Source organism: Aeromicrobium sp. YIM 150415, assembly GCF_016918125.1.
Taxonomy (GTDB): Bacteria; Actinomycetota; Actinomycetes; order Propionibacteriales; family Nocardioidaceae; genus Aeromicrobium; species Aeromicrobium piscarium.
In genome coordinates this window covers 1-115,064 of record NZ_JAERWM010000025.1, presented here as the reverse complement: position 1 = coordinate 115,064, position 115,064 = coordinate 1, and the positions used below count along the sequence as shown (strand labels likewise).

The 115,064-nt window shown below is 69.0% G+C and carries 110 protein-coding genes and 7 riboswitches (1 of these 117 running past the window's edge); of the genes, 99 read left to right on the top strand and 11 right to left on the bottom strand.

Going from position 1 to position 115,064, the window contains the following annotated elements; all coding sequences use genetic code 11:
- A riboswitch (cobalamin riboswitch) is annotated at positions 1-67 on the bottom strand; it reaches 113 nt to the left of the window's first position.
- Positions 68-290: 223 nt separating this feature from the next.
- A riboswitch (cobalamin riboswitch) is annotated at positions 291-494 on the top strand.
- Positions 495-609: 115 nt separating this feature from the next.
- From JL108_RS16160 to JL108_RS16130, 7 genes are all read left to right on the top strand, one after another.
- Complete coding sequence (locus JL108_RS16160; protein WP_205199187.1) at positions 610-3,180, top strand: ribonucleoside-diphosphate reductase subunit alpha; 2,571 nt, start codon at positions 610-612, stop codon at positions 3,178-3,180.
- Positions 3,181-3,277: 97 nt separating this feature from the next.
- A complete protein-coding gene (locus tag JL108_RS16155; RefSeq protein ID WP_205199186.1) occupies positions 3,278-4,261 on the top strand; it encodes a ribonucleotide-diphosphate reductase subunit beta in 984 nt (327 codons plus the stop codon).
- Positions 4,262-4,272: 11 nt separating this feature from the next.
- A complete protein-coding gene (locus JL108_RS16150) occupies positions 4,273-4,746 on the top strand; it encodes a hypothetical protein (protein WP_205199185.1) in 474 nt (157 codons plus the stop codon).
- Positions 4,713-4,861: riboswitch (cobalamin riboswitch) on the top strand. It overlaps the preceding gene by 34 nt.
- Before the next feature lie 74 nt (positions 4,862-4,935).
- On the top strand, positions 4,936-5,883 hold the full coding sequence (locus tag JL108_RS16145; protein WP_205199184.1) for a hypothetical protein: 948 nt from the start codon (positions 4,936-4,938) through the stop codon (positions 5,881-5,883).
- On the top strand, positions 5,880-7,052 hold the full coding sequence (locus tag JL108_RS16140) for an energy-coupling factor transporter transmembrane component T (protein WP_307837296.1): 1,173 nt from the start codon (positions 5,880-5,882) through the stop codon (positions 7,050-7,052). The genes JL108_RS16145 and JL108_RS16140 overlap by 4 nt, the downstream gene beginning before the upstream one ends.
- On the top strand, positions 7,049-8,650 hold the full coding sequence (locus tag JL108_RS16135; protein WP_205199183.1) for an ABC transporter ATP-binding protein: 1,602 nt from the start codon (positions 7,049-7,051) through the stop codon (positions 8,648-8,650). The genes JL108_RS16140 and JL108_RS16135 overlap by 4 nt, the downstream gene beginning before the upstream one ends.
- Positions 8,647-9,504 carry an ECF transporter S component gene (locus JL108_RS16130; RefSeq protein ID WP_205199182.1) on the top strand — a complete coding sequence of 286 codons (858 nt, stop codon included), beginning with the start codon at positions 8,647-8,649 and terminating at the stop codon, positions 9,502-9,504. Before JL108_RS16135 ends, JL108_RS16130 begins: the two co-directional genes overlap by 4 nt.
- Here JL108_RS16130 and JL108_RS16125 read toward each other — a convergent pair.
- Positions 9,501-11,969: a hypothetical protein gene (locus JL108_RS16125; protein WP_205199181.1), complete on the bottom strand. Its 2,469-nt coding sequence runs from the start codon at positions 11,967-11,969 to the stop codon at positions 9,501-9,503. The two genes, JL108_RS16130 and JL108_RS16125, sit on opposite strands and share 4 nt — an antisense overlap.
- 96 nt (positions 11,970-12,065) lie before the next feature.
- A riboswitch (cobalamin riboswitch) is annotated at positions 12,066-12,135 on the bottom strand.
- A gap of 101 nt (positions 12,136-12,236) precedes the next feature.
- Positions 12,237-12,375, top strand: a riboswitch (cobalamin riboswitch).
- Between the two features lie 97 nt (positions 12,376-12,472).
- Between JL108_RS16125 and JL108_RS16120 the strand changes: the two genes are divergently transcribed.
- From JL108_RS16120 to JL108_RS16110, 3 genes are all read left to right on the top strand, one after another.
- A complete protein-coding gene (locus tag JL108_RS16120) occupies positions 12,473-13,552 on the top strand; it encodes a hypothetical protein (protein ID WP_205199180.1) in 1,080 nt (359 codons plus the stop codon).
- Positions 13,553-13,612: 60 nt separating this feature from the next.
- Positions 13,613-13,786, top strand: a riboswitch (cobalamin riboswitch).
- A 56-nt stretch (positions 13,787-13,842) separates the two neighbouring features.
- The gene (locus tag JL108_RS16115; protein ID WP_205199179.1) at positions 13,843-16,068 is read left to right on the top strand and encodes a fibronectin type III domain-containing protein; all 2,226 of its coding nucleotides are present in this window, start codon (positions 13,843-13,845) and stop codon (positions 16,066-16,068) included.
- A gap of 60 nt (positions 16,069-16,128) precedes the next feature.
- Positions 16,129-17,343, top strand: a complete 1,215-nt coding sequence (locus JL108_RS16110) for an HNH endonuclease signature motif containing protein (protein WP_205199178.1) — start codon at positions 16,129-16,131, stop codon at positions 17,341-17,343.
- Between the two features lie 11 nt (positions 17,344-17,354).
- Here the strand turns inward: JL108_RS16110 and JL108_RS16105 are convergent, their stop codons facing one another.
- Together JL108_RS16105 and JL108_RS16100 are read right to left on the bottom strand one after the other, a co-directional pair.
- A complete protein-coding gene (locus JL108_RS16105) occupies positions 17,355-18,170 on the bottom strand; it encodes a siderophore-interacting protein (RefSeq protein ID WP_205199177.1) in 816 nt (271 codons plus the stop codon).
- A gap of 3 nt (positions 18,171-18,173) precedes the next feature.
- Positions 18,174-19,160: an iron-siderophore ABC transporter substrate-binding protein gene (locus tag JL108_RS16100; protein WP_205199176.1), complete on the bottom strand. Its 987-nt coding sequence runs from the start codon at positions 19,158-19,160 to the stop codon at positions 18,174-18,176.
- 93 nt (positions 19,161-19,253) lie between these two features.
- Here JL108_RS16100 and JL108_RS16095 point away from each other — a divergent pair, with 93 nt between their 5' ends.
- The 6 genes from JL108_RS16095 to JL108_RS16070 are packed head-to-tail and all read left to right on the top strand — an operon-like array spanning position 19,254 to position 24,815.
- On the top strand, positions 19,254-20,285 hold the full coding sequence (locus tag JL108_RS16095; RefSeq protein ID WP_205199175.1) for an iron ABC transporter permease: 1,032 nt from the start codon (positions 19,254-19,256) through the stop codon (positions 20,283-20,285).
- A 2-nt stretch (positions 20,286-20,287) separates the two neighbouring features.
- Entirely contained in the window at positions 20,288-21,268 is a 981-nt protein-coding gene (locus JL108_RS16090) for an iron chelate uptake ABC transporter family permease subunit (protein WP_205199221.1), read from the top strand.
- Positions 21,269-22,063, top strand: a complete 795-nt coding sequence (locus tag JL108_RS16085) for an ABC transporter ATP-binding protein (protein ID WP_205199174.1) — start codon at positions 21,269-21,271, stop codon at positions 22,061-22,063.
- Positions 22,064-22,114: 51 nt separating this feature from the next.
- Positions 22,115-22,705: a CDP-alcohol phosphatidyltransferase family protein gene (locus JL108_RS16080; protein ID WP_205199173.1), complete on the top strand. Its 591-nt coding sequence runs from the start codon at positions 22,115-22,117 to the stop codon at positions 22,703-22,705.
- Complete coding sequence (locus JL108_RS16075) at positions 22,702-23,646, top strand: phosphatidate cytidylyltransferase (RefSeq protein ID WP_205199172.1); 945 nt, start codon at positions 22,702-22,704, stop codon at positions 23,644-23,646. Before JL108_RS16080 ends, JL108_RS16075 begins: the two co-directional genes overlap by 4 nt.
- Entirely contained in the window at positions 23,643-24,815 is a 1,173-nt protein-coding gene (locus JL108_RS16070; RefSeq protein ID WP_205199171.1) for a lysophospholipid acyltransferase family protein, read from the top strand. Before JL108_RS16075 ends, JL108_RS16070 begins: the two co-directional genes overlap by 4 nt.
- Here the strand turns inward: JL108_RS16070 and JL108_RS16065 are convergent.
- The 3 genes from JL108_RS16065 to JL108_RS16055 are packed head-to-tail and all read right to left on the bottom strand — an operon-like array spanning position 24,796 to position 27,545.
- Positions 24,796-26,277: an MFS transporter gene (locus JL108_RS16065; protein WP_205199170.1), complete on the bottom strand. Its 1,482-nt coding sequence runs from the start codon at positions 26,275-26,277 to the stop codon at positions 24,796-24,798. The two genes, JL108_RS16070 and JL108_RS16065, sit on opposite strands and share 20 nt — an antisense overlap.
- Positions 26,270-26,839 (bottom strand): HhH-GPD-type base excision DNA repair protein, encoded by a 570-nt coding sequence (locus tag JL108_RS16060; protein WP_205199169.1) that lies wholly within the window; start codon positions 26,837-26,839, stop codon positions 26,270-26,272. The genes JL108_RS16065 and JL108_RS16060 overlap by 8 nt, the downstream gene beginning before the upstream one ends.
- A gap of 4 nt (positions 26,840-26,843) precedes the next feature.
- The gene (locus tag JL108_RS16055; protein WP_307837295.1) at positions 26,844-27,545 is read right to left on the bottom strand and encodes a YoaK family protein; all 702 of its coding nucleotides are present in this window, start codon (positions 27,543-27,545) and stop codon (positions 26,844-26,846) included.
- Positions 27,546-27,625: 80 nt separating this feature from the next.
- Here JL108_RS16055 and thrS point away from each other — a divergent pair, with 80 nt between their 5' ends.
- The 16 genes from thrS (at position 27,626) to JL108_RS15975 (ending at position 43,293) form a co-directional block, all read left to right on the top strand.
- On the top strand, positions 27,626-29,623 hold the full coding sequence (thrS, locus tag JL108_RS16050; protein ID WP_205199168.1) for a threonine--tRNA ligase: 1,998 nt from the start codon (positions 27,626-27,628) through the stop codon (positions 29,621-29,623).
- On the top strand, positions 29,623-30,150 hold the full coding sequence (locus JL108_RS16045; protein ID WP_205199167.1) for an HIT domain-containing protein: 528 nt from the start codon (positions 29,623-29,625) through the stop codon (positions 30,148-30,150). The genes thrS and JL108_RS16045 overlap by 1 nt, the downstream gene beginning before the upstream one ends.
- Positions 30,151-30,157: 7 nt before the next feature.
- Complete coding sequence (gene pgsA / locus JL108_RS16040; RefSeq protein WP_205199166.1) at positions 30,158-30,760, top strand: phosphatidylinositol phosphate synthase; 603 nt, start codon at positions 30,158-30,160, stop codon at positions 30,758-30,760.
- A gap of 187 nt (positions 30,761-30,947) precedes the next feature.
- Positions 30,948-31,844, top strand: a complete 897-nt coding sequence (gene pdxS / locus JL108_RS16035) for a pyridoxal 5'-phosphate synthase lyase subunit PdxS (RefSeq protein WP_205199165.1) — start codon at positions 30,948-30,950, stop codon at positions 31,842-31,844.
- Entirely contained in the window at positions 31,838-32,452 is a 615-nt protein-coding gene (gene pdxT, locus JL108_RS16030; protein WP_205199219.1) for a pyridoxal 5'-phosphate synthase glutaminase subunit PdxT, read from the top strand. Before pdxS ends, pdxT begins: the two co-directional genes overlap by 7 nt.
- An 11-nt stretch (positions 32,453-32,463) precedes the next feature.
- Positions 32,464-33,222 carry a YebC/PmpR family DNA-binding transcriptional regulator gene (locus JL108_RS16025; protein WP_143914058.1) on the top strand — a complete coding sequence of 253 codons (759 nt, stop codon included), beginning with the start codon at positions 32,464-32,466 and terminating at the stop codon, positions 33,220-33,222.
- Between the two features lie 16 nt (positions 33,223-33,238).
- The gene (locus JL108_RS16020; RefSeq protein ID WP_205199164.1) at positions 33,239-33,607 is read left to right on the top strand and encodes a hypothetical protein; all 369 of its coding nucleotides are present in this window, start codon (positions 33,239-33,241) and stop codon (positions 33,605-33,607) included.
- Between the two features lie 231 nt (positions 33,608-33,838).
- On the top strand, positions 33,839-34,357 hold the full coding sequence (gene ruvC, locus JL108_RS16015; RefSeq protein WP_205199218.1) for a crossover junction endodeoxyribonuclease RuvC: 519 nt from the start codon (positions 33,839-33,841) through the stop codon (positions 34,355-34,357).
- Positions 34,354-34,950, top strand: a complete 597-nt coding sequence (gene ruvA / locus JL108_RS16010; RefSeq protein ID WP_205199163.1) for a Holliday junction branch migration protein RuvA — start codon at positions 34,354-34,356, stop codon at positions 34,948-34,950. The genes ruvC and ruvA overlap by 4 nt, the downstream gene beginning before the upstream one ends.
- Complete coding sequence (gene ruvB, locus JL108_RS16005) at positions 34,950-35,990, top strand: Holliday junction branch migration DNA helicase RuvB (protein ID WP_143914054.1); 1,041 nt, start codon at positions 34,950-34,952, stop codon at positions 35,988-35,990. Before ruvA ends, ruvB begins: the two co-directional genes overlap by 1 nt.
- Before the next feature lie 67 nt (positions 35,991-36,057).
- Positions 36,058-36,399 (top strand): preprotein translocase subunit YajC, encoded by a 342-nt coding sequence (gene yajC / locus JL108_RS16000; RefSeq protein WP_307837294.1) that lies wholly within the window; start codon positions 36,058-36,060, stop codon positions 36,397-36,399.
- Complete coding sequence (locus tag JL108_RS15995) at positions 36,399-36,866, top strand: hypothetical protein (protein WP_205199161.1); 468 nt, start codon at positions 36,399-36,401, stop codon at positions 36,864-36,866. Before yajC ends, JL108_RS15995 begins: the two co-directional genes overlap by 1 nt.
- A complete protein-coding gene (locus JL108_RS15990; RefSeq protein ID WP_143914051.1) occupies positions 36,853-37,395 on the top strand; it encodes an adenine phosphoribosyltransferase in 543 nt (180 codons plus the stop codon). The genes JL108_RS15995 and JL108_RS15990 overlap by 14 nt, the downstream gene beginning before the upstream one ends.
- A gap of 260 nt (positions 37,396-37,655) precedes the next feature.
- Positions 37,656-39,995, top strand: coding sequence for a bifunctional (p)ppGpp synthetase/guanosine-3',5'-bis(diphosphate) 3'-pyrophosphohydrolase (locus tag JL108_RS15985; RefSeq protein WP_205199217.1), 2,340 nt, complete (start codon positions 37,656-37,658; stop codon positions 39,993-39,995).
- A gap of 170 nt (positions 39,996-40,165) precedes the next feature.
- A complete protein-coding gene (locus JL108_RS15980; protein ID WP_205199160.1) occupies positions 40,166-42,427 on the top strand; it encodes an alpha-glucosidase in 2,262 nt (753 codons plus the stop codon).
- Positions 42,428-42,636: 209 nt separating this feature from the next.
- On the top strand, positions 42,637-43,293 hold the full coding sequence (locus JL108_RS15975) for a hypothetical protein (RefSeq protein ID WP_205199159.1): 657 nt from the start codon (positions 42,637-42,639) through the stop codon (positions 43,291-43,293).
- A 91-nt stretch (positions 43,294-43,384) separates the two neighbouring features.
- Here the strand turns inward: JL108_RS15975 and JL108_RS15970 are convergent, their stop codons facing one another.
- Positions 43,385-44,638, bottom strand: a complete 1,254-nt coding sequence (locus JL108_RS15970; RefSeq protein ID WP_205199158.1) for a DUF349 domain-containing protein — start codon at positions 44,636-44,638, stop codon at positions 43,385-43,387.
- A gap of 75 nt (positions 44,639-44,713) precedes the next feature.
- On the opposite strand from JL108_RS15970, the gene JL108_RS15965 reads away from it, so the two are divergent.
- From JL108_RS15965 to JL108_RS15725, 49 genes are all read left to right on the top strand, one after another.
- Positions 44,714-45,409, top strand: a complete 696-nt coding sequence (locus tag JL108_RS15965) for an MBL fold metallo-hydrolase (RefSeq protein WP_205199157.1) — start codon at positions 44,714-44,716, stop codon at positions 45,407-45,409.
- Between the two features lie 76 nt (positions 45,410-45,485).
- Positions 45,486-46,826, top strand: a complete 1,341-nt coding sequence (hisS, locus tag JL108_RS15960) for a histidine--tRNA ligase (protein ID WP_205199156.1) — start codon at positions 45,486-45,488, stop codon at positions 46,824-46,826.
- Positions 46,823-48,577, top strand: a complete 1,755-nt coding sequence (gene aspS, locus JL108_RS15955) for an aspartate--tRNA ligase (protein WP_205199155.1) — start codon at positions 46,823-46,825, stop codon at positions 48,575-48,577. The genes hisS and aspS overlap by 4 nt, the downstream gene beginning before the upstream one ends.
- A 173-nt stretch (positions 48,578-48,750) precedes the next feature.
- A complete protein-coding gene (locus JL108_RS15950) occupies positions 48,751-50,115 on the top strand; it encodes a replication-associated recombination protein A (protein WP_205199154.1) in 1,365 nt (454 codons plus the stop codon).
- A 143-nt stretch (positions 50,116-50,258) separates the two neighbouring features.
- On the top strand, positions 50,259-50,843 hold the full coding sequence (locus JL108_RS15945) for a hypothetical protein (RefSeq protein ID WP_205199153.1): 585 nt from the start codon (positions 50,259-50,261) through the stop codon (positions 50,841-50,843).
- A complete protein-coding gene (locus JL108_RS15940) occupies positions 50,840-51,115 on the top strand; it encodes a DUF6167 family protein (protein ID WP_205199152.1) in 276 nt (91 codons plus the stop codon). The genes JL108_RS15945 and JL108_RS15940 overlap by 4 nt, the downstream gene beginning before the upstream one ends.
- On the top strand, positions 51,115-53,766 hold the full coding sequence (alaS, locus tag JL108_RS15935) for an alanine--tRNA ligase (RefSeq protein WP_205199151.1): 2,652 nt from the start codon (positions 51,115-51,117) through the stop codon (positions 53,764-53,766). Before JL108_RS15940 ends, alaS begins: the two co-directional genes overlap by 1 nt.
- A complete protein-coding gene (ruvX, locus tag JL108_RS15930) occupies positions 53,763-54,221 on the top strand; it encodes a Holliday junction resolvase RuvX (RefSeq protein WP_205199150.1) in 459 nt (152 codons plus the stop codon). The genes alaS and ruvX overlap by 4 nt, the downstream gene beginning before the upstream one ends.
- Before the next feature lie 156 nt (positions 54,222-54,377).
- The gene (mltG, locus tag JL108_RS15925; protein ID WP_205199149.1) at positions 54,378-55,514 is read left to right on the top strand and encodes an endolytic transglycosylase MltG; all 1,137 of its coding nucleotides are present in this window, start codon (positions 54,378-54,380) and stop codon (positions 55,512-55,514) included.
- Complete coding sequence (locus JL108_RS15920) at positions 55,508-56,323, top strand: shikimate dehydrogenase (protein ID WP_307837293.1); 816 nt, start codon at positions 55,508-55,510, stop codon at positions 56,321-56,323. Before mltG ends, JL108_RS15920 begins: the two co-directional genes overlap by 7 nt.
- A gap of 76 nt (positions 56,324-56,399) precedes the next feature.
- Positions 56,400-57,065 carry an A24 family peptidase gene (locus JL108_RS15915; RefSeq protein ID WP_205199148.1) on the top strand — a complete coding sequence of 222 codons (666 nt, stop codon included), beginning with the start codon at positions 56,400-56,402 and terminating at the stop codon, positions 57,063-57,065.
- A 45-nt stretch (positions 57,066-57,110) separates the two neighbouring features.
- Positions 57,111-58,289: a chorismate synthase gene (aroC, locus tag JL108_RS15910; protein ID WP_205199147.1), complete on the top strand. Its 1,179-nt coding sequence runs from the start codon at positions 57,111-57,113 to the stop codon at positions 58,287-58,289.
- Positions 58,289-58,795, top strand: coding sequence for a shikimate kinase (locus JL108_RS15905; protein ID WP_205199146.1), 507 nt, complete (start codon positions 58,289-58,291; stop codon positions 58,793-58,795). The genes aroC and JL108_RS15905 overlap by 1 nt, the downstream gene beginning before the upstream one ends.
- Entirely contained in the window at positions 58,792-59,871 is a 1,080-nt protein-coding gene (gene aroB, locus JL108_RS15900) for a 3-dehydroquinate synthase (protein WP_205199145.1), read from the top strand. Before JL108_RS15905 ends, aroB begins: the two co-directional genes overlap by 4 nt.
- A 19-nt stretch (positions 59,872-59,890) precedes the next feature.
- A complete protein-coding gene (locus tag JL108_RS15895; RefSeq protein WP_205199144.1) occupies positions 59,891-60,937 on the top strand; it encodes a Xaa-Pro peptidase family protein in 1,047 nt (348 codons plus the stop codon).
- Positions 60,934-61,500, top strand: coding sequence for an elongation factor P (gene efp, locus JL108_RS15890; RefSeq protein WP_143914031.1), 567 nt, complete (start codon positions 60,934-60,936; stop codon positions 61,498-61,500). The genes JL108_RS15895 and efp overlap by 4 nt, the downstream gene beginning before the upstream one ends.
- Positions 61,500-61,910, top strand: a complete 411-nt coding sequence (nusB, locus tag JL108_RS15885) for a transcription antitermination factor NusB (protein ID WP_205199143.1) — start codon at positions 61,500-61,502, stop codon at positions 61,908-61,910. Before efp ends, nusB begins: the two co-directional genes overlap by 1 nt.
- Positions 61,911-62,262: 352 nt before the next feature.
- Complete coding sequence (locus tag JL108_RS15880; protein WP_205199142.1) at positions 62,263-62,925, top strand: ABC transporter permease; 663 nt, start codon at positions 62,263-62,265, stop codon at positions 62,923-62,925.
- The gene (locus JL108_RS15875) at positions 62,918-64,078 is read left to right on the top strand and encodes a betaine/proline/choline family ABC transporter ATP-binding protein (RefSeq protein WP_205199141.1); all 1,161 of its coding nucleotides are present in this window, start codon (positions 62,918-62,920) and stop codon (positions 64,076-64,078) included. Before JL108_RS15880 ends, JL108_RS15875 begins: the two co-directional genes overlap by 8 nt.
- Positions 64,075-64,851: an ABC transporter permease gene (locus tag JL108_RS15870; RefSeq protein ID WP_205199140.1), complete on the top strand. Its 777-nt coding sequence runs from the start codon at positions 64,075-64,077 to the stop codon at positions 64,849-64,851. The genes JL108_RS15875 and JL108_RS15870 overlap by 4 nt, the downstream gene beginning before the upstream one ends.
- A 1-nt stretch (position 64,852) precedes the next feature.
- Entirely contained in the window at positions 64,853-65,824 is a 972-nt protein-coding gene (locus JL108_RS15865; RefSeq protein WP_205199139.1) for a glycine betaine ABC transporter substrate-binding protein, read from the top strand.
- A 420-nt stretch (positions 65,825-66,244) separates the two neighbouring features.
- Positions 66,245-67,294: an IS110 family transposase gene (locus tag JL108_RS15860; protein ID WP_205199138.1), complete on the top strand. Its 1,050-nt coding sequence runs from the start codon at positions 66,245-66,247 to the stop codon at positions 67,292-67,294.
- A gap of 142 nt (positions 67,295-67,436) precedes the next feature.
- The gene (pyrR, locus tag JL108_RS15855) at positions 67,437-68,012 is read left to right on the top strand and encodes a bifunctional pyr operon transcriptional regulator/uracil phosphoribosyltransferase PyrR (protein ID WP_143914025.1); all 576 of its coding nucleotides are present in this window, start codon (positions 67,437-67,439) and stop codon (positions 68,010-68,012) included.
- A gap of 5 nt (positions 68,013-68,017) precedes the next feature.
- Positions 68,018-68,953 (top strand): aspartate carbamoyltransferase catalytic subunit, encoded by a 936-nt coding sequence (locus tag JL108_RS15850; RefSeq protein WP_307837298.1) that lies wholly within the window; start codon positions 68,018-68,020, stop codon positions 68,951-68,953.
- On the top strand, positions 68,950-70,269 hold the full coding sequence (locus JL108_RS15845; RefSeq protein ID WP_240191332.1) for a dihydroorotase: 1,320 nt from the start codon (positions 68,950-68,952) through the stop codon (positions 70,267-70,269). Before JL108_RS15850 ends, JL108_RS15845 begins: the two co-directional genes overlap by 4 nt.
- Positions 70,266-71,402, top strand: coding sequence for a glutamine-hydrolyzing carbamoyl-phosphate synthase small subunit (carA, locus tag JL108_RS15840; RefSeq protein WP_143914023.1), 1,137 nt, complete (start codon positions 70,266-70,268; stop codon positions 71,400-71,402). Before JL108_RS15845 ends, carA begins: the two co-directional genes overlap by 4 nt.
- Before the next feature lies 1 nt (position 71,403).
- On the top strand, positions 71,404-74,805 hold the full coding sequence (gene carB / locus JL108_RS15835) for a carbamoyl-phosphate synthase large subunit (protein ID WP_205199136.1): 3,402 nt from the start codon (positions 71,404-71,406) through the stop codon (positions 74,803-74,805).
- On the top strand, positions 74,802-75,623 hold the full coding sequence (gene pyrF / locus JL108_RS15830; RefSeq protein ID WP_205199135.1) for an orotidine-5'-phosphate decarboxylase: 822 nt from the start codon (positions 74,802-74,804) through the stop codon (positions 75,621-75,623). Before carB ends, pyrF begins: the two co-directional genes overlap by 4 nt.
- 68 nt (positions 75,624-75,691) lie before the next feature.
- Positions 75,692-76,012 (top strand): nucleotidyltransferase family protein, encoded by a 321-nt coding sequence (locus tag JL108_RS15825; protein WP_205199134.1) that lies wholly within the window; start codon positions 75,692-75,694, stop codon positions 76,010-76,012.
- A complete protein-coding gene (locus tag JL108_RS15820) occupies positions 76,009-76,371 on the top strand; it encodes a HepT-like ribonuclease domain-containing protein (protein ID WP_205199133.1) in 363 nt (120 codons plus the stop codon). Before JL108_RS15825 ends, JL108_RS15820 begins: the two co-directional genes overlap by 4 nt.
- 42 nt (positions 76,372-76,413) lie before the next feature.
- Positions 76,414-76,863, top strand: a complete 450-nt coding sequence (locus JL108_RS15815) for a hypothetical protein (protein WP_143914018.1) — start codon at positions 76,414-76,416, stop codon at positions 76,861-76,863.
- A 2-nt stretch (positions 76,864-76,865) separates the two neighbouring features.
- The gene (mihF, locus tag JL108_RS15810; protein WP_205199132.1) at positions 76,866-77,189 is read left to right on the top strand and encodes an integration host factor, actinobacterial type; all 324 of its coding nucleotides are present in this window, start codon (positions 76,866-76,868) and stop codon (positions 77,187-77,189) included.
- Complete coding sequence (gmk, locus tag JL108_RS15805) at positions 77,186-77,764, top strand: guanylate kinase (protein ID WP_143914016.1); 579 nt, start codon at positions 77,186-77,188, stop codon at positions 77,762-77,764. Before mihF ends, gmk begins: the two co-directional genes overlap by 4 nt.
- Positions 77,765-77,843: 79 nt before the next feature.
- Positions 77,844-78,158 (top strand): DNA-directed RNA polymerase subunit omega, encoded by a 315-nt coding sequence (rpoZ, locus tag JL108_RS15800; protein WP_143914015.1) that lies wholly within the window; start codon positions 77,844-77,846, stop codon positions 78,156-78,158.
- Between the two features lie 259 nt (positions 78,159-78,417).
- Positions 78,418-79,626 carry a bifunctional phosphopantothenoylcysteine decarboxylase/phosphopantothenate--cysteine ligase CoaBC gene (coaBC, locus tag JL108_RS15795; protein WP_205199131.1) on the top strand — a complete coding sequence of 403 codons (1,209 nt, stop codon included), beginning with the start codon at positions 78,418-78,420 and terminating at the stop codon, positions 79,624-79,626.
- A 65-nt stretch (positions 79,627-79,691) separates the two neighbouring features.
- Positions 79,692-80,879 carry a methionine adenosyltransferase gene (gene metK / locus JL108_RS15790; protein WP_143914013.1) on the top strand — a complete coding sequence of 396 codons (1,188 nt, stop codon included), beginning with the start codon at positions 79,692-79,694 and terminating at the stop codon, positions 80,877-80,879.
- Positions 80,880-80,958: 79 nt separating this feature from the next.
- Positions 80,959-81,537 carry a hypothetical protein gene (locus tag JL108_RS15785; protein ID WP_205199130.1) on the top strand — a complete coding sequence of 193 codons (579 nt, stop codon included), beginning with the start codon at positions 80,959-80,961 and terminating at the stop codon, positions 81,535-81,537.
- Positions 81,538-81,571: 34 nt separating this feature from the next.
- Positions 81,572-83,506: a primosomal protein N' gene (locus tag JL108_RS15780; protein WP_205199129.1), complete on the top strand. Its 1,935-nt coding sequence runs from the start codon at positions 81,572-81,574 to the stop codon at positions 83,504-83,506.
- A 536-nt stretch (positions 83,507-84,042) separates the two neighbouring features.
- Positions 84,043-84,966: a methionyl-tRNA formyltransferase gene (gene fmt / locus JL108_RS15775; RefSeq protein ID WP_205199128.1), complete on the top strand. Its 924-nt coding sequence runs from the start codon at positions 84,043-84,045 to the stop codon at positions 84,964-84,966.
- 70 nt (positions 84,967-85,036) lie between these two features.
- Entirely contained in the window at positions 85,037-86,323 is a 1,287-nt protein-coding gene (locus JL108_RS15770) for an RsmB/NOP family class I SAM-dependent RNA methyltransferase (protein WP_205199127.1), read from the top strand.
- Positions 86,324-86,532: 209 nt separating this feature from the next.
- The gene (gene rpe, locus JL108_RS15765; protein ID WP_205199126.1) at positions 86,533-87,198 is read left to right on the top strand and encodes a ribulose-phosphate 3-epimerase; all 666 of its coding nucleotides are present in this window, start codon (positions 86,533-86,535) and stop codon (positions 87,196-87,198) included.
- A gap of 175 nt (positions 87,199-87,373) precedes the next feature.
- Positions 87,374-87,500, top strand: a riboswitch (FMN riboswitch).
- A 98-nt stretch (positions 87,501-87,598) separates the two neighbouring features.
- Complete coding sequence (ribD, locus tag JL108_RS15760; RefSeq protein ID WP_240191351.1) at positions 87,599-88,627, top strand: bifunctional diaminohydroxyphosphoribosylaminopyrimidine deaminase/5-amino-6-(5-phosphoribosylamino)uracil reductase RibD; 1,029 nt, start codon at positions 87,599-87,601, stop codon at positions 88,625-88,627.
- Positions 88,627-89,238, top strand: a complete 612-nt coding sequence (locus JL108_RS15755) for a riboflavin synthase (RefSeq protein ID WP_205199124.1) — start codon at positions 88,627-88,629, stop codon at positions 89,236-89,238. Before ribD ends, JL108_RS15755 begins: the two co-directional genes overlap by 1 nt.
- The gene (locus tag JL108_RS15750) at positions 89,231-90,493 is read left to right on the top strand and encodes a bifunctional 3,4-dihydroxy-2-butanone-4-phosphate synthase/GTP cyclohydrolase II (protein ID WP_205199123.1); all 1,263 of its coding nucleotides are present in this window, start codon (positions 89,231-89,233) and stop codon (positions 90,491-90,493) included. Before JL108_RS15755 ends, JL108_RS15750 begins: the two co-directional genes overlap by 8 nt.
- The gene (gene ribH / locus JL108_RS15745) at positions 90,490-90,963 is read left to right on the top strand and encodes a 6,7-dimethyl-8-ribityllumazine synthase (protein ID WP_143914007.1); all 474 of its coding nucleotides are present in this window, start codon (positions 90,490-90,492) and stop codon (positions 90,961-90,963) included. Before JL108_RS15750 ends, ribH begins: the two co-directional genes overlap by 4 nt.
- A gap of 36 nt (positions 90,964-90,999) precedes the next feature.
- Positions 91,000-91,263, top strand: a complete 264-nt coding sequence (locus JL108_RS15740; RefSeq protein ID WP_143914006.1) for a phosphoribosyl-ATP diphosphatase — start codon at positions 91,000-91,002, stop codon at positions 91,261-91,263.
- A gap of 81 nt (positions 91,264-91,344) precedes the next feature.
- A complete protein-coding gene (gene hisG, locus JL108_RS15735; RefSeq protein ID WP_143914005.1) occupies positions 91,345-92,190 on the top strand; it encodes an ATP phosphoribosyltransferase in 846 nt (281 codons plus the stop codon).
- Positions 92,191-92,198: 8 nt separating this feature from the next.
- A complete protein-coding gene (locus JL108_RS15730; protein WP_205199122.1) occupies positions 92,199-92,603 on the top strand; it encodes a PH domain-containing protein in 405 nt (134 codons plus the stop codon).
- On the top strand, positions 92,600-93,091 hold the full coding sequence (locus JL108_RS15725) for an SseB family protein (protein WP_143914003.1): 492 nt from the start codon (positions 92,600-92,602) through the stop codon (positions 93,089-93,091). The genes JL108_RS15730 and JL108_RS15725 overlap by 4 nt, the downstream gene beginning before the upstream one ends.
- Here the strand turns inward: JL108_RS15725 and JL108_RS15720 are convergent, their stop codons facing one another.
- Positions 93,092-93,601, bottom strand: coding sequence for a hypothetical protein (locus tag JL108_RS15720; RefSeq protein WP_205199121.1), 510 nt, complete (start codon positions 93,599-93,601; stop codon positions 93,092-93,094).
- Between the two features lie 150 nt (positions 93,602-93,751).
- Between JL108_RS15720 and infC the strand changes: the two genes are divergently transcribed.
- The 7 genes from infC to pheT all read left to right on the top strand — a co-directional run bounded on the left by infC (position 93,752) and on the right by pheT (position 100,942).
- On the top strand, positions 93,752-94,543 hold the full coding sequence (infC, locus tag JL108_RS15715; protein WP_307837291.1) for a translation initiation factor IF-3: 792 nt from the start codon (positions 93,752-93,754) through the stop codon (positions 94,541-94,543).
- Position 94,544: 1 nt separating this feature from the next.
- The gene (rpmI, locus tag JL108_RS15710) at positions 94,545-94,739 is read left to right on the top strand and encodes a 50S ribosomal protein L35 (RefSeq protein ID WP_087623863.1); all 195 of its coding nucleotides are present in this window, start codon (positions 94,545-94,547) and stop codon (positions 94,737-94,739) included.
- A gap of 157 nt (positions 94,740-94,896) precedes the next feature.
- Positions 94,897-95,289, top strand: a complete 393-nt coding sequence (rplT, locus tag JL108_RS15705; protein ID WP_087623864.1) for a 50S ribosomal protein L20 — start codon at positions 94,897-94,899, stop codon at positions 95,287-95,289.
- A 46-nt stretch (positions 95,290-95,335) separates the two neighbouring features.
- Entirely contained in the window at positions 95,336-96,106 is a 771-nt protein-coding gene (locus JL108_RS15700) for an RNA methyltransferase (protein ID WP_307837290.1), read from the top strand.
- Positions 96,107-96,163: 57 nt separating this feature from the next.
- Positions 96,164-97,186 carry a PAS domain-containing sensor histidine kinase gene (locus tag JL108_RS20545; protein WP_307837289.1) on the top strand — a complete coding sequence of 341 codons (1,023 nt, stop codon included), beginning with the start codon at positions 96,164-96,166 and terminating at the stop codon, positions 97,184-97,186.
- A 130-nt stretch (positions 97,187-97,316) separates the two neighbouring features.
- Positions 97,317-98,420, top strand: coding sequence for a phenylalanine--tRNA ligase subunit alpha (gene pheS / locus JL108_RS15690; protein WP_143913999.1), 1,104 nt, complete (start codon positions 97,317-97,319; stop codon positions 98,418-98,420).
- 23 nt (positions 98,421-98,443) lie between these two features.
- The gene (gene pheT, locus JL108_RS15685; protein WP_205199119.1) at positions 98,444-100,942 is read left to right on the top strand and encodes a phenylalanine--tRNA ligase subunit beta; all 2,499 of its coding nucleotides are present in this window, start codon (positions 98,444-98,446) and stop codon (positions 100,940-100,942) included.
- A gap of 150 nt (positions 100,943-101,092) precedes the next feature.
- Here pheT and JL108_RS15680 read toward each other — a convergent pair whose 3' ends face one another.
- Positions 101,093-101,527, bottom strand: a complete 435-nt coding sequence (locus tag JL108_RS15680; RefSeq protein WP_205199118.1) for a LemA family protein — start codon at positions 101,525-101,527, stop codon at positions 101,093-101,095.
- A 70-nt stretch (positions 101,528-101,597) separates the two neighbouring features.
- On the opposite strand from JL108_RS15680, the gene argG reads away from it, so the two are divergent.
- The 9 genes from argG to JL108_RS15635 all read left to right on the top strand — a co-directional run bounded on the left by argG (position 101,598) and on the right by JL108_RS15635 (position 111,171).
- Positions 101,598-103,028 (top strand): argininosuccinate synthase, encoded by a 1,431-nt coding sequence (gene argG / locus JL108_RS15675; RefSeq protein ID WP_205199117.1) that lies wholly within the window; start codon positions 101,598-101,600, stop codon positions 103,026-103,028.
- Positions 103,028-104,074, top strand: a complete 1,047-nt coding sequence (argC, locus tag JL108_RS15670; protein ID WP_205199116.1) for an N-acetyl-gamma-glutamyl-phosphate reductase — start codon at positions 103,028-103,030, stop codon at positions 104,072-104,074. The genes argG and argC overlap by 1 nt, the downstream gene beginning before the upstream one ends.
- Positions 104,071-105,222, top strand: a complete 1,152-nt coding sequence (gene argJ / locus JL108_RS15665) for a bifunctional glutamate N-acetyltransferase/amino-acid acetyltransferase ArgJ (protein ID WP_205199115.1) — start codon at positions 104,071-104,073, stop codon at positions 105,220-105,222. The genes argC and argJ overlap by 4 nt, the downstream gene beginning before the upstream one ends.
- Positions 105,223-105,298: 76 nt before the next feature.
- The gene (gene argB, locus JL108_RS15660; RefSeq protein ID WP_240191329.1) at positions 105,299-106,291 is read left to right on the top strand and encodes an acetylglutamate kinase; all 993 of its coding nucleotides are present in this window, start codon (positions 105,299-105,301) and stop codon (positions 106,289-106,291) included.
- Entirely contained in the window at positions 106,288-107,499 is a 1,212-nt protein-coding gene (locus tag JL108_RS15655; RefSeq protein ID WP_205199114.1) for an acetylornithine transaminase, read from the top strand. The genes argB and JL108_RS15655 overlap by 4 nt, the downstream gene beginning before the upstream one ends.
- A 70-nt stretch (positions 107,500-107,569) precedes the next feature.
- Positions 107,570-108,517, top strand: a complete 948-nt coding sequence (gene argF, locus JL108_RS15650; protein WP_205199113.1) for an ornithine carbamoyltransferase — start codon at positions 107,570-107,572, stop codon at positions 108,515-108,517.
- Between the two features lie 2 nt (positions 108,518-108,519).
- Positions 108,520-109,023 carry an arginine repressor gene (locus tag JL108_RS15645; RefSeq protein WP_143913991.1) on the top strand — a complete coding sequence of 168 codons (504 nt, stop codon included), beginning with the start codon at positions 108,520-108,522 and terminating at the stop codon, positions 109,021-109,023.
- Positions 109,024-109,048: 25 nt separating this feature from the next.
- Positions 109,049-110,458 carry an argininosuccinate lyase gene (argH, locus tag JL108_RS15640; RefSeq protein WP_205199112.1) on the top strand — a complete coding sequence of 470 codons (1,410 nt, stop codon included), beginning with the start codon at positions 109,049-109,051 and terminating at the stop codon, positions 110,456-110,458.
- Positions 110,459-110,601: 143 nt separating this feature from the next.
- Positions 110,602-111,171 carry a DNA-3-methyladenine glycosylase gene (locus JL108_RS15635; protein WP_143913989.1) on the top strand — a complete coding sequence of 190 codons (570 nt, stop codon included), beginning with the start codon at positions 110,602-110,604 and terminating at the stop codon, positions 111,169-111,171.
- A 73-nt stretch (positions 111,172-111,244) separates the two neighbouring features.
- Here JL108_RS15635 and JL108_RS15630 read toward each other — a convergent pair whose 3' ends face one another.
- Positions 111,245-111,886, bottom strand: a complete 642-nt coding sequence (locus tag JL108_RS15630) for a DsbA family protein (RefSeq protein ID WP_143913988.1) — start codon at positions 111,884-111,886, stop codon at positions 111,245-111,247.
- A 62-nt stretch (positions 111,887-111,948) separates the two neighbouring features.
- Between JL108_RS15630 and JL108_RS15625 the strand changes: the two genes are divergently transcribed.
- Positions 111,949-112,329, top strand: a complete 381-nt coding sequence (locus JL108_RS15625) for a universal stress protein (protein ID WP_143913987.1) — start codon at positions 111,949-111,951, stop codon at positions 112,327-112,329.
- 1 nt (position 112,330) lies between these two features.
- Here the strand turns inward: JL108_RS15625 and JL108_RS15620 are convergent, their stop codons facing one another.
- Positions 112,331-113,287: a zinc-dependent alcohol dehydrogenase family protein gene (locus tag JL108_RS15620; protein WP_240191327.1), complete on the bottom strand. Its 957-nt coding sequence runs from the start codon at positions 113,285-113,287 to the stop codon at positions 112,331-112,333.
- Positions 113,288-113,392: 105 nt separating this feature from the next.
- On the opposite strand from JL108_RS15620, the gene tyrS reads away from it, so the two are divergent.
- Positions 113,393-114,649 carry a tyrosine--tRNA ligase gene (gene tyrS / locus JL108_RS15615; RefSeq protein WP_307837288.1) on the top strand — a complete coding sequence of 419 codons (1,257 nt, stop codon included), beginning with the start codon at positions 113,393-113,395 and terminating at the stop codon, positions 114,647-114,649.
- Positions 114,650-115,064: the final 415 nt, after the last annotated feature.

Here is a 115,064-nt window from a genome sequence, read left to right as displayed (position 1 = left end):
TCAGTCCCGGATTCACACCGGGTTCCCTGACCCCCACGGGGGTACGACTGGCGTAGCGCAGGCTAGCAGCTCGGCCGGCTCTCGCCACCCGTCGGGCGGTGGGATACGCACCTCTCGTCTCTCGGGGCGGTGACTCACGCACGTCTCACCATCCACGACGGGTGCGTAGCGCACCGCCACGAAGCCCCAGAGGTGCGCCACTCACCGCCCCGTTGAACGGAGGAGGCGTGTTTGGCCTGCCCTGCCAAGACCACAACATCTTGGGGGTTACATGCGTGTGATTTGTGTATATAGTGGCGAACGCAGCTGGTTCGGCTCCTCCTCGGAGGGGTCGTCGTAAGAGGGAATCCGGTGAGAAACCGGGACTGCCCCGCAGCGGTGAGTGGGAACGACCGGTGTCATCAGCACTGGGCCAGACGGCCTGGGAAGCGACACCCAGTAGGAACGACCAGTGCCCACGAGTCCGAAGACCTGCCAGTGCCTCGGCATCCCGATGATGCCGGGGGTCCGCGATCGCGAGGGACGATTCAGGGCTCGAAACGGCACGGCCGTCGTCCCTACCCTCCGTGAGCGGATCGCCGCGAGCACTCGTTCACGAGGGGTGAACCGATGTCCACTGCACTGACCGTCATCAAGCGCGACGGCACCCGTGTCCCGTACGACGGCTACCAGATCGCTCTGTCGATCGAGGAGGCCGCCACCGGACTGCCCGATCCCGTCACGCGCGCCACGCAGCTGCGCTCGGAGCTGGAGATCACCCTCTTCGACGGCATCACGAGCGAACAGCTCGACGAGGCCGTCATCGGCGTGGCCCTGCAGAACGTCAAGGACGACCCCGCCTTCGACACGATCGCCGCGCGACTGCTCATCAAGAGCCTCTACAAGAAGATCTTCGGCGAGGGCGTGACACGCAACGAGGTGTACGCGCTGTGCGGCCCGGCCTTCGTCCGTTCCATCACCCGGGGCGTCGAGCTCGGGCTCCTCGACACCCGCCTCGTCGAGCTCTTCGACCTCGACCTGCTCGGCTCTGCGCTGGACCCCGATCGCGACGATCTACTGCGCTACATCGGCGCGCAGACGATGCGCAACCGGTACATGATCACCGAGCCCGACGGCACCCCGCTGGAGACGCCCCAGTTCTTCTGGATGCGCGTCGCGATGGGGCTCTCACTCAACGAGGCCGAGCCCACGCAGGCCGCCTTGGCGTTCTACGACTCGATGTCGCGCCTGGAGTACCTCGCCGCCGGGTCCACCCTGGTCAACGCCGGCACCGCGTACGCGCAGCTGTCGAACTGCTTCGTCATGCAGACCGAGGACGATATCGAGCACATCGCCAAGACCGTGCGCGATGTCATGTGGCTCACCAAGGGCACCGGCGGCATCGGGCTGTCGATGACCAAGCTGCGCTCGGAGGGATCGCCGATCCGTTCCAACAACACCCGCAGCACCGGGCCGATCCCGTTCATGCACACGATCGACTCGACGCTGCGTGCCGTCAGCCGCGGTGGCAAGAAGTTCGGTGCCCTCTGCTTCTACCTGGAGAACTGGCACCTCGACTTCGCGCAGTTCCTCGACCTGCGGCAGAACTCCGGGGACCCGTATCGGCGCACCCGCACCGCCAACACGGCGGTGTGGATCAGCGACGAGTTCATGAAGCGCGTCGCGAATGACGAGCCCTGGTACCTCTTCGACCCGCTCGAGGTGCCCGACCTCGTCGAGCTCACCGGCCGCGAGTTCAGCCGCCGATACGCCGACTACGCCGCCAAGGCCGAGGCGGGGGAGCTGCGCCATAAGAAGCTGAACGCCCGCGAGCAGTGGCGCGCGATCCTCATCAGCCTGCAGACCACCTCGCATCCCTGGATCACGTGGAAGGACACGATCAACACCCGTGCCCTCAACGACAACACCGGGACGATCCACCTGTCGAACCTGTGCACCGAGATCACGTTGCCGCAGGATCGCGACAACGTAGCGGTGTGCAATCTCGCCTCGATCAACCTCGCGCGACATGTGGTCGGGCGCCGCGGCGATGCCGTCGTCGAGTGGGACCGGCTGGCCGCGTCAGTGCGCCGGGCCGTGCGGCAGCTCGACAATCTCATCGACATCACGATCAGCTCGGTCCCCGAATCGGAGCACTCGAATGAACGCAACCGCGCTCTCGGCCTGGGCGTCATGGGCTTCACCGATGTGGTCGAGCGCTTCGGCTGGTCCTATGCGAGCGAGCAGTCCTATGACCTGATCGACCGGCTCCTGGAGTTCGTGAGCTGGCACGCCATCGACGCCTCGGCGGAGCTCGCCGCCGAGCGGGGGGCCTACCCGAACTTCGCCGGTTCGGGCTGGAGCAAGGGTCTCGTGCCGGTGGACACCCTGGATCGTCTCGAGGCCGACCGTGGGGTGCCGCTCGATGTCGACCGCAGCACCCGGCTGGACTGGGACGCGTTGCGCCGCAAGGTGGCCGGCGGGATGCGCAACTCGACGCTCATGGCGATCGCTCCGACCGCCTCGATCGGTCTGGTCGCCGGCACGACTCCCGGCCTGGATCCGCAGTTCAGCCAGATCTTCAGCCGCGCCACGAGCGCGGGCAAGTTCCTGGAGGTCAACCGCAATCTCGTGGAGGACCTGCGTGAGCGCGGGCTGTGGGACGAGCTGCGCGACGATCTGCTCCGTCACCAGGGCGATCTCTCGCAGGTCGAGGGGGCTCCGGCCGAACTGGTCGAGATCTATCAGACGAGCTTCCAGCTCACGCCGTATGCCTTCGTCGAGGTGGCGGCGCGCGCGCAGAAGTGGATCGATCAGGCGATCAGCCGCAATATCTACCTGGCGAGTCGCGAGGTGGACGGCATGGTCGATCTGTACAGCGCGGCGTGGCGCAAGGGCGTCAAGACGACCTACTACCTGCACATGATGCCGCGACACACCGCGGAACAGAGCACCGTCAAGGTCAACAAGTCCGAGGCCGTCACCCCGGCATCGGGCGGCGCCCAGCGCCGAGGCTTCGGTGCCGCCACGGCACCCGCGGCGCCGGCCAAACGCGGTTTCGGCTCGGTCGCTCCGACGTCGGCGCCGGTCGTGGAGGCCGAGCCCGTGGTGCCCGAGGAGGCGCAGGAGCTCGAGGTCGTCGACGGCGCCGCGTGCCCGATCGACCCCCAAGAGCGCCTCCAGTGCGACTCCTGCCAGTGATCATCCGGCCCGCCCCCGCGTTGAGTGTGACGTTTGGACGGTGGAACGGGCCTTCTTGGCGTCCAAACGTCACACTCAACGCGAAAGTGAGGGCACGATGACGCGAGGGATCCTGGGAACGGGGATCGAGGAAGGGCTGCTGCTGAAGCCCGTCACCTATCCGTGGGCGATGGAGCTGTACGACCAGGCAGTGGCGAACACGTGGTTCCCCAATGAGGTGCAGCTGGGGGAGGACCTCGGCGACTTCGAGCGGATGAGCGATGACGAGCGGCACGCGCTGACCCATCTGATGAGCTACTTCAACCCGAACGAGCTGCTGGTCAACAAGGCGCTGGCGTTCGGCGTCTATCCCTATGTCAACGCCGCCGAGTGCCACCTCTACCTCGCCAAGCAGATGTGGGAGGAGGCCAACCACTGCATGAGCTTCGAGTACGTGCTCGAGACCTTCCCGATCGACCGGGAAGCCGCGTACGAGTCCCACGTGACCGTGCCGTCGATGGCGGCCAAGGAGGCCTTCGAGGTCCGCTTCATCAAGCGGATGACCGAGCAGACCCTCGACATCACCACCACCGAGGGCAAGCAGGACTTCGTACGCAATCTGGTGGCGTACAACGTCATCTTGGAGGGCATCTGGTTCTACTCGGGATTCATGGTGGCGCTCAGCTTCCGGCAGCGGAACCTGCTGCGCAACTTCGGGTCCCTCATCGACTGGATCGTGCGCGACGAGAGCCTGCATCTGAAGTTCGGCATCAACCTGATCCTCACCGTGCTCGACGAGAACCCCGATGTGGCGACCCCGGAGTTCGCCGCCGAGATCCAGCAGATGGTCCTCGATGCCGTGGAGATGGAGGAGGCCTACAACCGGGATCTGCTGCCGAACGGCATCCTCGGGTTGAATGCGGACTACATCAATCAGTACGTGCGCTACTTGGCCGACCGACGGCTCGAGGAGCTGGGCTTCGAGGCGCACTACGGCGTCGGCAATCCGGCGAAGTGGATGGCGACGGCGAACGACACCCTGCAGCTCGTCAACTTCTTCGAGTCGATCAACACCTCCTATGAGGTCAACGCGAAGGCCTGACGATGAGCTGCGTGTCCTTCCTGACACCCGGGCAGCGAGCCGCTCTGCGGCGTGCTGGGGGAGACGGACCCCTCTCACGGTTCGTCTCCCCACCGACCACCGAGGCGAAGCTCCGGCGGATCCGGCTGATGGCCCTCGACCCGGACCACCGCATCCGTGAGAGCGCGGCACTCGCGGTCCACGCGCCCGCCGATGTCCTGCGGGCGCTGACCGCCGATGGCGCGCCGAGCGTGCGCTGCTGTGTGGCTCGCAATCCGGCCACCCCGGTGTCCTCGCTCGAACTGCTGGCTGACGACGAGGTGGCCCAGGTGCGTGGGTGGGTGGCGGCACATCCACGGACCACGGCGGAGCTGTCCGATCGCCTGGCCACGGACCCCGACCCGCAGGTGCGTCGGGTCGTGGAGTGGGCGCGCGGCTGGGAGCCCGGGGTGCGGAACGATCCGGCCGATTCCGCCTTGGACGAGGCCGGTGTCGGTCTACACTGATCCCGAACGATGAACCCTCTGTGACGGGGAATCCGGTCCGAATCCGGAACTGTCGCGCAACCGTGGGCCGCTCTGAGCGGCGAGTCGGGATACCGCACCGAGGCCAGCAGGACCAACGATCTGCCGCGTCAGCAGGTGCGTGAAGGGGACTGAACCCTCTCGCCCGATGTGGTGGGAGGAGATATCTCGATGAAGCCCCTAGCCCGAGTCGTCGCGGCCGGACTGCTGATCGCCGCGACCCTCGTCTGGATCGACGGCGCCACCTCACCCCCCGCGGTCGCGATCGATCACAGTCGTGGCCATCCCGGCTTCTGCGAAGGGGACCGAGGAGTGACAGTCGTGGTCGACTTCCAAGAGCTCGGTGGGCAGACGATCGTACGCTGCCATCCGCAGGGCACCGCGGGCTCAGGCCTGGACGCGCTGCGCGGAGCCGGTATCCAGGTGGCCGGTACGCAGCGGTGGGGTGAGGGCTTCGTCTGCCGGCTGGAGAATCGCCCTCGCGCCGATGAGTCCTTGGGCGTCGAGGGGCAGCCTGGCTACCGCGAGGCCTGCGTCAACACGCCGCCTTCGGCCGCGTACTGGTCCTACTGGCATGCGGGCAACAACTGCGCGTGGTCGTACAGCAACTGGGGTGTGAAGAATCGTGATTTCGTCCAGGGCGGATTCGAGGGGTGGTCCTTCTCGCTGAACGGCGGAGCCGATGACGCTCCTCGTCCGCGTGTCGCCGCGGTGCGACCCGGAACGGAGGGCGGATCGTGCACGGTCTCCGCCGACCCGGCGCCGTCGAGCACTAACCCGATGGAACGCCAGCGGGGTTCGACGGGCGCAGCCCAGCCAGGTGCCGATGATGTCGATACCGACTCGCCCCGTTTCCGCCGCTCCGCCGGGCAGGAGGGCTCTACTCCGGCGTCCGGCGGCTCGCTTCCGGCGCCTATGCCCCGCGATGCCCCGGATGATCCCGCGGACAACGTGTCGTTCACCGGCGGGGAGGATGCCGATGACGTGCGACAGGCGGCCGCGGAGGATGCCGGAGCCAGTCGCTATGCCCCGTGGGCGGCCGCGAGCGCCCTGCTGCTGCTCGTGGGTTCCATGTGGTGGATCGAGCGCCGGCGAAGACGCGCTCGGCAGGGCGAGTGACCACCGTGGGCGGGCGTCTCGGCTCGACCTACTTCCTCCCGAGGGACCTGCATCCGGCCGCCTGGTGGATCTGGGCGCTCGGGCTGGCGGTCGCGGCCAGTAGGACGACCAACCCGTGGATCCTTGCGACGATCATCGCGGTCGCCTGCCATGTGGTCGTCAGCCGGCGGAGTGCGGCACCCTGGGCGCTCGCATTTCGTCTGTACCTCGTCCTCGCGGGCATCATCATCGCCTTGCGGGTGCTGTTCCGGTTGATCTTCGGAGGGGGCGAGGGTTCGACGATCGTCCTGAGCCTCCCCGAGATCCCGCTTCCGCAGTGGGCGGCTGGCATTCGACTGCTCGGCGATGTGTCCGCCGAGTCCCTCCTCGGCGGCTTCTACGATGGTCTGCGGCTCGCCACCATGATCATCTGCCTCGGTGCCGCCAACGCGCTGGCCAATCCGAAACGGTTGCTCAAGATGCTCCCGCCGGCCTTGTACGAGATCGGGACCGCGGTGATCGTGGCGATGTCGGTGTTCCCGCAGCTTGCCGAGAGCGTCCTGCGTGTGCGACGGGCGCGAGCTCTACGTGGTCACACCGGCAAGGGGATCGCCCGGCTGCGGTCGGTGGTGATCCCGGTGTTGGAGGATGCGCTCGAACGATCTCTCACCCTCGCCGCCTCGATGGACTCGCGTGGATACGGGCGTGCGGGAGTGGCGGATACCCGTCGTAGAGCCCTGACCGGAACGCTGATGATCGTCGGCCTGGTCGGGGTGTGCGTCGGCGTCTACGGATCGATGGACAGCACCGCGCCGGTCTGGTTCGGAGTGCCGATGCTGCTTGCGGGAACGGCGCTCGCCTTGGTCGGCTTCCAGCTGACCGGAAAACACGTGCGACGCACCCGATATCGCCCCGATCGCTGGCAGGTGGCGGAGGTCGTCGTCGCTTCCTCGGGCGTGGCGGCAGCGGTATCACTGGTCCTCACCGGACAGTTCGCGCCGACGACCCTGGCGCCGTCCCTCATTGACCTGTCATGGCCGATCCTGGCCTGGCCGACTCTTCTGGGCGTGCTGATCGCGGTGGCACCGTCCTTCCTGACGCCGCGGCCGCCCGAGCCCTTCGAGGATGCCTGGACCTATGGCATCGGCTATCGCGAGCGCATCGTCGACGAGGAGGCGGGTCTGACGTGATCGAGATCGATGGCGTGACGTTCTGGTATCGAAGCGCCGACACGCCGACCCTGCGCGATGTCTCGTTGCAGGTCGACGAAGGCGAGATGGTCCTGTTGGCCGGGCGGACGGGATCGGGCAAGTCGACGCTGCTGGGGACGCTCAATGGGCTCGTCCCGCATTTCACCGGGGGACATCTGGAAGGGGACGTGCGGGTCGCCGGCCGCTCCACCCGCGACCACACTCCGCGAGAGCTGGCCGATCTCATCGGCGTGGTGGGTCAGGACCCGCTCGCCGGATTCGTGACGGACACGGTCGAGGAGGAGCTCGCCTATGGCATGGAGCAACTGGCCGTACCCGCTCAGGTCATGCGCCGTCGAGTGGAGGAGACCCTCGACCTGCTCGGTATCGCCGAGCTGCGCCACCGCCCCTTGCGACAGCTGTCAGGGGGTCAGCAACAACGGGTCGCGATCGGATCGGTGCTGACCATGCATCCGCGGGTGCTCGTGCTCGACGAGCCGACCTCAGCTCTCGACCCCGGCGCGGCCGAGGACGTGCTCGCCACCCTCGCACGGTTGGTGGACGATCTGGGGACCACAGTCGTCTTGGCAGAGCACCGCATGGAACGTGTGGTGCCGTTCGCCGACCGGATGGCCTTCGTTCACGGTGACGGCACGGTGGAGGTCGACGACGTGACCGTACTGATGGATCGAGTGCCGATCGCACCGCCGGTGGTGCAGTTGGGCCGGCTCGCGGGCTGGTCGCCGCTGCCGCTGACCGTGCGGCAGGCTCGACGTAGACGTCACGAGTTGTTGGAGAGGATCGGGGAGGGTCAGCCGACCGATCGTCGTCCGGTCGAGTCGGCGCGGACCCTGCTGGCCGCCCGCGACGTACTCGTGCGGTATGGCTCGACCGTCGCGGTCCGGGGTGTCGACCTCGAGCTTCGTCAAGGAACCGTGACCGCCTTGATGGGTCGCAACGGGTCCGGCAAATCGTCCCTGCTCTGGGCGGTGCAGGGGACCGGGATCCGTCAGGGCGGGACGGTCGAGGTCGGGGGCACCGACCCGCGGGAGGTGTCCCGCGCGGCAGCCCGCGCGCTCGTCGGCCTCGTGCCCCAGACCGCGAGCGATCTGCTCTATCTCGAGTCCGTCGACGGTGAGTGTGCCAGCGCCGACCGCGAGGCGGAGGCTGATCCGGGGACGTGTCGAGCCTTGCTGGACCGGCTCGCGCCGGGCATCGACGGGGCCCATCATCCGCGTGATCTCTCCGAGGGCCAGAAGCTGGCGCTCGTGCTGGCCGTGCAACTGTCGGCCGCGCCCGAGGTCATGCTCCTCGACGAACCGACCCGGGGTTTGGACTATGCGGCGAAACAGGCCTTCGCCCAGATGGTGGAGCAGCTGGCTGCCGCGGGCCGGGCCGTGGTGATCGCCACGCATGATGTCGAGTTCGTTGCCGAGGTGGCGGATGCTGTCGTGGTGATGGCGGAGGGAGAGATCGTGGCGCAGGGGGTCACACGCGAGGTGCTCGCCGGCTCGCCGGCCTTCGCGCCGCAGGTGGCGAAGGTTCTGGGTGAGCCGTGGCTGACGGTCGCCGAGGTGGGAAGCGCGATCGATCGATGAGCGCTCTGCCGCAGGATTCACGGCGCGATGCCGTGCGGGTCGGGCCCCGGTCGATCGTCGTGATGGCGCTCGCCTCGCTGGCGGGCATCATGATGTTCACCTGGCCTCTGTTCACGAATGTCGCTCCGGCGGGTGCCCAGCACGGTCCCGAGGCACCGTTCTACTTCCTGGCGATCCTCCCGATCATCGTCATCGTCGTCCTGGCCGAGCTTTCGGAGGGCGGCATGGATGCCAAGGCGCTCGCGATGCTCGGCGTGCTGTCGGCCATCAACGCCGCGCTCCGGCCCCTCGGGGCGGGGACCGCGGGAATCGAGACCGTGTTCTTCATGCTCGTCCTGGCCGGACGCGTCTTCGGCCCGGGTTTCGGCTTCGTGCTGGGGTGTACGAGCATCTTCGCTTCTGCTCTGCTGACCGCCGGTATCGGTCCGTGGCTGCCTTTCCAGATGATGGCGAGCGCCTGGATCGGGATGGGCGCGGGTCTCTTGCCCCGTCGCATCACCGGGAAGCGCGAGATCGCCATGCTCGTCGGTTACGGGATCGTCGTCGCCTACGGCTTCGGTTTCCTGATGAATCTCTGGTTCTGGCCCTTCATCACCGGGGCGGAGGTGCAGTACTACGACGGGCACCTCTCCTATGTCCCGGGCGCACCGCTCCTGGAGAACCTGCATCGCTTCGTGATCTTCACCCTGCTCACGTCGACCCTCGGGTGGGATACCGGGCGCGCCATCACCAATACGGTGGCGGTGCTGGTGCTGGGACCGGCGATCCTGACGACGCTACGCCGCGCGGCCCGTAGCGCCTCCTTCGGTGACCGCGGCACCTTCGGTGGTGACGGCCGTTTCCGTGGCGGCTAGGTGGCCGCCGAATCCTCATCGCGTTGGCGCCGCAGCCCATGGCCTGCGTACCCGGCCACGGCGGCCGTCAGCAGCATCATGGCTGCCGCGGCCCAGGGGTTGACGCCCCACGGCGCCGGGGGAGCAGCGGCGGTCACTGGGGCCTCGGGCACCGTGACAGGGGCGGGGCGCAGCGGTGATTCCGGGGACTGCAGCCAGGTGCGGCCGGCCAGCGCTGGAGCGGTCTCGAGGGACATGAAGAAGTCGCTCGCCTCATCATCGACCGCCAGGGCGACACCCCCGTCTTCGCGTTGTACACCGCTGAGGGCCACTGAGGCGAGCGAGACATCCGCGCCGAGGGCGAGTCGCGTCGTGGCCACGTCGGCGGTCGTGCGCGGATCCAGTTCCTCCTCGCCTCGCCGGATCACGCCGTCCGGTGCCGACTGATCGATCGACGTGCGCAGCGCCGACACCGTGGAGCTGCGATCGGTGGAGAGCGCCGCCCGAGCCGATACGACGGAGCCCGAGGCCGAGGTCATCACGAGGTCCTCGAGTCCTACGCCGTTGACGGCCTGTGCCGCGACGTCGCTGATCTCGAGCTCGCCCTTGCGGCAGTCGCCGTCGAGGCGGGTGCCGAACAGTCCATCGGCGCACTGTGCCGTCGCCAACCGCTCGGTCATCGGCTCGGCGGTTTCGTCGCCCGACGCTGCGAGCGCGAGAGCGGTCCAGGCGTGTGGGACGGTGGCCCCGTCGGGACTGACGAATTCACCGATATCGCGGACCGACCCGTCATCGACCAGGTCGCCCAGTTGTTCCTGCCAGGATTCGAGCGCGCGGTCGTGTTCGTCGTCCGCCCCGTGGATCTCGCGCTGCAGCAGCTCGAGGAGGATGACCTTGGACAGCGGCTCCGCGTAGGTGGCCTCGTCTTCCTCATACGGCCTGCCGTGGACATAGGCCTCGACAGAGGCCGGATCCAGTACGAAGGCGGCGGCGCGATCCCTCGCCTCGCCTTGCTCGCCGATGGCATGCAGCGCCAAGACGACCTGGACCGTCGCGTCGTAGTCGACATAGGTCTGATCGCCGTCGGTGACCTCGATGTGATCTCCGTCCACGAGATTAGCGGCGAGATAGGCAGCGATCCGACCCGCGGGGGAGCCGCTGCCGTCCTCGATCTCGGTCGGGTCGGCGGGCGCGACTGCGCGACGTGTGTCGGGTGGCGTATCCCGGTGAGGGGCGGGCTGGCCGGCGGCGTCGCTCGGTGTGTGGGGCGTGCGGTCTCCGCCTGTGCCGGGCGCCGCGGGCACGGGAGCGGTGGGGTCCGGGGTGGGTGTCGATGGCGTCGGGCGCGGCCAGGGCTCGGGTGCGGTGGGCAGCCGTCCGTCGATCAGATCGCTGAAGCTCACCTGCGCGAGGCCGAGGACGGCCTGGGAGGTGGCTCGCACCCAGCGGTCGGTGCCACCTGCCAGTTCTCTGCCCCGCCGTGAGTCCTGATACTCGCGGGGCACGTAGGCGATAGCCCCGATGTGGACCGCGAAGGGGCCATCGGCGTCTCGCTCGGCCGTGACCTGTGCCGTCGTGATGTAGGTGGCGCCGCCGTCGACGGCCCCGCGCGATCCGCGGGCGTGGCTCAGCGCCTGCACGGCCAGGCCGGTGCTGTTGGTATTGGTCTCGGTAGTACCCGTGCCGCCTCCCCATCCACCTGCCGTGTGCTGATGCTCGCGCAGCCAGTCGCGCGTGCCCTCGATGGCATCGTCGAGGCCGGTCGCGCCGTGATCGCGGGCGGTCAGGAGGGCGGACAGCGCCATCGCCGCCCCATCGGCTCCGCCGGAGGCGCAGTTGCCCTTCGTCATGGCCCAAGCGCCGTCATCACACTGGAAGGTGTCGAGGAAGGCCGGGATGGTGGCCGTGGGCAACTCGTCTGCCGCTGCGAGCGCCATGATCCCCAGCGAGTGGTCGAAGACATTGCCCAGCGGATGGGTGGTCTGGTCGCCGTTGACGATCGTGCCGCGCAAGAGCCCCGCCTGGTCGCCATCGCCCGCGATGCTGTCGCGGAGGGCGGTGACATGGTCGACGCCGGCGAAGCTCCTCGGGTCCCGGCCGGCGACCTGGATCGCGAGCGTCGACTTGGCGAGGGCGCCGACGATGGTCTCGGAGTAGCCGGCGGCCTCGATCCTCCAGTAGCCGACGACACCGGAGTCGCCCGCCCGGCTCAGGGCCTCGACGATCGGCTCGGCCAGATCGGGCCGGCCGGCGGCGTGCATGGCGAACAGCGCGTCGATCATCAGACCCTGATCGGGCCGGGGCGCATCCGGATTCGGGAAGGTGCCATCGGTCGAGAGCTGCCCGGACAGCCAGATGGCCGCCTCCTGTGCGGATGCGGCGTGCTGGCTCGAGGAAGCGGTAGCGACGGTGGTGGTCGTCAACCCGCCCAGGGCGAGAACGGCGACACACAGTCCACTCAGTACGAGGCGAACGCGTCGGGACATCGATGCTCCTTTCGCGACACGGAGCACCGAGCCGACACAGCTCGTGCGCACCCCTGCGAGATCGCGACAGTGGTGGATGGAAACAGCATCCCGGTTGGTGACCCGACTCTCCGAGACATCCTCGGACTACGGTTGCGCGACAGTGCCGGACTTCGACCGGCTTCCCCAGCGCGGGGTGCATGTGTAGTTGTGGGTCATAGCGTAAGGGATCGCTCGCTGCTGCGGACCAGAACCCGCAGGTCGAGGCTCGGATCTATAGATGACGTTGACGTCAAGTGGACCCGAGGATACGTTTCGGGCACCGAGAGGTACGTGACAGGGGAAGCCGGTGCGAATCCGGCGCTGACCCGCAACCGTGTGTGCTTCGGCACGAGTCGGAATGCCTGCCACGGACTGTTGATTCACTCACCCGTCGCGGACTGCGGGCAGAATCCGACTGGTCCTCGATCGCAGGTCGTGGCCGGCGGGCTCGCCGTCGTGACACGACAGAACGAGGTATTTCTGTGTTCGCTCGACCTTCCTGGCTGACCCGGGCAGTACCTGCCGCGGCGGCCGTCGTCCTGGTGGCGGGAGCAGCGCCCGCCACCGCGTCACCGGCTGATGCCGGCGCCGATGCGGCGGACTGGCTGTCCACGCAGCTCTCGACCGATGCCGGCGGCAGCTTCCTCGAGACCTCCTACTGGGACGAATGGAGCACACCGCCGGCCGTCGCGTCCTATGCCGACACCGGCTTGACGATCGACGGCAACTGGGCGCTCCTGGCTGCCGGTCTGAGCGCCGAGGCCGATGACACGGCCGACTGGATCCGTGCCAACGCCAGCGCCTATTGGAACAACGGCTCCTGCGCGAACTCGACCGGCAGCGTCTATGCCGGGTCGATCGCCAAGCTGGCCGTCTTCGAGCAGGCCAATGGGGGCAGCGCCGCGGGCTACATCAGCGAGTTGGAGTGCCTCCAGGACTCCAGTGGCCGGATCCCCAACCAAGTCGACTCCAGCGATCCCTGGGATAGCGACTTCTCCAACACCTTCACCCAGTCGTTGGCCGTCGTCGCACTGAGCGAGTCGTCCTCTGTGAGTGCCGCGGATGCCGCGGACTATCTCGTCACGCAGCAGTGCAGCAGCGGCGCGTTCCGGGCAACGCTCGGCCATACGAGCACGACCTGCACGTCCGGTGTCCAGGACGTGGACTCGACGGCGATGGCGGTGCAGGCGCTCGCGGCTGCGGGCGAGTTCACGGCCGCGGTGAATGCCGTGACCTGGTTGGAGACTCAGCAGGACACGGCGGGTGGTTATTGGGAGAGCACGGCATGCAGCACCGATAGTCCGCCGGTACCGCTTCCGAACACGAACAGCACGGCCTTGGCCACCCAGGCGCAACTCGCTGCGGGCACTGACGCGAGTGACGGGCAGGCGTGGCTGGAGGGCCGGGCAGGCGTCGACGGCCGGATTCCGGGTTGCACGGCCACGAATGGGGGCCAGCCGGTGCAGAACAGTAATGATGTCCGGGCCACCACGCAGGCCGTCCCGGCGCTGCTGGACGTCACGTTGCTCGATCTCGCCTCCGGGGCGCTGGCTACTCCGTGAGGTGAGGGTCCGTCCGGTGGCGCGGTGGATAATTCCGCCACCGGACGGGTCGTCCGGCTGTTAGGCTGCGCTCGTCACGGTGTGTGGGAACCCGGTGAGACTCCGGGGCTGACGCGCAGCGGTATGGGTGACGACCAGGCCATCAGCCACTGGTCGATCGAGAGATCGACTGGGAAGGCGGCCTGGGAGGATGATCCCGAGCCCGAAGATCCAGCTGTGGCCTCGACCAGTTCGTCTCGCGTTCAGACGGCGGGCCGCGCGACTTGGCCTGCTGTGGAAAGGCCGTTGTCGTGATCTTGCGACGTGTGTTGTCCCTCATTTCCGGTGCCGCGCTGGCGCTCGGGCTGGTGTCCGTGGTGCCGCCCTCGGCGGCGGCTGAGACCGAGCCGGTGCCCAACCCCTACCCGGAACTGATCTCGGTGTGGGAGCCCTGCGCACCCGGTACCGAGGGTCCCGATACCGGTGTCACGGTGATCGTGGACTTCCAGACCCTGGCCGATCAGCAGGTGGAGGTGCGCTGCGCGCCCGGCGGTCCGCACAGCGGGTGGGCGGCATTGCTGGAGGCCGGCTTCGAGGTGACGCGCGTCGTGCCTTTCCCGGGTGCGCTCTGCACCATCGACGGTTACCCCAGGGACCGTTCTGGCGACCCGGCGATCTGTCACAGCATGCCGCCGATCGAGGCGTACTGGTCCTACTGGCACGCCAGCCCCGGCGTCCGGTGGGGCTACAGCGGAACCGGAGCCGGAGGTCACAGTGCCGCGGTCGGCAGCGTCGAGGGATGGTCGTTCTCGGCGACCGTCTCTGGCGACACCTCCCAGGAAGCCATCGCTCCCCGAGTGCCGCCGATGGACGCCCGGGGGCCGGGGCTGGTCATGCCCGAGGTGCACGAGACCTCCACCGAACAAGTCGACCTCGCCCGCCACTGGATCGAAGGCCAGCTCGAGACTGAAACGAACGTCGGGCGGCTAGCCGACTATGTCAACGCGCTCGTGGCCAGCGGAGTCGATGTCACCGATGAGCGCTTCGAACGTGTTCGCCGAGAGCTCAGCGACTTCTCGCGCATCGGCCGTTCGGTATTCGCCAGCGGCCGGCTCACCCAGCCGAACGGTGTCGCACTGGGTCGATTCGGCCCGGCGATCCGTGCCCTACAAGGCGGTGAAGCGGTCCTCAGTAATGGCGTCGATCTCGCCGAAGTGGCCCAGCGCTCGGAGATGACCGATCCGGTGACGGGTGGCGTCTGGACCGGGAGTAGTTCATTCGGCCGGCCCTCCTATAGCTCCCAGCCCGGAGCGATCGCCGGTTTCGCGGCCTTCCTTCTCTCCACTGGAGGCGAGATTCCGCAGAGTGTGACTGAAGGTCTGCTGGGCCAGCAGCGTGAGGACGGCAGCTTCCAGACGACGGTGGTCTCGCTGCAAGCCGAGATGCTCGACTCATTGCGGGAGTTGCGCGATGGTGGAGTTGCCGGGCTCGATGAAGCTATCGCGAAGGTCACCGGCTTCCTGCTGCGTGCGCAACGTGAAGATGGGTCTCTGCCGTGGGCCGTCGGTGAGGACCAGATGCCCGCCGCCGAGGTCTTCGCGGCCAACGCGACCTTCGCCGAGGCGATGGCCCAGGCCGGTCACGCGGACGCCGCCGCCCGCGCCGCGCGGCATCTTTCGCCCTTGCAGGTCACGGCTGAGTTGGCCGAGGGGACACCGGGCACCCAGCACATCGGCGCTTTCGCCGATTCGCTCGATGAACTGCGGGGCATCATCGTCACGGGGGGACAGCGTGGTGTCCCGGTCGCCACGCCGCTGGCCCTGCGAGCGCTGGCGGCAGCGCCCTGGGACGATGTCATACCGGCATCTGTGGGGAGTGCGCAGGTCAGCACCGTCCGGCCCACGGTCGCCGAACTATCGGCGCAGGTCTCGGCCGGATCCCATGAGCAGCGGGCGATCGTCCTCTACGGCACGGATGATGACCTCTCCCTCGTCGTCGACGGTGGCGAGTTCGAGGCGGGCGAGTCCGATGCGCTGAACGTCGCGCTGTCCGGTCTGGAACCGAACACGACCTATCGGGCGAAGGTTCGGGTGGCGTCGCCCAAGGGGCGGGTGGTCGACAGCGAGACCATCTCCTTCACCACCACGGAAGCCGGTTCGCCGGACGACGATGGCGGCAGTCCCGGCGATACGGGAGGCCCGGCTGCACCGCCACCGCCGGGTGGGTCGGACGATACCGGTGACAACGCCATCAACTCGCCGGCCAGACACCCCAGCGCGGGCCAGGCTGCTCCGGGGCCGAGATTGCCCGCAGCAGGGCAGCGCAATGCCGAGGGCGAATACACGGCTGAGGCGGTATGGGCCTCGGATCTGCCGGCATCGCAGCTGGTCACCAGCGAGGTGTCCGGCGCACCCACACCCACGGAACAGCTGGCAGCCTCGTCGCCGATGTCGCCCTGGTGGCCGCCTATCGGCGCGCTCGCTGTCGTGTGTCTCGTCGCCGTGGGCGTGTCGATCCACCGTCTCCGTTCGGCCTAGATTTCTCGACACGGGGAGCCACCTCTTGATGTTCGAACGCTTGTTCGATACTATAGGTGTATGAGTTCGGGGGATCTGGTGCAGCGGCTGCGGGACACCGCAGCGCTGTTGGAGGCGTTCGCCCCCTCGACGGATGCGCTACGTGCGCTGGAGGAGGCGAGCAATGCGATCGATGCCGCCAAGGCTCAACTGACCGCTGAGATGTCCGAGACCCTGGAGTATGAGGTCGAGGGGTATAGCTCGGTGAAGGCGTGGTTGCGTGGTCAGTTGCGGGTGAGCTCGCGGCGGGCGAGTGAGTTGGTCAGGTCTGGGGTGACGCTGAAGCAGATCCCCGAGGCCGCCGAGCTGGCCTCAGCGGGTGGGGTGTCACTCGAACATGTGAAGCACCTGTCGTATGCGGTCACGCATGTCGGGCCCTCGCACACGCGTGAGCTGCTTCCTGAACTTCTCGATGTTGCCTCGTCTCACGAGCCTGCCGCGTTGCGGCAGGTGGTTCGCACCCTGCGGGATGCGGTGTATCCCGATGAGTTGGATCAGGCGTGGATCGATGGCATGGCCCGTGAGGATATCCAGGTGAATCCGGTTCCTGACGGTGTTCACATCAACGGGTTCCTCAACTCGACCACCGGCGCGAAACTCACCGCCCTCCTGCAGTCGCTGTTGGCACCATCGGGTGCGGATGATCCGCGCACGAGCGCCCAGCGGCGAGTCGACGGGCTGGAACGTCTCCTCGACTCGGTCTTGGAGAGCGGCCTACCCAAAGATCAGGGGGTGCGTCCGCACCTGGCCCTGACGATCGACGCGTCGACGTTGATGGATGATGCCGGGTCTGGGGAGTTGGTGGGGTTCGGGACCATCGGCATCCGCCAGCTGCAGGAGATGATCTGCGAAGCCGACATCACCCCGGTCGCGGTCGGGGGTAAGGACGCCGTCCTCGACGTCGGCAGATCCAGCCGGTTGGCGACGCCCAGGCAACGGACTGCGGTCCTCGCCCGACAAGGACACCAATGCGCGTCCCCGGGATGTCGGGCACCGGTGGTGCATATCCATCACATCATCTGGTGGTCCCGCGGCGGACCCACCGACCTCGCGAATTTGATCGGGCTCTGTCCGAGATGCCATAGAGCGGTTCATGCCGGAGCACTCGTCATCGACCCCACGACCCACGAGTTCACCGACCGCCATGGCCGCCTCCTCCCCGGCGCCGACCCACGCCACCGCAAGCGACGAATCCCCACACACCCACCGGCTACCCGTCTTCCACGAGCCGGCTGACCGGAGTGACCTCACACCCGGGGCGGGCGCCAGTAGCTGCAGAAGTCGATTCGCTGAGAGTCCACGCCGGCGGCGAGTGCTCGCGCCCGGACATCGAGGGCGAGCGTGGAGCTGTCAACCGCATAGACATAGTCGACCTCGAGATCGAGATCACCCATCGAGTCGGACCAGTCGTTCCCCGCCGCGTGGACGGCCCACCTCTCCTTCACCATCGCAGGTGAGGTGAGTGGCCGGCGATCCCATTCCGTCGGGATATCGGCCACCACCGTCACCTCGGCGTACTCGGGAAGCTCACGCAGCGCCGCCTCGACACCCGGCAGGCCGGTCGCATCGGTCACGATCAGGGCAGCGCCCGCGTCATCGGGCCAGGAGAAGATCGCTCCCTGGTCGAGCAGGCCGACCTCTGTCCCTGGTGTCACCGCCGCGGCCCACTGCGCCGCAACCCCCTCGCGTTGCCCCTCCGGATCGCGGTGCAAGAGAAAGTCGACCTCGATCCACCAGCCCGCCTCGTCGTGCCCGACCCGGCGGGCGGTGTAGTTACGCACCGTCAGACGTTCGTCATCGGGCATCTCCCGCAACCGGACGTACCAACCGTCCGCGCCGCCCGACGGCAGATGGAGCGCGGAGCCGTCGGCGGTGAAGAACAGCCGGAACCACTGGTCCGCGCCGATCGGCGCCAGCGGGAAAGGCGCGCTCGGCTCGTCAGGGCCGAACGTCAGCCGGACGAACGAAGGCGAGACATCCTCGCGACGGAGCACCCGGGCCCGGTGAACACGCGCATCGGCGGGCTTGCGCCCGCGACCACTCGCCAACCGCTCCGCGGCCACCCGTCAGCCGACCGCGTCCGCCAGCATCGGCACCACCGACTCGAGGGCGAAGGGCACCGATAGGACCGTGTTCGCCGAGTACGACTGACGGATGTCCTCATCATCGTCGGTGAACACGATCGAGCGTCCGTCCTGGACCGCCGGGATCTGCTGGAAGAGCGGCTGATCGGTCACATCGGTCGCCGGCAGCCAGATGGGGAACACCACCAGCAGATCCGCGTCGAGCACGCCGATCTGCTCATTGGCGAGCTTCGCGGTGAAGCCCTCCGGGGTGAGCTCCTCGATGGCCGGGTTCTGCTCGAATCCCAGCCGCTCCATGAAGGCCACCCGCTCATTGCCCTGGATATAGGCACCCCAGCCCTCGGACGTGAAGGCGGCGACCGAGATGGTCTTGTCCTGGAACTCCGGATGCTCGGCGGCGGCGTCGGCGAACTGCTGCTCGACATCGGCGAGCAGCTCCTCACCCTTCTCCGGCGCACCGAGCGCCGTGGAGATCATCGTCACCTGCTCCTCCATCGAGGTGAGGAAGGACTGCTTGCCCTCGGGGATCGCCACAGTCGGCGCGATCTGCGAGAGCCGGTCGTAGCGCTCCTGCTCCCCGGAGCTCTTGACGTCGAGGATGAGGTCGGGCTTCAACGACGCGATCTGCTCGTAGGACGGCTCCAGCGTCCCGATGAGCTCGGGGGCCTCGTCGTACAGGCCGTCCGCCCACGGGCCCACGCCCTCGCCTTCGAAGCCGAGCCAGTCCGAGGCGCCGACCGGCTGGACACCGAGGGCGAGCGCCGTCTCGGCATCGCCCCAGCCGAGGGCGACGACGCGCTCCGGCGCTTCGTCGATCGTGACATCGCCGAACTCGGTGGCGACGGTCGCGGGGAAGTCATCGCCGGCCGCCCCCTTGCCCCCGGTTCCCTCGGAGTCGTCGGCGCCGCACGCGGTGAGCCCGAGCGAGAGGGCGAGTGCGGCCACGGCCGCCGTGAGTCGATAGTGCATGGGTGCGGATTCCCCTCCGATGCTGTGGTGGCTCGTCCCGGGGACTGCCCAGGAAGCGAACTCTGACGTAGGCAAGCCTAAACTCATTGCCTGATGCCTCCTTCGTCCCCTCCCGTCGCCACCGGGCGCTCATCCGTCCGAGGGCGCCGTCAGACCGTCATCGTGCTCGCGCTGCTGGTTCTGGCGGTGGCTGCGGCTGTGAGTATCGCCGTCGGTGCGGAGTCCCTGTCGGTACGTCGGGTGATCGAGGCCTTGTGGGGGTCGCCGGATGACCCGACCGCCACGACGATCGTCCGTGAGACCCGAGTGCCCCGGATGGTCGCGGCGATCGTCGTCGGCGCGGGCCTCGCCGTGGCCGGTGCGGTGATCCAGGCGTTGACCCGCAACCCGCTGGCCGACCCCGGGATCCTGGGCGTGAGTGCGGGCTCGGCCTTCACCGTCGCCCTCGGCGTGGGATTCCTCGGTGTCTCGGGCACGCTCGCCACCTTGCCCTTCGCCTTCGCCGGCGCGCTGGTGACCGCGCTCGCGGTCTTCGCGATCGGGGGATCGGGAACGTCGTCGGCCCGCCTCGTCCTCGCCGGCGTCGCCTTCGGGTCCGTCCTCGCCGGCATCACGCGGGCGATCGTGCTGGCCGATCCGAAGGCCTTCAACACGATGCGTGTCTGGAATGCCGGATCCCTGGAGGGACGTGGGTGGGAGCACGCTGCCCCGGTCATCGCCTTCATCCTGCTCGGCCTCGTGATGGCCATGGCGATCACGCCCAGTCTCAATGCGACCGCGCTCGGCGACGACACGGCTCGTGCCCTCGGAGCCCGGCTGTTTCGGACCCGCGTGGTGGCTCTCCTGTCCATCACCCTGCTGGCGGGGAGCGCGACGGCGGTCGCCGGCCCCATCGTGTTCGTCGGACTGATGATCCCCCATGCGGCCCGCGCGCTCGTCGGACTCGATCAACGCTGGATCATCGGGGTGAGCGCGGTGCTCGGGCCGGTGCTGGTGCTGGCATCGGACATCCTGGGCCGGGTCGCGCTGCCCAATGGCGAGTTGCCGGTCGGGGTCGTCACCGCCTTCGTCGGGGCCCCCGTGCTGATCGCGATCGTCCGGCGCCGGCAGGTGGTCTCGCTGTGACCATGCTGCTGCGCACCCGGTTGACCACCGCCCTGCTCCTGACGATCGCGCTGCTGGCGGCGATCGTCACACTCGGCTTCGGGGACTATCCGATGTCCGTGTCACAAGTGGTGCGAGCACTCGTCGATCCGTCGACGGGCTTCGACCACACCGTGGTCGTCGAGTGGCGGTTACCGCGGGTGGTCTCCGCCCTGCTCGTGGGCGCCTGCCTGGGGGTCTCGGGCGCCATCTTCCAGAGTCTCACCGCCAACCCGCTCGGGTCGCCGGACGTCATCGGCTTCTCGACCGGCGCCTATACCGGTGCGCTCATCGCGATGACCGTGCTCGGCCTGGGCCTCAGCGGAGCCACGGCGGGTGCCATCGTGGGCGGCCTGGGCACCGCTGCCGTGGTCTACCTGCTCGCCTTCCGCCAGGGGGTGCTCGGCTTCCGGCTCGTCGTGGTCGGTGTCGGCGTCACCGCGATGATGTCGGCGCTCAACACCTGGCTGCTGATGCGCGCCCAGCTCGAGGTGGCGTTGGGCGCCGCGATCTGGGGAGCCGGCTCCTTCTCGCTCACCAACGCGACTGACGCGTGGGTGCTCGGCGGCACGTTGGTGGTCTCGGCCATCGCCCTGCGAGCGGTCGCGCCGAGTCTGCGACAGCTCGAGCTCGGCGACGACACGTCGAGAGCACACGGTGTGCGAGTCGAACCGGCACGTCTCGCGCTGCTCGTGGTCGGCGTCGTGCTCGTGGCGGTGCCGACCGCGCTGGTCGGCCCGATCGCATTCATCGCGCTGGCAGCACCCCAGGTCGCCGCCCGGGTCACCCGTTCGGCCGGGCTGCCGCTCGTCGCATCCGCCGCCGTCGGCGCTCTCGTCCTCGTGCTCGCCGATGCCGTCGCGCAGCACGTCCTGCCCGGCGGCGTACCCGTCGGCACCGTCACCGTCGTCATCGGCGGCTGCTATCTCGTGTGGCTGCTCGCCGCGGAAACCAGGAGGCGCTGAATGCCCCAGCATCCCGCTCGGCTCGCCGCCGAGGACCTCACATTCGGTTACGAACGCCGCATCGTCGCCGAGGGGCTGTCGATAGCCGTACCCGACGGGGGATTCACCGCGATCGTCGGACCGAATGCGTGCGGCAAGTCGACCCTGCTGCGAGCTCTCGCGCGACTGCTCACCCCGAAGGAGGGCACCGTGGTGCTCGACGGCCGGGCTGCCCACGATCATCCGCCCAAGGACTTCGCCCGGCAGGTGGGGCTGTTGCCGCAGACCGCCTCCGCCCCCGATGGCATCACGGTGCGCGAGCTCGTCGGTCGTGGCCGGTTCCCGCATCAGACCTGGTGGCGTCCGTGGACGGCCGAGGACACCTCGGCTGTCGAGCTCGCCCTGGAGCAGACGGCCACCGTCGCACTGGCCGAGCGTCGCGTGGACGAGTTGTCCGGCGGGCAGCGCCAGCGGGTATGGGTCGCGATGGCGCTCGCGCAACAGGCGGGCATCCTGCTGCTCGACGAGCCCACGACCTTCCTGGACATCGCCCACCAGGTCGAGTTGATGGACCTGTTCGCCGAGCTCAACCGTGGTGGTGTGACGGTGGTGGCCGTCCTGCACGATCTCAACCACGCGGCCCGATACGCCAGTCACGTGATCGCGATGTGCGCCGGTGAGGTGCGGGCATCCGGTGCGGCGCGGGAGGTCGTCACCGCGGAGCTCGTCGAGGAGGTGTTCGGTCTGCGCTGCATCGTCATCGACGATCCCGAGACGGGCACCCCGCTCGTCGTCCCGCGCGCGCCGTCGCTCTGACATGGAGGTGACCGTCGCGTACGATGCGGTCCGGAACGGAGAGGAGATCGCGTGCGCGGACTCTATGCGCTGAAGCCGTGGTACAGCAGGAGACTCGATGCGTTCGTGCGAGGCGCGGTCCGGCGCGACCTCAGCCCGGATCTCTTCACGCTCGTCGGCGTGCTGGGTGCCTGCGCCGCCGCGGTCGTCGTCGCCTATGCCTGGTGGCCGCTGGTCATCCTCTTCCTGGCCGTCCGTCTCGCGGGGGCCAATCTCGACGGAGCCGTCGCCCGTGCACGCGGTGTCAGCCGGCCGTGGGGCTTCGTCCTCAATGAGATCGGCGACCGGGTGAGCGATGTGGTGGTCATGGGAGGTCTGGCGGTCCTGGCCTGGCGCACGGACGGCATCGACACCGCGCTCGTCGTCGCCATCGCCACCGTCGCCGCCACGCTGCCCACCTTCGCCTCACTCGCCGCGGCCGGTGCCGGAGCGACCCGTCGCAACGGCGGCCCGCTCGGCAAGACCGAGCGCTGCCTGTTGGTGATCATCGCCTCGATCGTGCCGGCATGGACGGTGTGGATCGCGTGGATCATCGTCGCCGGATCGGTGCTCACCACGATCACCCGTTTGGTCTCCACCCACCGTGAACTGAGCGCTCCATGAACGGGCCCGAGTCCCCGTCCGCGCTGCCCGACTGGCTCGTCGACGTCTACTTCGGCGTCCTCGATCTCGACCGCGAGTCGTTGAGCCTGGACTTCGACATCGGCCCGATCAGCGTCGATGTGGCGGGACGCAGCGTCTTCTTCTTCTGGGTGACGGTGATCCTGCTCGCGCTGAGCGGGGTCGCCGTCGCGATATCGCGCAAACGCGAACTGGTGCAGAAGTGGACCACCTGGGTACTGATCGTCCCGGTGGTGGGACTGCCCATCTGGTTCGGACGCGGGCCTACCGCCGTGCTCGCGATGATCCTGGCACTGATCGCCGTCCGCGAGTACGCCAAGCTCGTCGGACTGAGACCCTGGGACACCGCCATCCTTTACGCGCTGGCGATCGTCTACCCGCTCGCCGCGTGGCAGTCCCCGCAGCTGCTCGCGCTCGCACCGCTCGTCGTGCTGCTGTGTGCGTTGCCGGCCATCCTCTCCGGGGACACCGAGGACGGCGTCAGTCGATCGGCGTTCAGCGGCTTCGGCTCGGTCTGGATCTGTTGGTCCCTGGCCCACCTGGTGATTCTCTGGGAGGACGCCTTCGTGGTGGTGTTCGCGGCAGCCGCGACCGATGTCGCGGCGTGGTGCGGAGGCAAGGGTTTCAAGCGTTTCGGATGGGCGCGCCGTCCGCTGTCGCCGCTGAGCCCGAACAAGACGGTCGGGGGCCTTGCCGGAGCCGTGATCGGCGCCTTCCTGGTGCTGACCCTGCTCGGCACGATCTCGGTCGGGTTGCTGATCGCCGTCGCCTTCGGCGGGGTGCTGGGTGACCTGCTCGAATCGATGATCAAACGCCGAGCCCAGGTCAAGGATGCGGGGGAGTGGCTGCCGGGCTTCGGCGGTCTGCTCGACCGCATCGACTCGTTGCTGCTCGTGCTGCCGCTCGCCGCGGTGCTGATGTGAGATACCTGCCCGCGCTCTGGCGGCACCTCCTCTGGCGCCTGGCCTGCACGCTCGCCGGAGGGTTGCGTGTGACGGGACGGTGGCCGGGGGAGCGCCGTGGCAGAATCGTCGTGGCCAACCACTCCTCGCACGCCGATACCGCGGTACTGCTGGCCGCGCTCCCGGCATCCGCCTATCCCGTGTTCGCCGCCGCGGCGGACTACTGGTTCGACGTCTGGTGGCGTCGCGCTCTCGTGACCGGACTGGCCGGGGCGCTTCCCGTGCGTCGTGGAGAAGGTGGCGCTTACGCCTCGCTGCTCGACGCGGTGCGCCCAGCCCTCGCCGCGGGTCGCACGGTCGTGGTCTACCCGGAGGGCACACGCACCCAGGACGGCACGGTGGGCGAGTTCGCTTCCGGCGCCACCCGCCTCGCCCGCGACTGCGATGCGGAGATCGTGCCCGCCGCTCTGCTCGGCACCCGCGACCTGTTGCCGAAGAACGGCCGCTTCGCGCCCGGGGCGATGGAACTGCGGCTCGGCTCCCCGGTCGGCCCTGACGAGGCCACGCCCGAACGCCTCCGCGGAGATGTCGTCGCACTGCTCGAACAGGGTCCGGCGGAGGCGCGGGAATCGAGAGTCTGGCGGGCCGTCGCTCGTCTCGTGACCAGCCCGCTCGGACTGGTCGTGGCGTTCCTGTGGGGCTTCGCCGAGGCCTTGAGCTGGCCCGTCATGGCGGAGATGGCCTTGGTGTTCCTCGCGGTCGCGGTGCCGCGACGTGTGCCGTTGTGGGCCCTGTCGATCGTCGTCGGCTCGGTGACCGGGGCGGTCGTCAACGCCTGGCTGGCAGCGCGCGATGTCCTGGTGGCGACGCCCTGGACCACCGATCGCATGCGCGAGGTCGTCGAGGGGCACCTCGGGGACGGCGCCAGCGGCATCCTGCATCAGGCCCTCAACGGCATACCGGTGAAGCTCTACGCGCAGATCGCGGGGGAGCGGGACATCGATCTGGCGGCACTGGCCGGCTGGGCGACCGTCGAACGCGGTGCGCGCATGCTCGTCATCGCGGCGGTGCTGACCGTGCTCGCGCGGATGCTCCACCCTTGGCTCCGCCGCCTCTACGGGCCCTATCTGGTGGTGACCGTGCTCGGCTTCACGGTGGCCATCAGCCTCATCATCCGGGCGTGGAGCTAGCGTCCTCGCCCCGCCCGATGCGCTCACGACGACTGGCGCGTAGGTCGTAGGCTCCTACGAGCATCGCGACCCCCGATACCGCGATGATCGCGCCTAAGCCCACCGCGAGCGCGAGGTCCCATCCCGAGGACGTGGCCACGCCGAAGGCGATGGTCGTGATCACCGCGATGCCGACCGAGGTGCCGATGCGCTGACCGGTCTGCAGCACACCACCGGCGCTGCCTGCGTACCTGAGTGGGACCTCAGCGAGGCTGAGCGTCTGATTCGGCGATACGACCAGCCCCTGACCGACACCGGTGAGCATCAGCGTGCCCAGGAGCCACCATTCGGTCACACCGCTTCGTCCGTGAAGGAGCACGACCGCCGCGCTCAGCAGGAGCCCGAGCACCCCCACGCCCAGACCCCACAGCACGATCACGCGTCCCACCCGGACCACGTGACGTCCAGCGAGGGGAGCGGTGATCGCGCCGGCGAAGGCGGCAGGCAGTCCGATCATTCCGGCGACGAGGGCATCATGGCCGAGACCGATCTGCATGTACTGGGCGACCAGCAGCCAGAGACTCGTGAAACCCAGGAAGTACAGGGTCGTGAGCAGGGCCCCGCTGGCGAAGGACCGTGTGCGGAAGAGCTGCATGTCGACCATCGGAGTCCGGCCGATGCGTCGATACCGCAGTTCCCATCTCACCCAGGCGATCGCCAGGGCCACGCCGAGGACGAGCAGGCTCCAGACCCATGTTCCCAGGCCCGCCTCCATGAAGGACACCATGACGAACAATGTGGCGAGGGCGAGCAGGAGCATGCCGACCGGATCGAAGTCGATGCGTCGTCGTCCCGAGCGGGACGTGGCGGGATCGTTCTCGGTATAGGCCGCCTTCCACGCGGACGCTGGCAGGAAGACACGAGCCGCCACGATCCCCGCGATGGCGATCGGCACGTTGATCAGGAAGCAGGAGCGCCATCCCCATTCGGGACCCAGGGAGGTGATGAACACGCCGCCCAGCACGGGGCCGATCGCGACCGAGACGCCGACGGCCGAGCCGAGGGCACCGAAGGCGCGCCCGCGTGCTTCGCCCTGGAAGAACTGCTGGATGATGCCGCTGACCTGCGGAGTCAGCAGGCCCGATCCGATCCCCATGAAAGCGCGCGCCAGGTTGAGCACGGTGACGCTCGGTGCCAGACCCGAGACGAGGGATCCGATGGCGAAGAGCGCGAGCCCGAGGATGAAGAGCCTTCCACGTCCCCAGAGGTCACCCGCTCGTCCGGCGGCGACCAGCAGGACACCGAAGGCGAGCGCATAGCCCGAGACGACCCACTGCAGACCGGACGTGCCGGCCCCCAGCGAGGTCTCGATGGCGGGAAGGGCGACATTGACGATCGAGACGCTGAGCAGTGAGAGGAAGGCGGGTACGAGGATCGTCGGGAGAACGCGACGCTGTTCCGGGGCGAACCCGGTCTCAGCCATTCTTGGCGGCGGCCTTCATCGCCCTCTTGAACTCACGCACCTTGACGAGCGACTCCGGACTGGTGATGTCGGCGACCGATCGGTACGAGCCGTCGTCGCCGTAGTCGCCGGCGGCCTCGCGCCACCCGGCTCCGTCGTAGCCGTACTGCTTGCCCAGCAAGGCGAGGAAGATCTTGGCCTTCTGGTCACCGAAGCCGGGGAGCGCCTTGAGGCGCTTCAGCACCTCTTTGCCGTCCGGGGCGCCCTCGGTCCAGATCGCCTCGGCACTGCCGCCCCACCGGCTCTCGATCTCCGCGCACAGCGCCTGCACGCGCTTGGCCATCGATCCGGGATAGCGGTGCACTGCGGGCGTCTGCCGGAATGCCTCCTCGAGGGCCTCAGGGTCGTAGGACGCGAGCGTGGCGGCATCGACCGCGCCCACTCGCTCGCGCACCTTCAGCGGACCGGCGAAGGCGGTCTCCATCGCCACCTGCTGGTCCAGCAGCATGCCGATCAGGAGAGCGAGCGGGTTCTCGGTCAACAGCTCGTCGGCGGCCGGGTCGTCGGTGATGTGCAGTGCCATGTCTCTATTCTTCCATCGACTCGTTCTCGAGGCGCCGGTGCGCGATGACGCCGATCGTGGCGACCACGACGCACGTGACCGCCGCCAGTGACAGGCCCGCGGCGAGGTGCCAGCGCAGCAGCAACGCGCCGACCGCGGCCCCAGCGAGGAGAAGCCCGATGGCCAGCACACGCCGGGTCGAGGCACCCTGCTCCGCCCCGCCCGAGGTCGCATCGCTGGACAGATGGACGACGGTCGCGGTCACCGCCACGGTCGTGACATCGGGCACCGCCAGCGAACGGGCGGTGGCGGCCTGGAGTCCCATGGCCGACCCGAGCAGCGCTGTGACGGAGAAGGTCAGGCTCCTCCCCGGGGTGGCGAAGGCGTCGATCGTGGCCGAGCCGATGGCCAGCGATGCCACGACGACGGCCACGAAGCACAGGGCGGCCGTGGTGCGGGCGGTCCAGGCGGCGGCGGAGTTTCGGAGCAGTCGTCCGCCGACGGCGGCTCCGCCCATGAAGCCGGCGAGGGCGAGCAGCGGGCCGGCGACCGAGAGACCGTCGGCTCCCGCCAGGCCCATGCCGAGAATGACGACATTGCCGGTCATATTGGCGGTGAACACGCGATCCAATCCGAGATAGCAGACGGCGTCGACGATCCCGGTGGAGAAGGTGAGGACGAGCATGAGCCGGACGCGCAGGCGAGCGGTGCGTAGGCGTGGAGTCACGATCTGATCATGCCGTTACAGTGGACGCGACCTGCACGCGCCAGCCGTAGGGCGCGTCCCGACCCTCGAAGGTGACCCGTATGTCCGACCTCTCCGTGTCCGTGCTCTCGCCCGCCGGCGAAGGAGGTGAGATGGAGACGCGGAGTGTCGGGGCCGGCACCAAGGCCTGGCAGCTGTTCTCCGAGGACACCTCCGTGATCGCGGCCCGCGTCGGCGGCGAGCTGCGGGACTTGTCCCATGAGCTCGCCGACGGCGATCTCGTCGAGCCGGTCGCGATCGACACGCCCGACGGACTGGACATCCTGCGGCACTCCACCGCACACGTCATGGCCCAGGCGGTCCAGGAGCTGTTCCCCGAGGCCAAGCTCGGCATCGGTCCTCCGATCACCGACGGCTTCTACTACGACTTCGACGTGCCCGAGCCCTTCACCCCCGACGATCTCACCAAGATCGAGGCGAGGATGAAGAAGATCGTCAAGGAGAACCAGCGCTTCAGCCGTCGCGAGGTCTCCGACGACGACGCTCGCACCGAACTCGCGGACGAGCCCTACAAGCTCGAGCTCATCGGCCTCAAGTCCACGGCCGGAGACGCGGCCGAGGGCGCGAGCGTCGAGGTCGGCGAGGGCGGGCTGAGCATCTACGACAATCTCAAGCGCGACGGCTCGGTCGCCTGGAACGACCTCTGCCGCGGTCCGCACCTGCCCACCACCAAGCGCATCCCGGCGTTCACGCTGATGCGCTCCGCGGCCGCCTACTGGCGCGGGGACGAGAAGAACAAGCAGCTCCAGCGCATCTACGGCACGGCCTGGCCGAGCAAGGAGGAGCTGGACGACTATCTCCACCGGATCGAGGAGGCGCAGCGACGCGACCACCGGCGCCTCGGAGCCGAGCTCGACCTCTACAGCTTCCCCGACGAGATCGGCTCGGGACTGCCCGTCTTCCACCCCAAGGGCGGGGTCATCAAGCGGGAGATGGAGGACTACGTCCGCCGCCGGCACATCGAGGAGGGCTTCGAGTACGTCGGTACCCCGCACATCGCCAAGGAGGGTCTCTTCCACACCTCGGGCCACCTCCCGTACTACGGCGAGGGGATGTTCCCGGCGCTCGACGTCGACGGCATGGACTACCGCCTCAAGGCGATGAACTGCCCGATGCACAATCTGATCTTCCGATCGCGGCAGCGTTCCTATCGTGAGCTGCCGCTGCGGTTGTTCGAGTTCGGGCACGTGTACCGCAACGAGAAGTCCGGGGTGATCCACGGCCTGACGCGTGTCCGCGGTTTCGCCCAGGACGACTCGCACTCCTATGTCACGCCCGAGCAGGCCCCCGCCGAGGTCGAGCACCTGCTGAACTTCATGCTCAGCCTGCTGCGGGACTTCGGCATCGACGACTTCTACCTCGAGCTGTCGACCCGCGACGCCACCAAGGACAAGTTCATCGGCTCCGATGAGGACTGGGCGATCGCGACCCAGGTACTCGAGGACGTCGCCACTGCCACCGGCCTCGAGCTCGTGCCCGATCCGGGTGGGGCGGCCTACTACGGCCCCAAGATCTCGGTCCAGGCGCGCGATGCCATCGGCCGCACCTGGCAGATGGGCACGGTGCAGTACGACTTCAACCAGCCGGCGCCGGATCGCTTCGGCCTCGAGTACGTGGCCGCTGACGGCTCGCGTCAGCAGCCGGTCATGATCCACTCGGCCAAGTTCGGCTCGATCGAGCGGTTCATGGGCGTGCTCGTCGAGCATTACGCCGGGGCCTTCCCTCCGTGGCTCGCGCCGGTGCAGGTCGTCGGCATCCCGGTGGCCGAACGGCATCTGGACTACCTGTACGACCTCGCCGCCCGGCTCAAGGCCGAGGGCATCCGGATCGAGGTCGACGCCTCCGACGAGCGGATGCAGAAGAAGATCCGCACGGCGCAGACCCAGAAGATCCCCTTCATGCTGCTGGCGGGGGACAAGGATGTCGAAGCCGGTGCCGTCTCCTTCCGCTATCGCAGCGGCGAGCAGGAGAACGGGGTGTCGCTCGACGACGCGGTCGCCAAGATCGTCGCGGCGGTGCGCGACCGGGTCCAGGTCTGATGGCGCCGGACCCCGACGGTCTCGAACGGCTGTGGGCTCCCTATCGGATGGCCTATGTGCGGGGGGAGGAGAAGACGCCCCACGATGACCGCTGCCCGTTCTGCGCGATGGTCGAGGGCGGTCCCCAGAGCGAGCTGGTGGTGTATCGCGGCGAGCACTCCTTCGTCACGATGAACCTCTACCCGTACAACCCCGGGCACCTGATGGTGCTGCCGAACCGGCACGAATCGGATTTCACCGCGTTGTCCGAGGAGGAGTCGATCGAGCTGACCGCGCTGACGCAGCAGGCGGTCCGGGTGATCCGCCACGTGAGCTCGCCGCATGGCTTCAATGTCGGGCTGAACCTCGGGGGCGTGGCGGGCGGTTCGCTGTCGCAGCATCTGCATCAGCATGTCGTCCCGCGCTGGGGCGGCGACGCCAACTTCATGACCGTCGTCGGGCACACCAAGACGCTGCCCCAGGTCATCGAGGACACCGCGCGGATGCTGACCGACGCCTGGACTGCCGACATCGCAGAGAGGGGGTGACGGCCTGATGCTGGAGAGGTTCCGCGCCTTCTGGAACAAGCTGCTCTCGCCGATCGCCGACGGGCTCATCAAGATCGGCGTGACGCCGGACATGGTGACCTGGGTCGGCACGATCGGCGTGTGCGTCGGGGCGTTGTGGCTGTTCCCGCAGGGTGAGTTCTTCTGGGGCACGATGTTCGTCACGGCCTTCGTGTTCAGCGACATCGTCGACGGCTCGATGGCGCGCAAGCTCGGTCGCTCGTCGAAGTGGGGTGCCTTCCTGGACTCCTCGCTCGACCGGGTGGGCGATGCGGCGATCTTCGGCGGCATTGCGCTCTGGTACGCGTGGGAGGGCGATTCGCCGCTCTACCTGTGCCTGAGCCTGGCATGTCTCGTGCTCGGCATGATGACCTCCTATCTCCGTGCCCGGGCCGAGGGTCTCGGCCTGGAGGCCAAGGGGGGTATCGCCGAGCGCTCGGACCGGCTCGTCGCGATCCTCGTCATGACCGGTTTCGCCGGCCTCCTCGACCTGCCGATCCTGCAGCACGTCACACTCTGGGCGCTGGCGGTCGCCAGTCTCGTCACCTGCGGCCAGCGCATGCTCATGGTCCGCCGCCAATCCCTCACCTGAGTCCTTCGCGGCCCGAGGCGGCGGTGGGCTGGACACCTCTCGCTCGCCGCGGCGGTGTGCTGGACACCTCTCAGCGCGTCGGAGACGTGCGCTCGTCACCGCTGGTGACGACGAGCGCGCCCGAGGGCTCGACCGGTCCCGGCGGGCGGGCTTCGAGGCGGCGCGACACGGCTCGTAGACTGGAGGGGTGACCAGCGAAGAGACCACCACCGGAACCGCCCGGGTCAAGCGCGGCATGGCCGAAATGCTCAAGGGCGGCGTCATCATGGACGTCGTCAACGCCGAGCAGGCCAAGATCGCCGAGGACGCCGGCGCCGTCGCCGTCATGGCCCTCGAGCGCGTGCCCGCGGACATCCGCTCGCAGGGCGGCGTCGCGCGGATGAGCGACCCCGACCTCATCGACGGCATCATCGAGGCCGTCTCCATCCCGGTCATGGCCAAGGCGCGCATCGGCCACTTCGTCGAAGCGCAGGTGCTGCAGAGCCTCGGCGTCGACTACATCGACGAGTCCGAGGTGCTCACGCCGGCCGACTACGCCAACCACATCGACAAGTGGGCCTTCACGGTGCCCTTCGTGTGCGGCGCGACCCATCTCGGCGAGGCCCTGCGCCGTATCACCGAGGGCGCGGCGATGATCCGCTCCAAGGGCGAGGCCGGCACCGGCGATGTCTCCAATGCCACGGGCCACATGCGCAAGATCCGCGGTGAGATCCGCCGCCTCCAGACGCTGGCACCCGATGAGCTGTACGTCGCCGCCAAGGAGCTGCAGGCGCCGTACGAGCTCGTCAAGGAGGTCGCCGAGGCGGGCAAGCTGCCGGTCGTGCTGTTCACCGCGGGCGGTATCGCCACGCCGGCGGACGCCGCGATGATGATGCAGCTCGGCGCCGAGGGCGTCTTCGTCGGCTCGGGCATCTTCAAGTCCGGCAACCCGGCCGAGCGCGCCGCCGCGATCGTCAAGGCCACCACCTTCTTCGACGACCCCGATGTCATCGCCAAGGTGTCACGCGGGCTCGGCGAGGCCATGGTCGGCATCAATGTCGACGACATCCCCGAGCCGCACCGCCTCGAGACCCGCGGCTGGTGACCGGCCCCACCGTCGGCGTCTTCGCCCTCCAGGGCGATGTGCGGGAGCATCTCCACGCACTCGACCGGCTGGGCACGAGGGCGCTTCCGGTGCGCCGGCCCGAGGAGCTCGACCGCGTCGACGGCCTGATCGTTCCGGGCGGCGAGTCGTCGACGATGGACAAGCTGGCGCGGATCTTCGAGCTGCGTGAGCCGCTGCGCGAGCGGATCGCGGCCGGGATGCCGGCCTTCGGCACGTGCGCGGGCATGATCATGCTGGCCGACCGTCTGCTCGACGGCATCGAGGGTCAGGAGACCCTCGGGGGCATCGACATCACGGTCCGGCGCAATGCCTTCGGACGCCAGGTCGACTCCTTCGAGACGGGTCTCGCGGTCGACGGCCTCGACGCGCCGGTGCACGCGGTCTTCATCCGTGCCCCCTGGGTGGAGGAGGCCGGAGCGCGGGTCGAGGTGCTCGCCCGAGTGCCCGCATCGGCACCGGAACACGATGCCGCCGGTAGAATCGTCGCTGTTCGCCAGGGGCCGCTCATGGCGACGTCGTTCCATCCCGAGGTCGGGAACGACGATCGTCTCCACCGGCTCTTCGTCGACCTCGTGACTCAGTCGTAGGGAAGGACGCCATGTCAGGGCATTCCAAGTGGGCGACCACCAAGCACAAGAAGGCGGTCATCGACGCCAAGCGCGGCAAGCTGTTCGCCAAGCTCATCAAGAACATCGAGGTGGCGGCGCGCACGGGTGGTCCTGACCCCGAAGGCAATCCGACCCTCTACGATGCGATCCAGAAGGCCAAGAAGCAGTCGGTCCCCAATGACAACATCGATCGCGCGGTCAAGCGCGGCGGGGGTCTCGACGGCGGTGCGGTCGACTACACCACGATCATGTACGAGGGCTACGGTCCGAACGGCGTCGCGCTGCTCATCGAGTGCCTCACCGACAACAAGAACCGTGCCGCCATGGAGGTCCGCACGGCCATGACCCGCAACGGCGGCACGATGGCCGACCCGGGCTCGGTCTCGTATCTGTTCAATCGCAAGGGCGTCGTCATCGTGCCGGCGGAGCAGGGCGAGTCGACCACCAATGAGGACGACATCCTGGTGGCGGTGCTCGATGCGGGAGCCGAGGAGGTCAACGACCTCGACGGCTCGTTCGAGGTGGTCAGCGAGGCCACCGACCTGGTGGCGGTGCGCACGGCGCTCCAGGAGGCCGGCCTCGACTACGACTCCGCTGAGGCGTCGTTCCTGCCGAGTGTCCAGGTCGAGCTCGATGCGGCCGGCGCCGGCAAGGTGGTCAAGCTCATCGACGCGCTCGAGGACTGCGACGACGTGCAGAACGTCTACGCCAACTTCGACGCGCCCGACGAGGTGATGGCCGAGCTCTGACCGGCTCGGCGAGGCGATGAGGGCGCGCACGCCCGACGGTGTCGACTGGAGGCTGCGCTGTGCCCTCGCGAGGAGAGCGGATCGCGAGCGCGAGGTCATCGTGCCGGCGCCCTCGGTCGGCTTCGGGCTGTTGACGGCGCTCGCGGTCGTCCTCGTCATCCTGGCGCCGGTGCTCCTCTCCGCGGGGCTGGGGTGGCTGGTCGTCCTGGCGGTGCCCTGTCTGCTGCTCGCCTTCGCCGGGTACCGCTGGCGGAGCGTCGTGGTGGTGATCCGCCAGGACGAGGAGGTCTCTCGGTACGTCACCCGTGGGGCGGTGGGGGCCTTCCTGCTCGCCCGCGATCTGGCCGGTGAGATCGGCCGGACCCCGGACGCCGACCTGCGCTGACCGCCCGCTCGACCGCGCCGTGGCGGTAGCTCAGCAACCCTTCCCCTGTGGTGGCGGTACGCCATCAACCTCATCGCTGACTCGTAACGTTGACCAGCTACCGCCATTCGCGAGGTGGGGTTGACCAGCTACCGCCGCCGCGGGGTTGCTGGATGCGTGAGCCCCGGCGTGGCGGTGCGCGACCACACGGCTCGGCCCGTTAGGCTTTCGAACATGCGTTCTGTCCGCGTCATGGGGATCGACCCCGGCCTGACCCGTTGCGGTCTCGGCGTGGTCGAGGGCAGCGTCGGCAGGCCGCTCACGATGGTCGACGTCTCGGTGGTCCGCACGCCGGCCGACCTCGACCTCTCGCGTCGCCTGCTGCGGCTGGAGGAGGCGCTGGACGAGGCCGTGCGCATGCACCGCCCGGAGGTGATGGCCGTCGAACGCGTCTTCAGCCAGCACAATGTCAGCACGGTGATGGGCACGGCCCAGGCCAGCGGCATCGCGATGCTGGTCGCCGCACGGCACGGCCTCGACGTCCGGCTGCACACGCCCAGCGAGGTCAAGGCCGCTGTCACCGGCAGCGGTCGTGCCGACAAAGCGCAGGTCACCCTCATGGTCAGCCGGTTGCTGCGGCTGGCGCAAGCGCCCAAGCCGGCCGATGCCGCGGACGCCCTTGCCCTCGCGATCTGTCAGATCTGGCGCGGGGCCGCACACGACCGACTCGCCGCTGCCGTGGCGGCCCAGAAGGAGAGGACCGCTCGGTGATCGCACACGTCAAGGGACCGGTGGCGGCCGTCACCGTCACCTCCGCGGTGATCGAGGTCGGCGGAGTGGGACTCCAGGTCTTCTGCACGCCCGCCACCATCGCGAGCCTGCGGATCGGCCAGCCCGCGACGCTCTTCACCTCGATGGTGGTCCGAGAGGACTCCCTGACGATCTACGGTTTCGCCGACGCCGACGGACGCGAGATGTTCGAGCTCGTGCAGACCGCGAGCGGCGTGGGCCCCAAGGTCGCCCAGGCGATGCTCGCCGTGCTCGACCCCGAACGCATCCGGCAGGCCATCGCCGCCGGCGAGGTCAGCACGCTCACCACCGTCCCCGGCATCGGGCGCAAGGGCGCCGAACGCATCATCCTGGAGCTCAAGGATCGCGTCGGCCCGGTCACAGGCGCCTCTCACACGGCTGGGGGCGGCGTATGGCGCGGCCAGGTGCACGAGGCGCTCACCGGTCTCGGCTGGTCGGCCAAGGACGCCGATGCCGCGATCGACGCGACGGCAGCCGAGCTTCCCGAGGGCACCGAGCCCGATGTCTCGGCCGTGCTGCGCGACGCCCTGCGCACCCTCGGCAAGGGCCGCTGATGACGGGGGAATTCAACGACGCCGTCAGTGCCGAGGTGTTGCCCGAGGACCGCGCCTTCGAGGCAGCCCTGCGACCCAAGAGCCTCGATGAGCTCGTCGGCCAGGACCGTGTGCGCGAGCAGCTCGCGTTGGTGCTCGAGGCGGCCGTGGCACGCGGCCGCACGCCCGATCACGTGTTGCTGAGCGGACCGCCCGGGCTCGGCAAGACCACGTTGGCGATGATCATCGCCCACCAGCTCTCCGCCCCGCTGCGGCTCACCTCGGGACCTGCCATCCAGCATGCGGGCGATCTTGCGGCGATCCTCTCGGGGATCGGCGAGGGCGATGTGCTCTTCATCGATGAGATCCATCGCATGTCGCGTCCGGCAGAAGAGCTGCTCTACATGGCGATGGAGGACTTCCGCGTCGACGTCGTGGTCGGCAAGGGGCCGGGGGCCACGGCGATTCCCCTGGAGATCCCGCCCTTCACCGTCGTCGGCGCCACCACCCGCGCGGGGCTCCTGCCCGGTCCGCTGCGCGATCGATTCGGCTTCACCGCCCAGCTCGACTACTACGCCGCCGAGGACCTCTACGACATCGTGCGCCGCTCGGCGCGTCTGCTGGACCTCTCGATCGACGACGATGCCGCCCGCGAGATCGGCTCGCGCTCTCGTGGCACGCCGCGGATCGCCAATCGTCTCCTGCGGCGCGTCCGCGACTACGCCGAGGTGCGCGCCGGGGGCCACGTCGACCACGGGGTGGCCCGAGCCGCCCTGGAGCTGTACGAGGTCGACGATCTCGGCCTCGATCGACTCGATCGCGCCGTGCTGGACGCCCTCTGCCGCAGCTTCGGCGGCGGACCGGTCGGCATCTCGACCCTCGCGGTGGCGGTCGCCGAGGAACGCGAGACGGTCGAGGAGCTCGCCGAGCCCTTCCTCGTACGCCTCGGTTTCCTCGCGCGTACACCGCGGGGGCGCATCGCCACGCCGGCGGCCTGGCGACATCTGGGACTCACGGTTCCCCAGGATGTCGCGCAGCTCAGCTTCGACGACGCCGAGTGACCGGCGATGCGGCGGTGCCCCGTAGACTCGCCGTCGTACCTGTCCGTCGCGACCTGGAGTTCTCCGCGTGGAAATCATCCTTCTTGTGGCCATCGTGGCCGTCTTCTTCCTGCTCGTCCTGCGCCCCGCGCGACAGCGCCAGAAGCAGTTCCAGCAGGTGCAGAACACCCTGGAGCCCGGTAAGCGGGTCATGTTGACCAGCGGCATCCACGGGACCCTGGTCGAGGTCGACGATCAGACGGTCGACATCGAGGTCGCTCCCGGCACGGTCCTGACCGTGGCCCGTCCCGCGGTCGCGCAGGTGTTCACTCCGCTGGAGGCCGACGACGCCGACGAGCTCGAGGAGTACGACGAGGTCGAGGAGCTCGACGAGATCGAGCCGGCCGACACCGACGACGAGAAGCGGTGATGCGTCGCCGGTGGGTTGCCGGCATCGCGGTCGTCGCGACACTCGGTGCGCTGTCGGCCTGTAGCGACGACACCGACGCCTACTGCGACGAGCTGGAGAAGGTGAGCGAGCCCTTCGCGGACCTCAGCTCCGGGGACTTCTCGCAGATCGACCAGGTCATGGATGACATGACGGCGCTGGAAGAGAAGGCGCCAGAGGAGATCCAGGACGACTGGCAGACCTTCGGGTCGACGATCCGTGAGCTGCAAGCCGCGGTCGAGGACGAAGGGCTGACGATCGCCGAGATGATCGAGCTCGCGCAGCAGCCCGACCTCAGCGAGGAGGATCAGGCGAAGCTGATCGCGGTCGACGACGCGCTGTCCGATCTGGACCTGGAGGCAGTCGGCACCGCGAGTGCCGAGATCTCCGAGCATGCCGAGCAGACCTGTGACCTGGACTTGGAGGGTACGACCGATGACCAGCAGTGAGCAGTTCGCGTCTCTGGCTCGCGATCACATCAGGGCGATCGAGGACTGGCCCGAGCCCGGTGTCACGTTCCGCGACATCACTCCTCTGCTCGCCGACCCCGCGGGGCTCGCGGGCACGGTCGACGCGCTCGCCGGCATCGCCGCCACCTGGGGCCCGATCGACAAGGTCGTCGGGATCGAGGCGCGCGGTTTCGTGCTGGCACCGCCGGTCGCGATGCGTCTCGGGGCGGGCTTCGTCCCGGTCCGCAAGGCCGGCAAGCTTCCCGCCGCGGTCGAGTCCCGCACCTATGACCTCGAATACGGGTCGGCCACGGTCGAGATCCACCGCGACGCGATCGTCACCGGCGAGCGCGTGCTCGTGCTCGACGATGTCCTCGCCACGGGCGGGACCCTGTCCGCCGCCCGCGACCTGGTGACCGGTCTCGGTGGGCGTGTCGTCGGTCAGCTGGTGCTGGTCGAGCTGGCTCCGCTCGGCGGTCGCGCGCGCCTGGGTACGCAGACCCCTACCGCTGCGTTGGTGACCTACTGATGATGAGCCGGCGGACCATGCAGATCATCGCCCTCGTCGCGGCCGGGGCACTCGTCGCCGGATCGGCGGCGACCTTGTTGACGATGCTGCTCTGAGGGCCGGCTCGCCCGGGATGCCGGCGGCTCTCGCGCGGGACCGGACGGAGGACGTGTCTTCACGGTTGTCATAGCAACCAGCAAGACACATCCTTCGTGCCGGGCCGGTTCCAGCTTTCGCCCGCGAGTGCCGCCGCGCGCGGGCGTGCGAACCCCGTGCGTACGATGGTCCCAAGGAGGCGTGACGTGGCAGATCCGCAGGTCGACAAGACCACCGGGCCGAAGACTTCGGAGTCGGCACCGGCGGGCGCACGCGTGCGCAGCCGACTCGCGCGCATGGGGGGCCGGACAGCCGCCCCGAATGCCGTGCTGGATCCCTTGCTGAAGGTCTATCGAGCGACCCATCCCAAGGGCGATATCGCCTCGATCGAGAAGGCGTACCGCATCGCGGCGCAGATGCACGAGGGCCAGACGCGCAAGAGCGGTGACCCGTACATCACGCATCCGCTGGCCGTCGCCACCATCCTCGCCGAGCTCGGCATGACCGCGCCGACGCTGTGCGCGGCGCTCCTGCACGACACGGTCGAGGACACCTCGTACACGATCGATCAGCTGCGCGAGGACTTCGGCGACGAAGTGGTGCATCTGGTCGACGGTGTGACCAAGCTCGACAAGGTCAAGTACGGCGACTCGGCGCAGTCGGAGACCATTCGCAAGATGGTCGTGGCGATGAGCCGCGACATCCGTGTGCTCGTCATCAAGCTCGCCGACCGCCTGCACAACATGCGGACCCTGCGGTATCTGCGACAGGACAAGCAGGAGCGCATCGCCCGCGAGACCATCGAGATCTACGCCCCGTTGGCTCACCGGCTCGGCATGAACACCATCAAATGGGAGCTGGAGGACCTCGCCTTCGGCACGCTGCATCCGAAGGTCTACGACGAGATCGTCCGCCTCGTCGCCGAGCGGGCGCCCTCGCGCGAGGGCTTCCTGGAGCGAGTCATCAGCGATGTCACCTCCGATCTCGGCCACTCCAAGATCAAGGCGAAGGTCACCGGCCGGCCCAAGCACTACTACTCGATCTATCAGAAGATGCTCGTGCGCGGTCGCGAGTTCTCCGACATCTTCGATCTGGTCGGCGTGCGTATCCTCGTCGACGATATCGCCGACTGTTACGCCGTCCTCGGTGTGCTGCACGCGCGCTGGAACCCGATCCCGGGCCGCTTCAAGGACTACATCAGCGTCCCGAAGTTCAACATGTACCAGTCGCTGCACACGACCGTCATCGGTCCGCAGGGCAAGCCGGTGGAGCTGCAGATCCGCACCTACGCGATGCATCGTCGTGCCGAGTACGGTGTCGCGGCGCACTGGAAGTACAAGGAGGACGGCCTGGCGCAGGTCGCCGGCTCCAAGGGCGGTAAGGCCAAGGCCCCCGATGTACAGGACATGGTCTGGCTGCGCGAGCTGATGGACTGGCAGTCCGAGACCGAGGACTCCAGCGACTTCCTGGACTCCTTGCGCTTCGAGATGGGCAATGCGGGCGTCTACGCCTACACCCCGCGTGGCGACCTCATCCAGCTGCCGGCCAACGCCACCCCGGTCGATTTCGCCTACGCCGTGCACACGGAGGTGGGCCACGCCTGTATCGGTGCCCGCGTCAACGGACGGCTGGTCTCCTTGGAGTCGCAGCTGGAGAGCGGCGATGTCGTCGAGGTCTTCACCTCCAAGTCTCCTGATGCCGGTCCCAGCCGCGACTGGCTCGACTTCGTCCAGAGCCCGCGTGCCCGCAACAAGATCCGCCAGTGGTTCACCAAGGAGCGTCGCGACGAGGCGATCGAGCGGGGCAAGGACCTCATCGCCAAGCAGATGCGCAAGGAGGGACTGCCGCTGCATCGGCTGTTCAGCCAGGCGAATCTCGAGGCGGTCGCCCACGATCTCGGTCTGAACGACATCTCCGGCCTCTATGCGGCGGTGGGCGAGAGCAATGTCGGCGCCCAGAATGTCGTCGAGCGTGTCATCGACCTCTCCGGGGGGCGCGAGGGTGCCGAGGAGGATATCGCCGAGGCGACGACCATCCCGACCGTCGCGCAGCGCTCCGCGCCGACGTCACGCAGTGTGGCGGGCGTGGACGTCGAGGGCATCGACGGCGATGTGATGGTCAAGCTGGCGCGCTGCTGCACGCCGGTGCCCGGAGACGACATCTCCGGGTTCGTGACGCGCACCTCCGGGGTCTCGATCCACCGCACCGACTGTGTCAACTTCCAGGCGTTGCGCGATCAGCCCGAGCGCATCGTCGGGGTCTCCTGGGCGCCCACGGCCAAGAGCATGTTCCTCGTGGCGATCCAGGTCGAGGCCCTCGACCGGCCGCGGTTGCTCAGCGATATCACCCGGGTGATCTCCGATCAGCACGTCAACATCCTGTCCGCCGGTCTGAGCACAGGGCGCGACCGGGTCGCCAAGACCAAGTTCACCTTCGAGATGGCCGATCCCAAGCATCTCGGACACGTGCTGAGCGCGGTGCGCTCGATCGAGGGCGTCTTCGACGTCTACCGCCTTCACCAGTGACCCTCGCCCGTCCCAGGGCGGTGACTTACGCACCTCTCATGCCGGTGGGCGGTGAGATGCGCACGTCTCGAGGTGGTGAGCGGTGGCCTACGCACCTCTCAGCGCGCCCGAGAGGTGCGTAGGTCACCGCCCGCCACGCGATGGGCGAGAGGCCGCGCGACAATGAGGCGGTGGCCGCCGTCTCCAGCATGTCGAAGCGTCGTCGTCTCCTGCTCGTCGTCCTCGGCCTGGTGCTGGCGCTCGTCGCGGTGGTCGTGGTGGCTCTCGGCCGCGTGCCGCGCGATGACGTGTCCACCCTCGACCCCGGCCAGCTGCGGATCGAGGCAGGAGTCGGCGACGACCTGAGCACCGGCGAGCTCACCGTGTCCGTCGAGGACGGTGACGCACCCCGGGTCGTGATCGCCACGGCCGACGACACGGTCTGGAGCAGCGAGCCCGGGCACGCCTTCCTCGGTGCCGGGCGCGGCGAGGTCGCGGCGGAGGAGCATCGCGGCTACTTCTGGCTGAGCACCGAGCACGAGACGACCTGGGCCACGCAGACGATCGACCGGGCCGAGCTCGAGGGCGACGCGATCGCGCTCGGGGGCCGTCTGCTCGACGATGACGACGAGCCCGGCCCGCGATGGAGCGCACGCATCGCGGAGACCGGCACCGGCGCCGTGCTCGATGCCCAGCTCGACGAGACTGGCGGAGCCACGTCGCTGACGCTGTGGAGCGCGCGCGAGGAACGCGCCGCCGTCCACGGCTTCGGCGAACAGTTCACCGATGTCGACCTCGACGACCGGCTGCTGCCGATCATCGTGCGCGAGCAGGGTGTGGGACGCGGCGAGCAGCCACTGACGGTGCTTGCCGATGTCACCAATCACGGGGCCGGCGGCACCGAGCAGATGACCTATGCGGCCTGGCCTTCGTGGGTGACGGAGGACCTGCGGGGTGTGCGGCTCGATCCCGAGCTCGGGGCGTCCCACGCCCTCGGCGTCGCGGATACACGGTCCGCCGGTCGCGTGGGACTCGAGATGTGGGCGACGACGCTGCGGGCCGAGCTGACCGCGGCGGCCACCCCTCGCGAGCTCATCGAACGACAGCAGGCCGGCCGGGAGCGTCCGGAGCTCGCGGCCTGGACCGGTGAGGGCGCCGTCATCGGCATCCAGGGCGGCACCGAGACCGTGCGCCGCACCGTGCGGGAGCTGCAGGATGCCGGCACCGAGATCGCCGGGGTCTGGCTGCAGGATTGGACGGGTCAGCGCACGACCTCGTTCGGCGAGCGGCTCTGGTGGACCTGGCAGCCGGACCGCGAGCGCTACCCGGGTTGGGAGGAACTGGTCGCGGAGCTGAATGCCGAGGGCATCGCGGTCACGACCTATGTGAACGCCTTCCTCGTCCACGGGTCGTCGAAAGAGCCGGCACCCGAGCGCGATCTGTGGGCCGAGGCTGACGAGCTCGGCTATCTGGTCCAGAACGCCGAGGGCGACCCCTATGCCGTGGACCAGGGCGGCTTCGACGCCTACCTCGTCGACCTGACCGATAGCGCCGCCCGCGACTGGTACGCCGAGGTGATCGCCTCAGAGGTGCTCGGAGACGGGGTCTCGGGGTTCATGGCCGACTTCGGCGAGGGCCTTCCGCTCGATGCGGTGCTCTCCGAGGGGGACGCGGCGATCGCCCACAACCGTTGGCCGGCGCTCTGGGCCGAGACGGTCCGCGAGGCGTGCGAGCTCGCGGAGCAACCGGACTGCGTGACGTGGTTCCGCAGCGGCGCGGGAGGCATGGACGAGTCGACGCCGATGTTCTGGAACGGCGACCAGCTCGTCTCCTTCGGAGAAGAGGATGGCCTGGGATCGGTCCTGCGCGGCACCTTCTCCGCGGGATTCTCGGGCTGGCCGCTCGTGCACTCCGATGTCGGGGGTTACACCTCGATCGACGCCGTGGTGAAGGACTACACCCGCACGCCGGAGTTGCTCGCCCGCTGGGCCGAGCTGGAGGCCTTCGGGGTCATGATGCGCACCCACGAGGGCAATCGGCCCGAGGACAACGTCCAAGTGGTCGACACCGCGGAGACCCGGTCGCGTTTTGCTCACATGACGCGGGTCTTCGCGGCGCTCGCGCCCTATCGACGCGAGGTCGTCGAGGAGGCACTCGCCACGGGCGTGCCCGCGATCCGGCACGGTTGGCTGGTGGCACCGGGCACGGTCGCCGCGGAGGTGGACACGCAGTTCTTCCTCGGGCCATCGGTCCTCGTCGCACCGGTCACGACGGAAGGTGAGGAGAGCGTCGAGGTCACCTTCCCGCCCGGCACCTGGCGGCACCTGCTTACCGGAGACGAATACGCGGGCGACACGACCCGTGAGGTCGCCGCCCCGGTCGGCACCCCGGCGGCCTTCGTGGAAACCTCTGACCCCTGGGCCGACCGCTTGGACCTCAGCTCGGTGCGCTAAGCGGGATGCTTCACGCGCGAGACGTATCGAGGCCGTCATACCAGGCTCCGGCTCCTTCCTCGCCGTTACCCGATCACCGACATCGATCGTCGGCGGTTCAGCGCACATGCGGGAAGCCGATCTGTTTCACAAACGGACCAGTCGGTCATTTTCGGTGTTACGATCAGCAGATCGGTCGCCTCCTGCGGCTCTCGCGTGAGATTGGAGCCATGATGCGAGGAACGCGGTTCAGGCAGGTGCTGGTCGGTCTTGGCGCCGCCCTGATCGTCGTGATTTCGACATCGATGAATGCTGTATCTTCTTCGGGCCTGCCGCCGGAGGACGTAAGCGACCACCGCATGTCTGCGAAGGAAGCGCTCCACATGGACGCCGAAGCCACGGGGGTGGCGCCCGAGCAGTTGAACTGGGAGATGGAGTTCTCGGAACTCGTCACGTCTTACTCGATGGACCAGTCGCGAGGCTATTCGTACTCGGAGATCGTGGCCCCACGCGAAGCCGTTCTGGCATTCAGCGGTGCGGCGCCTGAAGGGCTGGACGAGGAACTGGCCACACGAGGTGGTCGTGTGAAAGTGCTCGAGCACACCGGCTTCACTGAGCTCGAGATCCAGGAGGCCGCGGGTCGTGCGGTTCAGGTGGTCCTCGACCTTGGTGCCACCTCGGTGCTGGCCATCCCCGATGCGCGTGACCGCACGATCACCGTCAGCTTCAGTGGTGTGGCGCTGGGCGCTGCCGAGCTCGGCAGCGCGCAGTCCACGATCGAGGATGATGTCCTCGGCGGCGTGTTGGCGGCCGCCGGATTCTCGGTGACCTTCGACGAGTCCGAAGCGCAGGTCTTCGAGGCCGATGACCTCGCCAGCGCCGAGTGATCGGCGGGCCGAACTCGACCTATGGGACTTCTGCAGTCATGAGATGACGGCGGACGTCCCCACGGTGCCACGGGCTGCCCGCCCACCGAGATCAGCCGAAGTCGGAGGCGGTCTTGCGGGCGATGTCGAGGAAGGAGCGCCGTGACTCGAGGTTCTCCGTCAGGTTCTTGACCTTCTTCTCGTCACCGGCGACCCGTGCCTTCTCCAGCTCCGCCTCGGTCTCGGCGATCGCGGCCTCGAGCTTGCCGATCATGTCGTCGGCGCGCGCCGACTTCTCCGGATCGGTGCGCTGCCACTCGCGCTGGCCGGCGTCGCGGATCGCGTTCTCCACCGTGCGCAGGCGTCCCTCGAACTCCTTGATACGCGCACGCGGCACCTTGCCGGCCTGCTCCCAGCGGTCCGCGATCGACTGCCACGCGCGCCGTGCCGCGTCGAGGTCCTTGATCGGCAGCAGTGCCTCGGCCTCGATGAGGAGCTCGGCCTTGACCTCGGCGTTCTTCTCGTACTCGGCATCGAGCTCGGCATTGGCGGAATCGCGTGCGGAGAAGAAGACGTCCTGGGCCGCGCGGAAGCGCTTCCAGAGTTTGTCCTCGACACCACGTGGGGCGGAGCCGGCCTTCTTCCACTGCTGCATCAGATCGCGGTAGCGCCCCGAGGTCGGACCCCAGTCGGTGGACTCCTGCAATGACTCGGCCTCGGCGATCAGCCGCTCCTTGACCTTGGCGGCCTCGTCGCGGCGGGCCGACTGCTCGCTGAAGTGGGCCTTGCGACGCTTGGTGTAGGCCGTGCGCGCCGAACTGAAGCGATGCCAGAGCTCATCGTCGAGGGACTTGCTGAGCCGTGGCAGTGACTTCCACTCGTCGAGCAGTTGCCGGAAGCGGTCCGCGCCGCCTCGCCAGTCGTTGCCGGTCGAGAGCTTCTCCGCCTCGGCCACGATCCGGCTCTTGGCCTCCTTGGACTCGGCCTGGCGCTGCTCCCGCTCGGCCTTGCGCTGTTCGCGCAGCGAGGCGACCTGCGGTTCGATCGCCTCCAGGCGCGCCGCGAGGGAGGCGAGATCGCCGATGGCCTGGGCGTCCGTGAGCTGTTCGCGAACCTGGGTCAGGGCCTTCTGGGCATCGTCGGGGGCGACGGAGCCGGCGGCCATGCGCTGCTCGAGCAGCTCGACCTCCGTCTGCAGCCCCTCGAACCGACGCGTGTAGAGCGCGATCGCCTCGGCCGGATCACCACCGACCCATTGGGCGATGAGTCGCTCACCGTCGCCCTCGCGCACATACACATTTCCCTCGGCGTCGACGCGACCCCACTCCTGCTGGGCGGCGGCAGGTCGCTCGCTTCGCTCGCTCATGGTGACGAGTGTAGTGGTGCGCCGACCGGCGAGGAGGTGCACGTCACGTCTGATGTCTCGCGTAGGCTGGCCGACGTGCTTCTCACCATTTTTCCGGCCGGTCCGCTGCAGGCGAACTGCTACTTCGTCGCCGAGGGCGAGGGTGGTGCCTGCGCGATCGTCGACCCGGGCATGGAGTCCTTCGAAGCGATCGAGAAGGTCATCGATGAGCATGGCTTCACCGTGGTGGCCGTGCTCGTCACCCACGGGCACTTCGACCACATGTGGTGTGCCCAGGATGTCGCCGCTCGGTACGGCTGCCCGGTCTGGATCCATCCGGCGGACCGGCACCTGTTGAGCGATCCGATGGCCGCGGTCTCCGGACAGTCCGCCGCGATGCTGCGTCAGCAGTTCGCCGATATCGAGATGCCCGATTTCGTCGAGCCCTCGGACGTGCGCGATGCCGTCGACGGCGCCCGTATCGAGGTCGGCTCGCTGATGCTCACCGTCGACCACTGCCCGGGCCACACGCCGGGCACGGTGATGTACCGGGTCGACTACCCGGGTCCGGAGCCCGTCTCGCAGGTGGCCTTCTCTGGCGACTTCCTGTTCTTCGGCTCGATCGGCCGCACCGATCTGACCGGGGGAGACCACGGCCAGATGCTCCACAGCCTGCGCACCAAGGTGCTGACGCTGCCCGATGACGTCGTCGTGCTGCCCGGCCACGGCCAGCAGACCTCCATCGGTCGCGAGAAGGGCACCAACCCCTTCCTGCTGGAGCTGAGCGCATGAGCGAGCGCAGCGAGCGAGCAGTGGTCACCTCATGTCGTCGGCTGCCTATCGCGGGCTTTCTCTGGCAGGTGACGACATGAGCAGGGGTGGCAAGCTTTCGGGCTTTCCCGAGTATCTGCCGGCCGAGCGCAATGTCGAGCTCGCGGTGCTCGATCACCTGCGCCGGGTGTTCGAGCTGCACGGCTTCGCGAATGTCGAGACCCGCGCGGTGGAGACGATCGAGCAGCTGACCCGTAAAGGCGAGATCGACAAAGAGGTCTACGTCCTTCGCCGCCTGCAGGCCGCCGAGGACGGTGCCGACGCCGGCATGGGCCTGCACTTCGACCTCACCGTGCCGTTCGCGCGCTATGTGGTCGAGAACGCCGGCAGGCTCGTCTTCCCCTTCCGCCGCTACCAGATCCAGAAGGTCTGGCGAGGCGAACGGCCGCAGCAGGGCCGGTTCCGCGAGTTCACGCAGGCCGATATCGACATCGTCGGCGAGGGCACGCTGCCCTTCCACTTCGACGTCGAGGTCGCCCGCGTCATGGCCGAGGCGCTCTCCGGCCTGCCCGTGCCCGAGCTGACCCTGCAGGTCTCTAACCGTAAGGTGCTCGAGGGCTTCTACCTCGGGCTCGGGCTGACCGATCCCACCGCGGTCATGCAGGTCATCGACAAGCTCGACAAGCTGCCCGGCGAGCGGATCGTCGAGCTGCTGCTCGAGCTCGGACTCGACGAGCCGCAGGCGCGCCAGTGCCTGGCCCTCGCCGAGATCCGCAGCGCCGACACCACCTTCGTCGACCGCGTCCGCGGTCTCGGCGTCGAGCACCCGATGCTCGACGAAGGTCTCGACGAGCTCGCCGCCGTGGTCGGCGCAGGGGCCGATGTCGAGGGCGTCACCGTGATGGCCGACCTGCGCATCGCCCGCGGCCTCGACTATTACACCGGCACCGTCTTCGAGACGCGCATGGCGGGTTATGAATCACTCGGCTCGATCTGCTCAGGCGGCCGGTACGACGAGCTCGCCAGCGACGGCAAGCGCACCTATCCCGGTGTCGGCATCTCGCTCGGCGTCTCGCGTCTGCTCGCGCCATTGCTCGCCGACGGCATGACCTCGACGCGCAGTGTGCCGTCCGCCGTCCTCGTCGCCCTCGCCGATGAGGACGCCAGGGCCGTCGGCGATGCCGTCGCCCAGCGGCTCCGCGCACGTGGCGTCCCCACCGAGGTGGCCGCGAGCGCGCAGAAGTTCGGCAAGCAGATCCGCTACGCCGAGCGGCGGGGGATACCCTTCGTCTGGTTCCCGCCCGCCGAGCCCGATGGCGAACACACCGTCAAGGACATCCGCTCGGGCGACCAGGAGCCGGCCGACCCGGACGCCTGGACCCCGCCCGCCACCGATCTGCGACCTCAGGTCGTCACCCCCGAAGGAGACAGCACGTGATCCGCACCCATGACGCCGGAACCCTGACCGCCGCGAATGTCGGCGAGCAGGTCACGCTCGCCGGCTGGGTCGCCCGCCGCCGCGACCACGGCGGTGTCGCGTTCATCGACCTGCGCGAGGCGTCCGGCGTCGTGCAGGTGGTCGTTCGCGAGGATGTCGCGCACCAGCTGCGCTCGGAGTTCTGCCTCAAGATCACCGGCACCGTCGAGCGCCGTCCCGAGGGCAACGAGAACCCCGCGATCGGCACGGGCGAGATCGAGGTCATCGCCGACGATGTCGAGATCCTCAGCGCCTCGGCGCCGCTGCCGTTCCCGATCGACGAACATGTAGAGGTCGGCGAGGAGGTGCGGCTCAAGTACCGCTACCTCGACCTGCGCCGCCAAGGCCCCGCCGAGGCGATCCGGCTGCGCTCGAAGGTCAACGCCGCCGCGCGGTCGGTGCTGGAGCGCCACGCCTTCGTCGAGGTCGAGACGCCGACCCTCACCCGCTCGACCCCCGAGGGCGCGCGCGACTTCCTCGTCCCCGCACGCCTGCGGCCCGGCAGCTGGTATGCGCTGCCGCAGAGCCCGCAGCTGTTCAAGCAGCTGCTGCAGGTCGGTGGCATCGAGCGCTACTACCAGATCGCGCGCTGCTACCGCGACGAGGACTTCCGCGCCGACCGGCAGCCCGAGTTCACCCAGCTCGACATCGAGATGAGCTTCGTCGAGGCCGACGACGTCATGAAGCTCGCTGAAGAGGTCTACGCCGAGCTGTGGAAGCTCATCGGGGTGGAGCTGTCGACGCCGTTCCCGCGCATCACCTATGCCGATGCGATGAACAAATACGGCTCGGACAAGCCGGATCTGCGTCTGGACCTCGAGCTCACCGAGTGCACCGAGTTCTTCGCCGACACGCCCTTCCGGGTCTTCCAGGCGCCCTATGTCGGTGCCGTCGTGATGCCCGGCGGCGGTTCGCAGCCCCGGCGCCAGCTCGATGCCTGGCAGGAGTGGGCCAAACAGCGCGGGCACAAGGGGCTCGCGTACATCCTCGTCGGCGAGGACGGCGAGCTGTCCGGGCCGGTCTCCAAGAACATCACCGATGCCGAGAAGGCCGGTATCGCCGCGCATGTGGGCGCCAAGCCCGGCGACTGCATCTTCTTCGCCGCGGGGCCGCGCAAGTCCGCGCAGAACCTGCTGGGCGCGGCACGCCTGGAGATCGGCCGCCGTTGCGACCTGATCGACGAGTCGGCGTGGGCCTTCTGCTGGGTCGTGGACTGGCCGATGTTCGAGTCGGTCAGCGACCTCGACTCCGGTGATGTCGCCGTCGGCGGGGGAGAGTGGACGGCCGTGCATCACGCGTTCACCGCGCCGCAGGACGTCGCGACGCTCGATGATCCGGGAACCTCGCTGGCTCAGGCCTACGACATCGTCTGCAATGGCAACGAGATCGGCGGTGGCTCGATCCGTATCCATCGCCAGGACGTGCAGGAGAAGGTCTTCGGGATCATGGGGATCGGCGAGGAGGAGGCCCGCGAGAAGTTCGGCTTCCTGCTCGACGCGTTCAGCTTCGGCGCCCCGCCGCACGGCGGGATCGCCTTCGGCTGGGACCGCACGTGTGCGCTGCTGTCGGGCGTCGACTCGATCCGCGAGGTGATCGCCTTCCCGAAGTCCGGCGGCGGCTACGACCCGCTGACCGCGGCTCCGGCTCCCATCACCCGCGAGCAGCGCGCCGAGGCCGGCGTCGACGCCGAGCCCGAGCCCGACGAGGACTGAGAGCCCGCGCGGCGGCGGTACGTGGTCAACCCTTCCTCGCCGGCGGCGGTACGCGGTCAACGTATTCACGCCTCGATGAGGTTGACGGCCTACCGCTGCCGATCGCGAAAGGTTGACGGCCTACCGCCACCACGTGCGGCGGGAGTGACGGTGGGGATGGGTAGGCTCGATCCATGCCCTCCGACGGCCTGTTCGACCTGCCCGACGCGCCTCCGTCGCTACCCGAGTCCAGCGGTACCCTCGCGGGCAATCAGTTCGCGACGGCGCCACTGGCGGTCCGGATGCGTCCCCGCAGCCTCGACGAGCTCGTCGGCCAGCAGCATCTGCTCGGTCCGGGCTCGCCGCTGCGGCAGATGATCGACGGGCATAAGCCGCTCACCATCCTGCTCTGGGGTCCACCCGGCACCGGCAAGACGACGCTGGCGAGCCTCATCAGCACGCAGACCGACCGCCGCTTCGTCGAGGTCTCGGCCGTCAGCGCCGGGGTCAAGGAGGTGCGCGAGGTCATCACGGGAGCCCGTAAGACCCTCGCGTCCACCGGCCAGGAGACCGTCCTGTTCGTCGATGAGGTCCACCGGTTCAGCAAGGCCCAGCAGGACGCCCTGCTGCCCGGCGTCGAGAACCGCTGGGTGAGCCTCGTCGCCGCCACCACCGAGAATCCGCACTTCAGCGTCATCTCGCCGTTGCTCAGCCGCTCATTGCTGCTCACCCTCGAATCGTTGACCGATGACGACATCGCCGTCCTCGTCGACCGCGCGCTCACCGACGAGCGGGGGCTGAACGGCGAGGTCACGCTCACCGACGACGCCAGGGATCATCTGGTGCGGCTCGCCGGAGGCGACGGCCGTCGGGTGCTCACCTATCTGGAGGCGGCCGCCGGCGCTGCCACGTCCCAGGGCAAGACCGAGATCGACGTCGAGGATGCCGCGCAGGCCGTCGACCGCGCGGCCGTTCGCTACGACCGTCAGGGCGACCAGCACTACGACGTCACGAGCGCCTTCATCAAGTCCATCCGCGGCTCGGATGTCGATGCCGCCCTGCACTACCTGGCCCGGATGATCGAGGCGGGGGAGGACCCGCGGTTCATCGCCCGCCGGCTGATGATCCACGCCAGCGAGGACATCGGCATGGCGGACCCGACCGCCCTGCAGGCGGCGACCACGGCGGCGCAGGCGGTCGCGATGATCGGATTCCCCGAGGCGCGCATCCCTCTCGCTCAGGCCGTCATCCACCTGGCCACGGCTCCGAAGTCCAATGCCGTCATCCGCGCGATAGACGCGGCTCTCAGCGACGTGCGGGCGGGCAAGGTGGGTCCCGTGCCGCCGGCGTTGCGCGATGCGCACTACTCGGGCGCCAAGAAGCTTGGCCACGGGCACGACTATCTCTACGCCCACAACGACCCGCGCGGAGTGGTCGCCCAGCAGTACGCCCCGGACGATATCGACGGCACCGAGTACTTCGAGCCGGGCCGTCATGGGGCGGAGGCCGCTCTCGCCGATCGTCTGGCCCGCATCCGCGCCATCCTGCGCGACCGCTGACCTTCGCCCGACCCGGCCGCGGGCGGTGAGCTATCCCGTACCTGAGGTGGGTGGGTACGTGATGAGGCACCGCCCACCGGCCGAGTGCGGGGTGACGCACCGCCCGACCCCCGAGACGTCCCGGTGACCGGTAACCTCGTCATATGCCTGTCGACGTCGTCGTGCTCGTCGTGGCCGCGGTCCTCGCCGTGGTCGCGCTCGTCGCCGCCGTCGTCGCCCTGCGCGCGGTCCGCGAAGTCAAGGCCCTGCGCGAACAACCCCCCGAACCCGTTGAGTGGGGCGTTCGGACGGCGGAAACGACGAGTTCACCGTCCGAACGTTCACCCAAGGACTCCGCTGCGCTCCGTCTCCCCCAAGCACTCCGCAGAGCTCCGTGCAGGGAGGTGCCCCCAGGGAGGTACCCGCACCCTCAACGGGGAGGCGATGCGCAGCTCGCGGTCCGCCGGGCCGCGGAGCCGCAGGAGGCACGCGTGATCGAGGGCCGGGTCATCGTCCCGCCGACCCAGGAGCAGGTGGTCGCGGCCCAGATGACCCGACCGGGCGTGCGGATCGCGATCGTCCTCTCGGGGGTGGCGCACGCGTTGCGTCCCGAGAGCCGCGACCGGATCAGCGGGCTGGTGCGCCGCGAGTACCGGCAACGGCGTCGAGCGCGTCAGCGTGCCGGCAGGCGGGCGGCGCGCGCTACCAACAGCCCACCGACGCAGACCGACGGATGGATGAGCTCATGACTCCACGTGCCCTTTGGTTCGTCGCCGGCACAGCGGCCGGGGTATATGCCTCGGTCAAGGCCCGGCGGGCGGCCTACCGGATCTCGATGCCCGGACTGATCGACCAGGCCGGCGCCCTCGGCTCGGGCTGGCGAGCGTTCAGCGCCGAGATGCGCGACGGCCGCCAGGCCAAGGAGCACGAGCTGCGCACCCAGGTGCTGGGCGCGCCCGAGCTCGGAGCGTCCGCCCACGACCCCTCCCACCCACTGGAAATCGAGAAGGACCCCACCTGATGGACACCGCTGAGATCCGGCGCCGCTTCCTGGCTCACTTCGAGGCCGCCGGCCACACGGTCGTGCCGTCCGCGCCCCTGCTGCTCGACGATCCCAATCTGCTGTTCGTCAACGCCGGCATGGTGCCGTTCAAGCCGTACTTCCTCGGTCAGGAGACCCCTCCGTTCGACCGTGCGACCAGTGTGCAGAAGTGCGTCCGCACGCTCGACATCGAGGAGGTCGGCAAGACCACGCGGCACGGCACGTTCTTCCAGATGAACGGCAACTTCTCCTTCGGCGACTACTTCAAGGAGGGGGCGATCACCCACGCGTGGAATCTCATCACCGGGAGCGTCGCCGACGGCGGGCTCGGATTCGATCCCGCGGACATCTGGGTCACGGTGCTGCACAGCGACACCGAGGCACGTGAGCTGTGGAAGAAGATCGCGGGCCTGCCCGACGAGCGCATCCAGAACCGCGGACTCCTCGACAACTACTGGCACATGGGCGTCGAGGGCCCCGGCGGGCCCTGCTCGGAGATCTACGTCGACCGCGGCCCGCAGTATGGTCCCGATGGCGGCCCTGAGGCCGATGAGGACCGTTTCCTGGAGATCTGGAACCTCGTGTTCATGCAGGAGGAGATCACCAACGTGCGCGCCAAGGACGTCTTCGACGTCGTCGCGCCGCTGCCGCAGCAGAACATCGACACCGGCATGGGTCTCGAGCGCGTCGCCTATCTGCTGCAGGGCAAAGAGAACATGTACGAGATCGACGAGGTCTTCCCGGTCATCGCGAAGGCTGCCGAGCTCAGCGGCAAGCGGTACGGCGCCGATCCCGTCGACGATGTCCGCTTCCGGGTCGTGGCCGACCACGTGCGCAGCGGCCTCATGCTGATCGGCGACGGTGTCACCCCGGGCAACGAGTCCCGCGGCTATGTCCTGCGCCGCCTGCTGCGCCGCGCCGTCCGCTCGATGCGACTGCTCGGCTACGAGGCGCCGGCACTGCCCGAGCTGCTGCCCGTCAGCCTCGACAAGATGAAGGCCTCGTATCCCGAGCTCGAGGTCGACTTCGCGCGCATCAGCCAGGTCGCCTACGCCGAAGAGGATGCCTTCCGCTCCACCCTCGCCAAGGGCACGCAGGTCTTCGACCTCGCCGCGAGCTCCACCAAGGAGTCCGGCCGCAGTGTGCTCGCCGGCGATCAGGCCTTCGCGCTGCACGACACCTACGGCTTCCCGATCGACCTGACCCTCGAGATGGCCGCCGAGCAGGGACTGACGGTCGATGAGGAGGGCTTCCGCGGTCTCATGGCCGAACAGCGTGCGCGGGCCAAGGCCGATGCCAAGGCCAAGAAGGGCAGTCACGCCGACACCAGCCTCTACCGCGAGACCCTCGACACGCACGGTCCCACCGACTGGCTGGCCTACACGACCCTCAGCACCGAGTCGAGCGTGCTCGCGCTCTACGCGCAGGGCGCCGCAGTTCCCGCGGCGGGTGCCGGCACGGTCGCGGAGGTCGTGCTCGATCGCACGCCGTTCTACGCCGAGTCCGGTGGACAGAATGCCGACGCCGGAATGCTGTCGTGGGACGGCGGTCGTGCCGAGGTGCTCGATGTGCAGCGTCCCGTGAGGGGGCTCGTCGTCCATCAGGTGCGCGTCTTGGAGGGCGAGCTGACGCTCGACACCTCACTGTCGGCCGATGTCGACCGCGACTGGCGGGTCGGCGCGGCCCAGGCGCACTCGGGTACGCACGTCGTGCATGCCGCGCTACGCGAGGTGCTCGGCCCGACGGCGCTGCAGTCCGGCTCGTACAACCGTCCCGGCTACCTGCGACTCGACTTCGGCTGGAACGGTGCCCTGTCTCCCGAGCAGCTGCGCGATGTCGAGGAAGCCTCCAACCGTGCCCTCCGCGAGGATCTCGCGGTCTCGGCAGCGGTGATGCCGCTGGCCAAGGCACGCGAGATCGGCGCCCTGGCACTGTTCGGCGAGACCTACGGCGAAGATGTCCGCGTGGTCGAGATCGGCGGCCCCTGGTCGCGCGAGCTGTGCGGCGGCACCCATGTGCAGCGGTCGAGCCAGATCGGCACCGTGGTGGTCACCTCCGATGCCTCCGTCGGAGCGGGCAACCGCCGTGTCGAGGCCCTCGTCGGACTCGAGGGATTCCAGTACCTGGCCCGTGAGCGCGACCTGGTCCTGCAGCTCACGGACCTGCTCAAGGCCAAGCCCGACGATGTCCCGCACCGCGTGTCGGACCTGATGTCGCGCCTCAAGGCGACCGAGAAGGAGCTCGAGAAGTTCAAGAGCGCCCAGCTCCTCGGTGCCGCCGGAGACCTGGCCAAGGGGGCGCGCGATATCGGAGGAGTCGCCCTCGTGACGCACCGGGCGGATGGTGTGGGCGGCGGCGATGTTCGGCAGATGGCCCTCGACATCCGTGGACGTCTGTCAGACCGGCCCGCGGTGGTCGTCGTCATCGGCACCGCCGGTGACAAGCCCAGCGTCGTGGTCGCCGTGAACCCGGCCGCGCAGGAGCGCGGCGTCGCGGCGAACCAGCTCATCGGGGTGATCGGCGAGAAGATCGGTGGCCGCGGAGGCGGCAAGGCCGATGTCGCCCAAGGCGGTGGCACCGATCTCGGTGGCATCGAGGCGGCCTTCGCAGCGGTGGAGGCTGCCCTTTGAGGCCGGGCCGTCGCCTGGGGATCGATGTCGGCGATGTCCGGATCGGTGTCGCCGCGAGCGATCCGGAGGGTCTCATCGCCTCACCGCTCGAAACGGTCCCCGCGAAGGGTGATCCGATCGCCCGGATCCTCGCCATCGCGGGGGAGTACGAGCCGATCGAATGTGTCGTCGGGCTGCCCATCGGACTGTCCGGTCAGGAGGGCGCGGCCGCGGCCAAGGCCCGCGCCTTCGCCGGACGACTGATCGCGGCGCTCCCCGGAGTCTCGATACGGTTGGTCGACGAACGGATGTCCACGGTGACCGCGGCGAGCCAGCTGCGGGCATCGGGACGTAACGCGAAGAAGTCGCGCTCGGTCATCGATCAGGCTGCGGCGACTGTCATCTTGCAGACGGCCTTGGACGCCGAACGCACGCGGGGAACCGCCCCGGGTGAACTCATCGAAGGGACCGCATGAGCGAGCGAAGCGAGCGAACGATGGGTACTGACGAATGCCGCCGTCGCCTAGGGTGCTTTTTCCAGGTGGTGGCGGCATGAGCGAGCGAAGCGAGCGAACGATGGGTACTGACGAGTGCCGCCGTCGCCTAGGGTGCTTTTTCCAGGCGGTGGCGGCATGAGCGACCGGAACGACAGCGGGCTGAACCTGCTCACCGGGGGCTCAGGGGATGACGGTGGCCCTGCGCGCAGCGCCGGACATCGTCGCGCCGAGCCGCCGCGCCGTTCATCCGTGGGCAAGCTCGTGGCGATCCTGGTGGCGATCGTGCTCGTGGTGCTCGCCGGCTTCTGGGTCGTGGGCCAGATCCGCGATCGCTTCGGCGCACCGGCCGACTACGAGGGCAATGGCGAGGGCGAGACGACCGTGCAGATCGTCGAGGGCGCCAACGGCGGGCAGATCGCGCAGGTGCTCTACGACGCCGACGTGGTCGCGTCCACCGAGGCCTTCTACCGGCTGTCGTTGAACGACGAGCGCGCGCAGACCATCCAGCCCGGCACCTATCAACTGCGCGAGAAGATGTCGGCGGAGGCGGCCCTCGCGGCGTTGAGCGATGTGAGCAATCGCCTGGAGGCGCGGGTCACGATCCCCGAGGGCTCGCGCATCGACGACATCATCCCGGCGATCGCGGAGAACACCGATCTCACCGAGGAGGATCTGCGGGCGGCGCTCGAGGATCCCGCCGCGATCGGATTGCCGGAGGTCGCCGGGGGCAATCCGGAGGGCTATCTCTTCCCCGAGACCTATTTCGTCGAGCCGGACACGACCGCGGTGCAGCTCATCGGGCAGATGGTCGCGCAGACCGCGCAGGTCACCGAGAGCCTCGACATCGCGAACCGCGCCTCCGAGCTCGGCTACAACGGCGAGGAGATCATGACGGTCGCCAGCATCCTCGAGCGCGAGGTCAACAACGACGAGGACTTCCGCAAGGCCGCTCGGGTCATCTACAACCGGCTCGACGACGGTATGCCGCTGCAGATGGACTCGACGGTGCACTATGTCAGCGGCCGCCAAGGGGATGTCTTCACGACCCCGGACGAGCGCGATGCCGATACCCCCTACAACACGTACCGGTATGCCGGGCTGCCTCCGGGTCCGATCGGGTCGCCGGGCAGGGCGGCCATCGAGGCGGCGCTGAACCCCGACGAGGGCGACTGGATGTACTTCGTCGCGGATCCGGAGACCGGGGAGACGACCTTCAACGACACCTACGAGCAGCATCAGCAGGCGTGTCAGGACGCTGGATTCCAGTGTTGACCTCTCAGCGGCGCTGCGCGGTGGTGGGCCGCCCGGTCGCGCATTCGCTCTCCCCGGTCATGCACCGGGCGGCGTACGGCGTGCTCGGGCTTCCGTGGACGTACGACGCGGTCGAGCTCGCCGACGGCGAGCTGGCCCGTTTCGCCGATGGGCTCGACGAGACGTGGAGGGGGCTGTCGGTGACGATGCCCTTCAAGCGCGAGGCCGCCGCCCTGGCCGCCCACCGCACGGACGATGTGGTCTTCCTCGGCGTGGCCAACACGCTGGTACGCGAGGAGGACGGCTGGTACGCGTCCAATACCGACGTGCCCGGAGCTGTCCTGGCGCTGCGCGAGGCGGGGATCGAGCGGGTCGAGACGGTCCGGATGCTGGGGGCGGGTGCCACCGCGGCGTCGCTGGTATTGGCCGCGTCGCGGTTGGGTGCTCGATCGGTCGAGCTCTTCGTCCGCGACGCGGCGCGAGCGAGCGAGGTCGTCGCGGTCGCTCACGAGCTCGCCCTGGATGTCGACGTCGTCGATCTCCACGCACCCGCCGATGCGTCCGTGGACCTGCTCGTCAACACGATCCCGGCTGCCGCGGTGGCCGGACGCGAGCATGCCCTCGCCGGTGCCGCGAACGCCGTGTTCGAGGCGATCTACGATCCGTGGCCCACCTCGTTGTTGAGCGCCGCCCAGGAGGAGGGACTGGCCACCGCTACCGGTCTCGACCTGCTGGCGCACCAGGCTGTGCTCCAGCTGCTTGCGATGACCGGCGAGGCCGTCGCGCCCGATCTGCTGCGTGAGGCCGCGTTGGAGGCCCTGGGCGTCTGACTCGCCGATCCGCGGTTGTCCACAGGGCTGGACCGTTACGCCCGCCTCCCGCCGGTGCACACGGTAGGGTCGGCGCGTGCCTGCCGCCTCGTTGACCGTCGTCGCCGCCGCGCTCATCGCCGCTGCGACGCGGTGGTGGCTCGCTCGCCTGCCGGAGCCGGAGGTGGACGTCGATGAGCACAAGATTCCCTACGCCGAGCTCGCGCGGCCGGTGGTGCCGACCTTGGCCATGGTCGTGCTCGCCGCCCTCCTCGCGGCGGTCGCGGCCTGGCAGCTCCCGCCCGTCCTGTTGCCGGCCTGGGCGGTGGTGGCCGGCGTGGCACCGGTCCTGGCCTATGTCGACCTGCGGACGCACCTGTTGCCCTATCTCATCGTGGCCCCGACCTACCTGGCGGTGTGGGCGTTGACCCTCGGCGTCGCGATCGGCACCCGCGACGCGGGCCTGGCCCTCGCCGCGCTGATCGGCAATGTCGTGGTCTTCGCTGTGTTCTGGATCCTGTACGTCATCGCCGGCCGGTTCCTCGCGGGGGGCTTCGGCTACGGCGACGTGCGGCTCTCGGCGGTCCTGGGAGTGCTGCTCGGTCCCTTGGGCGCTTCGGCGACCTTCGTGGGGATCTACGCCGGATTCGTCATCGCCGCCATCGCCGGCGTGGTACGTAACCGGGGACGGGTCCGAGGTGGTCCGCCGGTGGCCTTCGGTCCGGCCATGGTCGTGGGTGCCTTCGTCGCCGTGTTCGTCTGACGGGCGCATCGCGGGCGTCGGCGCGCCCCGTGAAAGAATCGCCCCATGCTTCGTTGGTTGACGGCCGGAGAATCGCACGGCCCAGCGCTGGTGGCAACCCTCGACGGCCTGCCGGCAGGTGTCGAGGTCGGGAGTGCGGAGATCGGTGCGGCTCTCGCGCGTCGTCGTCTCGGTTACGGTCGCGGTGCACGGATGAACTTCGAGGCGGATGCCTTGGAGATCATCGGCGGCATCCGCCACGGGCTCACCCTCGGCAGTCCGGTGGCGCTGCGGATCGGCAATTCCGAATGGCCCAAGTGGGAACGGGTCATGGCGGCCGATCCGATCGATCCCGAGGAGCTCGCCGGGCTCAAGCGCGGTGCTCCGCTGACCCGTCCGCGGCCCGGACACGCCGACCTGGCCGGCATGCAGAAGTACGACTTCGACGAAGCTCGTCCGATCCTCGAACGAGCGAGCGCCCGCGAGACCGCGGCGCGCGTCGCGCTCGGCGAGATCGCTGCCCGGTTCCTGCGTCAGGCCACGGGTGCCACGATCGTCAGTCACGTGGTCGAGCTGGGCACCGTCGTGGCTCCGGCCGGGATCGTGCCCACCGCCGAGGACGTCGAGCGGCTCGACGCCGATCCGCTGCGGTGTGCCGATCCGGCCACGTCCGAGCGGATGGTCGCCGAGGTCGACGCTGCGCACAAGGACGGTGACACGCTCGGCGGCATCGTCGAGGTGGCGGTCTGGGGACTGCCTCCCGGACTCGGCTCCCACACGCAGTGGGATCGCCGCCTGGACAGCCGATTGGCCGGAGCGCTGATGGGGATCCAGGCGATCAAGGGGGTCGAGCTCGGCGACGGTTTCGAGCTCGCGCGGACGCGCGGTTCCGCCGCCCATGACGAGATCGTGCCCACCGACGACGGCATCCGCCGCGTGAGCGATCGATCCGGCGGCACCGAGGGCGGCATGACCACCGGCGAGCTCCTGCGGGTGCGCGCCGCGATGAAGCCGATCGCCACCGTCCCGCGGGCGTTGCGCACCGTCGATGTCGCCACCGGCGAGGGGGCCGCTGCCCACCACCAGCGTTCCGATGTCTGCGCCGTGCCCGCGGCGGGGATCGTCGCCGAGGCGATGGTCGCCCTGACACTGGCCGATGCCGTGCTCGAGAAGTTCGGCGGCGACTCGGTGGGCGAGACCCGCCGTAACGTGGAGTCCTATCTGGCCAATCTGAGGTTCCGCTGATGGCACCGATCGTGATCGTCGGCCCGCCAGGAGCGGGCAAGTCGACGATCGCGCAGCTGGTCGCCGAACGCATCGGCCTGGCCGTCCGCGATACCGATGCCGATGTCGAGGCCGAGCAGGGTGTCAGCGTCCAGGACATCTTCGTCGAGGCCGGCGAGGCGAGATTCCGCGAGCTGGAGCATGCGGCGGTGGCGCGGGCACTCGCCGAGCACGACGGGATCGTCTCGCTCGGTGGTGGCGCTCCCGTCCACGAGGACACCCGCAAGCTCCTGCGCGAGCACCGCGTGGTGTTCCTCGACGTCGGTCTCGCGCAGGCGGCGGCTCGTGTGGGCATGAACTCCGGGCGCCCCCTGCTGCTCGGCAATGTCCGCGGGCAGCTCAAGAGGCTGATGGACGAGCGGCGGCCGATCTATCTCGAGGTGGCGACCACTGTCATCGACACCGATGCCCTGTCGCCCGATGAGGTGGCCGATGCTGTCATCGCCTTCGTGGAGGAGGTCCGATGAGGCGGCTGGCGGTCGCGACGGCGCAGCCCTATGAGGTGGTGGTCGGCGCGGGTGCCGTGGGTGAGCTCTCCGGACTGGTGCCCACCGATACCGAGCGGGTGGCGATCGTGCACGCGCCCGCGGTGACCGACCGGGCGGAGGCTCTGGCGGCGGAGCTGGCGCACCTGCAGGTACTGCTCATCGAGACTCCGGACGGCGAACAGGCCAAGACTCCCGAGTTCCTCGCGCATTGCTGGAGCCTGCTCGCCCAGCACGGCTACACGCGGTCGGATCTCGTCGTCGGGGTCGGCGGGGGAGCGACCACCGATCTGGCCGGCTTCCTCGCCGCGAGCTGGTTGCGTGGCGTGCGATTCGTGACGGTGCCCACCACGGTGCTGGGCATGGTCGACGCGGCCGTCGGTGGCAAGACCGGCATCAACCTGCGCGAGGGCAAGAACCTCGTCGGCGCTTTCCACGAGCCGATCGGTGTGCTGTGCGACCTCGACGCGCTCGCGACGCTCCCGGCGGCGGAGATCCGCAGCGGACTGGCGGAGATCGTCAAGTGTGGTTTCATCGCCGATCCGGACATCCTCGACATCGTCGAGAGGGACCCGGCCGCGGCCGCCGACCCGTACGATCCGGTACTCGCCGGCCTGATCGGGCGCGGCATCGCGGTCAAGGCCGCGACAGTGGCGGGGGATCTCACCGAGCGCGGCCCCGGGGGAGCCATCGGCCGCGAGGCGCTCAACTACGGGCACACGCTGGGTCATGCGATCGAGCGGCACGAGCGGTATGGCATCCGGCACGGCGAGGCGATCGCGATCGGCATGGTCTTCGTCGCGGAGCTGGCGCACCGGGCCGGGCGTATCGACTCGCGACTGCTGGCGCGGCACCGTCGCCTGCTGTCCTCGGTCGGGCTGCCCACCACCTACCGCGCCGACCAGTTCGATCAGCTGATGGCCGGGATGCGTCTGGACAAGAAGTCGCGGGGCTCCACCCTGCGCTTCGTCGTGCTCGACGCATTGGCCCGTCCGTCCATCCTCGCCGCCCCCGACGAGACCCTCTTGCGCTCCAGCTACGAGGCGATCCTCGAATGATCATGTCCGCCGTGGCGCGATGAGCAGGGCTGACCGCCGCGAGAGGCTCGGCCGGCTGATCGCCGAGCAAGGGGCCGACGCGCTCTACGTGGGCGATCTGGTCAATGTCCGGTACCTCACGGGATTCACCGGGTCCAATGGCGCGGTGCTGGTCTTCGCCGACGGATCGACGGTGTTCTTCACCGACGGACGCTACCGCGACCAGGCCGCCCAGGAGCTGCCCGATGTCGAGCACGTCATCACCCGGCACCTGCTGGACGAGGCACGTCACCGCGCCCGTGGCCTCCTGCTGGCCGAGACCCACGTGCTGAGCGTCGACGCCTGGCGCCGGCTCGGCGAGCCCGTCTCGTCCGGGAGGCTGGTGGAACGGTTACGCGAGGTCAAGGACGACGGCGAGATCGAGTCCCTCCGCCGAGCCTGCGCTGTCTCGGCGGAGGCCCTCGAGCAGTTGCTCGACGGCCGGCTCGTCGGCCGTACCGAGCGCGAGCTCGCCCGCGAGCTCGAGGACCGCATGTTCCGGCTCGGGGCCCAGGACAAGGCCTTCGACACGATCCTCGCGGCGGGCGAGAACTCGGCCATCCCGCACCATCACCCGACCGACCGCATCGTCGAGCGCGGCGACCTGCTGAAGATCGACTTCGGCGCGCTGGTCGACGGCTATCACGCGGACTGCACACGCACCGTCGTGCTCGGGAAGGCCGCCGACTGGCAGCGCGAGATCTACACCGCCGTGCGGGAGGCGCAGGCGGCCGGACTGGAGCGACTCCGCGCCGGTGTGCCGGTCGCCGAGTCCTACACGGCCGCCACCACCTCGCTCGACACCGCGGGATGGTTGTCGGCCTTCACCACGGGCCTCGGGCACGGGGTCGGCCTGCAGATTCACGAGGACCCGTTCATCGGCGCGGCGCACCCCGGTAGACTCACTCGGCGCACTGTCTTGACGATGGAGCCCGGCATCTACCTGCCCGGGCGTGGGGGAGTGCGCATCGAAGACACCGTCGTCGTGACGGACGCCGCACCCGAGGTGCTGACCACGACGGCCAAAGACCTCATGGAGATCGCCTGATGGCCACCACGAACGACTTGAAGAACGGCATGGTGCTCAATATCGACGGACAGCTCTGGTCCGTCATCTGGTTCCAGCACCACAAGCCCGGCAAGGGCGGCGCGGTCGTGCGCACCAAGCTGAAGAACGTCACGAGCGGCAAGACGGTGGATCGCACCTTCAATGCCGATGTCAAGGTCGACGTCGCCAATGTCGACAAACGCGATATGCAGTTCCTGTACCACGACGGCACCTCCTATGTGTTCATGGACAACTCGACCTACGACCAGCTCGAGCTGAACGACGCCGTGGTCGGCGACGCCAAGGACTACATGCTGGAGAACCAGAACGCCGTGGTCGCGGTCAATGAGGGCAACCCGCTCTACATCGAGCTGCCGGCCTCGGTCGAGCTGACCGTCGAGTACACCGAGCCGGGTCTGCAGGGCGACCGCTCCAGCGGCGGCACCAAGCCGGCCCGCCTGGAGACCGGCAAGGAGATCCAGGTGCCGCTGTTCATCGACAACGGCGAGCGGGTCAAGGTCGACACCCGCGACGGCAGCTACCTCGGGCGCGTCTCGGCCTGATGGGAGCACGTACGCGCTACCGCAAGCGGGCCTTGGACATCCTCTTCGAGTCCGAGGCCCGCGGCGGTGACCTCTCGGCGACCCTCGCCGACCGGGTCGCGGTGAACGATCCACCCATCAACGCCTACACGGTGGCGCTCGTCGAGGGTGTCACCGCCCATCAAGCCCGGATCGACGGTCTGCTCGCGGAGAACGCGCGCGGCTGGACCCTCGAGAGGATGCCGGCGGTCGACCGCAATCTGCTGCGGATCGGCGCCTACGAGATCCTCTACAACGACGACGTCCCTGACGCCGTCGCCGTGAGCGAGGCCGTCGACCTCGCGACGGACCTGTCCACCGACGAGTCCCCGCGTTTCGTCAGCGGTCTGCTCAGCCGGGTGGTCGAGCTGAAGCCCTCCCTGACGGAGTAACCCCCCCCCCCCCCCCACGCGTGGGTGGTGAGCTGTCAACGACCCTCGTCCCAGAGCGCTGGTTGACTGCTCACCGCCCTCTGCGAGCGGGGAGCCGGCGAGCTGGTCGACCATGGTGGATCGTCCCGGGCCGATTCCGTATGTCGCCGAGCGCCGACGTCTCACCATGCGACCGGCGCGAGTGGAGCAGATCCGATCTTTTTTCCTCGGTCAAAAGTTCCACTTAATGCGGGGCGAATGGGGGATTCAGCACCCCTGATCTCGCCCGCGCCGGGCTGCGAGCGCGGCAGAAGCCCGTTACCGTCATGTGCTGGCCGCGAAAGCCGTGGCCGCTCACGGACGAGGACGGTGCATGACGGCCATCTCCGATTTCTTCACGTTCATCGGGGAACGATGGTCGGTGCTGTCGTTCCTCGCCTACCAACACATGAGCCTGGTCGTCCAGAGTCTGCTGCTCGCGACGCTGCTCGCGCTGGTGCTCGGGGTTCTCGCCACGCAGACCAACTGGGGCGTCACCGTCGCCCAGACCTTCTCCGCCGTCGGCCTGACGATCCCGTCCTATGCCCTGCTGGGTCTGCTCGTCGGCATCGTCAGCATCGGCGTCCTGCCGTCGGTCATCGTCCTGGTGTTCTTCGGCTTCCTGCCGATCCTGCGCAATGTCGTCGTCGGACTGCGCGGGGTGGACCCGGCGCTGATCGAGTCCGCCCGGGGCATGGGCATGAGCCGGATGGCCACCCTCGTGCGCCTGGAGATTCCGCTGGCATGGCCCGTCATCATGACGGGGGTCCGCGTGTCGGCCCAGATGCTCATGGGGGTCGCCGCCATCGCGGCCTTCGCCCTCGGACCCGGCCTCGGCGGCTACATCTTCTCGGGCATCTCCCGTATGGGCGGCGCCAATGCCACCAACTCCGTGGTGGCGGGCACGCTCGGCATCATCATCCTGGCCATCATCCTCGACGTCGTCCTCAACCTGTTGACGCGACTCACGACCTCGAAGGGCATCGCACGTGTCTGAGACCACCAGTACCGCCGGCGAGCGCATCCTCCTCGACGGCATCACCAAGAAGTACCCCGGACAGAGCGACCCAGCGGTCGACGACATCACGATCGAGTTCCCCGCGGGCGAGATCGTCATGCTCGTCGGTCCCTCGGGCTGCGGCAAGACGACCACGATGAAGATGATCAACCGGCTCATCGAGCCGACCTCGGGCCGCATCCTCATCGGCGAGGAGGATGTCACCGACACCGATCCCGATGAGCTCCGCCGCCGCATCGGCTACGTCATCCAGGGAGCCGGGCTCTTCCCGCACTTCACGGTCGGCGACAACATCGCCCTGGTGCCGCGGATGCTCAAGTGGGACAAGAAGAAGGTGAGCGATCGCGTCGACGAGCTGCTCGACCTGGTCGGCCTGGACCCGGCCGAATACCGCGACCGCTATCCGCGCGAGCTCTCCGGCGGCCAGCAGCAGCGCATCGGCGTGGCCCGGGCGCTCGCCGCCGACCCGCCGGTCCTGCTGATGGACGAGCCCTTCGGCGCCGTCGACCCGATCACCCGTCAGCGCCTCCAGGACGAGCTGCTCCGCCTGCAGGAGGAGCTGCACAAGACCATCGTCTTCGTGACGCACGACTTCGACGAGGCGCTCAAGCTCGGCGATCGCATCGCGATCCTGCAGACCGGCTCGCAGATCGTGCAGTACGACACACCCGAGCAGATCCTCGCGAACCCGGCCGACGAGTTCGTCGAGGGCTTCGTCGGTGCCGGCGCGGCGCTCAAGCAGCTCTCGCTCACCCGGGTGCGCGATATCGAGCTGCACGAGGCGGCCGTCGCCCACGTCGGCGACGACCCGGCCGATGCGATCTCGGCGGCCGAGGCCATCGGCCGCGAGCACGTGGTGGTCCTCGACCGATTCGAGCGGCCGCAGCGCTGGGTCTCCCTGCGAGAGCTGCGCCGCATGACGAATCTGGAGAACGTGCGCCGGGACACGGACCTGGAGACCGTCTCCCTCGCCTCGACCCTCAACGACGCCCTCGATGAGATGTTGACGTCCTCGCACGGGGTGGTCGTGGTCACCGGACGCCGCAACTCCTATCAGGGCGTCGTGCGGGTCGAGACCGTCATGGAGGCGATGCAGCAGCTGCAGCAGCCGCCGACGGAAGCGGTGACATGAGCACCGCTGAGACCTCGACCCTCGACACCGCGACCTCGGCCGGCCCGGACAAGCCGGGCATCGCCCGGTACGTGACCCAGCCGCTGGTCTGCGTGCTGGTCGTCGTCGGCTGCCTGGTCTTCGTGCAGGTCGCCGATGTCTCCGACAGCGAGGCGCGCTCCCTCGCCGTCGGCAATCTCCTGCCGCTCTTCGGACAACACCTGAGTGTCAGCTTCATCGCCACCTTGGTCACCGTCGCGGTCGCTGTGCCGGTGGGCGTGCTGCTGACCCGCGGGCCGATGCGCCGGTTCTCCAAGCCGATCATCACGGTCGCCGGATTCGGGCAGGCCGCGCCGGCGATCGGCCTGATCGCCCTGGGCGCAGCGATCTTCGGCATCGGTACCCTCGGAGCCACCGTGGCGCTGGTCGTCTACGGTCTGCTGCCGATCATCGCCAACACGGTGGCCGGTATCGACTCCGTCGACGCGAAGCTCGTCGAGGCCGGCCGCGGTATGGGCATGTCCGGACTGGCGACCCTCCTGCGGGTCGAACTGCCGCTCGCCCTGCCGATCATCATCGCCGGCGTGCGCACGGCGCTCGTGCTCATCGTCGGCACCGCGGCCCTGGTGTCCTTCACCGGTGGCGGCGGACTGGGCCAGCTCATCACCTCGGGGATCAAGCTGCAGCAGGATGTGGTCCTCGTCATCGGTGCCTTGCTCATCGCCGCGCTCGCGCTGTTCATCGACTGGATCGCCCGGGTCGTGGAGATCGTGGCGTCGCCGAAGGGAGTCTGACGTGTCCATCCGCCGACTTCGTGCCCTGACCCTCGCCGGGGCCGCCACCGCTCTGCTGGCCGCCGGATGCGGCCTGCAGTCCTCCTCCGGAGCCGTGCTCTCGGCCGAGCCGGCCGACATCGAGCACTACGACTCGCTGGAGGGCGTGCCGGTGACGGTCGTGGCGAAGGACTTCACCGAGCAGCTGGTGCTCGGCAACATGGTTTCGACCATCCTCGACGTCGCCGGCGCCGATGTCACCAATATGTCGAACACGCCGGGCTCCTTCGGAGCGCGCCAGGCCATGCTCGACGGTGACGCGGACATCTCCCCGGAGTACACCGGCACCGGCTGGATCAACTACCTCGGCAACGACGAGCCGGTCAAGGGCGAGGAGGAGCAGTGGCAGGCGGTACTGGAGGCAGACGAGCCCAATGGCCTCGTCTGGCTCCCACCGTCGCCGATGAACAACACCTACGCCTTCGCGATCCGCGAGGACAAGGCCGAGGAGCTCGGCGTCGAGAAGTTCTCCGATCTGCTGGAGCTGCCGCCCGAGGAGCTCACCTTCTGCGTCGAATCGGAGTTCGCGACCCGCAACGACGGTTTCGAGCCGATGCTCGCCGCCTACGACCTCACCCCGGGCGATCTCGCCGATGTGCTCACCCTCGACACGGGTGTGGTCTACACCGCGACAGCCGAGGGCCGCTGCAACTTCGGCGAGGTGTTCACCACCGACGGACGCATCCCCGGCCTCGACCTGCGCGTGCTGGAGGACGATCGGCAGTTCTTCCCGCTCTACAACCTCTCGATGGTGGTCAGTGCCGACCTGCTCGACGAGCATCCGGAGATCCAGGAGGTCCTCGACCAGGTCTCGCCGCTCATCACCAACGAGGTCATGCTCGAGCTGAACGCGCGGGTCGACAGCGACGGCGAGGACCCGGCGATCGTCGCCCGCGACTGGTTGGTCGAGGAAGGTCTCGTCGAGCTGCCCTGACCCGGGCCGCCTCCCCGGTCTCGTGGTGGGCGGTGACCTGCGCACGTGTCCGATCCTCGAGCGGTGGCTCAGGCACCTCTCCGGCGTGACGAGACGTGCGTAGCTCACCGCTCCTCGTGGCGAGGGGTGCGTAGCTCACCTGTAAGTCTTTGTGGTGGCTGGCCTGGGGCTGGCTGGTGGGGTGATGCTGGTTCTGCTCGTGTCGTGACTCGTAGCTCACCTGGCTCCATTCGTGGATGCCTTCTGTGGCGATTTGTCCGGCGCGGGCGGCGCCGGCGTCGTCCCTGGCCCACCAGGATGGCTTGATCAGAAGCATGTCCGACCCCTGCGGGTTGTGACCCATTACAGGACTGCCTCGTGGTGACTCTTCATCCCGGGCCGACGCCGGCAACGACGTCACCCGTGGAGAGGAAACATCGCATGTCCATCGTTGCAGAGACCTACAGATTCGTCGTGGGAGTCGATACCCACGCGGCGCATCACAGTTACGCGATCATCGCCGCGCCGACCGGCGCGGCGATCGATCAGGCACGGTTCCCGGTCACGCCCGCTGGCCTGGACCGTGCGGTGAGTTGGGTCGCCCGTCGCACCGGAGGTGAACGCGATGAGGTGTTGATCGCGGCTGAGGGCACCGGCTCCTACGGAGCCACCATGACAGAGAAGTTCACCCACGCCGGCTACCGCGTCACCGAAGCCCCGACCCCCTCGACGGCACGGTTACGAGGCACCGGCAAGACCGACGAACTCGACGCGCTCACCGCGGCCCGATCGAGTCTGGCCATGGCCACCAGCCAGCTCCGCGACGCACGAGCCCACGGAACACGAGCAGCACTACAGACCCTGACGAGCCTGCGTGATCTGCTCAACGATCAGCGACTAGCGCTGATCAACGCGCTGACCGCGCTCGTGCGCGGTCACAGCCTGGGCATCGACGCCCGCCGGGCGTTGACCCGCACCCACATCCGTCAGATCGCCTCCTGGCGCACACGCGACGAGGCCCCACACCTCGCGCTGATCCGCGCCACCGCAACCCGTCACGCCCAAGCGATCCTCGACCTGGAGACCGAACTGACCCACAACCGAACCCAGATCAGCCAGATCGTCACACGCCAAGCACCTGAACTCCTCCACCTCCACGGCGTCGGACCGATCACCGCAGCAGTCGTGCTGACCGTCTGGTCCCATCCCGGCCGAATCCGTTCCGAAGCAGCCATGGCCGCCATCGCCGGCACCAGCCCGATCCCAGCCTCCTCCGGCAACACCAGCCGGCATCGCCTCAACCGAGGCGGGGACCGCAAACTCAACCGAGCCATCAACACCATCGTGCTGACCCGCTGGCGCTCCTACCCCGAAACACAGGCCTACATCAAACGCCGACGCCAAGACGGCAAACCCGACCGCGACATCCGACGATGCCTACGCCGCTACACCACCCGACAACTATGGAGAACCCTCAACACCCACACTTGACACACATAGAAGCATCGCCCCAGGTCGGGCCTCCTGGGCGAAGCACGGGTCGTGGCGTCCCCGCGAGTGCCTGACTGTTAGGCTGAGGCGACCGATCGACATCCTTTAACCACCGTCCCGTGAGGCGGAGAAGGAGGTCAGCATGGTGGTGTCTGCCGACACGCCCACGCCTGACGACGTACCCGCGCGCACCGTCCTCGACGACCAGGACATCTCCCGCGCTCTCACCCGCATCACCCACGAGATCCTCGAACGCAATCGCGACTCCCGCGATGTGGTGCTGCTGGGCATCCCCACCCGCGGAGTCCATCTCGCCCGGCGCATCGCCGAGCGGATGAGCGAGGTCGAGGGACGCACGATCACCCCCGGATCGCTCGACGTCACGATGTACCGCGATGACCTGCGCATGCGCCCCGCACGCGCCCTCGAGCACACCTCGATCCCCGAGGACATCGACGGCAAGATCGTGGTGCTCGTCGACGACGTGCTCTTCAGTGGCCGCACCATCCGTGCCGCTCTCGACGCGCTCAACGACCTCGGCCGCCCGCAGGCCGTCCAGCTGGCGGTCCTCGTCGACCGCGGCCACCGCGAGCTGCCGATCCGCGCCGACTTCGTCGGCAAGAACCTCCCCACCTCGCTCGCCGAGAAGGTCCAGGTCCGCCTCGCCGACCACGACGACGAACCCGATTCGGTCACCATCGTGGGAGGTGCGTCCTGATGGCGATGCCCCGACACCTGCTCTCCGCCGGGGACCTGGACCACGAGGCCGCCACCCGTGTGCTCGACACCGCCGAGGAGCTGCTCGGCGTCGCCCAGCGGCCGATCAAGAAGCTGCCCACGCTGCGCGGCCGCACCGTCGTGAACCTCTTCTTCGAGGACTCGACGCGCACGCGCATCTCCTTCGAGGCCGCGGCCAAGCGCCTGTCCGCCGATGTCATCAACTTCTCGGCCAAGGGCTCGAGCGTCAGCAAGGGCGAGAGCCTCAAAGACACCGCTCTCACCCTGCAGGCCATGGGCGCCGATGCCGTCGTGATCCGGCACCCCGCCTCGGGCGCTCCCCATCGGCTCGCCACCAACCGCTGGATGAGCGGTGCGGTGGTCAACGCGGGCGACGGCATGCACGAGCATCCGACCCAAGCGCTGCTCGATGCCTTCACGATGCGCCGCCATCTCGGCGATCTGGCCGGCAAGAGCGTCACGATCGTCGGCGATGTCCTGCACAGCCGGGTCGCGAGGTCCAACGCCCTGCTGCTGCACACCCTCGGTGCCGAGGTCACTCTCGTGGCGCCCCCGACCCTGCTGCCCGTCGGCGTCGAGAGCTGGCCGGTGACCTGCTCCTACGACCTCGACGACAGCCTGGAGAAGGCCGATGCCGTCATGATGCTGCGGGTGCAGCGCGAGCGCATGAACGCCTCGTTCTTCCCCAGCGCCCGGGAGTACAGCCGCCGCTACGGGCTCGACACCGCCCGCATGAACCGGCTGCCCGACCACGCCATCGTCATGCACCCCGGCCCGATGAACCGGGGTATGGAGATCACGGCCGATGTCGCGGACTCACCGCGCTCGGTCATCGTCGAACAGGTCACCAACGGCGTCGCCGTGCGGATGGCCGCCCTGTATCTACTGCTCGGCGGCGCCGAGAACGAGGAGACGGCATGAGCGAGCGAACAATGGGCACTGCCACCACGATCCTGCGTCAGGTGCGCCCCTTGGGCGGGGAGCCCGTCGACATCGCCATCGAGGACGGTGTCATCACCGCTATCGGCACCGGACTCGAGGGCGACGAGGTCATCGAGGGCGGCGGACATATCGCGCTGCCCGGTCTCGTCGACCTCCACACTCACCTGCGCGAGCCGGGACGCGAGGACGCCGAGACCGTCCGCACCGGCTCGCAGGCTGCGGCACGGGGTGGCTTCACCTGCGTGCACGCGATGGCCAATACCGAGCCCGTCGCCGACACCGCCGGTGTCGTCGAGCAGGTCTATCGGCTCGGTGTCGAGCACGGATTCTGCGATGTGCAGCCGATCGGCGCCGTCACCGTCGGCCTGGAGGGGGAGCGCCTCGCCGAGCTGGGCGCCATGGCGACCTCAGCCGCCGGTGTGCGGGTGTTCTCCGATGACGGCAAGTGCGTCTCGGACGCTGTGCTCATGCGGAGGGCGCTCGAATACGTCAAGGCTTTCGACGGCGTCGTCGCCCAGCACGCGCAGGAGCCGCGGCTCACCGAGGGCGCGCAGATGAACGAGGGTGCGCTGTCCGGCGAGCTGGGACTCGCGGGCTGGCCGGCGGTCGCGGAGGAGGCGATCATCGCCCGCGACGTGCTGCTCGCCGAGCATGTCGGCTCGCGGCTGCATGTCTGCCACCTGTCCACACGCGGCTCGGTCGAGATCGTGCGCTGGGCCAAGAGCCGCGGCATCGACGTCACTGCCGAGGTCACCCCGCACCACCTGCTGCTCACCGACGAGCTCGTCCGCAGCTACGACCCGATCTACAAGGTCAACCCGCCGTTGCGCAGCGCGGACGACGTCGCCGCGGTCCGCGAGGGCCTGGCCGACGGGACGATCGACATCGTCGCCACCGACCACGCACCGCATCCGATGGAGGACAAGGAGTGCGAGTGGGATGTCGCCGCCTTCGGCATGCTCGGTCTGGAGACCGCGCTGTCGATCGTGCAGCAGACGATGGTCGACACCGGCGCGATCGGCTGGGAGCGCGTGGCCGAGTCGATGTCTGCGGCGCCCGCGCGTATCGGGCGCGTGGAACGGCACGGACGCCCGTTGGCGGTCGGTGAGCCGGCCAATATCGTCGTCTACGATCCCGCGGCGACCCGCGTGGTCGAGCCCGCCGATACCGCCTCGCTGTCCCGCAACACCCCCTACGCCGGTATCGAGCTGCCCGGCCGGGTCGTCGCCACGCTGCTGCGCGGCCGCCCGACCGTCCTCGACGGCGCCCTCATCGAACAGGAGGTCTCCGCATGACCGGGAGCATCCCTGCCGTGATCGTGCTCGAGGACGGCCGTGTCTTCCACGGCGAGTCCTACGGCGCGCAGGGCACCACCATCGCCGAGATCGTCTTCAACACCGGTATGACCGGCTACCAGGAGACGCTGACCGATCCCTCCTATCGCGGCCAGATCGTGGTCATGACAGCCCCGCATATCGGCAACACGGGCGCCAATGCCGAGGATTTCGAGTCCCGGCGGGTGTGGGTCGAGGGATATGTCGTGCGCGACCCCGCGCGTCGCTCCTCGAACTGGCGGGCCGACCGCACCCTCGACGAGCTGCTGCGCGACGAGGGAGTCGTGGGCATCAGCGGCGTCGACACACGGGCCCTGACCCGGCACCTGCGGGAGCGGGGCTCGATGCGTGCCGCGATCAGCAGCGAGACCCTCGACACCGACGCGCTCGTCAAGCAGGTCAACGAGGCCCCGCAGATGACCGGATCGAACTTCCTCGCCGATGTGACCACCTCCGAGGCCTATGTCGTCCCGGCGGTGGGGGAGAAGCGGTACACCGTCGCCGCACTGGACCTGGGCATCAAGGGCATGACGCCCCGGCGGATGGCCGAGCGCGGCATCGAGGTCCACGTCCTGCCGGCCACCTCCACCATCGACGATGTCCTCGCCGTCGATCCCGATGGCGTCTTCGTCTCCAACGGGCCGGGCGACCCGGCGACCGCGGACGGCCCCGTCGAGGTCGTGCGAGGAGTGCTCGAACGCAAGATCCCCTTCTTCGGGATCTGCCTCGGCAACCAGATCCTCGGTCGCGCGCTCGGGCGAGGCACCTACAAGCTCGCCTACGGCCACCGCGGCATCAACCAGCCGGTGCAGGACCGGACCACCGGCAAGGTGGAGGTCACCGCGCACAACCACGGCTTCGCGGTCGATGCTCCGCTCGACACGGACTTCGAGACGCCGTTCGGGCCCGCGCACGTCACGCACGTCGGCCTCAACGACGACGTGGTCGAGGGGCTCGCGCTGCGCGAGCAGCCCGGCTTCAGCGTCCAGTACCACCCCGAGGCCGCGGCGGGCCCGCACGATGCCGCCTATCTGTTCGACCGGTTCGTCGAGACCATGAGCCGGTCCACCACCACGCCCGAGGGGACGGTCTGACATGCCCAAGCGGAACGACATCGAGTCCGTCCTCGTCATCGGCTCCGGCCCGATCGTCATCGGCCAGGCCTGCGAGTTCGACTACTCCGGGACACAGGCCTGCCGGGTACTGCGCGAGGAGGGCATCCGGGTCATCCTGGTGAACTCCAATCCGGCCACGATCATGACCGATCCGGAGTTCGCTGACGCCACCTACGTCGAGCCGATCACGCCCGAGTTCGTCGAGAAGGTCATCGCCGCGGAGCGCCCCGACGCGCTGCTGCCGACTCTCGGCGGCCAGACCGCCCTCAACGCGGCGATCGCCCTGCACGACAACGGTGTGCTGGAGAAATACGGGGTCGAGCTCATCGGAGCCTCGGTCGAGGCCATCGAGAAGGGCGAGAACCGCGAGATCTTCAAGGAGATCGTCGAGGGGCTCCCGGCCGAGTGGGGTGCCGAGGTCGCCCAGAGCGCCATCTGCCATTCGATGGAGGAGTGCCTCGAAGCCGTCGGTGAGCTCGGGTACCCCGTGGTGGTGCGTCCCTCGTTCACGATGGGCGGTTCCGGCTCAGGGCTCGCGTACGACGAGGCGGACCTGCACCGCATCGCCGGCAACGGCCTCGCGCTCAGCCCCACCACCGAGGTCCTCCTGGAGGAGTCGATCCTCGGCTGGAAGGAGTACGAGCTGGAGGTCATGCGCGACAAGGCCGACAATGTTGTGATCGTCTGTTCGATCGAGAATGTCGACCCGGTCGGGGTGCACACGGGCGACTCGATCACCGTCGCTCCCGCCATGACCCTCACCGATGTGGAGTACCAGCGGCTGCGCGATATCTCGATCGGGGTCATCCGCGAGGTCGGCGTCGACACCGGCGGCTGCAATATCCAGTTCGCGGTCGACCCCGCGAACGGACGCATCGTCGTCATCGAGATGAACCCGCGCGTGTCCCGGTCGAGTGCGCTGGCCTCGAAGGCCACCGGCTTCCCGATCGCCAAGATCGCGGCCAAGGTGGCCATCGGCTACACCCTCGACGAGATCCCCAACGACATCACCGCCGAGACTCCGGCCTCCTTCGAGCCGACCCTCGACTACGTCGTCGTCAAGGTGCCGCGGTTCGCCTTCGAGAAGTTCCCGGCCGCCGACGCGACGCTGACGACGCATATGAAGTCCGTCGGCGAGGCGATGGCGATCGGGCGCAACTTCACCGAGGCGCTGCAGAAGGCCTTGCGCTCGCTGGAACGCAATGGTGCGGAGTTCGACTGGACCAAGGAGTGGGTCGATCTCGACAAGGAGACGCTCCTCGCCGAGATCGCCGTTCCTCACGACGCACGGCTCAAGAAGGTCATGGACGCCATCCGTGCCGGCGCGACCCCCGATGACGTCTTCGAGGCCACGGGCATCGATCCGTGGTTCGTCGACCAGCTCATGCTGATCAACGAGGTCGCGCAGGAGCTCATCGAGGCCGAGGAGCTGTCGCCGGGCCTGCTGCGCCGGGCCAAGCGGCACGGCTTCAGCGACAGCCAGCTCGGCCGCATCCGCGCGATGTCGGCCGACGTGGTGCGGGGGGTGCGTCATGCTCTCGGCGTGCGGCCGGTCTACAAGACGGTCGACACCTGTGCGGCGGAGTTCGCCGCGCAGACGCCGTACCACTACTCGTCCTATGACGAGGAGACCGAGGTCGAGCCCCGTGAGCGTCCTGCGGTGCTGATCCTCGGCAGTGGGCCCAACCGCATCGGCCAGGGCATCGAGTTCGACTACTCATGCGTGCACGCGGCGCTCGCGCTGAGCGAGGCTGGCTACGAGACGGTCATGGTCAACTGCAATCCCGAGACCGTCTCGACCGACTACGACACGAGCGACCGCCTCTACTTCGAGCCGTTGACGCTCGAGGACGTGCTGGAGGTCGTGCACGCCGAGCAGCAGGCCGGACCCGTCGCGGGCGTCATCGTGCAGCTGGGCGGCCAGACGCCGCTCGGGCTCGCCGCCGGTCTCGAGGCCGCGGGGGTGCCCATCGTCGGAACGCCGCCCTCGGCCATCGACCTCGCCGAGGAGCGCGGCGCGTTCGGCCGCGTGCTGGAGGAGGCCGGCCTGCCGGCGCCCAAGCACGGCACGGCCACGACCTTCGAGGGCGCCAAGCGGGTCGCCGACGAGATCGGCTATCCGGTGCTCGTCCGCCCGTCCTATGTGCTCGGCGGACGCGGCATGGAGATCGTGTACGACGAGGAGGCGCTCAAGAGCTACATCCGCACGGCCACCGAGATCTCGCCGGAGCGCCCCGTCCTCGTCGACCGCTTCCTCGATGACGCGGTCGAGATCGACGTCGACGCGCTCTACGACGGAACCGAGCTGTTCCTCGGCGGGATCATGGAGCACATCGAGGAGGCCGGCGTGCACTCGGGCGACTCGGCCTGCGTCTTGCCCCCGATCACCCTCGGGCAGCTGGAGATCGACAAGATCCGCGCCTCCACCGAGGCGATCGCCGACGGGGTCGGGGTCCGCGGGCTCATCAACATCCAGTTCGCCCTGAGCTCGGACACCCTGTTCGTGCTGGAAGCCAATCCGCGCGCATCGCGGACGGTTCCGTTCGTCTCCAAGGCGACGGCCACGCCGTTGGCCAAGGCCGCTGCCCGGCTCATGCTGGGCGAGTCGATCGCCGAGCTTCGCGCGGCGGGGGTCCTGCCCGAAGGCACCGACGGCGGCACCCTGCCGATCGAGGCGCCGATCGCGGTCAAGGAGGCCGTGATGCCGTTCAACCGGTTCCGCACGTACGAGGGCACCTATGTCGACACGGTGCTGGGCCCGGAGATGCGGTCCACGGGCGAGGTCATGGGCATCGACGCGTACTACGGGGCGGCCTATGCCAAGAGTCAGGCCGGTGCGCAGAACGGTCTGCCGACCTCGGGCAAGGTCTTCGTGTCGGTCGCCAATCGCGACAAGCGGCACATGATCTTCCCGGTCAAGCGGTTGGCCGATCTCGGCTTCGAGATTCTCGCCACGACGGGCACGGCCGAGGTGCTGCGTCGTAACGGCGTCCAGGCGACCGTCCTGCGCAAGCTCCACGAAGGTGACACGGACGGCAGCGCACGCAGCACCGTGGTCGACAAGATCCACGCCCGTGATGTGCAGCTGATCATCAACACGCCGCACGGCATCACCAGCGGCGGCAGCCCGCGTGTGGACGGCTATGAGATCCGGACGGCCGCGGTGGCCGAGGGGATCCCGTGCATCACGACGGTCCAGGGGCTGGCGGCTGCCGTGCAGGGCATCGAGACCCAGATCGCCGAGTCGATCGGCGTGCGCTCGCTGCAGTCCTGGGCGACCTCGATCGGTGAAGGACGGTCGAGTCTCTCCTCCGGTGGTCGAGCAGCCGCGAGGGACGAGCGGCGTATCGAGACCACGTCGGTCGTAGGGTCGGTCGAATGAGTTTCGGATCGCGGGTCCAGGCCGCGTCCCTGGCCTACGGTCCGGTCTGCGTGGGCATCGACCCGCATCCCGGACTGCTGGAGCAGTGGGGGCTGGAGGACTCCGTCGAGGGCCTCGAACGGTTCGCCGCCACCTGCGTCGAGGCGTTCGCCGGACAGGTCGCCTTCGTCAAGCCCCAGTCGGCCTTCTTCGAGCGCTTCGGTTCTCGGGGAGTGGCCGTACTGGAGCGTACGATCGCCGACCTGCGCCACACCGGCTCGCTGGTGGTCCTCGACATCAAGCGCGGCGATATCGGCTCGACGGCCGCGGCCTATGCGACGGCCTATCTGGATGAGGACTCGCCGATGGCGGTCGACGCGGTCACGGTGAGCCCGTATCTGGGCTTCGGCACCCTGACGCCGTTCTTCGCGACCGCCGAGCTCAACGATGCGGGAGTCTTCGTGCTCGCGCTGACCTCGAATCCGGAGGCGCCCCAGGTCCAGCACGCCGTGACCGAGTCGGGCCGCACCGTGGCGGGCTCGGTGCTCGCGCAGCTCAAGGCGGCCAACGAGGGCTTGGAGCCCATGGGCCCGCTGGGCGCTGTCGTGGGCGCAACGATCGGCGAGACCGATGAGGATCTCGATATCGGCGGTCCGCTGCTCGTCCCCGGCTTCGGTGCGCAGGGCGGGGGAACAGGCGACCTCGACCGGCTGTTCGGCCACCTGCCACCGGAGCGGCTGCTCGTCTCGACCTCTCGCGGTGTGCTCTCCGCGGGCCCTGACGCGGGTGCGCTGCGTGCCGCCGCCCTCGACCTCAACGAGCAGCTCCGACGCAGCTAGCCCCCTCACACGGGGTCTGGGTACGCGGAATGGCCGGGGTCATGCTCGGTCGGGCGTATCCTGGTGTCATGGCGACGCTCGCTCCTACCCGGCGATCGATGGAACTGCGTGCTCTTCTCGCTCAGCACCAGGGAGAGCTGGAGGCTGTATTCGAGCAGTACGGCCTCGCGCATGTCCGAGTCTTCGGCTCGGTGGCTCGAGGCGACGCCGACGATGAGAGCGATGTTGATCTGCTCTTCGAATGCCCCGAAGGGATGGGGTTGCTGACGATGAGCCGAGTGGAACGGGAGCTTTCGGAGATTCTTGGGGTCGCCGTCGACCTCGTGCCCGAGACCGCTCTGCTCACCACGGCGCGCGCGAACGTCGAGAAAGATGCGCGGCCGCTGTGAGCACCCGGGCTGACGCCGAGCGCATTGCTGCGGCTCTCGAGCATTTGGATGCCATGCATCGTCATCTCGCGCAGGGCGACATTCGTGAGAACGTGATCGCCGATGCTGTGAGTATGCGGCTCCTGGCTGCCATCACGGCTGTGCATGACGGCGACCCAGCTCTTGGCCAACGCCTGTTCTCTACGGAATGGCGCGACATCTGGGGCATGCGGAACAGGATCGCCCACGGATATCTCACCACGGATCCAGTGATCATCCGCAGCACGGTGAGCAACGATGTCCCCGCCTTCGAACGTGCGTTGCGCGAGGAGCTGGCGATGCTCCACAGGTCCTCCCGGGAGGACCGGAGCGCTCCTTGACCTAGGCGTCGGATCGCGTGGCGACCTAGTAGGGTCGTGGGAGTGAGGAACCGGTGGGTTGGCGCAGCCGTGGTGCTGCTGGCGACGACGACGTTGTCGGGCTGCTTCGGCAGCGATCCGTACTGCGACGCGGTCAAGGAGCACGAGGAGACGTTGAACTCCTTCGGCGCCGAGCGCACCGACGCCGCCTATGCCGACTACGCCACGGCGGCCAAGGAGATCGCTGAGGCCGCACCGGAGTCCATCGCCCCCGACTGGGAGACCATCGCCGAGGTCACCGACGGTGTCATCGCCGCGCAGTCCGAGGCAGGCGTACCGTTGGAGAACATGGGCGACTCTGACACGGTGGCGCAGTTGTCCCAGGAGCAGCGCGACGCGCTCAACGCGTCGTATCAGGCATTCAACGACACCGTCGAGCAGCGCAGGGCCGTGGTCGCCGATATCGACGACCAGTGCGGCGTCACCCTCGAGCAGCCGGAGGCGAAGGAGTAACGATGGCCCTGCCACCCTTGACCGATGAGCAACGACGTGAGGCGCTGGCCAAGGCCGCCCGCGCGCGGGCGGTGCGCGCCGAGGTCAAGAATAGGCTCAAGCACTCGGGCGCCTCGATCGCCGATGTGCTGAAGCTCGCCGGCTCCGATGAGGCGATCGCCAAGATCAAGGTCCTCGACCTGCTGCAGTCGATGCCCGGCGTCGGCAAGATCACGGCGAAGGAGATCATGGAGCGGCTCGGCATCGCCGAGTCGCGCCGGTTGCGGGGTCTCGGGCCTCACCAGCAGCGCGACCTCGTCGCCGAGTTCGCTCGCCGCGGCCGATGACCGCTCCTTCGCGCCTGGTGGTTCTCGCCGGGCCCACCGCGGTCGGCAAGGGCACGGTCGCCGCGCGCGTCCGCGAGACCCAGCCGGATATCTGGATCTCGGTATCGGTCACCACCCGGGCGCCGCGTCCCGGTGAGGTCGACGGCCGGCACTACTGGTTCATCACCGAGGAGGAGTTCGATCGGCTGATCGCCGAGGACGGACTGCTTGAGTGGGCGGTCGTGCACGGGCGGCACCGGTACGGCACGCCGCGCGCCGCCGTCGAGGAGCGGCTGGCCGCCGGCGATTCGGCGCTTCTCGAGATCGATCTGCAGGGGGCGCGCCAGGTGCGCGAGCGGATGCCCGAGGCGCTCATGGTGTTCCTCGCGCCGCCCAGCTGGGACGAGCTCGTGCGACGACTGGTCGGCCGCGGAACCGAGACGGAGGCCGAGCGTGAACGCCGGTTGCGGACGGCACGCGAGGAACTGGCCGCGCAAGCCGAGTTCGACGTCACGATCGTCAACACCGATGTCGATGAAGCGTGCGCGGAGTTGGTAGAGTTGTTCTCGAACATGAGCTCCTCGACCGCCGAATAGCCACGCGGCCCTGCCCGCCGTCGCGCACGACCGTCGCCGCGCTCGCCCTACACACCGACCACGAGAGGTGCGGATCTTCGTGTCCACCACCCGTTCCGCCGCCGAAGGCATCACCAATCCTCCTATCGACGACCTGCTGGAGAAGTCCGAGTCCAAGTACAAGCTGGTGCTCTACAGCGCCAAGCGGGCTCGCCAGATCAATGCCTACTACTCGCAGCTCGGCGAGGGCCTGCTCGAGTACGTCGGTCCGCTGCTGGAGACCGAGGTGCAGGAGAAGCCCCTCTCGATCGCCCTCCGCGAGATCAACGAGAACCTCCTGACCGTCGAGGACATCGATCCCGAGGCCGAGGCGGCTGCCGCACAGGCCGCACGCGACGCGGCCGGCGAGAGCTGACTCTGCACCCATGAGCGAGCGCAGCGAGCGACCGATCGAGATGTCGTCATGCCGGTGCCGGTCTACGCTGCTTTTCCTTGAGACGGTGTCGGCATGAGCGAGCGCAGCGAGCGACCGATCGAGATGTCCTCATGCCGGTGCCGGTCTACGCTGCTTTTCCTTGAGACGGTGCCGGCATGAGCGAGCGCAGCGAGCGACCGATCGAGATGTCGTCATGCCGGTGCCGGTCTACGCTGCTTTTCCTTGAGACGGTGCCGGCATGAGCTCGATCGTGCTCGGTGTCAGCGGGGGAGTGGCGGCCTACAAGGCGGCGCTGCTCCTGCGGCTGTTCACCGAGGCCGGTCACGACGTGCGAGTCGTCCCCACCGAGGCCGCGCTCGAGTTCGTGGGCGCGGCGACCTGGGAGGCGTTGTCGGGCAAGCCGGTGCAGACCGGCACCTTCGAGAACGTGCCGCAGGTGCCGCACGTCGCGATCGGGCAGCACGCCGATCTCGTCGTGGTGGCTCCCGCGACAGCCAACACGCTGGCCAAGGCCGCGCACGGTCTCGCGGACGACCTGCTCACCAATACGCTGCTCACCGCGCGCTGCCCGGTCGTCTTCGCCCCGGCGATGCACACCGAGATGTGGGAGAACGCCGCCACCCGGGCCAATGTCGCGACGTTGCGCGGGCGGGGCTCGACCGTCATCGAACCGGCGGTCGGACGCCTGACGGGGGCTGACTCCGGAGCCGGGCGGCTGCCCGAGCCCGAGGACATCTTCGCCGCGTGTCTGCGCGTCCTCGACGGCCGTCCCCAGGACCTGACCGGTCGGAGGGTCGTCGTCAGCGCCGGTGGCACCCGCGAGTTCCTCGACCCGGTGCGCTTCCTGGGCAACCGCTCCTCGGGCCGCCAGGGCCTGGCGCTCGCGCAGGCAGCGGCCGCCCGCGGAGCCGAGGTGACCTTGGTGGCCGCGAATGTCTCCCTTCCGGCCCCGGCAAGTGTCGAGCGCATCGACGTCGTCACCACGGCCGAGCTGCGTGACGCGGTCGTCAAGGCCGCGGCGACTGCCGACGCAGTGGTCATGGCCGCGGCACCGGCCGACTTCCGGCCCGCCAACTACGCCGACGCCAAGATCAAGAAGGTCCCCGGAGGCGACGCGCCGACCATCGAGCTGGTCGAGAACCCCGACATCCTCGCCGAGCTGGTGCGCTCGCGCCCGAGCGGCTCCGGCGAGCCGTTCATCGCCGGATTCGCGGCGGAGACCGGGGACGAGAACGCCACCGTCGTCGAGCACGCGCGTGCCAAGCTGGCCCGCAAGGGCTGCGATCTGCTGGTCGTCAACGATGTCAGCGCCGGCGCGGTCTTCGGAGCCGACGACAACGAGGTCATCCTGCTGACCGCCGACGGCGAGGCGCGGCCTCTCGCGCGCGCGGCCAAGTCCGAGGTCGCGAACGCGATCTGGGACACGATCGTCCAACGACTGGGATGACCCGCCGGGCTCGCCACGGCCTAGTACAGTACTGACGTCGTCCATCATCAGGAGAGTTCTTCACCGTGAGCCGTTTGTTCACCTCCGAGTCCGTGACCGAGGGTCACCCGGACAAGATCGCCGATCAGATCAGCGACAGCATCCTCGACGCGCTGCTCGCGGTCGATCCCAAGAGCCGCGTCGCGGCTGAGACCTTCGTGACCACCGGCCTCGTCCTGGTCGGCGGCGAGGTCACCACCGAGGCCTATGTCGACATCGCGCGGATCGCGCGCGACCGGGTGCTGGAGATCGGCTACGACTCGTCCACCAAGGGCTTCGACGGAGAGTCCTGCGCCGTGCAGGTCACCCTCGACGCGCAGTCGCCCGATATCGCGCAGGGCGTCGACACCGCCTTCGAAGGACGCACCGGTGTCTCGGAGGATCCGCTGGACCGCCAGGGCGCGGGCGATCAGGGCCTCATGTTCGGCTTCGCGATCGACGAGACGCCCGAGCTCATGCCGCTGCCGATCACCATCGCTCACCGGCTCTCCGAGCAGCTGACCCGCGTGCGCAAGGACGGCACGCTGCCGTACCTGCGCCCCGACGGCAAGACCCAGGTCACCATCGAGTACGGCGACGACGACAAGCCCAAGCGGGTCGAGGCGATCGTCATCTCCACCCAGCACGAGGACGGCATCGACCTCGAGAACCAGCTGCCGCAGGACCTGAAGAAGCACGTCATCGACGTGGTCCTCGCCGACTACGACATCGACGGCAGCGACGCCAAGCTGCACATCAACCCCACCGGCAAGTTCGTCATCGGTGGTCCGATGGGCGATGCCGGCCTGACCGGTCGCAAGATCATCGTCGACACCTACGGCGGCTATGCGCGTCACGGCGGCGGCGCGTTCTCGGGCAAGGACCCGAGCAAGGTCGACCGCTCCGCCGCCTACGCGATGCGCTGGGTCGCCAAGAACATCGTCGCCGCGGGTCTGGCCACCAAGGCCGAGGTGCAGGTCGCGTACGCGATCGGCGTCGCCCACCCGGTCGGTTTCTATGTCGACACCTACGGCACCGAGACCGTTCCGGTCGATACGATCCGTGAGGCCGTGCTCGAGGTCTTCGATCTGCGCCCCGCGGCGATCGTGCGCGACCTGGACCTCCTGCGTCCGATCTACGCGCAGACCGCGGCCTACGGCCACTTCGGCCGCCCCGGCCTGCCGTGGGAGTCGACGGACCGCGCCGACGCTCTGCGCGCGGCCGCCGGTCGCTGATCGGCGTCCCCAGACACAGCTCGTACCGACGGCGGGAGAGACTTGGTCTCTCCCGCCGTCGGCGTCGTAGGAGGCCCTCGTGCTGGATCCGAACTGGGTGTTCCTCAGCGCGGCGCTCGGACTGTTCGGGAGCCTGCGCTACGCGGCCGCGACCGTTGCGGGACGGGTCCGGCCCAATCTGGTGACGTGGTCGCTGTGGGCGGCCGCGCCGCTCATCGCCTTCCTCGCCCAGCTCGACGCCGGGGTCGGCCTGCCCGCCGTGCCGACGCTGTCCGCGGGGCTCGGGCCGCTGGTGGTGGTCGTGGCGAGCCTCGCGGCGCGGCGACACCGCGCCAGCCTCGGTCCCTTCGATCTGGCCTGCGGGGTCACCGCCGCGGTGGCGCTCGGCGTGTGGATCGGTCTCGGGCAGGCGCCCGCGGCCGTCATCATCGCCGTGGTCGCCGACGGCGTGGCGGCCCTGCCGACGATCGTCAAGGCGTGGCGCGATCCCTGGTCCGAACAGGCGACCTTCTACGCTCTCATCGGCGTCGGCGCGGTGATCACCCTGCTGACCATCACGTCCTGGGAGCCGGCCGCGTGGGCCTTCGCCGGCTACATCCTGGGACTATGCACGTTGCTGTGCGCCGTGCTCGTGGCGCGTCGCCGTCACCTGCGCTGAGCCGACTGTGGGTGGCGGCTGGGAGAATCGCGACGTGGACGAACAGCTCGCGATGCTCCAGGTGGAGGCGGCACGCCCTCCTGCCTCGGTCGCCCGCGTCCTGATCGACTCCCCGCTGCCGCATCTGGACCGGCTGTTCGACTATCGGGTGCCCGATGAGCTGGCCGCGGACGCACGGCCCGGATGCCGCGTCAAGGTGAGATTCGCCGGCAAGCTGACCGACGGCTTCCTGGTCGAGCTCTCCGACTCCACGGAGCACCAGGGCACACTCGCGGCCTTGCACAAGATCGTGTCGCCCGAGCCGGTGCTGCGACCGGAGGTGTTGCGCCTGGCGCGTGCAGTCGCCGAGCGCTATGCCGGGACCGTCACCGATGTCCTCCGGCTCGCCATCCCCCCACGGCACGCTCGCGCCGAGGCGCATCCGGTCGGCGATCCGGTCTCGCCGCCGGACGATCCGGGCAGCGCCGCGTGGTATCCCTATGTCGACGGGCCGGCCTTCGTTGAGGAGCTGGCCGCGGGACGCTCGCCGCGCACGGTGCTCGCGGTCCTGCCACGTCACGAGCCGGAGCGAGCCGTCGCGGAGGCGGTCGCCGCGACGGCCCGCTCGGGGCGAGGCGCGATCATCTGCGTGCCCGATGCCCGAGACGTCGAGCGCTGGGACGCCGTCGTCACCGAGGTGCTCGGTCAGGACCGCCATGTCGTGCTGACCGCGGCACAGAAGCCGGCCGCTCGCTATCGCTCCTTCGTCCGTGTCGCACGCGGTGAGGTCTCGATCGTGCTGGGCACCCGTGCCGCGGCCTATGCCCCGGTGCGCGACCTCGGTCTGGTGGCGATGTGGGACGACGGCGACGACCTCTTCGCCGAGCCTCGCGCCCCGTATCCGCACGCTCGCGAGGTCCTGCTGACGCGCGCGGCGCAGCAGGGTGCCGGTGTCCTGCTGGCCTCCTATGCGCGTTCGGTCGAGGCGCAGTCGGTGGTGGAGTCGCGCTGGTGTGCCGACCTCGGCGGCGATCAGGCGGCACGTCGTCGCGAATGGCCGCAGCTGACGGTCACCGACGGCACCGAGACGGGGGCGGCGCCGGTGCGCCTGCCTCGGCAGGTCTTCACGGCGATCCGCGGCAGCGGGGGGCACGTTCTCGTACAGGTTCCTCGGCGCGGCTACCGCAGCTCCCTGGCCTGTCAGCGCTGCCGGACACCTGCGCGCTGTCGGCAGTGCGAGGGACCGCTGGCGCAGACGTCCGCCCGGGCACCCGTCGTCTGCCGCTGGTGCGGGACCCAGGACCCGCACTGGCGGTGCCACGAATGCGGCGGCGATCGGCTCCGCGCGCCCGTCGTAGGCCAGCTGCGCACGGCGGAGGAGTTCGCGCAGGCCTTCACGAGTCATCGGGTCGTGACCTCAGGAGGCTCGTCGGTGCTCGACACAGTGGATCCCGGTCCGGAAGAACGGGCGCTGGTCCTGGCGACACCTGGAGCCGAACCCATGGTTCCCGGAGGCTACTCGCTGGTGGTGTTGCTGGACACCTGGCTGATGCTCGGCCGTGACGAGGTCCGGGTGGTCGAGGAGGCCCACCGCCGGTGGTTCAACGCCCTGGCGCTCGCCGCCCACCACGGTGAGGCGGTCGCCGTCGGGGACCCGGCGTCTCTCCAGGCGCTCGTGCGTGCCGATCCGGTCGGACTGGCGGTCCGGCAGCTGGCCGAGCGCGCCGAGACCCATCTGCCGCCGATCGGGCGTCTGGCCACGATCGATGCTCCCGCCGAGGTCCTCGCCGAGTTGGCGCATCGGTCGTGGACCCCGCACACCGAGCTCCTCGGTCCGGTGCCGGTGGACGCCGACCGCGAACGGCTGATCCTGCGCGCCCCTCGCCGCGAGGGTCTCGCGCTCGCCCGTCTCGTCAAGCAGGCGTCCGCGGAGCGCAGCGCCGCCAAGCTCCCCGCCTGGCGGGTCCAGGTCGATCCGATCGATTTCTGAGTCCCCTCACCCGGTGGCGGTAGGCCATCAACCCTTCCGGGGCGGTGGCGGTGGGCTGTCAACCTTTCCGCGGTGGCTGCGGTAGGTCGTCAACCTTTCCGGTGGGTGATGGGGTTGACCAGCTACCGCCAGGGGGCTCGGGGATGCGACGACCCGTTCCGCGGTGGTGGCGGTGGGCTGTCAACCTTTCCGGTGTGGTGGCGGTAGGTCGTCAACGTTTCCGGTGGGTGGTGGGGTTGACCAGCTACCGCCAGGGGGCTCGGGGATGCGACGACCCGTTCCGTGGTGTCTGCGGTGGGCTGTCAACCTTTCCGGTGTGGTGGCGGTAGGTCGTCAACGTTTCCGGTGGGTGATGGGGTTGACCACCTACCGCCAGAGGGCTCGGGGATGCGACAACCCGTTCCGTGGTGTCTGCGGTAGGTCATCAACCTTTCCGGTGTGGTGGCGGTGGGTCGTCAACGTTTCCGGTGGGTGATGGGGTTGACCACCTACCGCCAGAGGGCTGGGGGAGAGGCGACGGCCTAGACTCGATCGACGTGAGAGTCGTCTTCGCCGGAACCCCCGAGACCGCCGTCCCGACACTGCGCGCCCTGCTCGCGAGCCGGCACGAGGTGATCGCCGTGGTGACCCGGCCGGACGCCCGCGTCGGGCGCGGACGACGGCTCGAACCGTCCGCCGTCGCGGTGGCCGCCGAGGAGGCGGGTCTGCCGGTGCTCAAGCCGGTCTCGGCCTCGGATCCGGAGTTCCTCAACGAGCTGAGGTCGTTGAAGCCCGATGTCGGGACGATCGTCGCCTACGGAGCGCTCCTGCGCCGTGACTTGCTCGACCTGCCCGAGTTCGGCTGGATCAACCTGCACTTCTCCGTGCTGCCCGCCTGGCGTGGTGCCGCGCCGGTTCAGCGGTCGATCATGGCCGGGGACGAGGTCACGGGTGCGACGGTGTTCAGTCTCGTCGAGGAGCTCGACGCCGGCCCGGTGTTGGGCACGATCACCGAGCGCATCCGGCCCGAGGACACGTCGGGCACGCTGCTCGAACGGCTCGCCGACCTCGGGTCCCGGCTGCTGGTCGATGCCGTCGATCACATCGAGGACGGCGATATCGGTGCCATCGCTCAGCCTGAGGACGGGGTCTCGTACGCGGCCAAGCTGAGCACCGAGGATGCCCGCATCCTCTGGGATCGTCCGGCCTTCGCGGTCGACCGTCAGATCCGCGGATGCACCCCGGCGCCCGGTGCCTGGACGACCTACGACGACGCCCGGCTCAAGGTCGGCCCGGTCGAGACCACCGAGTCCAGCGATCTCGCCCCCGGCGAGGCGCGTATCACCAAGCGAGAGGTGCTCGTCGGCACCGCGACCGAGGACATCCGGCTCGGCCGGGTGCAGCCCCACGGCAAGAAGGAGATGGACGCCGCGGACTGGGGCCGCGGACTCGGCGGCGCGACGACGGTGAGTCTGCGATGAGCGCGCCGAGAACCGGGATTCGCTCTTGGTCGACGACGTGGGAGCACATCGTGGTACGGGTGGGGGAGCGATGAGTATCGACCCCGTTCGTGCGGTCGCCTACGAGGCGATGCGTGAGGTCGACGACAAGGACGCCTACGTCAACCTGGTCGTGCCGCGGCTGCTCCGCGATCGCGGCGTGACCGGACGCGACGCGGCCTTCGCGACCGAGCTGGTCAGCGGCACGATCCGGCTGCGCGGCACCTACGATGCCATCATCGCGACCCTCGCCCGACAGGGACTGGACCGGGTCGACGCGCCCGTCCTGGACGCCCTGCGGCTCGGCGCCCATCAGCTGCTCAGCATGCGGGTGCCCGATCACGCCGCCGTCTCGACCACGGTCGAGCTCGTGCGTCGGCACGTGGGTCACAAGCCGGTAGGCTTCACCAACGCCGTCCTGCGCAAGATCGCCTCGCGCGATCTCGAATCTTGGATCGGTGAGGTGACCCGCGAGCTGGAGGGCGATGAGGCACTGGCCGTCGCCTACTCCCATCCGGTCTGGATCGTCCGGGAGCTGCGAGCGGCCTTGCCCGACCCCGCCGAGCTGCCCGCACTTCTCACGGCCGACAACGCCCCGCCCAAGGTCACGCTCGTCGCCCGGCCAGGCCTCATCGATCCCGATGAGCTGCCCGGAACTCCCGGCGCGCTCTCCCCGTACGCCCGCATCCTCGACGCGGGAGGGGTGCCGGGGGACATCGCGGCGGTTCGTGACGGGCGAGCCGGTGTGCAGGACGAGGGCTCTCAGCTCGTGGCCCTCGGGGCGGCCGAGGCCCCGGTCGACGGGCGCGACGAGCGGTGGTTGGACCTGTGCGCCGGTCCCGGCGGCAAGGCGGCGCTCTGGGGCGCTCTGGCCAGACAGCGCGGTGCCGTGGTGGTGGCGAACGAGGTACAGCGACATCGCGCGGACCTGGTCCGTCAGGGGGTTCGCGCTCTCGACAATGTCGAGGTCACGGTCCACGACGGCCGGCACGGGCCGTGGGAGCCGGGCAGCTTCGACCGAGTGCTGGTCGACGCGCCGTGCACCGGCCTCGGCGCCTTGCGTCGTCGCCCGGAGTCCCGATGGCGGCGAACGCCGGACGACCTCGCCGATCTGACCCGATTGCAGCGCGATCTGCTCGACCGCGCTCTCGAGCTCGTCCGTCCCGGCGGTGTGGTCGCGTACGCGACCTGCTCGCCGGTCGTCGCAGAGACGCGAGGCGTGGTCGATGCGGTGGCCCGGGATCGGCCCGATGTGGTGCTGGAGTCGACTCGCCAATGGTGGCCGCATCGCGACGGTACGGATGCCATGTTCCTCGCCCTCCTGCGGCGTCCGGCCTGACCGACCCCCGTCCGTCCGTGAGCGGTGAGTTACGCACCTCTCGTCCCCTTGGGCGGTGAGTGACGCACCTCTCGCGGCACTTGAGGGGTGCGTATCCCACCGCCCGAACGGTTGAGGGGTGCGTAGGTCACCGCCCGAGCTGGGGCGGGCGGGCTGCGATGAGCCCGCCGCCTCGAGTCCTGCCACGACAGGTCACTAGGCTGAGCGCCATGGCCGACGTGCGTATCACCCCCAGCCTGCTCAACGCCGACTTCGCCCGGATCGCCGAGGAGGCGGCCCGGATCCCGAGTGCCGATTTCCTGCACATGGACGTCATGGACAACCACTTCGTGCCCAATCTGACCCTGGGGGCGCCGGTGATCGAGTCGCTCGCCCGCAGCGCCGCGCAGCCGATCGACGCTCATCTGATGATCGAGGATCCCGATCGCTGGGGACCGGCCTTCGTCGAGGCCGGGGCATCGAGTGTGACCTTCCACGTCGAGGCCGCTCACGCGCCCGTCCGCCTCGCGCGAGAGCTGCGGGCGAAGGGGGCCCGGGCGTCGATGGCGCTCAAGCCCGCGACGCCGATCGAGCCCTACGCCGATCTGCTGCCCGAGCTGGACATGGTGCTCGTCATGACCGTGGAGCCCGGCTTCGGCGGCCAGAAGTTCCTCGATCTGTGCCTGCCCAAGATCCGGCGCACCCGCGAGCTGTTGGACAAGGTCGGCGGCGATATCTGGCTCCAGGTCGATGGGGGAGTCTCCGTCGAGACGATCGAGCGCTGCGCCGAGGCCGGCGCGGACACCTTCGTCGCCGGTTCGGCGGTCTTCGGTGCCGACGACCCCGGCGCGATGGTCGAGACCCTGCGCGCACAGGCCGCCGCCTGCCGCCACTGAGCCGGGTGATCTCACCCCTGGGCAGGTGAGCTATCCCCTACCTCTCCGGTGTCGGTGCGGGGTGACGCACCGCCCGTGGAGCCGGGTGCGGGACGACCCACCGCCGACTCAACCGACGAGTGGGTGACCGGCCGTGTCACGAGCCGGGTAGACTGATCGCCATCAGAGCCATGTGCTCGCGTGCCCGGGGTCGGTGAAAGTCCGAGCCGGCGGTGACAGTCCGCGACCCGCGCCCTTCGGGGCCGGTTGACCTGGTGGAACTCCAGGACCGACGGTGAAAGTCCGGATGGGAGGCGCACGCGACGACGGTGAGCCACGTGCCCCGTCGTCGGACCCCGGACGTGCGGGCATCGACCGCGGAAGGGGACCAGTGCCGACCACTGAGCACGAGATCGCCGCCATGCGTCGCGCCCTCGAGGCCGCCCGCGACAATGTCAACGTCCTGCCCAATCCGAGCGTCGGATGTGTGATCCTCGACGATTCCGGACAGGAGCTCGCCCTCGGCCGCACAGCCCGGCCCGGCGGCCCGCACGCCGAGGCCGACGCCCTCGCGCAGCTCGGCGGCATCGCCCAGGGCGCGACGGCCGTCGTCACCCTCGAGCCCTGTGGGCACACCGGCCGTACCGGTCCGTGTGCCCAGGCGCTGATCGATGCCGGTGTCGCCCGCGTCGTGTACGCGATCGACGATCCGCACCCGGCCGCCGGCGGGGGAGCGACGATGCTCCGCGACGCGGGCGTCCACGTCGAGTCCGGCCTGCTCGCCGACGAGGTGCGCGAGCAGCTCGCTCCGTGGGCCTACCGCTACTGGCACGGCCGGCCGTACGTCACCTGGAAGTACGCGGCCACGCTCGATGGGCTCAGCGCGGCACCGGACGGCACCAGCAAGTGGATCACGAGCCCCGAGGCGCGACGCGACGTACAGCGCTTCCGTGCCGAGTGCGATGCGATCATGGCCGGGACCGGTGCCGTGCTCGCCGACGATCCCCGGCTCTCCGTCCGCGACGAGAACGACCTGCCCTTGCCCTATGAGCGACAGCCCATGCGGATCGTCGTCGGCGAGACCACGATCCCCAACTACTACCGGGTGTTCGACCGGGTCGCGCCGACGCTGCTGATCCAGTCCCGCGAGCCGCGAGACGTGCTCGCCAAGCTGATGGAAAACGACATCCACCACGTGTGGCTGGAAGGTGGTCCACGCCTGGCCGGAGCCTTCTGGAACGAAGGCGTCATCGATCGCGTCATCGGCTACATCGCCCCGGCGATGCTCGGTTCGGGACGCGCGGCCCTGGAAGGCGAGGCCACCACCCTCGCGGATTTACGGCCGATCGAGATCGACGATCTGCGCACAGTCGGGCCGGACATCCGCATCGTCGGCACACCGGGTCCGCCCCCGCGCGAGGCCATGGGCAAGGGAGAGGGGTACGAGTGATGTTCACCGGTCTGATCGAAGAGGTCGGCGAGGTCATCGGCGTCCAGGACCAGGGCGATGCCGTCCGGCTCACCGTCCGCGGTCCGGTCGTCACCGACGGCGCCCGGCACGGCGACTCCATCGCCGTCAACGGGGTCTGTCTCACGGTGACCGATCCCACGGCGGACACCTTCACCGCCGACGTGATGCGTGAGTCGCTGGAGCGGTCGTCACTCGGTGATCTGACAGGTGGCTCGCGGGTCAACCTGGAACGCGCCATGCTGCCGACGACGCGCTTCGGCGGGCATGTCGTGCAGGGGCACGTCGACGGGACGGCGCAGCTGCTCGACCGGACGCCCAGCGAGCATTGGGAGGTCCTGCGGTTCGCGCTGCCTGAGTCGCTCGCGCGCTATCTGGTCGAGAAGGGCTCCATCACGGTGGACGGCACGTCCCTGACCGTGGTGGAGGTCGCCGACGATCCCGAGCCCTGGTTCTCCGTCTCGCTGATCCCCACCACCCTCGCCGACACGACGCTGGGGGCCTTGGCTCCCGGCGCGCGTGTGAATCTCGAAGTCGACGTGCTGGCCAAGTACGTCGAGCGACTGCTCGCGAAAGGAGCCGTCCATGGCTGAGTCCACCCGTATCCGCCTCGACTCGATCGAGCGGGCCGTCGCCGACATCGCTGCCGGCAAGGCCATCGTCGTCGTCGACGACGAGAACCGTGAGAACGAGGGCGACATCATCTTCGCCGCCTCGAAGGCCACACCGGAGCTGATGGCCTTCCTCGTCCGCTACTCCAGCGGCCTGATCTGCGCGCCGGTCGTGGGGGAGATCCTCGACCGGCTGGCGATCCCGCTGATGACGCCGCACAACCGCGATCGGCTGCGAACCGCGTACACGGTGTCGATCGACGCGCGCGACGGCGTCACCACCGGCATCTCCGCGGCCGATCGTGCCCGGACCTGCCGGGTGCTGGCGGACTCGGCGACCGAGCCCTTCGAACTCGTTCAGCCCGGTCACATCGTCCCGCTGCGGGCGAAGCCCGGGGGCGTGCTGGAGCGCCCGGGCCACACGGAGGCCGCCGTGGACTTCGCTCGCCTCGCCGGGCTCACGCAGGCGGGCGTCATCGGCGAGGTGATGAACGACGACGGCACGCTCAAGCGTCTGCCCGACCTGCGCGCCTTCGCCGACGAGCACGATCTCGCTCTGGTCTCCATCGAGGACCTGCAGATCTACCGCCGGTTGCACGAGTCGCAGATCGAGCGGCGCGCCACCACGCGGCTGCCCACCGAGTTCGGCGAGTTCACCGCGTACGGCTTCCGCGACACCATCGACGGCTCGGAGCACATCGCGCTGGTCTACGGCGAGCCGGGCGCCGATGACGTCTTGACCCGGCTGCACTCCGAGTGCCTCACCGGCGACGTGCTCGGCTCCCGGCGCTGTGACTGCGGTCCGCAGCTGCAGGCGTCGATGGCCGCGATCACGGCGGCAGGGGCGGGCGTGGTGGTCTATCTGCGTGGACACGAGGGCCGAGGGATCGGCCTGCTGCACAAGCTGCAGGCCTATGAGCTGCAGGACCAGGGGCGGGACACCGTCGACGCCAATCTCGAGCTCGGCTTCGGGGAGGACGATCGCGATTACGCGGCCGGCGCGCAGATGCTGCGTGAGCTCGGTATCGCCTCCGTGCGGCTGCTGACCAATAACCCCGACAAGGCCGTTCAACTGGGACGGTACGGTGTCACGGTGGCGGAACGGCTGCCGATCGCGGTGCGCCCGACCCGTGACAATCTGCGCTACTTGCAGACCAAGGCGGCCCGGATGGGACACGACCTGCCCGACCTGACCGCCTACGACGACGTCGACCTCGATCAAGGAGTTTCACTATGAGCGGGCATGGAGCGCCCTCGCTGAGCACCGACGCCTCGGGGGCCAAGGTGGCGATCGTCGCCTCCAGCTGGCACACCGCCGTCATGGATGGTCTCGTGGCGGGCGCCCAGCTGGCTCTCGCCGATGCGCACGCCAGCGATGTGACCCTCATCCGCACCGCCGGGTCCTTCGAGCTGCCGCTCGTCGCCAAGGCGGCGGCGGAGGCCGAGTACGACGTCGTCATCGCCCTCGGCGTCATCATCCGGGGCGGTACGCCGCACTTCGAGTACGTCTCCTCAGCGGCCACCGACGGCCTGTCGCGCGCGTCCCTGGACACCGGAGTCCCGATCGGTTTCGGCCTGCTCACCTGCGACACCGAGGAGCAGGCCCTCGACCGTGCGGGCCTGGCCGACAGCCGTGAGGACAAGGGCCGCGAGGCCGCCGAGGCCGCGCTCGCGAGCTGGGCGACCCTCGGCTGGCTACGCGGTTGACCGGCCGGCCAGAGCACCCGGATAGACTGACGCGCGATGAAGACGTTCGAGGGCCTGTTCGCCGAGCTGCAGCAGAAGGCCGCTGCGCGCCCTGAGGGCTCGGGCACGGTCGCCGAGATCGATGCCGGCGTCCACTTCATCGGCAAGAAGCTGGTCGAGGAGGCCGCCGAGTCGTGGATGGCGGTCGAGCACGAAGGCCCCGAGCGCGCGGCCGAGGAGCTCAGCCAGCTGCTGTACCACGCGCAGGTGATGATGATCGCCGCCGGCATCTCGCTCGACGACGTCTACGCGCATCTGTGACGGCAGCGGGCCTCGACCACCGAATGCCCCGGGCTCCGCCGCTGCCGTGAACCGAGCCCGATCGGACGAAAGAGTCAGACCATGTTGAAGGTCGCCGTTCCCAACAAGGGGGCCTTGTCTGAGGCCGCCTCCCTCATGCTCACCGAGGCCGGCTATCGCCAGCGTCGCAATGCCAAGGACCTCGTCACCGTCGATCACGACAACCAGGTGGAGTTCTTCTATCTGCGTCCTCGCGATATCGCCATCTACGTCGGTGAGGGGACGCTCGATGTCGGTATCACCGGGCGTGACCTCCTGCTGGACTCGGGCGCGCAGGCCGAGGAGATCATGACCCTCGGCTTCGGGGCCTCGACCTTCCGCTTCGCGGCGCCGGCCGGGACGCTGGCGGCGGAGAGCGAGCTCGCGGGCCGGCGCATCGCGACGTCCTATCCGGGCATCGTCCGCCCGCATCTCGAGCGGCTGGGCATCGAGTCCGATGTCGTACGGCTCGACGGCGCGGTGGAGACCTCGATCCGACTCGGCGTCGCGGATGCGATCGCCGATGTCGTCGAGACCGGCACCACCTTGCGCCAGGCAGGACTCGAGGTGTTCGGGGAGCCGATCCTTCGCTCGGAGGCCGTCGTCGTCACGCGGGGCAATGGCACCGATCCCGACGGGTTGGAGGTGTTCCGCCGCCGGCTGGAGAGCGTGATCGTGGCGCGGACCTACGTGATGATGGACTACGACATCAGCACGGACCGGGTCGAGGACGCCGTGCGTCTGACTCCCGGCATCGAGTCGCCCACGGTGTCGCCCCTCCATCGCGAGGGCTGGGCCGCGGTGCGGTCGATGGTGCCACGTGAGACCGCTCAACGGGTGATGGACGATCTGTTCGCGATCGGTGCCCGCGGCATCCTCGTCACCGATATCCTGGCCTGCCGGATCTGATGTCCGAGGTGCGCAGGTTCCGCCCGGTGGCGGTGGCGATCGTGATGTGGATGTCGACCGCCGTCCTCGTGGTGATGATGGTCGTGGTCGGCAATGCCATTCCCGAGGACTACCGTTTCAGCGTGCTGCAGGCACTGACCCTGTGGGGTTTCATCGGCGTCATCGCTCTCTTGGCCTTCGCCGTCACGTGGAGCAATGTGCGGGCTGACGCCGAGGGACTGACCGTCGTCAACGGGTTCCGGCGGCACCGCTTCGCGTGGTCGCAGATCGCCGCGATCTCGATGCGCGACGGTGCGCCCTGGCCGACACTCGTCACCCAGGAGGACCGACGCGTCATCCTCTTCGCGATCCAGGGCAGTGACGGCGATTCTGCCCGCGAGGCGGTCCGCTGGCTGCAGGAGCAGATCTCATGAGCGAGCGGGAACATGAGCGCTCCCTGGCCGAGCCGGCCTTCCCGGGCGACGACGGGCAGATCGACCCCTTGCTGGCCGAGGTGGCCGATGGTGAGCTCGTCGATGTGTTGAGCCGCTACGGCGCCGCGCGGGTCTTCGTGCCGGTGGTGGCGGTGCTCACCTCCGATCCGCAGACCGCGCTCACCGAGGGCGACAAGGGCGCCGACATGGCCGCGGTGCTGATGACCGGGGCCGACGGTCGCCAGGCGCTGCTCACGTTCACCAGCGTCGCGGCGATGCAGCGATGGAATCCGCAGGCCAGGCCTGTCCCGGTCTACGGACGCGATGCCGCCCGCTCGGCACGCTCCGAGGGCGCCGCCGCGCTCCTGGTCGACCTCGGATCACCGGGGTTCCGCGTCATCGAGACCGAAGACCTGGAGCACATCGCCGCCGAGCACGTCCTGGTCCGCACCGCGACCGGGACGGCCTGGGTCAGCCCAGGTCAGTGATCACCGGTCGACGGCCCGCAGGGCACGCTCGACGGCGTCGAGCGCCTTCGGCACCGAACGCTGGTTGACGAGCCCTTCCAGGGCGTGCGCCGTCACCTCGACCCGATCCCGCAGCCAGACCAGCTGGACCACCGCGGTGTTCATGTTCAGCCATCCGGTTCCCATCAGGCCGATCACCGCGGCATCCTCCGCCGAGGGGAGCTCCTGCCGCAGGAGCCGCCGCACGGCCTTCAGCGCCTCGGTTGAGCGGGGGACCGGCACCGTCCTGGTCTGGCCGAGCACGCGGGTGAACATGCGTGCTCCGAGGCGCCCGCCGGTCCGCCCACCGCTCGATCCGCCGCGTGCACCGGCGGCGCCGCCGATCGCACCGCCGACGGCTGAGCCGCCGATCGCGCCGCCGACGGCACCCCCGGCGGCCCCGGCCTCGCCATTGCTGTCGATGAGGATCTCGCGTACGCGATCGGCGGTCAGCAGAGGCGATGGATGGTCCCGTCGAGGCTGAGAGCTCATGGCACCATGATGGCGGCGGAGGCGGGCGCTGCGTCCTGGCGGCCCCGATTTCCTCGGGAACAAGAGTGCTGCTACGATGGTTGATCGAAGTGGAGGTCACCTCCCACCTGCCTGGTCCCCGGACCTTGAGGTTCTGCGCATGGCGTACACGTGTCGTCATGCGTCCGGAGCGGTAACGCACGCTCCGCTGGTGGCCTTCGTTTCGCGGAGGCCATTTTTCATGTCCTCCCTCCACGACCCACAGGAGGACCCATCAGCAACGAGCTGCGCGTCAACGAGCGGATTCGCGTTCCCGAAGTACGCCTCGTCGGACCGAGTGGTGAGCAAGTCGGCATCGTCCGTATCGAGGATGCCCTGCGCCTGGCCGCCGAGGCCGACCTCGACCTCGTCGAGGTGGCCCCCCAGGCACGCCCGCCGGTCGCCCGTCTCATGGACTACGGCAAGTTCAAGTACGAGGCGGCGCAGAAGGCCCGCGAGTCCCGGCGCAACCAGACGAACACGATCATCAAGGAGATGAAGCTCCGACCGAAGATCGATCAGCACGACTACGACACCAAGAAGGGTCACGTCGTGCGGTTCCTCAAGGCCGGAGACAAGGTCAAGATCACGATCATGTTCCGTGGCCGTGAGCAGCACCGCCCCGAGCTCGGCTTCCGCCTGTTGCAGAAGCTCGCCGAGGATGTGCAGGATCTCGGCTTCATCGAGTCGAACGCCCGCCAGGACGGTCGCAATATGACGATGGTGCTCGGCCCTCACAAGAAGAAGTCCGAAGCGCAGGCGGAGGTCCGGGCCGAGAAGGAACAGACCACCGCGCAGCGAGCCGCGGATGCCGAGGCGGAGGCGGAGGCCGAGAAGGCCCACCGCGAAGCCCACCAGCAGAACGCGACGCCGAAGAAGCCCCGGCGTCGCTCGGAGAACCTCGACCCAGACATGGAGGCATAACATGCCGAAGTTCAAGCCCCACTCGGGCATGAAGAAGCGCGTCAAGACCACGGGCAAGGGCAAGCTGCGTCGCCAGCAGGCCAACCGTTACCACCTGGCGGAGCACAAGCCCTCGTCGCGGATGCGTCGCCTCGACGGCACCACCGGCGTGTCCAAGGCCGACACCAAGCAGGTCAAGAAGCTGCTCGGGCTCTAAGGGGTTCCGCCGGCAGGGGAGGCTCGAAAGGCGTCCGAGCCTGCCAGCGAGCCTGCGCCTTGCGAGCATCCCACGGCTGCGACGCTCGCAACGCCACCCCCACCAGCGGAACCTCTAAGCCCCGTCCGCGACACCAGAACTTTCTAAGGAGACACCTATGGCACGCGTCAAGCGTTCCGTGAACGCCCAGAAGAAGCGCCGCGAGGTCCTCGATCGCGCATCGGGCTACCGTGGTCAGCGTTCGCGCCTGTACCGCAAGGCCAAGGAGCAGGTCACCCACTCGCTGGTCTACTCCTACAACGACCGCCGCGCCAAGAAGGGCGACTTCCGTCGGCTCTGGATCCAGCGCATCAACGCCGCGGCGCGTGCGCAGGGTCTGACGTACAACCGCTTCATCCAGGGCCTCAAGGCCGCCGAGGTCGAGGTCGACCGCAAGATCCTCGCCGATCTGGCCGTCAACGACATCGACGCGTTCAACGCCCTCGTCGAGGTGGCCAAGGCCAACCTGCCCGAGGATGTCAACGCGCCCAAGGCCGATTCCGCGGCCTGAGCCGGACCCGACGACTCACGTGGCGAGCTCGCCCGGTGTGCTGAGTGTGCGTTCCGCACGCGTCAAGCACGCTCGGCGGCTCGCCGCGCGGTCGTTCCGGGCCAAGACCGGCGAGTTCCTCGCCGAGGGGCCGCAGGCGGTCCGTGAGGCGCTGACCCTCGCCGGCACCGTCATCGAGGTCTTCGCGACGGCCGAGGCCTCGCGGCGACACGAGGCCTGGCAGGCGGACGGCCTGACGTGGCACGTCGTCGACGACGACGTGCTCGTCGAGATCGCCGACTCGGTCCAGCCGCAGGGGATCGTGGCCCGGTGTCGTGACCTCACCCGCACGATCGCCTCGATCGAGGCGATCGCCTGGCGGCTGGTGATCGTGTGCTTCGAGATCCGCGATCCCGGCAACCTCGGTGCGGTCATCCGGGTGGCCGATGCGGCGGGTGCCGACGCGGTCCTCGTGATCGGCGACAGCGTCGATCCCCTCAATCCGAAAGTCGTCCGTTCGACGGCCGGTTCGCTGTTCCATCTGCCGATCGTCGTCGAGCGCGATGCCGATCGGGCGTTGACCCTCATCGGACGGCGTGATGTTCAACTGCTCGCTGCCGACGGCGGGGGAGAGGCGCAGCTCTTCGATGACGCGGTCGATCTCGCCCGTCCCACCGCCTGGCTGATGGGCAATGAGGCTCACGGCCTGCCCATGGCGGTCCGTGAGCGCTGCGACCAGGTCGTGGGTGTTCCGATCTACGGGCGGGCTGAGAGTCTCAACCTGGCCACGGCCGCCGCGGTCTGCGCGTATGCCTCGGCCCACGCGCTGCGGGGCTGATCCGCGATAGCCCTCCCGAGTGGGACGGTACCGTCCGCTCGGACTATCCTCGATGGTGTGCTCGAGAACTTTCCCGACGGGATCGTGATCGCCGATGCCGAGGGCCGCGTCACCTTCGTCAACGCGCGGACGCGCGAGATGGCGAGGGCCGTCGGCGACGAGATGCTCGGCATGCACATCAAGGACGCCATCCCCTTCGACGATCTCAGCGGTCACTCCTGGTACGACGTGGTGCGTCCCTACGACGGCTTCGAGCTGCGCACCCGGATCTCGGAGCATTCCTGGTGGTCGCCGCGCGGCAGTGAGTACCTCATCACCGCTTCCCTGGAGCGTGAGCGTCCGGCCGGACGGGTCGTACGGGTGGTGGTGTCGATCCGCAACGCCCGGATCCGCAACCAGCGTGACCGTGAGCGCTCCGACATGGTGGCGACCGTGGCGCACGAGCTGCGATCGCCGCTGACCGGTATCAAGGGGTTCACCGCCACGCTGCTGAGTCGCTGGGACCAGTTCAGCGAGGACCAGCGCAAGTTCATGCTCACGACGGTCGACGCGGACGCCGACCGGTTGAGCCGGCTCATCGCCGAGCTGCTCGATGCCGCGCGGATCGATTCGGGGCGGCTCACCTTGCGCACCGGGCCGGTCACCGTCGATGCGCTGGCGGGCCGCGTGCTGGCCAGCGTCTTCGCCGCCTCCGACGAGCGACCTGAGCCGGTGATCGAGGGGGAGATCCCCGTCGTGTGGGGCGATGAGGACCGGTTGACGCAGGTGCTCACCAATCTCGTGGAGAACGCGATACGGCACGGCGAGGGCCTGCGCGATGTCGTGGTGCGCGCGGTCGGGGACGGGATCGAGCTGGAGGTCAGCGACCACGGCAGCGGCATCCCCGCCGAGCTGCGGCAGCGCGTGTTCAGCCGGTTCTGGAAGTCCGGCCCCGGTGCCGGGAGCGGCCTGGGCATGTTCATCGTGCGCGGCGTCGTGGAACAGCATCACGGCACGATCGACATCGGCTCGACCGAGGTCGGCGGCGCACGCATCACCGTGAGGCTGCCGATCAACGAGCCCGCCGGTCTGACCGACTAGCGCCCTCCGGGCCCGACTTTTGCCGGGTTGTGGCCCTGTGAGACATCGGGAACGGGCCACAACCCGGCAAAAGTCGCACGCCTTGCGGCCCTGTCCACCGGGTGGACGCCCCGTCGATAGACTCGTTCTCATGTCCGCGCCCAACTCCGACTACGACCCCGTCGAGGTCACCCCCCTGCGTGCCGACGAGGTCGAGCGCATGCGCGACGAGGCGCTCGCGGCGATCGCCGCGGCCGACTCGATCGAGGCGCTCAAGCAGGTCAAGATCGAGCACGTCGGCGACCGCTCGCCCCTCGCGCTGGCCAATCGCGAGATCGGGGCGCTGCCCCCGCAGGCGCGCAAGGAGGCCGGGCAGCGAGTCGGCCAGGCGCGCGGTGCCGTCAGCCAGGCCCTCGCTCGCCGCACGGACGAGGTCGAGGCGCAGGAGTTCGAGCGCAGGCTGGCCGCCGAGGCGGTCGACGTCACCCTGCCGACCGACCGGGAGCCGGTCGGCGCTCGCCATCCGCTGACGACGATCCAGGATCACGTCAGCGATATCTTCGTCGCGATGGGCTGGGAGATCGGCGAGGGCCCCGAGGTCGAGGCCGAGTGGCTCAACTTCGATGCCCTCAACCTCGGCCCCGATCATCCGGCTCGCACCATGATGGACACCTTCTGGGTGACCCCGGAGTCTGCCGCGATGGTGCTGCGCACCCACACCTCGCCGGTCCAGGCGCGCACGATGCTGACCCGCACCCCACCCATCTACATCGCCTGCCCGGGCCGGGTCTTCCGCACCGACGAGCCCGACGCGACCCACGCCCCCGTGTTCCACCAGGTCGAGGGACTCGCCATCGACGAGGGCCTGTCGATGGCCCACCTCAAGGGCACGCTTGACCACCTCGCCCGGGCGATCTACGGAGCGGACATCACCACGCGTTTCCGTCCGTCGTACTTCCCGTTCACCGAGCCGAGCGCCGAGGTCGACCTGCTCTGCTATGTGTGCCACAACGACCCCGCGCACGTGGCCGACTGCCCGACCTGCCGCGGCGAGGGATGGGTCGAGTGGGGCGGCTGCGGCGTCGTCAACCCGCGCGTGCTGATCGCCTGCGGGGTCGACCCCGAGCGGTACTCGGGTTTCGCCTTCGGCATGGGCCTGGACCGCACCATCACCAGCCGTTACGACATCGCCGACCTGCGCGATCTCTGGGACGGCGACATCCGCTTCACCGAGCCCTTCGGCATCGGTCTGTGACAGTCGAGAGGTAACCCCACCCCATGAAGGTCCCTGTCTCCTGGCTGCGTGAGCTCACCTCGTTGCCCTCCTCGGTCTCCACCGAGGACCTGGCCGCTCGGCTCACCGCCTTCGACCTCAAGCTCGAGGAGATCATCGGCGGGCAGATCACCGGCCCGCTGGTGGTCGGTCGCGTCCTGACCGCGGAGCCCGAGCCGCAGAAGAACGGCAAGACCATCAACTGGTGCCGGGTCGACGTCGGCCCCGAGCACAACGAGCCCGCCACCGAGGATGTGCCCGCCGGACGTGGGATCGTGTGCGGTGCGCACAATTTCGGTCCGGGGGACCTCGTGGTCGTGTCGTTGCCGGGGACCTTCCTGCCGGCGATGGGCTTCGAGATCGGCTCGCGCAAGACCTATGGTCACGTCTCCGACGGCATGATCTGCTCGACGGCGGAGCTCGGCCTGCCCGGCGACGCGGACGGCATCCTGGTCCTGGAGCCGGGGCTGGCCGATCCCGGCACTGGCGCGGTCGAGCTGCTCGGGCTCAACCAGGAGACCCTCGACCTCGAGGTCAACCCCGATCGCGGCTACGCCTGGTCGCTGCGCGGGGTCGCCCGGGACACCGCGCTGGCCTTCGGTCTGCCGTTCCGCGATCCGGCCGATATCGCCGTCCCGGAGACCGGTGCCGAGGCGTACCCGGTCGTGGTGGAGGATCCCACCGCGTGCCCGGTGTTCACCACGTTGCGGGTGACCGGCTTCGATCCGACGCGTCCGACGCCTCCGATGATCGCGCGGCGGCTGGTGCAGGCGGGGATGCGCTCGATCTCCCTCGCCGTGGACGTCAGCAACTACGTGATGCTGGAGCTTGGCCAGCCGAACCACGCCTATGACGCTGCCAAGCTGAACGGTCCGATCCGGGTGCGCCGGGCAGTCGCGGGCGAGCGTCTCACGACCCTCGACGATGTGGATCGCGCGCTCGATCCGCAGGACCTGTTGATCTGCGACGACGACGGGCCGGTGGGACTGGCGGGTGTCATGGGTGCCGCCCGGGTGGAGATCGATGCCGCTACGACCGACATCGTCATCGAGGCGGCCTACTTCGACCGCGCCACCATCGCGCGTGCGTCGCGACGGCACCGGCTGTCCTCGGAGGCGGCGCGTCGTTTCGAGCGCGGGGTGGACCCGACCTTGCAGGCACGTGCCGCGCAGCGGGTCGCCGAACTCCTCGTCGAGCATGGCGGCGGGCATATCGAGCCGGGTCTCACCGTGGTCGGTGAGGTCGACACGAGACACGAGGTGACGCTGCCCGTCGACCTGCCACGCCGGATCGCGGGCGTCGAGTCGATCGACACCGATGCCGCCGTCCGAGCGCTCGAAGGCAATGCGTGCGAGGTGCGGATCGACGGCGAGTCACTCGTCGTGGTCCCGCCGCCGTGGCGCTTCGACATCAACGATCCGTACGACGTCGTCGAGGAGGTGCTGCGCGTCGTGGGCTACGACCAGGTGCCCTCGGTGCTGCCGCAGGCCTCCGGCGGTCGCGGGCTCACGCGGGCGCAGGAGCTGCGGCGCCGGGTCGGGTACGCACTCGCCGGCGATGGTCTCGTCGAGGTCAAGACCTTCCCGTTCGCGGGACCGGCGGACTTCGACCGGCTGGGCCTCGGGGCGGACGACGAGCGACGCCGACAGGTGCTGCTGGAGAATCCGCTGTCCGCCGAGGAGCCCGGCCTCACGACCACCCTGCTTACGGGACTGCTGCGCAGCGCCGGCCTCAACGTGGGCCGAGGCCACGACGATGTCGCGATCAGCGAGGTGGGTCGCGTGTTCCGGCCGCGATCTGGCGCGCCCGCCGCCCCGATCTACGGGGTCGATCGCCGGCCGACGCCCGATGAGCTAGCCGTGCTCGACGCCGCGCTGCCCGATCAGCCGCTGACGGCGGCTTGGGTGTTGCTGGGTGACCGTGAGCGTGGCGGCTGGGACGGCCCTGGCCGTCCCGTCGCGTGGTCGGATGCCATCGCGGTGGCTCGGCGTCTCGCCGATGTGCTCCATGTGGAGGTCTCCGTGGAGGCAGCGTCCCTCGCGCCCTTCCACCCCGGTCGTTGCGCCGCGCTGGTGCTGGACGGACGCGTCGTGGGACATGCGGGGGAGCTGCACCCGAAGGTGCTGGAGGCCTACGGTCTTCCGCCTCGGGCCGTGGCCGGCGAGGTCGACCTGGACGCTCTGCTGGCCGCGGCGCCCGAGATCGGTCCGCGACCGGACTTCTCGGCCTTCCCGGTGGCCAAGGAGGATCTGGCCTTCATCGTCGAGTCGAGGGTGCCGGCAGGTGTTCTGCAGGAGGCGCTGGCCGAGGCGAGCCCGCTGATCGAGTCGGTGCGGCTGTTCGACCTCTACACCGGTGAACCGGTGCCGGCCGGGCATGTGTCGCTGGCCTTCAATGTGCGGCTCCGCGCCGCGGACCACACCCTCAGCGAGGACGAGATCGCCGGTGCGCGCGCGGCCGCCGTGCAGGTGGCGGCCGACCGCTTCGGAGCCACCCTGCGCTGACCCCGCTGGGCGGTGAGTTATCCCGCATGGCCGGCCCGGGCGGTGAACTATCCCGCACTTGAGTGCCTCACGTGCGGGATGACTCACCGCCCGGCTGCCACGTGCGGGATGACTCACCGCCCACGGACAGCGCCCGCCGCGGGACTCGCGTCAGGGCCGCACGAACGAGGTCAGCTCAGCGCGCCGATGGGAGGCGTCCGCCAGCGCGTTCTCCACGGTGCGGAGGCGGGTCGCCGTGGCGTCATCGGCGACGAGATCGGGATACACCTCGATGATCGCGAACAGATCGCCGAGCGCGGCGAGCAGCCGGTCATGGGCGCCAACGGCCTCTTCGGGAGCGGACGCGCGCTGGGCGTCCTCCGCCGCCGCGCGGACCTCGGCGAATACCGCCCGCTCATAGGCGGCGTAGTCGCCGACGCTGTCCAGGAGCTCGGGGATGGGAGCCGCGGCGCGGCGCAGTGCGGTGGCCAGCTGGGCGGTCCCGGCCCGGACCGCCTCGCGCTTCCGGCGCCGCCGTCGTTCCGCGATCCATGCCAGGGAGAACAGCCCGACGAGGGCGATCACGGCGACGATCACGAGCTCCATGACCCGAGTCTGCCACTGCCACGTCGACCCCGAGTGCAAGTAGTTGCAGAGGTGTGCAACAATTGCATCTATGTCCAAAGTCTTGACGGATCTCCCGATCAACGAGCGCGTCGGCATCGCGTTCTCCGGCGGCCTCGACACCTCGGTGGCGGTGGCGTGGATGCGCGACAAGGGCGCTGTCCCGTGCACCTACACCGCGGACATCGGCCAGTACGACGAGCCCGATATTGCCTCGGTGCCCGGCCGGGCGACCGAGTACGGTGCCGAGATCGCGCGACTCCTCGACTGCAAGCGCCCGCTGGTCGACGAGGGCCTGGCCGCGCTCGCCTGCGGAGCCTTCCACATCACGAGCGCCGGCAGGACCTACTTCAACACCACACCGCTCGGCCGTGCCGTCACCGGCACGCTGCTCGTGCGGGCGATGCACGAGGACGATGTCAACATCTGGGGCGACGGCTCGACCTTCAAGGGCAATGACATCGAGCGCTTCTACCGCTACGGGCTGCTCGCCAATCCGCACCTGCGGATCTACAAGCCCTGGCTCGACGCCGCCTTCGTCGGCGAGCTCGGCGGCCGTCAGGAGATGAGCGAGTGGCTCGTCGCCCACGGCCTGCCCTACCGCGACAGCGCGGAGAAGGCCTACTCCACCGACGCCAATATCTGGGGCGCTACCCACGAGGCCAAGACCCTCGAGCACCTCGACGTCTCCCTCGAGACCGTCGAGCCGATCATGGGCGTCAAGTTCTGGGACCCGTCGGTCGACATCGACACCGAGGACGTCACCATCTCCTTCGAGGCCGGGCTCCCCGTCGCCATCAACGGCGTGCGGTATGACGACCCGGTCGCCCTGGTCCACGAGGCCAACACGATCGGCGGCCGGCACGGTCTCGGCATGTCCGATCAGATCGAGAACCGCATCATCGAGGCCAAGAGCCGCGGCATCTACGAGGCCCCTGCCATGGCGCTGCTGTGGATCGCCTATGAGCGGTTGGTCAATGCGATCCACAATGAGGACACGATCGCCAACTACCACCAGCACGGCCGCCGGCTCGGCCGGCTCATGTACGAGGGCCGGTGGCTCGACCCGCAGGCGATGATGCTGCGCGAGTCGATCCAGCGGTGGATCGCCTCCGTGGTCACCGGCGACGTCACGTTGCGGCTGCGGCGGGGCGAGGACTACTCGATCCTCGACACCCAGGGGCCGGCCTTCTCCTACCACCCCGAGAAGCTCTCGATGGAGCGCACCGACAACGCGGTCTTCGGCCCGACCGATCGCATCGGCCAGCTCACCATGCGCAATTTCGACATCGCCGACTCCCGGGCCAAGCTCGAGATGTACGCCGAGCAGCCGCTCGATCAGGGGCAGGTGCTCGTCGAGAACGGCACCCTGTTCGGCGCGCTGCCGGCCGGCGGCGCCGAGCAGATCGAGGCCAATCCGGCGGTCGAGGGCGATGAAGAGGTCGCCGTCGACGCCGCCGCGATGGAGTTCGGAGCCGACTGATGAGTATCAAAGTCGCCGTCACCGGAGCTACCGGCTACGCGGGCGGGGAGGTGTTGCGGCTGCTGCTCGCCCATCCGGAGGTCGAGATCGGCGCGCTGACAGGCGCGTCCACTGCCGGCACGCGCTTCGGACAGCACCAGCCGCACCTGCTGCCGCTCGCCGACCGGATCGTCGCCGAGACCACCCCGGAGAACCTGGCCGGACACGATGTCGTCTTCCTCGCGCTGCCGCACGGGGCCTCGGGTGCCGTCGCCGCGCAGCTTCCCGACGATGTCCTCGTCATCGACTGCGGGGCCGATCACCGGCTCGAGTCGGCGGCGGACTGGACCACGTACTACGGCAGTGAGCACGCGGGTACCTGGCCGTACGGCCTGCCGGAGCTGATCGTGGGGGAGGAGTCACGCCAGCGCGAGGTGCTCCCGGGCGCCCGGCGGATCGCCGTGCCCGGTTGCAATGTCACCGCGGTCACCCTCGGCCTGCAACCGGCCGTCGCCGCCGGCATCGTCGAGTCCGTCGACCTGGTCGCGGTGCTCGCGAACGGCTTCTCCGGCGCGGGCAAGGCGCTCAAACCCCACCTGCTCGCTGCCGAAGGGCTCGGCGCCGCATCGCCCTATGGCGTGGGCGGGGTCCACCGGCACATTCCGGAGATCCTGCAGAATCTGCGCCATGCGGGGGCCGACGAGGCGACCATCTCGTTCACGCCCACGCTCGTGCCGATGGCCCGCGGCATCCTGGCCACGGCCACCGCTCGGCTCGCCTCGCACGCGACCTCCGAGGTCGTGCGCGACGCGTACGATGCGGTCTACGCCGACGAGCCCTTCGTGCATGTGCTGCCCGAGGGGCAGTGGCCCACCACGGCAGCGGCGATCGGCGCCAACACGGCGCTCATCGGTGTCACCGTCGACGAGAGGGCCGGACGGCTGGTCACGGTCACCGCGATCGACAACCTGGTCAAGGGAACGGCAGGCGGGGCCATCCAGTCGATGAACCTCGCTCTCGGCCTGCCCGAGACCACCGGACTGACCACGATCGGAGTGGCCCCATGAGTGTGACAGCAGCGCAGGGATTCACGGCCGCGGGTGTGACCGCGGGCCTCAAGGACAGCGGCAATCCCGATATCGCCCTCGTGGTCAACGAAGGGCCGTCCGCGGCCGCTGCGGCAGTGTTCACCTCCAACCGCTGCCAGGCGAACCCGGTGCTCTGGAGCAAGGAGGCGATCAAGGGCGGCAGCGCCCGTGCGGTCATCCTCAACTCCGGCGGCGCCAACTGCTACACGGGGGCCGAAGGCTTCGCCACGACCCATCGCACAGCCGAGCTGGTCGCCGAGCTGATCGGCAGCGGGGCCGTGGACGTCCAGGTGTGCAGCACCGGGCTCATCGGCCGGTTGCTGGACGAGGACAAGCTGATGGCCGGTGTACGGTCGGCGGTCGACGCTCTCGACGCCGACGGTGGCGATGCCGCCGCCACGGCCATCATGACCACCGATCACGTCAGCAAGCAGTCCGTCCGTGAAGGCGACGGGTGGACGGTCGGCGGCATGGCCAAGGGCGCGGGCATGCTCGCACCGGCGCTGGCCACCATGCTCGTCGTCATCACCACCGACGTGGACCTGCCGGCTGAGACGCTCGACGAGGCGCTGCGCGCCGCGACGAGCCGGACCTTCGACCGGCTGGACTCCGACGGCTGCCAGTCCACCAACGACACCGTGCTGCTGATGGCGAGCGGCGCATCGGGTGCGGCGCCCGATGCCGATGCCTTCACGGCGCGGCTGACCGAGGTGTGCGGGGATCTGGCGATGCAACTGCTCGCCGATGCCGAGGGCGCCGACCACGAGATCGCGATCACCACGGTGAACGCCGCGACCGAGGCCGATGCGCTGTCGGTCGGCCGCGAGGTCGCCCGGAGCAATCTGTTCAAGACGGCGATCTTCGGCAAGGATCCGAACTGGGGCCGCATCCTGGCCTCGGTGGGCACCAGCGATGCCCGCTTCGATCCGCAGAACCTCGATGTCGCCGTCAACGGCGTCTGGGTCTGTCGCGACAGCGGCGTGGGGGAGTCGATCGACCTCGTCGACCTGGAGCCGCGGCACGTGACCGTCACGATCGATCTCAAGTCCGGAGACGCCTCGGCGACCGTCTGGACCAATGACCTCACCCACGCCTATGTCCACGAGAACTCGGCCTATTCCACATGAGCGAGCGGAGCGAGCGAACAATCAGCATTCTCATGGTGGCGTCTGCCTACCATGAGCTCTCCTGGCAGGCGACGACATGAGCGAGTCAGAGATGAACGACACCGACGACACGAATGACATCGACACCGTCTGGAATCCCGATTCCTGGCGGGAGGCGACCGACAAGGCCGCCACGCTCGCGGGCGCGCTCCCGTGGCTGAAGAAGTACCACGGCGAGGTCATCGTCGTGAAATACGGCGGCAACGCGATGACCGACGAGACCTTGAAGCGGGCCTTCGCCGAGGACATCGTCTTCCTGCGACTCGCCGGGTTCAAGCCCGTCGTGGTGCACGGCGGCGGTCCGCAGATCAATGCGATGCTCGACCGCCTCGGCATCGAGTCGGAGTTCCGTGGCGGCTACCGCGTCACCACCCCCGAGGCGATGGATATCGTGCGGATGGTGCTGACCGGCCAGGTCGGTCGCGAGCTGGTCGGCCTCCTGAACGCCCACGGCGACTTCGCCGTCGGCATGTCCGGTGAGGACGGCGGACTGTTCACGGCGCAGAAGACGATGCCGGTGGTCGACGGCGAGCCGACCGATATCGGTCTCGTCGGCGAGGTGACCGGTGTGCGTCCCGAGGCCGTACTCGATCTCATCGAGGCCGGACGGATCCCCGTCGTGTCCACCGTCGCGCCCGATGCCTCGGGTCAGGTGCACAACATCAACGCCGATATCGCGGCGGGCGCCTTGGCCTCGGCGCTCAAGGCCGAGAAGATGCTCGTGCTGACCGATGTCGAGGGACTGTACGCCGACTGGCCGAACAGCACCGATGTCATCGGAGAGATCAGTCCTGAGTCCCTCGAGCGCCTGCTGCCGAGCCTGGCCAGCGGCATGATCCCGAAGATGACCGCATGCCTGAATGCCGTGCGCGGCGGCGTGAACCGGGCGACGGTCGTCGACGGCCGCACGCCGCATGCGGTGCTGCTGGAGCTCTTCACCGACGAGGGTGTCGGCACCCAGGTGCTGCCCGGTGTGGAGACCCGCTTGCGCACCGCCCTGTACACCACCAGCAGCAAGGAGAGGCCATGACAGGGGACACCACGCCCATCCACGGCCGGGAGCCCCGGCCCGGCGGCCCGGAGTGGATCGAGCGCTATCGCGGCTCGCTGATGAACACCTTCGGGGACCCGCAGCGAGTGCTCGTGCACGGTGAGGGCGCGCAGGTGTGGGATGCCGACGGCAATCGCTATATCGACCTGCTGGCCGGTATCGCGGTCAACGCCCTCGGCCACGCTCATCCGGCCCTCGTGAAGGCCGTGAGCGAGCAGATCGCCACGCTCGGTCACATCAGCAATTTCTTCACATCGCCGCCCCAGGTCGAGCTGGCCGAGAAGCTGCTGGCGCTCCTCGGGGCCGAGGGCAAGGTGTTCTTCGCCAACTCCGGTTCCGAGGCGAACGAGGCCGCGCTGAAGGCCACCCGGCGCACCGGGCGGACCAATCTCGTGGTCGCCGAGGGCAGCTTCCACGGGCGCACGATGGGCGCGCTGGCGCTCACCTCCAAGGAGGCCTACCGGACCCCGTTCGAGCCGCTGCCCGGTGAGGTGACGTGGGTGCCGTACGGCGATGCCGATGCCTTGCGGGCGGCGGTCGACGGCGAGACCGCCGCGGTGGTCCTCGAGCCGATCCAGGGCGAGGCGGGAGTCGTCGTCCCTCCGGAGGGCTACCTGCGGGCGGCGCGCGATGTCACGCGCGAGCACGGCGCCCTGCTGTGGTTCGACGAGGTCCAGACCGGCGTGGGACGGACGGGTGACTGGTTCGCCCATACCCCGTCGGGAGTGACGCCTGACCTGGTGACCCTGGCCAAGGGCCTCGGCGGCGGGATGCCGATCGGCGCCTGCATCGGCGTCGGGGACGCGGGGAGCCTCTTCAGTCCCGGCAATCACGGCACCACCTTCGGCGGCAACCCGGTGGCCACCCGCGCGGCGCTCGCGGTCATCGACACGATTGAGCGCGATGACCTGCTCACGGCCGTGGACGAGCTTCATCGGCTCTTCGTCGAGGAGTTCTCCTCGATCCCGGGCGTCGTCGAGGTGACCGGACGAGGGCTGCTGCTCGGCGTGGTGCTCGAACGTCCGGTGGCCGCCGATGTCATGAAGGCTGCGCTCGACGCCGGCGTCATCGTCAACGCCCCGACCCCGGACCGGCTGCGCATCGCGCCGCCCTTCGTGCTCACCTCCCAGCAGGCGCGCGATGCGGTCGCGGCGATCCGCTCGGTACTCGCGGAGGTGCTCCCATGAGCGAGCGAACGGTGGGGTTCATCTCATGCCGCCGTCGGCCTATCGTTCTGTTCTTTGAGGCGGTGGCGGCATGAGCCAGGCGGGTGCCGGCCTCCGGCACTTCCTGCGCGATGACGATCTCTCCCCGGCCGAGCAGACCGAGATCCTCGATCTGGCGCTAGAGCTGAAGGCGGCACCGTACAGCCGTCGTCCGCTGGAGGGGCCACAGACCGTCGTGGTGATGTTCGACAAGTCGTCGACGCGCACGCGGGTCTCCTTCGCCGTGGGCATCGCCGATCTGGGTGGTCAGCCCCTCATCCTGGACGCGGACACGACGCAGATCGGCCGCGGCGAGTCGGTGGCCGATACCGCGCGGGTGCTCGGGAGGCAGGTCAGTGCGATCGTCTGGCGTACCTACGCACAGGCGGGACTCGAGCTGATGGCCGAGCACTCCGGGGTGCCGGTGGTCAATGCGCTCAGCGACGACTTCCATCCCTGCCAGATCCTGGCGGACTGGATGACGGTCCGCGAGCACAAGGGCTCTCTGCCGGGGCTGCGGGTGGCCTATGTGGGCGATGGCGCGAGCAACATGGCGCACTCCTATCTGCTCGGTGGCGCCACGGCCGGGATGCACGTGCGCGTGGGCGGGCCGTTCGGGTATCAGCCTGATCTCGCGGTGGTCGCGGACGCCCGGCGGATCGCCGAGACCACCGGCGGATCGGTGCTGGTGACCGATGATCCGCGCACCGCGGTCGACGGAGCCGATGTCGTCATCACCGACACCTGGGTGTCGATGGGGCACGAGGACGAGAAGGCCGAGCGGATCGCGATCTTCGGTGAGTACTCGCTGACCAGCGAACTGCTCGCTCACGCCGATCCGGAGGCGATCGTGCTGCACTGCCTGCCGGCCTATCGCGGCCTGGAGATCACCGACGAGGTGCTGGAAGGCCCGCAGAGTGTCGTGTGGGACGAGGCCGAGAACCGGTTGCATGCGCAGAAGGCGGTGCTCACCTGGCTGCTCGCACGGGCGGGGGAGTGAGCATGACCACGGTCCCGGCGACGAAGACCGCGCGCCAGCAGCGCATCGTCGAGCTGCTGACGCGCGAGGAGGTGCGATCGCAGTCCGATCTGGTCGGTCTGCTCGCCGAGGCGGGCATCTCGGCGACCGTCTCCACGGTGTCCCGTGACCTGGTCGAGCTCGGCGCGGTGCGGATCCGTCAGGCCGATGGCGCCCTCGTGTATGCCGTGCCGGCCGAGGGCGGTGATCCGACTCCGCGGGTGGGGGACACCGCGGCCGCGACCGTGCGCCTGCAGCGCCTGGTGCGTGAGCTCATGGTGACGGTCGAGGCCTCGGCCAATCTCGTGGTGTTGCGGACGCCCCCGGGGGCCGCTCAGTATCTCGCGTCCGCGATCGATCACGCGGGCGGCGTCGACACGATGGGTACCATCGCGGGCGACGACACCTTGCTCCTGATCTGCCGCGACCCGCACGGCGGGTCGGCGGTCGCCGACTACTTCACCCAGCTCGCCGGTCAACCGGCCTGAGCGAGCACCGTACGAGAGGATCCACGTGCCCGAACACGAGCAGCAGTCCGAGGAGTCGACCCGTCTGTGGGGCGGACGGTTCGCCTCGGGCCCGTCCTCGGAGCTGACCGAGCTCTCGCGCTCCACGCATTTCGACTGGCGGCTGGCGCCCTATGACCTCGCGGGGTCCCGTGCGCATGCGCGTGTCCTGCACGGCGCGGGGCTGCTCAGCGAGGACGATCTCGACGACATGCTGTCCGCGCTCGACCGGCTCGAGGCGGATGTGCGGTCGGGCTCCTTCGCCCCGCAGCCCGATGACGAGGACGTGCACACGGCGCTCGAGCGGGGGCTCATGGAGCGTGCCGGGGCCGAGCTCGGCGGTCGGTTGCGCGCCGGCCGGTCGCGCAACGATCAGGTGGCGACGCTGTTCCGTGCCTTCCTGCGCGATCACGGCCGTCAGATCGCCCAGCTGGTCCGGGAGCTGGCGCTGGCGATCACGAGCCAGGCGGAGAACCACCTCGGTGTCGCGATGCCCGGTCGTACGCACCTGCAGCACGCGCAGCCGGTGCTGCTGTCGCATCATCTGCTCGCCCACGCCTGGCCGCTGGTGCGGGACCTGGACCGCCTCGCGCAGTGGGACGAGCGGGTCGCGGAAGAGTCGCCCTACGGCAGCGGGGCCCTGGCGGGATCGTCCCTCGGCTTGGATCCGGAGGCGATCGCCCGTGATCTGGGCTTCACCGGCTCGGCACCGAACTCGATCGACGGCACCGCGGCGCGCGACTTCGTGGCGGAGTTCGCGTACATCGCCGCGCAGATCGGTATCGACGTGTCCCGGCTGGCGGAGGAGATCATCATCTGGAACACCAAGGAGTTCGGCTTCGTCACGCTCGATGACGGCTACTCCACGGGCTCCAGCATCATGCCGCAGAAGAAGAATCCCGATATCGCCGAGCTGGCCCGGGGCAAGTCCGGGCGTCTCGTCGGCAACCTGACCGGGCTGCTCGCGACGCTCAAGGCGCTGCCGCTGGCGTACAACCGGGACCTGCAGGAGGACAAGGAGCCGGTCTTCGACTCCATCGACACGCTCGAGGTGCTGTTGCCCGCGTTCACCGGCATGATCGCGACCTTGCGGTTCGATACGGCCCGGCTCGCCGAGCTGGCACCGCAGGGGTTCGCGCTCGCGACCGATATCGCCGAGTGGCTGGTGCGTGAGGGGGTGCCCTTCCGTGAGGCCCACGAGATCTCCGGTGCCTGCGTGCAGGTGTGCGAGCAGCGCGGGATCGAGCTGTGGGACCTCACCGACGAGGACTTCGCCGACATCTCCCCGCGTCTCGGACCCGGCGTGCGGAGGGTGCTGTCGGTCGAGGGTTCACTCGCCTCGCGTGACGCTCGCGGAGGCACTGCGCCCTCGCGCGTCACCGATCAGCTCTCCGAGATCCGCGGGCGCCTGGCGTGACCTTCCTGTTCGACTTTTGCCGGGTTTGTGGCCCTTTCGCAGCGGTCTCGAGGGCCACAACCCGGCAAAAGTCGGGCGCAGCAGGTGGGGCTATTCGACCACCGAAGGGGCCGAGGCATGAGCGGGCTCGGTAGCGTGACGGGGTGTCGGTCCTCGATCGTGCCCGCGACCTGCTCGGCCGGGAGCTCACCGCCTACGGAGTGACCGTGCGGATCACCGAGGTCGAGGCCTACGGCGGCGTGACCGATCCGGCCTCACACGCCTACACCCGGACCGCGCGCTCGGAGATCATGTACGGGCCGCCGTGGCGGCTGTACGTCTACCGCATCCACGGTCATCACTGCGCCAATATCGTCACTGGGCCGAGCGAGCAGGCCGCGGCGGTACTGCTGCGCGCGGGCGAGGTGATCGACGGGCTTGAGCTGGCGCGTGAGAGACGCGGAGAGGTGGCGCACGAGGCTCTGGGACGTGGCCCCGGCAATCTCGCCCGGGCGCTGGGCATCACCCTGGCCGATCTCGACACCGATGTGCGCATGGGCCCGGCGGTCGTCCTCGGAGACCGGCAGAGCGATGTCGCAGTCAGCGAGGGCCCCCGCGTGGGGGTCCGCCGCGCCGCCGACCGTCCGTGGCGCCTCTGGGCCACCGGAGACCCCACGGTCTCGGCGTACCGGCGTCACGCCCGGGCGGAGTCCTCCGAGGAGTCCGCCGGCTGAGCTGAGGGCAGCGCGCAGACGCCGTCGGCGCAGGCGAGGCTCTCGTCGCCCTCGACGAGCTCGAACGGGCCGGTCATCGTGCTGACCTCGCCTGATCCAGGGCGCCGGCGAAGACCTCGGGGCTCTGAGCACCCGAGACCGCCCACCGGCCGTCGATGACGTAGAACGGGACGCCGCCGATGCCGTATTCGCGAGCCTGATCGATATCGGCCTGGACGGCCTCGCGATAGGTGCCGTTCTCCAGCGCAGCACGCAGCGAGGCGGCGTCGAGACCGATCTCCGCGCCCAGCTCGACCAGCTCGTCGACCCGGCCGACATGACGGCCCTGCTCGAAGTACGCGGTGAGCAGCCGTTCCTTGAAGTCCGCCTGCCGGCCCTGTTCCTTGGCCGCGTGGAGCGCCTCGTGCGCGAGACGGGTGTTGGTGTGCTGGAGAGCGTCGAAGTCGTAGGAGAGGCCCTCGGAGGCGGCCAGCTCGGTCATCTGGGCGAGCATCGAGCGCACCTGTTCCTCGGGCATCCGCTTGTGCCCGGCGAGGAAGTCGATCTCCGAGCCCTCGAAGTCCACCGGAGTATCGGGGGCGAGCTCGAAGCTGTGGTACTCGATCTCGACCTCGCCGCCGAAGCCGGCGACGGCCGTCGCCAGTCGGCGCTTGCCGATGAAGCACCACGGGCACGCGATATCGGACCAGACGTCGATCTTGATCGGATCACTCACAGCTGCCGCAACGCCCCGTGGTGTCCCGGTATTCCCTCGCCCGTACGCGGTAGCCTCGACCCATGACGATCGCAGTGGCCTACCGACCTGACGACTTCGGCAAGGGCGCTCTGCGCTGGGCGGCCGCCGAGGCGCAGGCCACGGGACAGCATCTGGTGATCATCACGGTCGACGAGATCGACCCGGAGTTCGAGGAGCCGCATGAGATCGACCTCTCGGAGTTCACCGAGCGGTTCGACCTGGAGGACCTCGACTATGAGATCCGTCGTGCCGCCTCCCTCGATGTCGCCGATGTCGTGATCGAGCAGGCCACCGAGGCCGGGGCGGAGCGCCTGGTGATCGGCATCCGCAAGCGCACCCCCGTCGGCAAGATGCTCATGGGCCGGGTGACGCAGATGATCCTGCTGGACGCGCCCATGCCCGTCATCGCCGTGAAGCCCTGAGTCAGTCCCGCAGCGTGATGAGGTGCTTGCCCCCTCCTCCGAGAGTGAGGCCGGGCAGTTCGCCGAGGTCGTGACGGCCCGAGATCCTCGTGCGCAGTCTGCCCGCGCGCAGGTGCGTGAAGACCGGTGCGAACAGCTCGTCGAGCGGAGGGCGCTCCGCTGCGTGGATGACGTCGCGCAACCGGAACATCTCGACCCTCGTCCCGGCGAACACCGTCGGGTCGAGCGGGACGCCCGACAACAGTCCGTAGTGCACGAGCACGCCGCCCGGGGCGAGCAGGCGGGCGAGCTCGCTTCCCTGCTCGCCCCCGACACAGTCGAAGACGAGGTCCGGCGCCGCCCCGAGGAGGTCTAGTGCCCGCTCGCGCCATCGGGGCTCGCTCGTCGAGACCACCCCGCGCCACAGCGAAGGATCGGCGACCGTCCGTCCCGGTGTCCCGCGGGTCAGCGCGACGGGGGAGAGACCGCGTAGTGCGAGCAGTTCGGCGAGATGTCCGCCGATCACCGAGGTCGCCGCGTCGACGATCACCTGACGGGCCCCCTCACCGGCGAAGCGCTCGACCATGAGCATGGCGGTCAGCGGGTTGATGTAGGCCGCGCACGCCGTCGCGTCGTCGATGTCGTCGGGCACCGGGACGCACCAGGCAGGCGCCGTACGTTTCGTCTGCTGCCAGGCGCCGGGGCTCCCGATCGGCAGGACACGATCGCCGACGATGCGCTCGGGCACGCCCGCGCCGGTTCGGGAGATGACGCCCACGCCCTCGAAGCCGGGTACGAAGGGGAAGCTCGTCCGCGAGCCGTAGGCGCCCGCGAGCGTGACGAGATCGGACGGGTTGATGGTGGTCGCCGTCATCTGGACATGTACCTCGCCCGGTGCCGGAGGACCGGGTTCGGGCACATCGCGGACGCGCACGACACGGTGGAGGGGGCCAGGCGTCTCGGCTACGGCTGCTCGCATACCTCTCATGATCCCGGTCTCCCATGTCCGTCACGCCTCGGCCAGGGTGACGACGGCCCGCGTCGGACCACTAGGCTCAGGGGGACGATTCGAAAGGATTTCCCCGTGACTCAGCACGTTCTCGACGACCTTCTCTCGCGCGGTCTCATCGCGCAGTCCACCGATCTGGACGCCCTGCGCACTGATCTGGACCGGGGGTCGCTGGTGTACTACACGGGATTCGACCCGACGGCGCCCAGCCTGCACATCGGCCACCTCATGCAGCTGTTGATGATGCGGCGACTCCAGCTGGCGGGCCATCAGCCGTTGCTGCTGGTGGGAGGGGCGACCGGACTCATCGGCGATCCGAAGCAGAGTGGTGAGCGCCAGATGAACACCAAGGACGTGGTCTCGGGGTGGGTGGACTCCATCGCCGCGCAGGCGGCGCCCTTCCTCGACTTCGAGGGGCAGAACGCCGCACGGCTGGTCAACAATCTGGACTGGACCAGCGAGCTCAACGTGGTCGACTTCCTGCGCGATGTGGGCAAGCACTTCCCGGTCAACCGGATGCTGGCGCGCGATGTGGTGGCGAGCCGCCTGGAGTCCGGGATCAGCTACACCGAGTTCAGCTACGTGCTCCTGCAGTCGATGGACTACCTCGAGCTCGCCCGCCGCTACGACTGCCGTCTGCAGATGGGTGGGGGAGACCAGTGGGGCAATGTCTCCGCCGGTGTGGAGCTGGTGCGCCGCGCGGACGGCGATCGGGTGAACGGCCTGGTCACCCCGCTCATCACCAAGGCCGACGGCACCAAGTTCGGCAAGACCGAAGGTGGGGCGGTGTGGCTGGACCCCGAGCTGACGAGTCCCTACGCGTTCTACCAGTTCTGGATCAATGCCGAGGACGCGAAGGTGGGGGAGTACCTCAAGCTGCTGACCTTCCTCGATGTCGAGGAGATCGACGAGGTCGACGCCGAGCACCAGGAGAAGCCGGGCCTGCGGGCCGCACAGCGGTTGTTGGCCCGGGAGGTGACCTCCCTCGTGCACGGCCGCGCTGAGGCCGAGGCCGCCGAACTCGCGTCCGGGGCGTTGTTCGGGCGAGGCGAGCTCGCGGAGCTGCCCGAGCCGACCCTCGCCGCGGCGCTCACCGAGGCGGGCGCGGTCGAGGTGCCACGAGGCACCTCCCTGGTGGACGCGCTGGTGTCGTCCGGGTTGGTCGACTCGAAGTCCGCCGCGCGTCGTGCGGTGGTCGAGGGCGGGGCCTATGTCAACAACGATCGGGTCGCCGATCCCGAGGCCACCGTCGAGACCGATGCGGCGCTGCACGGCCAGTGGATCGTGTTGCGCAAGGGCAAGCGCTCGGTGTCGGGCGTCCGTCTGGTGTGATAGCCGAAAAAGACTGGAACCGCAGGTGTGACGGCTAGCACCCCACCCCCGGTTTGACCCGTCTGGAACGGGGTGTGTAATGTTCTTCTTGTTGCCGAGAGGGGCTGAGAGATCAGGCCCGAAGGCAGCCGCCCGAACCGAAACGGTTAACGCCAGGAGCCCTGTGGGGGTCCGGAAACTAGCCGCTGACAACGGCGGGCGACACCCGAACCGACCCGGGCTTGCCTCGGTGAAAACGCAGGGTGTAACCTTGACAAGCTTCCAACAGATGATCCCGTTCAGGGTGACGTCGTTGGTGTGCGTCTGATGTTTGATAACTCAACAGTGTGTCATTTAGTCGACGATTTTTTGAATTAATTAGGCATCCTGCATTCGTGTGGGGTGTCTCGATTCCGAGACAGTTTACTGCCAGTTT

Excerpts from the sequence above, each read along its gene's own strand:
- JL108_RS16160 (WP_205199187.1), top strand. The coding sequence starts at position 610 with ATGTCCACTGCACTGACCGTCATCAAGCGCGACGGCACCCGTGTCCCG.
- JL108_RS16155 (WP_205199186.1), top strand. The coding sequence starts at position 3,278 with ATGACGCGAGGGATCCTGGGAACGGGGATCGAGGAAGGGCTGCTGCTG.
- JL108_RS16145 (WP_205199184.1), top strand. The coding sequence starts at position 4,936 with ATGAAGCCCCTAGCCCGAGTCGTCGCGGCCGGACTGCTGATCGCCGCG.
- JL108_RS16130 (WP_205199182.1), top strand. The coding sequence starts at position 8,647 with ATGAGCGCTCTGCCGCAGGATTCACGGCGCGATGCCGTGCGGGTCGGG.
- JL108_RS16125 (WP_205199181.1), bottom strand. The coding sequence starts at position 11,969 with ATGTCCCGACGCGTTCGCCTCGTACTGAGTGGACTGTGTGTCGCCGTT.
- JL108_RS16110 (WP_205199178.1), top strand. The coding sequence starts at position 16,129 with ATGAGTTCGGGGGATCTGGTGCAGCGGCTGCGGGACACCGCAGCGCTG.
- JL108_RS16100 (WP_205199176.1), bottom strand. The coding sequence starts at position 19,160 with ATGCACTATCGACTCACGGCGGCCGTGGCCGCACTCGCCCTCTCGCTC.
- JL108_RS16095 (WP_205199175.1), top strand. The coding sequence starts at position 19,254 with ATGCCTCCTTCGTCCCCTCCCGTCGCCACCGGGCGCTCATCCGTCCGA.
- JL108_RS16090 (WP_205199221.1), top strand. The coding sequence starts at position 20,288 with ATGCTGCTGCGCACCCGGTTGACCACCGCCCTGCTCCTGACGATCGCG.
- JL108_RS16085 (WP_205199174.1), top strand. The coding sequence starts at position 21,269 with ATGCCCCAGCATCCCGCTCGGCTCGCCGCCGAGGACCTCACATTCGGT.
- JL108_RS16075 (WP_205199172.1), top strand. The coding sequence starts at position 22,702 with ATGAACGGGCCCGAGTCCCCGTCCGCGCTGCCCGACTGGCTCGTCGAC.
- JL108_RS16065 (WP_205199170.1), bottom strand. The coding sequence starts at position 26,277 with ATGGCTGAGACCGGGTTCGCCCCGGAACAGCGTCGCGTTCTCCCGACG.
- JL108_RS16060 (WP_205199169.1), bottom strand. The coding sequence starts at position 26,839 with ATGGCACTGCACATCACCGACGACCCGGCCGCCGACGAGCTGTTGACC.
- thrS (WP_205199168.1), top strand. The coding sequence starts at position 27,626 with ATGTCCGACCTCTCCGTGTCCGTGCTCTCGCCCGCCGGCGAAGGAGGT.
- JL108_RS16045 (WP_205199167.1), top strand. The coding sequence starts at position 29,623 with ATGGCGCCGGACCCCGACGGTCTCGAACGGCTGTGGGCTCCCTATCGG.
- pgsA (WP_205199166.1), top strand. The coding sequence starts at position 30,158 with ATGCTGGAGAGGTTCCGCGCCTTCTGGAACAAGCTGCTCTCGCCGATC.
- JL108_RS16025 (WP_143914058.1), top strand. The coding sequence starts at position 32,464 with ATGTCAGGGCATTCCAAGTGGGCGACCACCAAGCACAAGAAGGCGGTC.
- JL108_RS16020 (WP_205199164.1), top strand. The coding sequence starts at position 33,239 with ATGAGGGCGCGCACGCCCGACGGTGTCGACTGGAGGCTGCGCTGTGCC.
- ruvC (WP_205199218.1), top strand. The coding sequence starts at position 33,839 with ATGGGGATCGACCCCGGCCTGACCCGTTGCGGTCTCGGCGTGGTCGAG.
- ruvB (WP_143914054.1), top strand. The coding sequence starts at position 34,950 with ATGACGGGGGAATTCAACGACGCCGTCAGTGCCGAGGTGTTGCCCGAG.
- JL108_RS15995 (WP_205199161.1), top strand. The coding sequence starts at position 36,399 with ATGCGTCGCCGGTGGGTTGCCGGCATCGCGGTCGTCGCGACACTCGGT.
- JL108_RS15990 (WP_143914051.1), top strand. The coding sequence starts at position 36,853 with ATGACCAGCAGTGAGCAGTTCGCGTCTCTGGCTCGCGATCACATCAGG.
- JL108_RS15985 (WP_205199217.1), top strand. The coding sequence starts at position 37,656 with ATGGTCCCAAGGAGGCGTGACGTGGCAGATCCGCAGGTCGACAAGACC.
- JL108_RS15975 (WP_205199159.1), top strand. The coding sequence starts at position 42,637 with ATGATGCGAGGAACGCGGTTCAGGCAGGTGCTGGTCGGTCTTGGCGCC.
- JL108_RS15970 (WP_205199158.1), bottom strand. The coding sequence starts at position 44,638 with ATGAGCGAGCGAAGCGAGCGACCTGCCGCCGCCCAGCAGGAGTGGGGT.
- hisS (WP_205199156.1), top strand. The coding sequence starts at position 45,486 with ATGAGCAGGGGTGGCAAGCTTTCGGGCTTTCCCGAGTATCTGCCGGCC.
- JL108_RS15950 (WP_205199154.1), top strand. The coding sequence starts at position 48,751 with ATGCCCTCCGACGGCCTGTTCGACCTGCCCGACGCGCCTCCGTCGCTA.
- JL108_RS15945 (WP_205199153.1), top strand. The coding sequence starts at position 50,259 with ATGCCTGTCGACGTCGTCGTGCTCGTCGTGGCCGCGGTCCTCGCCGTG.
- JL108_RS15940 (WP_205199152.1), top strand. The coding sequence starts at position 50,840 with ATGACTCCACGTGCCCTTTGGTTCGTCGCCGGCACAGCGGCCGGGGTA.
- alaS (WP_205199151.1), top strand. The coding sequence starts at position 51,115 with ATGGACACCGCTGAGATCCGGCGCCGCTTCCTGGCTCACTTCGAGGCC.
- mltG (WP_205199149.1), top strand. The coding sequence starts at position 54,378 with ATGAGCGACCGGAACGACAGCGGGCTGAACCTGCTCACCGGGGGCTCA.
- aroC (WP_205199147.1), top strand. The coding sequence starts at position 57,111 with ATGCTTCGTTGGTTGACGGCCGGAGAATCGCACGGCCCAGCGCTGGTG.
- JL108_RS15905 (WP_205199146.1), top strand. The coding sequence starts at position 58,289 with ATGGCACCGATCGTGATCGTCGGCCCGCCAGGAGCGGGCAAGTCGACG.
- aroB (WP_205199145.1), top strand. The coding sequence starts at position 58,792 with ATGAGGCGGCTGGCGGTCGCGACGGCGCAGCCCTATGAGGTGGTGGTC.
- JL108_RS15895 (WP_205199144.1), top strand. The coding sequence starts at position 59,891 with ATGAGCAGGGCTGACCGCCGCGAGAGGCTCGGCCGGCTGATCGCCGAG.
- nusB (WP_205199143.1), top strand. The coding sequence starts at position 61,500 with ATGGGAGCACGTACGCGCTACCGCAAGCGGGCCTTGGACATCCTCTTC.
- JL108_RS15880 (WP_205199142.1), top strand. The coding sequence starts at position 62,263 with ATGACGGCCATCTCCGATTTCTTCACGTTCATCGGGGAACGATGGTCG.
- JL108_RS15870 (WP_205199140.1), top strand. The coding sequence starts at position 64,075 with ATGAGCACCGCTGAGACCTCGACCCTCGACACCGCGACCTCGGCCGGC.
- JL108_RS15860 (WP_205199138.1), top strand. The coding sequence starts at position 66,245 with ATGTCCATCGTTGCAGAGACCTACAGATTCGTCGTGGGAGTCGATACC.
- pyrR (WP_143914025.1), top strand. The coding sequence starts at position 67,437 with ATGGTGGTGTCTGCCGACACGCCCACGCCTGACGACGTACCCGCGCGC.
- JL108_RS15850 (WP_307837298.1), top strand. The coding sequence starts at position 68,018 with ATGCCCCGACACCTGCTCTCCGCCGGGGACCTGGACCACGAGGCCGCC.
- JL108_RS15845 (WP_240191332.1), top strand. The coding sequence starts at position 68,950 with ATGAGCGAGCGAACAATGGGCACTGCCACCACGATCCTGCGTCAGGTG.
- carA (WP_143914023.1), top strand. The coding sequence starts at position 70,266 with ATGACCGGGAGCATCCCTGCCGTGATCGTGCTCGAGGACGGCCGTGTC.
- carB (WP_205199136.1), top strand. The coding sequence starts at position 71,404 with ATGCCCAAGCGGAACGACATCGAGTCCGTCCTCGTCATCGGCTCCGGC.
- pyrF (WP_205199135.1), top strand. The coding sequence starts at position 74,802 with ATGAGTTTCGGATCGCGGGTCCAGGCCGCGTCCCTGGCCTACGGTCCG.
- JL108_RS15825 (WP_205199134.1), top strand. The coding sequence starts at position 75,692 with ATGGCGACGCTCGCTCCTACCCGGCGATCGATGGAACTGCGTGCTCTT.
- mihF (WP_205199132.1), top strand. The coding sequence starts at position 76,866 with ATGGCCCTGCCACCCTTGACCGATGAGCAACGACGTGAGGCGCTGGCC.
- gmk (WP_143914016.1), top strand. The coding sequence starts at position 77,186 with ATGACCGCTCCTTCGCGCCTGGTGGTTCTCGCCGGGCCCACCGCGGTC.
- coaBC (WP_205199131.1), top strand. The coding sequence starts at position 78,418 with ATGAGCTCGATCGTGCTCGGTGTCAGCGGGGGAGTGGCGGCCTACAAG.
- JL108_RS15770 (WP_205199127.1), top strand. The coding sequence starts at position 85,037 with ATGAGTATCGACCCCGTTCGTGCGGTCGCCTACGAGGCGATGCGTGAG.
- rpe (WP_205199126.1), top strand. The coding sequence starts at position 86,533 with ATGGCCGACGTGCGTATCACCCCCAGCCTGCTCAACGCCGACTTCGCC.
- ribD (WP_240191351.1), top strand. The coding sequence starts at position 87,599 with ATGCGTCGCGCCCTCGAGGCCGCCCGCGACAATGTCAACGTCCTGCCC.
- JL108_RS15755 (WP_205199124.1), top strand. The coding sequence starts at position 88,627 with ATGTTCACCGGTCTGATCGAAGAGGTCGGCGAGGTCATCGGCGTCCAG.
- JL108_RS15750 (WP_205199123.1), top strand. The coding sequence starts at position 89,231 with ATGGCTGAGTCCACCCGTATCCGCCTCGACTCGATCGAGCGGGCCGTC.
- ribH (WP_143914007.1), top strand. The coding sequence starts at position 90,490 with ATGAGCGGGCATGGAGCGCCCTCGCTGAGCACCGACGCCTCGGGGGCC.
- JL108_RS15740 (WP_143914006.1), top strand. The coding sequence starts at position 91,000 with ATGAAGACGTTCGAGGGCCTGTTCGCCGAGCTGCAGCAGAAGGCCGCT.
- hisG (WP_143914005.1), top strand. The coding sequence starts at position 91,345 with ATGTTGAAGGTCGCCGTTCCCAACAAGGGGGCCTTGTCTGAGGCCGCC.
- JL108_RS15725 (WP_143914003.1), top strand. The coding sequence starts at position 92,600 with ATGAGCGAGCGGGAACATGAGCGCTCCCTGGCCGAGCCGGCCTTCCCG.
- JL108_RS15720 (WP_205199121.1), bottom strand. The coding sequence starts at position 93,601 with ATGAGCTCTCAGCCTCGACGGGACCATCCATCGCCTCTGCTGACCGCC.
- rpmI (WP_087623863.1), top strand. The coding sequence starts at position 94,545 with ATGCCGAAGTTCAAGCCCCACTCGGGCATGAAGAAGCGCGTCAAGACC.
- rplT (WP_087623864.1), top strand. The coding sequence starts at position 94,897 with ATGGCACGCGTCAAGCGTTCCGTGAACGCCCAGAAGAAGCGCCGCGAG.
- pheS (WP_143913999.1), top strand. The coding sequence starts at position 97,317 with ATGTCCGCGCCCAACTCCGACTACGACCCCGTCGAGGTCACCCCCCTG.
- pheT (WP_205199119.1), top strand. The coding sequence starts at position 98,444 with ATGAAGGTCCCTGTCTCCTGGCTGCGTGAGCTCACCTCGTTGCCCTCC.
- JL108_RS15680 (WP_205199118.1), bottom strand. The coding sequence starts at position 101,527 with ATGGAGCTCGTGATCGTCGCCGTGATCGCCCTCGTCGGGCTGTTCTCC.
- argG (WP_205199117.1), top strand. The coding sequence starts at position 101,598 with ATGTCCAAAGTCTTGACGGATCTCCCGATCAACGAGCGCGTCGGCATC.
- argC (WP_205199116.1), top strand. The coding sequence starts at position 103,028 with ATGAGTATCAAAGTCGCCGTCACCGGAGCTACCGGCTACGCGGGCGGG.
- argJ (WP_205199115.1), top strand. The coding sequence starts at position 104,071 with ATGAGTGTGACAGCAGCGCAGGGATTCACGGCCGCGGGTGTGACCGCG.
- argB (WP_240191329.1), top strand. The coding sequence starts at position 105,299 with ATGAGCGAGTCAGAGATGAACGACACCGACGACACGAATGACATCGAC.
- JL108_RS15655 (WP_205199114.1), top strand. The coding sequence starts at position 106,288 with ATGACAGGGGACACCACGCCCATCCACGGCCGGGAGCCCCGGCCCGGC.
- argF (WP_205199113.1), top strand. The coding sequence starts at position 107,570 with ATGAGCCAGGCGGGTGCCGGCCTCCGGCACTTCCTGCGCGATGACGAT.
- JL108_RS15645 (WP_143913991.1), top strand. The coding sequence starts at position 108,520 with ATGACCACGGTCCCGGCGACGAAGACCGCGCGCCAGCAGCGCATCGTC.
- JL108_RS15625 (WP_143913987.1), top strand. The coding sequence starts at position 111,949 with ATGACGATCGCAGTGGCCTACCGACCTGACGACTTCGGCAAGGGCGCT.
- JL108_RS15620 (WP_240191327.1), bottom strand. The coding sequence starts at position 113,287 with ATGCGAGCAGCCGTAGCCGAGACGCCTGGCCCCCTCCACCGTGTCGTG.